This window comes from Rhodosalinus sp. K401 (genome assembly GCF_041365735.1).
Lineage (GTDB): Bacteria > Pseudomonadota > Alphaproteobacteria > Rhodobacterales > Rhodobacteraceae > Rhodosalinus.
In genome coordinates, this window is record NZ_JBGFSI010000005.1 from 91,312 (window position 1) to 197,661 (window position 106,350).

Annotated in this window: 104 protein-coding genes, 3 tRNA genes and 1 pseudogene; 45 read left to right on the forward strand and 63 right to left on the reverse strand. The window is 69.4% G+C overall.

Translation table 11 applies throughout. From position 1 onward, the window contains the following. Together AB6A66_RS07905 and AB6A66_RS07910 are read left to right on the forward strand one after the other, a co-directional pair. A pseudogene (locus AB6A66_RS07905) lies at positions 1-81 on the forward strand (recombinase XerD); the annotation flags it as partial. Between the two features lie 69 nt (positions 82-150). Beyond that, positions 151-1,464: an HlyC/CorC family transporter gene (locus tag AB6A66_RS07910; RefSeq protein ID WP_371038449.1), complete on the forward strand. Its 1,314-nt coding sequence runs from the start codon at positions 151-153 to the stop codon at positions 1,462-1,464. A 39-nt stretch (positions 1,465-1,503) separates the two neighbouring features. Here the strand turns inward: AB6A66_RS07910 and AB6A66_RS07915 are convergent, their stop codons facing one another. From AB6A66_RS07915 to dusB, 5 genes are all read right to left on the reverse strand, one after another. After that, the gene (locus AB6A66_RS07915) at positions 1,504-2,952 is read right to left on the reverse strand and encodes a sigma-54-dependent transcriptional regulator (protein WP_371038450.1); all 1,449 of its coding nucleotides are present in this window, start codon (positions 2,950-2,952) and stop codon (positions 1,504-1,506) included. A 16-nt stretch (positions 2,953-2,968) separates the two neighbouring features. Continuing rightward, on the reverse strand, positions 2,969-5,263 hold the full coding sequence (locus tag AB6A66_RS07920) for an ATP-binding protein (RefSeq protein ID WP_371055462.1): 2,295 nt from the start codon (positions 5,261-5,263) through the stop codon (positions 2,969-2,971). Between the two features lie 63 nt (positions 5,264-5,326). Continuing rightward, positions 5,327-6,700, reverse strand: coding sequence for a response regulator (locus AB6A66_RS07925; RefSeq protein ID WP_371055463.1), 1,374 nt, complete (start codon positions 6,698-6,700; stop codon positions 5,327-5,329). Continuing rightward, complete coding sequence (locus tag AB6A66_RS07930; RefSeq protein ID WP_371055464.1) at positions 6,700-7,776, reverse strand: nitrogen regulation protein NR(II); 1,077 nt, start codon at positions 7,774-7,776, stop codon at positions 6,700-6,702. Before AB6A66_RS07930 ends, AB6A66_RS07925 begins: the two co-directional genes overlap by 1 nt. Continuing rightward, a complete protein-coding gene (gene dusB / locus AB6A66_RS07935) occupies positions 7,773-8,753 on the reverse strand; it encodes a tRNA dihydrouridine synthase DusB (RefSeq protein ID WP_371055465.1) in 981 nt (326 codons plus the stop codon). Before dusB ends, AB6A66_RS07930 begins: the two co-directional genes overlap by 4 nt. A 179-nt stretch (positions 8,754-8,932) precedes the next feature. Here dusB and AB6A66_RS07940 point away from each other — a divergent pair, with 179 nt between their 5' ends. Genes AB6A66_RS07940 through AB6A66_RS07950 form a run of 3 tightly spaced genes read left to right on the forward strand, consistent with a single transcriptional unit; the run spans position 8,933 to position 11,018 of the window. After that, positions 8,933-10,054, forward strand: coding sequence for a bifunctional 2-C-methyl-D-erythritol 4-phosphate cytidylyltransferase/2-C-methyl-D-erythritol 2,4-cyclodiphosphate synthase (locus tag AB6A66_RS07940; RefSeq protein WP_371055466.1), 1,122 nt, complete (start codon positions 8,933-8,935; stop codon positions 10,052-10,054). After that, positions 10,051-10,542 carry a phosphatidylglycerophosphatase A gene (locus AB6A66_RS07945; RefSeq protein WP_371055467.1) on the forward strand — a complete coding sequence of 164 codons (492 nt, stop codon included), beginning with the start codon at positions 10,051-10,053 and terminating at the stop codon, positions 10,540-10,542. Before AB6A66_RS07940 ends, AB6A66_RS07945 begins: the two co-directional genes overlap by 4 nt. Next, positions 10,539-11,018, forward strand: a complete 480-nt coding sequence (locus AB6A66_RS07950) for a CinA family protein (RefSeq protein ID WP_371055468.1) — start codon at positions 10,539-10,541, stop codon at positions 11,016-11,018. Before AB6A66_RS07945 ends, AB6A66_RS07950 begins: the two co-directional genes overlap by 4 nt. A gap of 2 nt (positions 11,019-11,020) precedes the next feature. On the opposite strand, the gene AB6A66_RS07955 is transcribed toward AB6A66_RS07950, so the two are convergent. Beyond that, positions 11,021-11,503, reverse strand: coding sequence for a type II toxin-antitoxin system RatA family toxin (locus AB6A66_RS07955; RefSeq protein WP_371038458.1), 483 nt, complete (start codon positions 11,501-11,503; stop codon positions 11,021-11,023). Between the two features lie 74 nt (positions 11,504-11,577). Between AB6A66_RS07955 and hpt the strand changes: the two genes are divergently transcribed. The 4 genes from hpt to AB6A66_RS07975 all read left to right on the forward strand — a co-directional run bounded on the left by hpt (position 11,578) and on the right by AB6A66_RS07975 (position 13,769). Next, the gene (gene hpt, locus AB6A66_RS07960; RefSeq protein ID WP_371055469.1) at positions 11,578-12,114 is read left to right on the forward strand and encodes a hypoxanthine phosphoribosyltransferase; all 537 of its coding nucleotides are present in this window, start codon (positions 11,578-11,580) and stop codon (positions 12,112-12,114) included. After that, positions 12,114-12,299: a hypothetical protein gene (locus tag AB6A66_RS07965; protein WP_371055470.1), complete on the forward strand. Its 186-nt coding sequence runs from the start codon at positions 12,114-12,116 to the stop codon at positions 12,297-12,299. Before hpt ends, AB6A66_RS07965 begins: the two co-directional genes overlap by 1 nt. A 108-nt stretch (positions 12,300-12,407) precedes the next feature. Next, a complete protein-coding gene (locus AB6A66_RS07970; RefSeq protein WP_371038934.1) occupies positions 12,408-12,869 on the forward strand; it encodes a cytochrome c in 462 nt (153 codons plus the stop codon). A 9-nt stretch (positions 12,870-12,878) separates the two neighbouring features. Continuing rightward, positions 12,879-13,769, forward strand: coding sequence for a c-type cytochrome (locus AB6A66_RS07975; protein ID WP_371055471.1), 891 nt, complete (start codon positions 12,879-12,881; stop codon positions 13,767-13,769). A 22-nt stretch (positions 13,770-13,791) separates the two neighbouring features. Here the strand turns inward: AB6A66_RS07975 and lipA are convergent, their stop codons facing one another. Both lipA and AB6A66_RS07985 read right to left on the reverse strand, forming a co-directional pair. Next, positions 13,792-14,748: a lipoyl synthase gene (gene lipA, locus AB6A66_RS07980; RefSeq protein ID WP_371038936.1), complete on the reverse strand. Its 957-nt coding sequence runs from the start codon at positions 14,746-14,748 to the stop codon at positions 13,792-13,794. Between the two features lie 81 nt (positions 14,749-14,829). Further along, complete coding sequence (locus AB6A66_RS07985; protein ID WP_371055472.1) at positions 14,830-15,822, reverse strand: DUF6456 domain-containing protein; 993 nt, start codon at positions 15,820-15,822, stop codon at positions 14,830-14,832. Positions 15,823-16,112: 290 nt separating this feature from the next. On the opposite strand from AB6A66_RS07985, the gene AB6A66_RS07990 reads away from it, so the two are divergent. Continuing rightward, the gene (locus tag AB6A66_RS07990; RefSeq protein WP_371055473.1) at positions 16,113-16,406 is read left to right on the forward strand and encodes a DUF6477 family protein; all 294 of its coding nucleotides are present in this window, start codon (positions 16,113-16,115) and stop codon (positions 16,404-16,406) included. On the opposite strand, the gene AB6A66_RS07995 is transcribed toward AB6A66_RS07990, so the two are convergent. After that, the gene (locus AB6A66_RS07995) at positions 16,399-17,946 is read right to left on the reverse strand and encodes a trimethylamine methyltransferase family protein (protein WP_371055474.1); all 1,548 of its coding nucleotides are present in this window, start codon (positions 17,944-17,946) and stop codon (positions 16,399-16,401) included. The genes AB6A66_RS07990 and AB6A66_RS07995 overlap by 8 nt on opposite strands. A gap of 165 nt (positions 17,947-18,111) precedes the next feature. Here AB6A66_RS07995 and guaA point away from each other — a divergent pair, with 165 nt between their 5' ends. The 8 genes from guaA to AB6A66_RS08035 all read left to right on the forward strand — a co-directional run bounded on the left by guaA (position 18,112) and on the right by AB6A66_RS08035 (position 26,394). After that, positions 18,112-19,674 carry a glutamine-hydrolyzing GMP synthase gene (gene guaA, locus AB6A66_RS08000; RefSeq protein WP_371038940.1) on the forward strand — a complete coding sequence of 521 codons (1,563 nt, stop codon included), beginning with the start codon at positions 18,112-18,114 and terminating at the stop codon, positions 19,672-19,674. Between the two features lie 115 nt (positions 19,675-19,789). Continuing rightward, a complete protein-coding gene (locus AB6A66_RS08005) occupies positions 19,790-20,641 on the forward strand; it encodes a DMT family transporter (RefSeq protein ID WP_371055475.1) in 852 nt (283 codons plus the stop codon). 165 nt (positions 20,642-20,806) lie between these two features. After that, on the forward strand, positions 20,807-21,928 hold the full coding sequence (locus tag AB6A66_RS08010) for an OmpP1/FadL family transporter (RefSeq protein WP_371038942.1): 1,122 nt from the start codon (positions 20,807-20,809) through the stop codon (positions 21,926-21,928). A 124-nt stretch (positions 21,929-22,052) separates the two neighbouring features. Beyond that, on the forward strand, positions 22,053-22,916 hold the full coding sequence (locus AB6A66_RS08015; RefSeq protein ID WP_371038943.1) for an ATPase: 864 nt from the start codon (positions 22,053-22,055) through the stop codon (positions 22,914-22,916). A 38-nt stretch (positions 22,917-22,954) separates the two neighbouring features. Continuing rightward, positions 22,955-23,908, forward strand: coding sequence for a homoserine O-succinyltransferase (gene metA, locus AB6A66_RS08020; RefSeq protein WP_371055476.1), 954 nt, complete (start codon positions 22,955-22,957; stop codon positions 23,906-23,908). After that, positions 23,905-24,867, forward strand: coding sequence for an alpha/beta fold hydrolase (locus AB6A66_RS08025; protein WP_371055477.1), 963 nt, complete (start codon positions 23,905-23,907; stop codon positions 24,865-24,867). Before metA ends, AB6A66_RS08025 begins: the two co-directional genes overlap by 4 nt. A 47-nt stretch (positions 24,868-24,914) precedes the next feature. After that, positions 24,915-25,784: a polyphosphate kinase 2 gene (gene ppk2 / locus AB6A66_RS08030; RefSeq protein WP_371055531.1), complete on the forward strand. Its 870-nt coding sequence runs from the start codon at positions 24,915-24,917 to the stop codon at positions 25,782-25,784. Further along, a complete protein-coding gene (locus AB6A66_RS08035; protein ID WP_371055478.1) occupies positions 25,777-26,394 on the forward strand; it encodes a TetR/AcrR family transcriptional regulator in 618 nt (205 codons plus the stop codon). Before ppk2 ends, AB6A66_RS08035 begins: the two co-directional genes overlap by 8 nt. Before the next feature lie 154 nt (positions 26,395-26,548). Here the strand turns inward: AB6A66_RS08035 and rpsI are convergent, their stop codons facing one another. The 3 genes from rpsI to AB6A66_RS08050 all read right to left on the reverse strand — a co-directional run bounded on the left by rpsI (position 26,549) and on the right by AB6A66_RS08050 (position 28,668). Further along, positions 26,549-27,037, reverse strand: coding sequence for a 30S ribosomal protein S9 (rpsI, locus tag AB6A66_RS08040; protein ID WP_371055479.1), 489 nt, complete (start codon positions 27,035-27,037; stop codon positions 26,549-26,551). Beyond that, positions 27,037-27,501, reverse strand: a complete 465-nt coding sequence (gene rplM / locus AB6A66_RS08045; RefSeq protein ID WP_371038948.1) for a 50S ribosomal protein L13 — start codon at positions 27,499-27,501, stop codon at positions 27,037-27,039. The genes rpsI and rplM overlap by 1 nt, the downstream gene beginning before the upstream one ends. 180 nt (positions 27,502-27,681) lie before the next feature. Continuing rightward, entirely contained in the window at positions 27,682-28,668 is a 987-nt protein-coding gene (locus AB6A66_RS08050; protein ID WP_371055480.1) for an SLAC1 anion channel family protein, read from the reverse strand. 247 nt (positions 28,669-28,915) lie between these two features. Between AB6A66_RS08050 and speD the strand changes: the two genes are divergently transcribed. Beyond that, positions 28,916-29,437: an adenosylmethionine decarboxylase gene (gene speD, locus AB6A66_RS08055; protein WP_371055481.1), complete on the forward strand. Its 522-nt coding sequence runs from the start codon at positions 28,916-28,918 to the stop codon at positions 29,435-29,437. Continuing rightward, on the forward strand, positions 29,434-30,279 hold the full coding sequence (gene speE / locus AB6A66_RS08060) for a polyamine aminopropyltransferase (RefSeq protein ID WP_371055482.1): 846 nt from the start codon (positions 29,434-29,436) through the stop codon (positions 30,277-30,279). The genes speD and speE overlap by 4 nt, the downstream gene beginning before the upstream one ends. Positions 30,280-30,377: 98 nt before the next feature. Here speE and AB6A66_RS08065 read toward each other — a convergent pair whose 3' ends face one another. Next, positions 30,378-30,815, reverse strand: a complete 438-nt coding sequence (locus AB6A66_RS08065) for a PaaI family thioesterase (protein WP_371038952.1) — start codon at positions 30,813-30,815, stop codon at positions 30,378-30,380. A 57-nt stretch (positions 30,816-30,872) separates the two neighbouring features. Between AB6A66_RS08065 and AB6A66_RS08070 the strand changes: the two genes are divergently transcribed. From AB6A66_RS08070 to gluQRS, 4 genes are read left to right on the forward strand one after another with little or no spacing between them, the layout of a single operon-like run. Then, positions 30,873-31,658 carry an enoyl-CoA hydratase gene (locus AB6A66_RS08070; RefSeq protein WP_371038953.1) on the forward strand — a complete coding sequence of 262 codons (786 nt, stop codon included), beginning with the start codon at positions 30,873-30,875 and terminating at the stop codon, positions 31,656-31,658. A gap of 50 nt (positions 31,659-31,708) precedes the next feature. Then, positions 31,709-33,064: a methylenetetrahydrofolate--tRNA-(uracil(54)-C(5))-methyltransferase (FADH(2)-oxidizing) TrmFO gene (gene trmFO, locus AB6A66_RS08075; protein WP_371055483.1), complete on the forward strand. Its 1,356-nt coding sequence runs from the start codon at positions 31,709-31,711 to the stop codon at positions 33,062-33,064. Positions 33,065-33,086: 22 nt separating this feature from the next. Beyond that, complete coding sequence (locus AB6A66_RS08080) at positions 33,087-33,701, forward strand: class I SAM-dependent methyltransferase (RefSeq protein WP_371055484.1); 615 nt, start codon at positions 33,087-33,089, stop codon at positions 33,699-33,701. After that, entirely contained in the window at positions 33,698-34,594 is an 897-nt protein-coding gene (gene gluQRS / locus AB6A66_RS08085; RefSeq protein WP_371038956.1) for a tRNA glutamyl-Q(34) synthetase GluQRS, read from the forward strand. Before AB6A66_RS08080 ends, gluQRS begins: the two co-directional genes overlap by 4 nt. Positions 34,595-34,600: 6 nt before the next feature. Here the strand turns inward: gluQRS and hisI are convergent, their stop codons facing one another. Next, positions 34,601-34,960 (reverse strand): phosphoribosyl-AMP cyclohydrolase, encoded by a 360-nt coding sequence (gene hisI / locus AB6A66_RS08090; RefSeq protein ID WP_371038957.1) that lies wholly within the window; start codon positions 34,958-34,960, stop codon positions 34,601-34,603. Between the two features lie 67 nt (positions 34,961-35,027). Between hisI and AB6A66_RS08095 the strand changes: the two genes are divergently transcribed. Further along, positions 35,028-35,480, forward strand: a complete 453-nt coding sequence (locus AB6A66_RS08095; protein ID WP_371038958.1) for an iron-sulfur cluster assembly scaffold protein — start codon at positions 35,028-35,030, stop codon at positions 35,478-35,480. A 197-nt stretch (positions 35,481-35,677) separates the two neighbouring features. Here the strand turns inward: AB6A66_RS08095 and AB6A66_RS08100 are convergent, their stop codons facing one another. The 5 genes from AB6A66_RS08100 to AB6A66_RS08120 form a co-directional block, all read right to left on the reverse strand. Beyond that, the gene (locus tag AB6A66_RS08100; protein WP_371038959.1) at positions 35,678-35,800 is read right to left on the reverse strand and encodes a hypothetical protein; all 123 of its coding nucleotides are present in this window, start codon (positions 35,798-35,800) and stop codon (positions 35,678-35,680) included. A 102-nt stretch (positions 35,801-35,902) separates the two neighbouring features. Further along, positions 35,903-37,993: an ATP-dependent DNA helicase RecG gene (gene recG, locus AB6A66_RS08105; protein WP_371055485.1), complete on the reverse strand. Its 2,091-nt coding sequence runs from the start codon at positions 37,991-37,993 to the stop codon at positions 35,903-35,905. Further along, a complete protein-coding gene (ligA, locus tag AB6A66_RS08110; RefSeq protein ID WP_371055486.1) occupies positions 37,990-40,266 on the reverse strand; it encodes an NAD-dependent DNA ligase LigA in 2,277 nt (758 codons plus the stop codon). The genes recG and ligA overlap by 4 nt, the downstream gene beginning before the upstream one ends. A 75-nt stretch (positions 40,267-40,341) precedes the next feature. Beyond that, complete coding sequence (gene ctrA / locus AB6A66_RS08115; protein ID WP_371055487.1) at positions 40,342-41,064, reverse strand: response regulator transcription factor CtrA; 723 nt, start codon at positions 41,062-41,064, stop codon at positions 40,342-40,344. Between the two features lie 95 nt (positions 41,065-41,159). Further along, positions 41,160-41,438: a DUF1153 domain-containing protein gene (locus tag AB6A66_RS08120; RefSeq protein WP_371038963.1), complete on the reverse strand. Its 279-nt coding sequence runs from the start codon at positions 41,436-41,438 to the stop codon at positions 41,160-41,162. Between the two features lie 119 nt (positions 41,439-41,557). Between AB6A66_RS08120 and mnmA the strand changes: the two genes are divergently transcribed. Next, entirely contained in the window at positions 41,558-42,703 is a 1,146-nt protein-coding gene (mnmA, locus tag AB6A66_RS08125) for a tRNA 2-thiouridine(34) synthase MnmA (protein ID WP_371055488.1), read from the forward strand. Positions 42,704-42,863: 160 nt separating this feature from the next. Here the strand turns inward: mnmA and AB6A66_RS08130 are convergent, their stop codons facing one another. From AB6A66_RS08130 to AB6A66_RS08145, 4 genes are read right to left on the reverse strand one after another with little or no spacing between them, the layout of a single operon-like run. Next, positions 42,864-44,072: a beta-ketoacyl synthase gene (locus tag AB6A66_RS08130; RefSeq protein WP_371055489.1), complete on the reverse strand. Its 1,209-nt coding sequence runs from the start codon at positions 44,070-44,072 to the stop codon at positions 42,864-42,866. Between the two features lie 19 nt (positions 44,073-44,091). Next, positions 44,092-44,355: an acyl carrier protein gene (locus AB6A66_RS08135; RefSeq protein ID WP_371038966.1), complete on the reverse strand. Its 264-nt coding sequence runs from the start codon at positions 44,353-44,355 to the stop codon at positions 44,092-44,094. A gap of 31 nt (positions 44,356-44,386) precedes the next feature. Then, positions 44,387-45,478 carry a UDP-3-O-(3-hydroxymyristoyl)glucosamine N-acyltransferase gene (gene lpxD / locus AB6A66_RS08140; RefSeq protein WP_371055490.1) on the reverse strand — a complete coding sequence of 364 codons (1,092 nt, stop codon included), beginning with the start codon at positions 45,476-45,478 and terminating at the stop codon, positions 44,387-44,389. 27 nt (positions 45,479-45,505) lie between these two features. After that, a complete protein-coding gene (locus AB6A66_RS08145) occupies positions 45,506-47,116 on the reverse strand; it encodes a murein L,D-transpeptidase (protein WP_371055491.1) in 1,611 nt (536 codons plus the stop codon). A gap of 358 nt (positions 47,117-47,474) precedes the next feature. Between AB6A66_RS08145 and AB6A66_RS08150 the strand changes: the two genes are divergently transcribed. From AB6A66_RS08150 to AB6A66_RS08165, 4 genes are all read left to right on the forward strand, one after another. Then, complete coding sequence (locus tag AB6A66_RS08150) at positions 47,475-48,044, forward strand: YcbK family protein (protein ID WP_371055492.1); 570 nt, start codon at positions 47,475-47,477, stop codon at positions 48,042-48,044. Positions 48,045-48,204: 160 nt separating this feature from the next. Next, on the forward strand, positions 48,205-49,062 hold the full coding sequence (locus tag AB6A66_RS08155; RefSeq protein WP_371038970.1) for a MaoC family dehydratase N-terminal domain-containing protein: 858 nt from the start codon (positions 48,205-48,207) through the stop codon (positions 49,060-49,062). A 1-nt stretch (position 49,063) separates the two neighbouring features. Further along, entirely contained in the window at positions 49,064-50,287 is a 1,224-nt protein-coding gene (locus tag AB6A66_RS08160; protein WP_371055493.1) for a CoA transferase, read from the forward strand. 64 nt (positions 50,288-50,351) lie between these two features. Further along, entirely contained in the window at positions 50,352-51,089 is a 738-nt protein-coding gene (locus AB6A66_RS08165; protein WP_371055494.1) for a glutamine amidotransferase, read from the forward strand. Between the two features lie 87 nt (positions 51,090-51,176). On the opposite strand, the gene AB6A66_RS08170 is transcribed toward AB6A66_RS08165, so the two are convergent. Further along, positions 51,177-51,253 (reverse strand) — tRNA-Arg (locus tag AB6A66_RS08170). 142 nt (positions 51,254-51,395) lie between these two features. On the opposite strand from AB6A66_RS08170, the gene AB6A66_RS08175 reads away from it, so the two are divergent. After that, entirely contained in the window at positions 51,396-52,901 is a 1,506-nt protein-coding gene (locus AB6A66_RS08175) for a fused MFS/spermidine synthase (RefSeq protein WP_371055495.1), read from the forward strand. Positions 52,902-52,910: 9 nt separating this feature from the next. Here the strand turns inward: AB6A66_RS08175 and AB6A66_RS08180 are convergent, their stop codons facing one another. From AB6A66_RS08180 to AB6A66_RS08220, 9 genes are all read right to left on the reverse strand, one after another. Then, positions 52,911-54,131, reverse strand: coding sequence for a cysteine desulfurase (locus tag AB6A66_RS08180; protein WP_371055496.1), 1,221 nt, complete (start codon positions 54,129-54,131; stop codon positions 52,911-52,913). Beyond that, positions 54,124-54,714, reverse strand: coding sequence for a YIP1 family protein (locus tag AB6A66_RS08185; RefSeq protein WP_371055497.1), 591 nt, complete (start codon positions 54,712-54,714; stop codon positions 54,124-54,126). Before AB6A66_RS08185 ends, AB6A66_RS08180 begins: the two co-directional genes overlap by 8 nt. Further along, entirely contained in the window at positions 54,711-55,199 is a 489-nt protein-coding gene (locus tag AB6A66_RS08190; RefSeq protein ID WP_371055498.1) for a YIP1 family protein, read from the reverse strand. The genes AB6A66_RS08185 and AB6A66_RS08190 overlap by 4 nt, the downstream gene beginning before the upstream one ends. Beyond that, positions 55,199-56,482, reverse strand: a complete 1,284-nt coding sequence (sufD, locus tag AB6A66_RS08195; protein WP_371055499.1) for a Fe-S cluster assembly protein SufD — start codon at positions 56,480-56,482, stop codon at positions 55,199-55,201. Before sufD ends, AB6A66_RS08190 begins: the two co-directional genes overlap by 1 nt. Further along, positions 56,482-57,240, reverse strand: a complete 759-nt coding sequence (gene sufC, locus AB6A66_RS08200) for a Fe-S cluster assembly ATPase SufC (protein ID WP_371038977.1) — start codon at positions 57,238-57,240, stop codon at positions 56,482-56,484. The genes sufD and sufC overlap by 1 nt, the downstream gene beginning before the upstream one ends. 106 nt (positions 57,241-57,346) lie before the next feature. Next, positions 57,347-57,658, reverse strand: a complete 312-nt coding sequence (locus AB6A66_RS08205) for a heavy metal-binding domain-containing protein (protein WP_371038978.1) — start codon at positions 57,656-57,658, stop codon at positions 57,347-57,349. A gap of 73 nt (positions 57,659-57,731) precedes the next feature. After that, the gene (gene sufB, locus AB6A66_RS08210) at positions 57,732-59,255 is read right to left on the reverse strand and encodes a Fe-S cluster assembly protein SufB (protein WP_371055500.1); all 1,524 of its coding nucleotides are present in this window, start codon (positions 59,253-59,255) and stop codon (positions 57,732-57,734) included. A gap of 23 nt (positions 59,256-59,278) precedes the next feature. Then, on the reverse strand, positions 59,279-60,322 hold the full coding sequence (locus AB6A66_RS08215) for a cysteine desulfurase family protein (protein WP_371055501.1): 1,044 nt from the start codon (positions 60,320-60,322) through the stop codon (positions 59,279-59,281). Then, on the reverse strand, positions 60,319-60,777 hold the full coding sequence (locus AB6A66_RS08220; protein ID WP_371038981.1) for an Rrf2 family transcriptional regulator: 459 nt from the start codon (positions 60,775-60,777) through the stop codon (positions 60,319-60,321). Before AB6A66_RS08220 ends, AB6A66_RS08215 begins: the two co-directional genes overlap by 4 nt. Before the next feature lie 155 nt (positions 60,778-60,932). Here AB6A66_RS08220 and AB6A66_RS08225 point away from each other — a divergent pair, with 155 nt between their 5' ends. Further along, entirely contained in the window at positions 60,933-61,586 is a 654-nt protein-coding gene (locus tag AB6A66_RS08225; protein WP_371038982.1) for an alpha/beta hydrolase, read from the forward strand. Further along, entirely contained in the window at positions 61,586-61,993 is a 408-nt protein-coding gene (locus AB6A66_RS08230) for a hypothetical protein (RefSeq protein WP_371038983.1), read from the forward strand. Before AB6A66_RS08225 ends, AB6A66_RS08230 begins: the two co-directional genes overlap by 1 nt. Before the next feature lie 97 nt (positions 61,994-62,090). Here the strand turns inward: AB6A66_RS08230 and mfd are convergent, their stop codons facing one another. Both mfd and AB6A66_RS08240 read right to left on the reverse strand, forming a co-directional pair. Beyond that, positions 62,091-65,576 carry a transcription-repair coupling factor gene (gene mfd / locus AB6A66_RS08235; RefSeq protein ID WP_371055502.1) on the reverse strand — a complete coding sequence of 1,162 codons (3,486 nt, stop codon included), beginning with the start codon at positions 65,574-65,576 and terminating at the stop codon, positions 62,091-62,093. Positions 65,577-65,636: 60 nt separating this feature from the next. After that, entirely contained in the window at positions 65,637-66,128 is a 492-nt protein-coding gene (locus AB6A66_RS08240; RefSeq protein ID WP_371038985.1) for a component of SufBCD complex, read from the reverse strand. Positions 66,129-66,320: 192 nt separating this feature from the next. Here AB6A66_RS08240 and hemB point away from each other — a divergent pair, with 192 nt between their 5' ends. Both hemB and AB6A66_RS08250 read left to right on the forward strand, forming a co-directional pair. Further along, complete coding sequence (gene hemB, locus AB6A66_RS08245) at positions 66,321-67,322, forward strand: porphobilinogen synthase (RefSeq protein ID WP_371055503.1); 1,002 nt, start codon at positions 66,321-66,323, stop codon at positions 67,320-67,322. 140 nt (positions 67,323-67,462) lie between these two features. After that, entirely contained in the window at positions 67,463-68,014 is a 552-nt protein-coding gene (locus AB6A66_RS08250) for a YSC84-related protein (protein WP_371038987.1), read from the forward strand. A 42-nt stretch (positions 68,015-68,056) separates the two neighbouring features. Here the strand turns inward: AB6A66_RS08250 and AB6A66_RS08255 are convergent, their stop codons facing one another. Beyond that, positions 68,057-68,323, reverse strand: coding sequence for an usg protein (locus AB6A66_RS08255; RefSeq protein WP_371038988.1), 267 nt, complete (start codon positions 68,321-68,323; stop codon positions 68,057-68,059). A gap of 191 nt (positions 68,324-68,514) precedes the next feature. On the opposite strand from AB6A66_RS08255, the gene gyrA reads away from it, so the two are divergent. Next, a complete protein-coding gene (gene gyrA / locus AB6A66_RS08260) occupies positions 68,515-71,250 on the forward strand; it encodes a DNA gyrase subunit A (RefSeq protein WP_371055504.1) in 2,736 nt (911 codons plus the stop codon). A 43-nt stretch (positions 71,251-71,293) separates the two neighbouring features. On the opposite strand, the gene AB6A66_RS08265 is transcribed toward gyrA, so the two are convergent. Genes AB6A66_RS08265 through AB6A66_RS08275 form a run of 3 tightly spaced genes read right to left on the reverse strand, consistent with a single transcriptional unit; the run spans position 71,294 to position 74,704 of the window. Then, positions 71,294-72,763, reverse strand: coding sequence for a carboxypeptidase M32 (locus AB6A66_RS08265; protein ID WP_371055505.1), 1,470 nt, complete (start codon positions 72,761-72,763; stop codon positions 71,294-71,296). Beyond that, positions 72,760-73,902 (reverse strand): heme A synthase, encoded by a 1,143-nt coding sequence (gene ctaA, locus AB6A66_RS08270; protein ID WP_371055506.1) that lies wholly within the window; start codon positions 73,900-73,902, stop codon positions 72,760-72,762. The genes AB6A66_RS08265 and ctaA overlap by 4 nt, the downstream gene beginning before the upstream one ends. Before the next feature lie 55 nt (positions 73,903-73,957). Beyond that, complete coding sequence (locus AB6A66_RS08275; RefSeq protein ID WP_371038992.1) at positions 73,958-74,704, reverse strand: RNA methyltransferase; 747 nt, start codon at positions 74,702-74,704, stop codon at positions 73,958-73,960. 138 nt (positions 74,705-74,842) lie between these two features. Here AB6A66_RS08275 and AB6A66_RS08280 point away from each other — a divergent pair, with 138 nt between their 5' ends. After that, entirely contained in the window at positions 74,843-75,466 is a 624-nt protein-coding gene (locus tag AB6A66_RS08280) for a thiamine phosphate synthase (RefSeq protein WP_371038993.1), read from the forward strand. On the opposite strand, the gene AB6A66_RS08285 is transcribed toward AB6A66_RS08280, so the two are convergent. The 3 genes from AB6A66_RS08285 to AB6A66_RS08295 form a co-directional block, all read right to left on the reverse strand. After that, positions 75,463-76,293 carry a lysophospholipid acyltransferase family protein gene (locus AB6A66_RS08285; protein WP_371055507.1) on the reverse strand — a complete coding sequence of 277 codons (831 nt, stop codon included), beginning with the start codon at positions 76,291-76,293 and terminating at the stop codon, positions 75,463-75,465. The two genes, AB6A66_RS08280 and AB6A66_RS08285, sit on opposite strands and share 4 nt — an antisense overlap. Then, entirely contained in the window at positions 76,290-77,063 is a 774-nt protein-coding gene (locus AB6A66_RS08290; RefSeq protein ID WP_371055508.1) for a GNAT family N-acetyltransferase, read from the reverse strand. The genes AB6A66_RS08285 and AB6A66_RS08290 overlap by 4 nt, the downstream gene beginning before the upstream one ends. A 139-nt stretch (positions 77,064-77,202) precedes the next feature. Then, complete coding sequence (locus AB6A66_RS08295; protein WP_371055509.1) at positions 77,203-77,385, reverse strand: DUF3553 domain-containing protein; 183 nt, start codon at positions 77,383-77,385, stop codon at positions 77,203-77,205. Between the two features lie 29 nt (positions 77,386-77,414). Here AB6A66_RS08295 and AB6A66_RS08300 point away from each other — a divergent pair, with 29 nt between their 5' ends. Beyond that, positions 77,415-78,014: a histidine phosphotransferase family protein gene (locus AB6A66_RS08300; protein WP_371038997.1), complete on the forward strand. Its 600-nt coding sequence runs from the start codon at positions 77,415-77,417 to the stop codon at positions 78,012-78,014. Positions 78,015-78,025: 11 nt separating this feature from the next. Here the strand turns inward: AB6A66_RS08300 and AB6A66_RS08305 are convergent, their stop codons facing one another. From AB6A66_RS08305 to AB6A66_RS08335, 7 genes are all read right to left on the reverse strand, one after another. After that, complete coding sequence (locus AB6A66_RS08305; RefSeq protein WP_371055510.1) at positions 78,026-79,291, reverse strand: glutamate-5-semialdehyde dehydrogenase; 1,266 nt, start codon at positions 79,289-79,291, stop codon at positions 78,026-78,028. A gap of 54 nt (positions 79,292-79,345) precedes the next feature. After that, a complete protein-coding gene (proB, locus tag AB6A66_RS08310; RefSeq protein WP_371055511.1) occupies positions 79,346-80,452 on the reverse strand; it encodes a glutamate 5-kinase in 1,107 nt (368 codons plus the stop codon). Continuing rightward, complete coding sequence (gene obgE / locus AB6A66_RS08315; protein ID WP_371055512.1) at positions 80,440-81,498, reverse strand: GTPase ObgE; 1,059 nt, start codon at positions 81,496-81,498, stop codon at positions 80,440-80,442. The genes proB and obgE overlap by 13 nt, the downstream gene beginning before the upstream one ends. A 52-nt stretch (positions 81,499-81,550) precedes the next feature. Next, positions 81,551-82,090 carry a GNAT family N-acetyltransferase gene (locus AB6A66_RS08320; RefSeq protein ID WP_371039001.1) on the reverse strand — a complete coding sequence of 180 codons (540 nt, stop codon included), beginning with the start codon at positions 82,088-82,090 and terminating at the stop codon, positions 81,551-81,553. An 89-nt stretch (positions 82,091-82,179) separates the two neighbouring features. Continuing rightward, positions 82,180-82,449 carry a 50S ribosomal protein L27 gene (gene rpmA, locus AB6A66_RS08325; RefSeq protein WP_371055513.1) on the reverse strand — a complete coding sequence of 90 codons (270 nt, stop codon included), beginning with the start codon at positions 82,447-82,449 and terminating at the stop codon, positions 82,180-82,182. Positions 82,450-82,455: 6 nt separating this feature from the next. Further along, positions 82,456-83,112 carry a 50S ribosomal protein L21 gene (locus AB6A66_RS08330; RefSeq protein ID WP_371055514.1) on the reverse strand — a complete coding sequence of 219 codons (657 nt, stop codon included), beginning with the start codon at positions 83,110-83,112 and terminating at the stop codon, positions 82,456-82,458. Positions 83,113-83,321: 209 nt separating this feature from the next. Then, the gene (locus tag AB6A66_RS08335) at positions 83,322-84,134 is read right to left on the reverse strand and encodes a hypothetical protein (RefSeq protein ID WP_371055515.1); all 813 of its coding nucleotides are present in this window, start codon (positions 84,132-84,134) and stop codon (positions 83,322-83,324) included. Between the two features lie 164 nt (positions 84,135-84,298). On the opposite strand from AB6A66_RS08335, the gene AB6A66_RS08340 reads away from it, so the two are divergent. Next, positions 84,299-84,388 (forward strand) — tRNA-Ser (locus tag AB6A66_RS08340). Between the two features lie 718 nt (positions 84,389-85,106). Here the strand turns inward: AB6A66_RS08340 and AB6A66_RS08345 are convergent. Further along, positions 85,107-86,975, reverse strand: a complete 1,869-nt coding sequence (locus AB6A66_RS08345) for a methyl-accepting chemotaxis protein (RefSeq protein ID WP_371055516.1) — start codon at positions 86,973-86,975, stop codon at positions 85,107-85,109. Positions 86,976-87,145: 170 nt separating this feature from the next. Here AB6A66_RS08345 and AB6A66_RS08350 point away from each other — a divergent pair, with 170 nt between their 5' ends. Beyond that, entirely contained in the window at positions 87,146-87,511 is a 366-nt protein-coding gene (locus tag AB6A66_RS08350; RefSeq protein WP_371055517.1) for a hypothetical protein, read from the forward strand. A gap of 45 nt (positions 87,512-87,556) precedes the next feature. Here the strand turns inward: AB6A66_RS08350 and AB6A66_RS08355 are convergent, their stop codons facing one another. From AB6A66_RS08355 to AB6A66_RS08400, 10 genes are all read right to left on the reverse strand, one after another. Then, on the reverse strand, positions 87,557-88,084 hold the full coding sequence (locus AB6A66_RS08355; protein ID WP_371039007.1) for a chemotaxis protein CheD: 528 nt from the start codon (positions 88,082-88,084) through the stop codon (positions 87,557-87,559). Beyond that, on the reverse strand, positions 88,081-88,701 hold the full coding sequence (locus tag AB6A66_RS08360; protein WP_371055518.1) for a CheB methylesterase domain-containing protein: 621 nt from the start codon (positions 88,699-88,701) through the stop codon (positions 88,081-88,083). The genes AB6A66_RS08355 and AB6A66_RS08360 overlap by 4 nt, the downstream gene beginning before the upstream one ends. Then, positions 88,698-89,084 (reverse strand): response regulator, encoded by a 387-nt coding sequence (locus AB6A66_RS08365; protein ID WP_371039009.1) that lies wholly within the window; start codon positions 89,082-89,084, stop codon positions 88,698-88,700. The genes AB6A66_RS08360 and AB6A66_RS08365 overlap by 4 nt, the downstream gene beginning before the upstream one ends. A gap of 14 nt (positions 89,085-89,098) precedes the next feature. After that, positions 89,099-89,992: a protein-glutamate O-methyltransferase CheR gene (locus tag AB6A66_RS08370; RefSeq protein WP_371039010.1), complete on the reverse strand. Its 894-nt coding sequence runs from the start codon at positions 89,990-89,992 to the stop codon at positions 89,099-89,101. Further along, positions 89,989-90,480 (reverse strand): chemotaxis protein CheW, encoded by a 492-nt coding sequence (locus AB6A66_RS08375; RefSeq protein WP_371055519.1) that lies wholly within the window; start codon positions 90,478-90,480, stop codon positions 89,989-89,991. Before AB6A66_RS08375 ends, AB6A66_RS08370 begins: the two co-directional genes overlap by 4 nt. Before the next feature lies 1 nt (position 90,481). Then, positions 90,482-90,808 carry a chemotaxis protein CheW gene (locus AB6A66_RS08380; protein ID WP_371055520.1) on the reverse strand — a complete coding sequence of 109 codons (327 nt, stop codon included), beginning with the start codon at positions 90,806-90,808 and terminating at the stop codon, positions 90,482-90,484. After that, positions 90,793-92,841 carry a chemotaxis protein CheA gene (locus AB6A66_RS08385; protein ID WP_371055521.1) on the reverse strand — a complete coding sequence of 683 codons (2,049 nt, stop codon included), beginning with the start codon at positions 92,839-92,841 and terminating at the stop codon, positions 90,793-90,795. The genes AB6A66_RS08380 and AB6A66_RS08385 overlap by 16 nt, the downstream gene beginning before the upstream one ends. Position 92,842: 1 nt before the next feature. Further along, the gene (locus AB6A66_RS08390) at positions 92,843-93,217 is read right to left on the reverse strand and encodes a response regulator (protein ID WP_371039013.1); all 375 of its coding nucleotides are present in this window, start codon (positions 93,215-93,217) and stop codon (positions 92,843-92,845) included. Continuing rightward, on the reverse strand, positions 93,208-93,528 hold the full coding sequence (locus AB6A66_RS08395; protein ID WP_371055522.1) for an STAS domain-containing protein: 321 nt from the start codon (positions 93,526-93,528) through the stop codon (positions 93,208-93,210). Before AB6A66_RS08395 ends, AB6A66_RS08390 begins: the two co-directional genes overlap by 10 nt. 168 nt (positions 93,529-93,696) lie before the next feature. Continuing rightward, positions 93,697-95,004: an ATP-binding protein gene (locus tag AB6A66_RS08400; protein ID WP_371055523.1), complete on the reverse strand. Its 1,308-nt coding sequence runs from the start codon at positions 95,002-95,004 to the stop codon at positions 93,697-93,699. Between the two features lie 39 nt (positions 95,005-95,043). Here AB6A66_RS08400 and AB6A66_RS08405 point away from each other — a divergent pair, with 39 nt between their 5' ends. Both AB6A66_RS08405 and AB6A66_RS08410 read left to right on the forward strand, forming a co-directional pair. Continuing rightward, positions 95,044-95,964: an MBL fold metallo-hydrolase gene (locus AB6A66_RS08405; protein WP_371055524.1), complete on the forward strand. Its 921-nt coding sequence runs from the start codon at positions 95,044-95,046 to the stop codon at positions 95,962-95,964. A 134-nt stretch (positions 95,965-96,098) separates the two neighbouring features. Beyond that, positions 96,099-96,173 (forward strand) — tRNA-Asn (locus tag AB6A66_RS08410). 264 nt (positions 96,174-96,437) lie between these two features. Here AB6A66_RS08410 and AB6A66_RS08415 read toward each other — a convergent pair. Next, the gene (locus tag AB6A66_RS08415; protein WP_371055525.1) at positions 96,438-98,801 is read right to left on the reverse strand and encodes a choice-of-anchor F family protein; all 2,364 of its coding nucleotides are present in this window, start codon (positions 98,799-98,801) and stop codon (positions 96,438-96,440) included. Positions 98,802-99,151: 350 nt separating this feature from the next. On the opposite strand from AB6A66_RS08415, the gene ggt reads away from it, so the two are divergent. Beyond that, positions 99,152-100,948, forward strand: a complete 1,797-nt coding sequence (gene ggt / locus AB6A66_RS08420; RefSeq protein WP_371055526.1) for a gamma-glutamyltransferase — start codon at positions 99,152-99,154, stop codon at positions 100,946-100,948. 136 nt (positions 100,949-101,084) lie between these two features. Here the strand turns inward: ggt and AB6A66_RS08425 are convergent, their stop codons facing one another. Next, positions 101,085-101,864, reverse strand: coding sequence for an FkbM family methyltransferase (locus AB6A66_RS08425; protein WP_371039019.1), 780 nt, complete (start codon positions 101,862-101,864; stop codon positions 101,085-101,087). Between the two features lie 156 nt (positions 101,865-102,020). Further along, positions 102,021-103,637 carry a hypothetical protein gene (locus AB6A66_RS08430; protein WP_371055527.1) on the reverse strand — a complete coding sequence of 539 codons (1,617 nt, stop codon included), beginning with the start codon at positions 103,635-103,637 and terminating at the stop codon, positions 102,021-102,023. Positions 103,638-104,066: 429 nt separating this feature from the next. On the opposite strand from AB6A66_RS08430, the gene AB6A66_RS08435 reads away from it, so the two are divergent. Both AB6A66_RS08435 and AB6A66_RS08440 read left to right on the forward strand, forming a co-directional pair. Further along, on the forward strand, positions 104,067-105,188 hold the full coding sequence (locus AB6A66_RS08435) for an exonuclease SbcCD subunit D (protein ID WP_371055528.1): 1,122 nt from the start codon (positions 104,067-104,069) through the stop codon (positions 105,186-105,188). Next, positions 105,185-106,350, forward strand: a 1,166-nt coding sequence (locus tag AB6A66_RS08440) for an AAA family ATPase (protein ID WP_371055529.1), incomplete at its 3' end; no start/stop codon positions are given. The genes AB6A66_RS08435 and AB6A66_RS08440, both read left to right, overlap by 4 nt.

Sequence of the window (106,350 nt, forward strand, 5' to 3'; positions counted from 1 at the left end):
ACCGAGATCTACACCCATGTCCTGGAGGAGCGCCTGCGGAGCCTTGTGCTGCAGCATCACCCGCTCGCCCGCGACAGCTGAGCGGCTTGCACGGTCACGCCGCGGGCCTCATAAGAGACACCGCTTCACCACGCATCAACGGACCCGAGGATGGATCCCGCACAATCCATGATCGACACCGCCTTCTGGCTGACCTCCGGGGGCATCATCCTGCTGCTCATGCTGTCGGCCTTCTTCTCGGGCTCCGAGACGGCGCTGACGGCGGCCTCGCGGGGGAAGCTCCGCGCGCGCGCCGACAAGGGCTCTCGCGGGGCCGAACTCGCGCTCGAGATCACCGAGGACAACGAGCGGCTGATCGGGTCGGTGCTGCTGGGCAACAACCTCGTCAACATCCTGGCCGCCTCGCTCGCCACCGCGCTCTTCACCAAGCTTTTCGGAGAGTCCGGCGTGGCGCTGGCCACGCTGGTAATGACGCTGCTGGTGCTGATCTTCGCGGAAGTGCTGCCCAAGACCTACGCGATCACCAACTCCGAGGCGGCGGCGTCGCTCGTGGCGCCGATCATCCGCGTGATCGTACGGGTGTTCTCGCCGATCGTGTCCGCGGTGCGCTTGCTGGTGCGCGGGGTGCTGCGCCTGTTCGGCGTGAAGACCGACCCCGACAGCCATATCCTCGCCGTGCGCGAGGAGATCGCCGGCGCGCTCCATCTCGGCCACTCCGAGGGCGTGGTCGAGAAGGAGGACCGCGACCGCATCCTGGGCGCGCTCGATCTGGGAGAACGCACGGTGGAGGAGATCATGCTCCACCGGTCGCGCATCGAAATGCTGGACGCCGAGGCGGAGCCTTCCGAGGTTCTGCGCCAGTGCCTCGAAAGCAGCCACACCCGCCTGCCCGTCTATCGCGGCGAGCCCGAAAACATCGTGGGCGTCGTCCATGCCAAGGATCTGCTGCGCACGCTCTACAAGCGCATGTCCGCCCCCGAAGAGGCCACGCTGACCACGACGCTCCAGTCCTTCGACATCGCCGAGGTGATGATGGAGCCCTACTTCATCCCCGACACCACGGCGCTCGACGACCAGATCCGGGAATTCCTGCGGCGGCGGTCGCATTTCGCGCTGGTGGTGGACGAATACGGCTCCATCGAGGGGCTGATCACGCTCGAGGACATCCTCGAGGAAATCGTGGGCGAGATCACAGACGAGTTCGATCCCGATGGCGACCACACGATCCGCAAGGCCGAGGACGGCAACTACATCGTGGACGGCTCGATGACGATCCGCGACCTGAACCGCGCCACGGAGTGGTCGCTGCCCGACGAAGAGGCCAATACCGTGGCGGGGCTGGTCATCCACGAGGCGCAGATGATCCCCACCGTGGGACAGGTCTTTTCCTTCCACGGCTTCCGCTTCGAAGTGACCGGCCGCAAGGACAACCGCATCACGAAACTCAAGATCCGCCCGCTCTGAGCCCGCTCCGGGCGGCGGCCATGGGCGGGACCGCGCGCGTCAGCCCGCCCTGCTCGCGGCAGCGCTCGGCGCGTCCTCCTCCAACTCGTCCTCGTCGTTCACATGCGCCACCCGGGCGCCGGACTTGGATCCGGTGACCACGCCAAGGGATTTCAGCTTGCGGTGCAGCGCGCTGCGTTCCATCCCGACGAAGCTCGCCGTGCGCGAGATGTTGCCACCGAAGCGATTGATCTGGGTCAAAAGATACTCGCGCTCGAACGCCTCGCGCGCCTCGCGCAGCGGCATCGTGGCCACCGCGCCCGAAAGCACCACGCGCCCGTCCTCGGCGGTGCCCGGCGCAACTTCCTGGGGCAGTTCGTGCGCGGCGATGGGCCCGGACCCGTCGCCGAGGATGAGAACCCGCTCGACCAGATTCTTGAGCTGGCGCACGTTTCCGGGCCAGATCATCGTCTGCATGAGCGCCACCGCCTCGTCGGTGAGCTCGCGGCGCGGAAGGCCCTGCGCCTGATGGATCTCGTCCACGAAATGCCGCGCGAGCAGCGGGATATCCTCGCGCCGGTCCTCGAGCGCGGGCACCGAGATCGGCACCACGTTGAGGCGGTGATAGAGTTCCTGCCGGAAGCGGCCCGCGCCGATCTCGGCCTCGAGGTCGCGGTTGGTGGAGGAGATCACGCGCAGATCGACGCGCACCTTGTCGGCGCCCCCCACGCGCTGGAAGGTCTGGTCCACCATGACGCGCAGGATCTTCGACTGGGTGCCGAGCGGCATGTCCGCCACCTCGTCGAAGTAGAGAACGCCGCCATGCGCCTGCTCCAGCAGGCCGGGTTCCACTCCGCGGTCGGTGGTCTCGCGGCCGAAAAGCACCTCTTCCATGCGCTCGGGCGCGATCGAGGCGCAATTCACCGTGACGAACGGCGCCTGCGCGCGGCCCGACCGGGCGTGGACATAGCGTGCGGCCACCTCCTTGCCTGCACCCGCGGGGCCGGTCAGCATCACCCGCCCGTTGGATTTCGTGACCTTGTCGAGCTGGCCCAGCAGCGCGCGGAAGGCCGGGCTTTCACCGATCATCTGCGTCTCGCGGGCGTCGCGGCGCTTCAGGCTCTGGTTCTCGCGGCGCAGCCGCGAGGTTTCCATCGCGCGGCGGATCACCACCATGAGCTGGTCGATGTTGAACGGCTTCTCGATGAAGTCGTAGGCGCCCTGCTTGATCGCCGCCACCGCGATCTCGATGTTGCCGTGACCCGAGATGATGACCACCGGCACGTCCGGGTTGTCGCGCCGCACGCTTTTAAGGATGTCGATCCCGTCCATCCGGCTGTCCTTCAGCCAGATGTCGAGGATCAGAAGCCCGGGCGGCTCGGCGTTGATCGCCGCCATCGCCTCCTCGGAGTTGCCCGCCCGCCGGGTCGCATAGCCCTCGTCCTCCAGAATGTCCGCGATCAGTTCGCGAATGTCGCGCTCGTCGTCCACGATCAGGATGTCACTCATGCCCTTGCCTCTCCTCTTATTCTGCGGCCGCCGCCCGCGCGCCCCCGGCCAGCGGCAGGCGGATCACGGCCATCGCGCCGCGGTGCTCCGACCCGTCGAAGGCCGGCGCGTCCTCGAGCGTGAGGGTGCCGCCATGCTCCTCGATGATCTTCTTCACGATGGGCAGGCCGAGGCCGGTGCCCTTCTCGCGGGTGGTCACGTAAGGCTCGAAAAGCCGCGCACGGTCCTCCGGCAGGCCCACCCCGTTGTCGGCAAGGCGCACCGTCGCCCAGCCGCCCTTGGCCTCCAGCGACACGCGGATTTCTGGGACGTGTCCTTCGGGCGCGCCTTTTTCCTGCAGTGTTTCAATCGCTTCGCCGGCGTTCTTGATCAGGTTCGTCAGCGCCTGCCCGATCATGGTGGCGTCCAGTTCGGCGATCAGAGGCGTCTCGGGCAGCGCGATGTCGAAGCGCACGCTCGGCTGACCGGCCTCCTGCAACAGCGCGGCGTCGCGCACCAGCGCGACAAGGTCCTCGCTGCGCCGCTCTGGCTCCGGCATCCGGGCGAATTTCGAGAACTCGTCGACGATGCGCCTCAGGTCGTCGGTCTGGCGCACGATCACCTCGGTCATCGCGTCGAGCTGCGCGGCCTCGTCCTCCGACAACCCCTTGCGGAACTTGCGGCGAATGCGCTCTGCCGAGAGCTGGATCGGGGTGAGCGGGTTCTTGATCTCGTGGGCGATGCGGCGCGCCACGTCACCCCATGCGGCGAGACGCTGCGCCGCCACGAGATCCGTCACGTCGTCGAAGGCTACCACGAACCCTTCCAGGCTTCCATCCTCCCGGCGCCGCGGGGCGATGCGGACCAGCAGGTTCTCCAGCCGGCCCCCGCGCGAGACCTTGATCTCTTCCTGGGCCACCTCGGCGCGGCCCGAGCGCACCCGCTCGAACAGCTCGCCGAATTCCGGCACCGCGACGGAGATGGGCACGAGGCGGCGGTTTTCCTCCCAGCCCAGAAGCCGCTCGGCGGAGCGGTTGACGAAGGCCACGCGGCCCGTCGCGTCCACGCCGACGACGCCCGAGGTGACCGAGCTCAGAACCGAGTCGAACAACCGGCGGCGACGCTCGATCTGGCGCGTGTTGTCGAGCAGCTTCTCGCGCTGGATCTTGAGCTGCCGGGTCATCTGGTTGAAATACCGCCCCAGCATGGCGATCTCGTCGTCGCCCTCTTCCTCCCGGACCTGAACGTCCAGATCGCCGGAGCCCACACGCTGCGCCGCACCCGCAAGCCGGCCCACCGGCCGCGACAGCCGCTCGGCGAACCAGAGCCCCAGCCAGACCGACGCCAGGATGAGGATCACCGCGAAGCCGAGGTAGAGAAGCCCGAACTCGAAGAGCACCCGGCCGCGTTCGCTTTCGAGCTGCTGGTAGAGCCGCACGGTCTCCTGCGTCTCGTCGAGCAGGCTCAGAAGGTCCCCGTCCACCTCGCGGCTGACGTAAAGATAGCGGTCGGCGAAACGGGTCAGCGGCACGAGGGCACGAAACTCGTTGTTGTCCCAGTCCTCCAGGATCGCCACGCCTTCCGCGGCCGCCGTGTCGAAAGCCGCGCGCGCCGGTTCTTCGTAATCGAAGAGGTAGGAGCGTTCGCCCCGGGCGCGGATCTCTCCTGCGCCGTCGATCACGTAGGCCTCGCGCAGCCCGCGCTGGATCTGCGCCTGCCCCTGGGCGAGCAGAACGCGCAGGTCGCCGTCGCTCATGAGGAAGGTGGCGCGATTGTCGGATTCGAGATAGCGGGCGAGCGCGCCCGCATCCTCGGCAAGGTCGCGGCGGTGCTCTTCCTCGTAGGCCTGCGCGGCGGCGAGGCTCGAGCCCAGCACGCTGCGCACCCGGTCGGAAAACCATCCCTCGAGGCCGATATTGACGGTGAGACCGGCGAAGACGGCCACGCTGACCGTCGGGATGAGCGCCATCAACGCGAAGACGCCGGTCAGCCGCAGGTGCAGCCGCGATCCGGCCGACTGCGCCCTCCGTGCCGCGATCATCTGCACCACGCGCTGCAGCACCAGCGCGGCCACGACGAGGACGTAGACGAGATCGGCCAGCAGCACGAGACGCAGGCCGAGCGACGCCGCGCCCTGGTCGAACGGCCCCAGAACGAGGAAAGTGACCAGCGCGAGCACGGGGCCCAGGATCACCAGGCCGAGCGTCGCGGCATTCTGCACCCGCCGCTGACGGCGCAGCCGGTTCACCCGGCTCCAACTCAAGCGCTGTGCCCCAAAGGCCACGACTGTCCTCGCCTGCTCTCGGCGCCACAGGGCACCGCACCGCCACATTTTGTGGTCCTGCCGGTGCGGACAGCGGGGCTGCCGCGCCGGGGCCACGGGTCTGTTGCCCTTTTACATCAATTTGCGGCGCCGTGTCACGCGAATCTCGAGGTCGTTGACCTTCTTGCGAAGCGTATTGCGGTTGATGCCGAGAAGGTCGGCGCATTTGGCCTGGTTTCCGCCCGTGGCGTCGAGCGCGATCTCGATGAGCGGTGCCTCCACCTCGCGCAGGACGCGCTGGTAAAGGCCGGGCGGCGGCAGCATCGCGCCATGCAGGTCGAAATAGCGCCGCAGGTGGCGCGCCACCGAGGCCGAGAGCTTCTCGCCGTCGGCCCCCCGGCCTTGCAGGACCGGCTCGGTGCCCGGCTGATCGCCGAGGACCTGTTCGACCTCGGCGCGCGAGATCTCCTCGGCGCGCGAGGTCAGGCTCAGCCTGCGGACCGCGTTCTCGAGCTGGCGCACGTTCCCCGGCCAGCTGTAGAGGCGGACAAGCTCTTCCGCATCCTCGGAAAATCGCCGCCGCGGCGCGCCTTCGCGCTCGGCGCGGGCGAGGAAATGCTCGGCCAGCAGCGCGATGTCCTCCACCCGCTCGCGCAGCGCCGGGACGTGCAGGGTGGCCCCGGTGAGGCGGTAATAGAGATCCCGGCGCAGCCCGCCCTCTTCCATCGCGGCGGCCAGGTCCGCCTGCGAGGTGGCCATGAACCGCGGCACATGCTCGCCCGGCGCATCCATCATGCGCACGATGCGCGCCTGCACGTCGTCCTCGAAATCCGCGATCTCGTCGAGCAGAAGCGTGCCGCCCTTGGCCCGCGCAAGCACCCGCGCCGGACCCTCGAGCTCGCGCAGGTCCGCCGCGGCGACGGTGACGAAGGGCAGCGTGCGGCGGTCCGAGAAATCGTGGATGGCCCGGGCGATCAGCGATTTCCCGGTGCCCGATTCGCCGGTGATGAGGACCGGTATGTCGGCGTTCATGACCCGCGCCACCAGGCGGTAGAGCGCCTGCATGGCGGGCGTGCGCCCGACCAGCGGCAACTCGCCGTCCTCGGCGGGCACGTCGTCCACCGGCACCGACGGCGCGCGGCGGCGCGTCTCGAGCGCGCGGGCGGTGCGCTTCATCAGGTCCGGCAGGTCGAAGGGCTTCGGCAGGTAGTCGTAAGCCTCCGCCTCCGCGGCCTGGATCGCCGTCATGATCGTGTTCTGCGCCGAGATCACGATGACCGGCAGATCCGGGCGATCCTGGGCGATCTTCGGCAGCATCTCGAGCCCGTTCCCGTCGGGCATCATCACGTCCGAGATGACCACGTCACCCTTCCCCTCGCTCACCCAGCGCAAGAGCGTCGTCAGCGAGGAGGTGGCGTGCACCTTGCATCCCGCGCGCGTCAGCGCCTGCGTCAGCACGGTGCGGATCGTGCGGTCGTCGTCGGCGACGAGAACGGTGCCGTCCATCAGGGGGTCTCCTTCCTGGGTTGGGGCGCGCGGGCGAGCGATATGCGAAAGACGGTGCGTCCGGGCACGGAGCTGACCGAGATCCAGCCGCCGTGATCCGAGACGATCTTGCTGACGAGGGCGAGGCCCAGCCCCGTGCCGTTGTCGCGGCCCGAGACGAAGGGCTCGAAGATGTCGCCGGCCAGCTCTCCGGGCAGGCCGGGGCCGTCGTCGATCACCTCGATCTGCAGGGGCAGCGCCTGGCCGCCGCCATCGGCCCGGCGCAACTTGAAACTGTGCTCGAAATAGGTGTGCAGACGGATCGTGCCGCCCTCGCGCCCGGCGGCCTCGGAGGCGTTCTTCAGGAGATTGAGAAACACCTGAAGCAACTGGTCGGGATCGCCGAGCGCCTGCGGCAGCGAGGGGTCGTAATCCTCGACGATCGTCATGTGGGCGCCGAAGCCCAGAAGCGCCGAGCGCCGCGCGCGGTCGAGCACGTCGTGGATGTTGAGCGGCCTGAGATCGGGCGGCGTGGCATTTCCGAACTGTTCGACCTGTTCGAGCAGCTTCACGACGCGGCGTGTCTCGGCAACGATAAGATCCGTAAGTTCAAGGTCGTCCGCGCCGAGGTTCATCGACAGAAGCTGGGCGGCCCCGGCGATCCCGGCCAGCGGGTTCTTGATCTCGTGGGCGAGCATCTCGGCCATGCCGATGGCCGATTTCGCGGCCGACTTCACCGAATGGCTGACGGTCATGCGCCCGGCCAGCTCGCGCGGCGCGATCAGCAGGACCATCGCCCCCGGCGCGCCCGACAGCGGCGCAATCTGGAGGTTGCACTGAAGCGGCGGCCGCTCGCCCGTGCCGACGTCGACGTCGTTGACGAAAAGCGTGGCGTTGTCGCGGCGCGCCCGCTGGAAGCTTTCCTCGATCGGGGCGTCCACGGCCAGCCTGTCCCAGACCGGCTGGCCGGACAGGGACTTCGCGGAGGTGTTGAAGAACCCTTCGGCGGCGGGATTTGCCGCGCTGATCCGATCCGCCGCGTCGATCAGGACGGCGGGCACCGGCAGCGAGTTCCAGATCGGCCCGTCGAGGCTCATGCCGCGCGCCTTTCGCGCGGGGCGAGCGCCTCGGGCAGATGCGCCAGCACCTCTCGCGGCGCGCCGGTCAGGACGGCGCGGCGCAGCGCGGGCGCGGTTCCCGCGCCGTCCATGTACCACCCGAGATGCTTGCGCGCGACACGCTCGCCGATCTCGTTGCCGTAAAAGCTCAGCATCGCCTCGTAATGCCTTGCCACCAGATCGGAAAGCTCCCGCCCGTCGGGGGCCGCCGGCAGCGGCCGCGCGGCCAGGCGCGCGGCGATCTGCGCCAGAAGCCAGGGCCGCCCCTGCGCGCCGCGCCCCACCATCACGCCGTCCGCGCCCGATGCGCGGAGCGCGGCGCGCGCGCTCTCCGCCCCGGTGATGTCTCCGTTGGCGATCACCGGGATGCGAACCGCGGCCCGGACGCGCGCGATGGCGCGCCAGTCGGCACGTCCCTTGTAGAACTGGCACCGCGTGCGCCCGTGGATCGTGATCATCTGCACGCCCGCCGCCTCGGCCCGCCGCGCGATCTCCGGCGCGTTGAGGCACTGCTCGTCCCAGCCCAGACGGGTCTTGAGCGTGACCGGCACCGACACCGCGCCGACAACCGCCTCGATCAGGCGGAGCGCGCGCTCGGGCTCTCGCAGAAGCGCAGAGCCCGACAGCCCGCCCACCACCTTCTTGGCGGGACACCCCATGTTGATGTCGATCAGGCGCGCGCCGTTGGCTTCCACCATCCGCGCGGCGTCCGCCATCCAGCGGGGATCGCGCCCGGCAAGCTGCACGGCGGTGCCCGCCCGGTCGAAGCCCAGTTCCGCACGCTCGCGCACCCCCGGTTTCGCCTGCACCATTTCCTGGCTGCCCACCATCTCGCTCACAACGAGGCCCGCGCCGAAAGAGGCCACCAGATCGCGATAGGGCCGATCGGTGATGCCCGCCATGGGGGCGAGGAACACGGGTGGGTCGAGGGTGCGCCCTGCCAGAGTAATGCTCAACTGCCTAATCCTTGTGCACGCCCTCCAGCTAACCCGTGCCAAGGCGATGGACAAGTTGCCCGCGAAGCTTTTGACCCGCGCCACCCGCCGTCTGCCCATTTCTTGGGCGCTCGACGCCGGGACATTGCCTTGCGTCGAAGCAGCGCCTAGACAACCGGCAGGCAAAGCCGGGAGACGCCATGCGCATCGCCGCCATCATCGTCGCCGCGGGACGCGGTTCGCGCGCGGGCGGGGGGACGCCGAAGCAATGGCGCCCGCTCGCCGGGCGGCGCGTGGTCGACTGGGCCGTCGCCGCGTTCGCACGCCATCCCCGCGTCGCCGAAACCATGCTCGTCATCCATCCCGGGGACCGGGCGCTCGCCCCCGGGGGCGTCCGGCTCGTCGAGGGCGGCGCGACGCGCGCGGCCTCCGTCCGGGCGGGGCTCGAGGCGCTCGGCGGCAGCGATGTCACCCATGTGCTGATCCATGACGTCGCGCGCCCCGGCGTGTCGGCCGCGGTGATCGACCGGGTGATCGCGGCCCTTGCGACCGCGGACGCCGCGGCACCCGCCCTGCCCGTGACCGATGCGCTGTGGCGCGGGGCGGCGGGCCGGGTCGCGGGCGCCGAATCCCGCGAGGGCCTCTGGCGGGCGCAGACGCCGCAGGGCTTCCGCCTCGCACCGATCCTGGCCGCCCACCGGGATCATGACGGCACGGCCGCCGACGATGTGGAGGTTGCACGCGCCGCGGGCCTCGAGGTCGCGATCGTTCCGGGCGAGGAGGCCAACCTTAAGATCACCGCGCCCGAGGATTTCGCGCGGGCCGAACGGGAGATGACGGGAATGCAGCTTCGGCTCGGGAATGGCTACGACGTGCACCGTTTCGGCCCCGGCGACCACGTGATGCTGTGCGGCGTGAAAGTGCCGCATGGCAAGGGGTTGGCGGGCCATTCGGATGCGGATGTGGGGATGCACGCGGTCACCGACGCGCTTTACGGCGCGCTGGCCGAGGGCGACATCGGCCGGCATTTCCCGCCATCGGACCCGCAATGGAAAGGCGCGGCGAGCCACATCTTCCTCGCCCATGCCGCAGATCTCGTGGCGAAGCGCGGCTGGCGGATCGCCAACATCGATTGCACGCTGGTGTGCGAGCGCCCGAAGATCGGGCCGCATGCCACTGAAATGCAGACCGAACTCGCGCGCATCGCGGGGATTGATCCCGTCTGCGTGAGCGTGAAGGCCACCACCAGCGAGGGGCTGGGCTTCACCGGCCGAGAGGAGGGCATCGCCGCGATCGCGACGGCCGCCCTGGTGCGGCCATGAACCGGCTCGTCGCCACCGTCTTCGGGCTGGGCCACCTGCGCCCGGGCCCGGGCACCTGGGCCTCCGCGGCGGCCCTGCCCATGGCCTGGGCGCTTCACGCGCTGGGCGGCTTCGCCGTGCTCGCGCTGGCCACGGTCGCCGTGGCCGCGCTGGGATGGCGCGCGGTGGCGGCGGAGCTCTCGGGCCGGCCGGAGGAGGACCCCTCGGAATTCGTCGTGGACGAAGTCGTGGGCCAATGGATCGCCATCTGGCCGGTCTCGGCGGGCGCCACGCTTCTCGGCCTGCCGGTGACGGCGCTCTGGCCGGGCTGGCTCGCCGCCTTCCTCCTTTTCCGTTTCTTCGATATACTGAAACTCGGGCCGGTCGGCTGGGCGGACCGGCGCCACGGCGCGACGGGCGTCATGCTCGACGACATCCTCGCAGGCGTCCTTGCCGGGCTCGGCGTGGTCATGCTTGCCGCCTTCGCCCATGGAGTGATGATGCGATGATCACGCAGCAGACCCTCGTCATGCGCTACCGCGATGCGGGCCGTCGCATCACGACGGCGGAAAGCTGCACGGGGGGCCTGCTTTCGGCGCGCATCACCGAGCAGCCGGGCAGTTCCCACGTCTTCGAACGGGGATTCGTCACCTATTCCAACCGCGCCAAGCAGGAGATGCTGGGCGTGGAGGCCGAGACGCTCGCGGCCCAGGGCGCGGTGAGCGAGGCGGTGGCGCGCGAGATGGCCGAAGGCGCGCTCGCACGGGCGCACGCCGATGTCGCGATCGCCATCACCGGCATCGCCGGGCCGGGCGGATCCGAGACGAAGCCCGAGGGCCGCGTCTGTTTCGCGCTCGCCGTGGAGGGGCGCAAAACGCTGATCCAGACGGTGGAGTTCGGCCCGCTCGGCCGCGAGAACGTGCGCCGCGCGTCGGTGGATCACGCCATGTCGATGCTCGACGCGGTGGTCGACGGCGCGCCCTGACCCTAGCCCACCGTGGCCGTGCCGGGGCTGCCGTAAAGGTCATACGCCCGCGCCTCGAACGCGCGCACGATCCGCTGCATCGCCTCGTAGAAGAAGAGCCCCGCGGCACGCTGCATGATCCGGTTCTTGAACTCGAAATCCACGTGGAAGCTCACCTCGCACCCCTCGGGCCTGTCGCGGAATTTCCAGTTGGAGTGCATGTGGCGGAACGGGCCGTCGAGATATTCCGTGTCGATCCGCCGCGTGTCGGGCCAGAGCGTCACGCGGCTGCCGAACCGCTCCCGGAACACCTTGAACGAGATGACGAGATCGGCCTCCATGATCTCGCCCGTCTCGCCGTCGGGCGACGTCACGGGGCGGCGCGAGCGCACCCGGGCCGCGGCCGTCCATGGCAGGAACTCGGGGTAGCGCGCGACGTCGGCCACCAGGTCGTACATCTGCGCTGCGCTGTAGGGCAGCGTGCGGGTTTCGGAATGGGTTGGCATGCCTTGGGGCCGATTTCCTCCGTGACAGTGGCCGCCCATGTCGTATGGTGCGGCCGGAAAATCAAGGGGCAGGCATGGCGGAGCGGCCTTATGTCATCGACGAGCTGATCTCGGCGAAGGCCATCGCGGCGCGCATCGAGGCGCTCGCCCACGAGATCGAGCGCGCCTTCGCGGGCACCGACAAGCTGGTGGTCGTGGGGCTTTTGCGCGGCTCCTTCGTGTTCATCGCCGATCTCGTGCGCGAACTCGATCTGCCGGTGGAGGTCGATTTCATGGAGACGTCCTCTTACGGCAACTCCACCGAATCGAGCCGCGAGGTGCGTATCCTGAAGGACCTTCGCGGCAAGATCGCGGGGCGCGACGTGCTGGTCGTCGAGGATATCGTGGACACGGGCCACACGCTGGCCCACGTCCTCAACCTTCTGACCTCCCGCCGGCCTGCACGGCTCAAGAGCATCGCGCTTCTCGACAAGCCCGCGCGACGCGAGGTGGAGGTGGTGGCCGACTGGACTGGATTCGAGATCCCAGATGCCTTCGTGGTGGGCTACGGCATCGATTACGCTCAGCGAAACCGCAACCTGCCCTATATCGGCGCGGTGCGCTTCACCTGATGTATCTGGGCTGGCTGCTTCGGCTTTACAGGTGGTCCCGTCGTCCGCCCTCTCGCGCGTTGCGCTGGACCGTCGGGGGTGTGCTGGCACTCGCCGCGGTCATCTGGGCGCTCGAGACATGGCTGGGCCTGCCCGACTGGATGCAGATGGACCGCCCGCCGCGCCTCACCCCGATGCGCCGCTGAACCGCCGGGCCGTGCGGGAGCGCGCAGACGTTGCGCGCAGAAATGGTTGATGATTTGTTACGCATCTCAGGCATACTGACCGCGCATGTCCAAATAGGGAGACACGTCATGAAGACCAAGGTGATCGCTCTGGCCGCCGCGGCCGCGCTTGTCGCGCCCGCCGCTTTTGCGCAAGACGACTTTTCGGCGCAGCTCAAGGCGCGGCAGGGCCAGTTCCGCATCATGGCGCTGAACATCGGCGTTCTGGGCGGCATGGCCCAGGGCAAGATCGACTATGACGCCGAGGCGGCGCAGATCGCGGCCGATTCCCTGGTGGCGATCAGCGGGGTGCACCAGGGCAAGCTCTGGCCCGAAGGTACCGACGAGGTGATGCTGGACGGCACGCGCGCCAAGGCGGCGATCTGGGAAAACTTCGACGATTTCGCCTCGAAATGGGGGGATTTCGGCGAACAGGCCGCCGCGATGCAGGCGGTCGCCGGCGACGGGCTGGACGCCGTGGGCCCCGCGCTTCAGCAGCTCGGCGGCACCTGCAAGGCGTGCCACGACGAGTATCGCGCGCCCGAAGACTGATCCCGCGCCATGCGCCGCCTGCTGACAGGTTTCATCGTGCTCGCCGCCCTGATCGGGGCGGCGGGCTGGTTTCTGAGCGCTCCGCAGAGCGCCGACGCCGCGCTCTATGCCGGGCTGGAGGGCGACCCGGCCGCGGGCGAGAGGATCTTTCACGCCGCGGGCTGCGCGTCCTGCCATGCCGCCCCGGACGCGGAGGGCGAGGCCCGGCTGGTTCTGGCCGGCGGCGCGCGGTTCGAAAGCGATTTCGGAACCTTCGTCGCGCCCAACATCTCTCCGGATCCGGACGAGGGCATCGGCGGATGGAGCCTAGAAGCGTTCGCCACCGCGCTGACGAAGGGCGTTGCGCCGGACGGGCGGCATTACTACCCCGCCTTTCCCTACACGGCCTACGCCAAGATGGCGCCGCAGGACGTGGCCGATCTGAAGGCCTACATGGACAGGCTGCCCCCCTCGGACGCCGGAAGCGCGCCGCACGAGGTCGGGTTTCCCTTCACCCTGACGCGCGGGATCGGGCTTTGGAAACGCGCCTTTCTCGACGAGCGGTGGGTCGTGACGGATGCGCCCGGCGCGGAACTGGAGCGCGGCCGCTACCTTGTCGAGGCGCTGGGCCATTGCGCCGAATGCCACACCCCGCGAAACTTCGCCGGCGCGCTCGACATCGGGCGCTGGATGACGGGAGCGCCCAATCCTTCGGGGCGCGGGCGCATTCCCGCGATCACGCCCGACGAGCTTGGCTGGGACGCGTCCGAAATCGCCTGGTATCTCGAGTCGGGATTCACGCCGGACTACGACAGCGCGGGCGGCAGCATGGCCAAGGTGGTCACCGGCCTTTCAAAGTTGCCCGACGAGGATCGCGCGGCGATCGCGGCCTATCTGCTGGCCCTGCCCCGCGACGGGTGAAAGGCCGCCGGGGCCGGGCCGTTCAGGACGCGTCCTGCCCCAGGCGGGCCAGCCGATTCTCCCGAAGCCGGGCGAAATCCTCGCCCGCGTGGTAGGACGAGCGCGTGAGCGGGGTCGCGGACACCATCAGGAACCCCTTGCCCCAGGCCGCCTTCTCGTAGGAGCGGAACTCGTCCGGCGTGATGAAGCGATCGACCCGGTGATGCTTCGAGGTGGGCTGGAGGTACTGACCGATCGTCAGGAAATCCACGTCCGCCGAGCGCATGTCGTCCATCACCTGCAGCACCTGCGCGCGCGCCTCGCCGAGGCCGACCATGACGCCCGACTTGGTGAAGATCGTCGGATCGATCTCCTTCACCCGCTGCAAGAGGCGCAGGGAATGGAAGTAGCGCGCGCCGGGCCGCACCTCGGGATAGAGCCCCGGCACCGTCTCGAGGTTATGATTGAAGACGTCCGGCCGCGCCTCGACCACGGTTTCGAGGGCGGAGTCGGCGCAGCGCAGGAAATCTGGCGTCAGCACCTCGATCGTGGTCTCGGGGCTGCGGTGTCGGATCGCGCGGATGGTCTGCGCGAAATGCTCCGCCCCGCCATCCTCGAGGTCGTCGCGGTCCACGCTGGTGATGACGACATGGTTGAGGCCGAGCTTCTCCACCGCGTGGGCCACGCGCCCCGGCTCGAACACGTCGAGCGCCTCGGGCCGCCCGGTCGCCACGTTGCAGAACGTGCAGCCGCGGGTGCAGATCTCGCCCATGATCATCATGGTGGCGTGACCCTGGCTCCAGCATTCGCCGACATTGGGGCAGCCCGCCTCCTCGCAGACGGTGACGAGGCGGTTCTCGCGGATGATGTCGCGGGTTTCCTTGTAGCCCTCGCTCACCGGCGCCTTGACGCGGATCCAGTCGGGCTTGCGCGGCCGCTCGGTATCGGGGCGGTGCGCCTTTTCGGGGTGGCGCTGGGCGGGGTCGGCGAGGTCGCGCATCATGCCTCCGGGCGTTTGCTTCACAAGGAAGCATAGTCCTCGCGACGGGCGGTGACCAGTGCGGCAACGCCGCGCCCCGTCTCAGCCAATCATCGGCCCGCCCAGCCCCTGCGTTTCGTCGTAGTGCCGCTTGAGCCGTTGCAGCGCGATGCGCAGCACGATCTTGCCCGAGCGTGCGGACCAGCCCAGCCGGCGCTCGGCGCTTTCGAGCCCTTCGAGGTAGCAACAGCACCGCAACGCGACGTCGCCGAGCCCCGGTCCGAGATCGCGCAACGCCGCGGCGACACGTTCGCGCGCGGCTTCCGACGCACCGCGGCCGCCCGCCGGCGGCGCCCCGGTGCAACCGGCCGTCAGGAAGCGCTGCCAGTTCTGGGTGACGGCGCTGCCCACCTGGGCAAGCTCGAAATCCTCGCGCAGGCGCTCGCCCGCGCGCAGCAGTGCCTCCGGCAGGAACGGCGCGCCGTCGCGGTCGCGCCGCCGCGCAAGCGCGACAAGCGGGGTATCCTGCGCGCAATAGCGCCCGCGCCGCGCCGCGCTCGCGCGGTAGCGGGCCTGCGCCTCGCCGAACCCGGTCGCGTCGTCGTCGCGCTCGCCCGCGAACTCCTGAAGCGCGCTCCGGCCTGCCGCGGTCAGCGTGTATTGCGCGATGCGCCCGGGCTTCAGACACTCGATCCATTCCTTGAGGGCGAGCGCCTGCGCCACCTCGGCATCCAGCACCGCGGTGCGGATCGACGTGCCGTCCGGCGTGTCGCGCACCACCACGGCCTTCTCCATCCCCTCGGCCACGGCGAGACGCGCGCCGGTTTCGGCCATGCGGGACAGCACGCGCCGCGCCTCGCGCGTCAGGGTGTCTCCGTCCATGAGCGGCGCGCCCCGGAGCTGGGCCGCGCGGGCTGCGCCGCGGTCCGGGAAAAGCGCGGTGCCCAGCCCGCGCAACGCCGCATCGGTCAGCGGGTCGTCGCGCCGCGCCTCGATCCGGCGCACCTGCCGCAGCACCGTCGATGCGTGGCACCCCGCGCTTCTGGCGAGATGGCGGATCGTGAGTCCTGCCTCGGTATGGGCGAGATAATGCACGGCCGCCGCCGGAACCCAGTCCGGACAGGCGACCGGAAAGGAGCGGCCTTCGCTCCGCGCTATCGGCGTCGATCCCCCCACGGTTTCCGCGCGCCCCCGTCGTTCCACAGAGTTGTCCACAACCATTGCGAGAATTGGTTACCCATTCGTAAATTTCCAGATCGTCAAAGCAGTATTGTTTCCAATTGATAAACAATTGCAACGCGGCCGCGCGATCTTCCATGCCGCGGCGCAACACGCGTTCAGGTTGTGTCACAGTCCCGTCTCGCCAAGGCAGAGGGGAACATACCATGCAGGATATCACCAGAATGCTCGCCGATCTGCGCCGCCCGGCACTGCTCGTGCGGACCGCGCGCATCGGCGCCGCGGAATACCGCCGCGAGGCGCATCTGCCCCGCGTGCTGGGCTACGGGGCGCTGCCGCGTAGCGCCGAGGCGGCCCTGAGGCTCTTCACGCTCGAGGGCGAACTGGAGGCGGCGCGCCGCGACGCGCGCGCCGACTACAGCCCCGCGCGCCATGTCGAGGTGCTGATCGCGCTCATGGGCGAGGCGCGGATGTTGCGCGCCGCGCCCGGGGTCAGCTGAAGGCGTCGGGCATCGAGGCCTTCTTCTCGGCGACATAGGCCGAAAGCGCCTCGGTCACCGCCGGATCGAGCGCGGGCTGCTGGTATTGGCCCATCAGCTTGTCGACCCGCTCGGAGGCGAGCGAGACCGTGTCGCGCGCGCCTTCCTCGTCCCAGGTCTCGAAGGGCTTGTAGTCGAAGAGCTCGGTACGCCAGAACGCCGACTTGAAGTTGCCCTGGGTGTGCGCGCAGCCGAGGTAATGGCCGCCCGGCCCGACCTCGCGGATCGCGTCGAGGGCCTGCGCGTTCTCGTCCATCGCGATGCCCTGGGCGAATTTGTGCAGCACGCCGAGCTGGTCGGCGTCCATCACGAACTTCTCGAAGGAGGCGACGAGCCCGCCCTCGAGCCAGCCGCAGGAGTGCAGCATGAAGTTCACGCCGCCGAGCAGCGCGGCGTTCAGCGTCTGCGTCGTCTCATAGGCCGCCTGCGCGTCTGGCAGCTTGGAGCCGCAGAGCCCGCCGCCCGAGCGGAAGGGCAGGTTCATCCGCCGCGCGAGCTGGCCCGCGCCGTAGAGGATCTGGCTCGCCTCCGGGGTGCCGAAGGTGGGCGCGCCCGAGTTCATGTCGATCGAGGTGACGAAGGCGCCGAAGATCACCGGCGCGCCCGGCCGCACGAGCTGCGCGTAGCCGATCCCGGCCATGACCTCGGCCAGCACCTGCGTGAGCGTGCCCGCCACCGAGACCGGCGCCATGGCGCCGCCCACGATGAAGGGCGAGACGATGCAGGCCTGGTTGTTGCGCACATAGACCTCGAGCGCGCCCATCATCACGTCGTCGAAGGTCATGGGCGAGTTCACGTTGATGAGCGAGGTCATCACCGTGTTCTGCTGCACGAACTCCTGCCCGAAGAGGATCTCGCACATCTCCACGCTGTCCTGCGCGCGCGAGGGTTCGGTCACCGAGCCCATGAAGGGCTTGTCCGACAGCGTCATGTGCGCAAGCAGCATGTCGAGATGGCGCTTGTTCACCGGCACGTCGGTCGGCTCGCAGACCGTGCCGCCCGAATGGTGCAGCCATTTCGACATGTAGCCCAGCTTCACGAACTTGCGGAAATCCTCCATCGTGGCGTAGCGCCGGCCGCCGGCGAGATCGCGCACGAAGGGAGGGCCGTAGACCGGCGCGCAGACCAGCGTGTTGCCACCGATCTCCACCGATTTTTCCGGGTTGCGCGCCATCTGTGTGTAGCGCGCGGGCGCCTTCGCGCAGAGTTCGCGGGCCAGCCCGCGCGGAATGTGCACCCGCTCGCCCTGCACGTCCGCCCCCGCCTCGCGCCAGCGCGCCAGCGCCTCGGGGTTCTGCACGAAGTTGACCCCGATCTCCTCGAGGAGGATCTCGGCGTTCGCCTCGATGATCTCCAGCGCCTCGGCGTTCAGGATCTCGAAAAGCGGGATGTTGCGCTCGATGAAGCGCGCGGTCTCGATGCGCACGGAGGTCCGCTCCGCACGCCGCGCCGCGCCGCCGCCACCGCCTCGGGCCCGTCTGCGGGTTGCTGCCTCGGTCATGTCTCACCTCGCGCGCCAAGGGTTTCGGGTGGACAGGGTGTAACGCCGCGCCCGTCCTCCTGCGGTGATCGTTTGCGGCCAGTTTCGGACGAAAACGACATGGCGCGGCATCATGCGCCCTTGCGCGCGCTTGCGCGTCCGCATCGCGCGGCTTAGAGGGCAGCCATGACACAGCCTGCCCATGACCGCATGCTCATCGTCGATTTCGGGTCCCAGGTGACGCAGCTCATCGCGCGGCGCCTGCGCGAACTCGACACCTATTGCGAGATCCACCCCTTCCAGAACGTCACCGAGGCGTTTCTCGAAGCGTTCCGCCCCAAGGCGGTGATCCTGTCGGGCGGACCGGCCTCGGTCACCGATCCGGAGAGCCCGCGCCCGCCCGAGGCCGTCTTCGCGCTCGGCGTGCCGGTGCTGGGCATCTGCTACGGACAGCAGGTGATGATGCAGATGCTGGGCGGCCGGGTGGAGCGCGGCGACGGCACTGCGGAGTTCGGCCGCGCCTATGTCGTGCCCACCGCGACGCGTCTCGATCTGCTGGAGGGCTGGTTCGACACGGGGCGCGAGCAGGTCTGGATGAGCCACGGCGATCATGTGGCCGCGCTCGCTCCGGGTTTCGAGGTCTTCGGCACCTCGCCCGGCGCCCCCTTCGCCGTGACCGCCGATCCCGAACGCCACTTCTACGCCGTGCAGTTCCACCCGGAAGTGCACCACACGCCGAACGGCGGCAGGCTTTACGCCAACTTCCTGAAGATCGCGGGTTTCACCGGCGACTGGACCATGGGCGCCTACCGCGACGAGGCGATCGAGAAGATCCGCGCGCAGGTGGGCGACGCCAAGGTGATCTGCGGTCTTTCCGGGGGTGTCGATTCCTCGGTGGCCGCCGTCCTCATCCACGAGGCGATCGGCGACCAGCTGACCTGCGTCTTCGTGGATCACGGGCTTCTGCGCCTCAACGAGGCCGAGGAAGTCGTCTCGATGTTCCGCGATCACTACAACATCCCGCTCGTCCACGTGGACGAGACGGAACGCTTCCTGTCGGCGCTGGAAGGCGTGTCCGATCCGGAAACGAAACGCAAGATCATCGGAGGACTGTTCATCGACGTCTTCCAGGAGCATGCCGACGGCATCGAGGGGGCGGAATTCCTGGCCCAGGGCACGCTTTACCCCGACGTGATCGAATCGGTCTCCTTCTCGGGCGGTCCGTCGGTGACGATCAAGAGCCACCACAACGTGGGCGGCCTGCCCGAGAAGATGGGCCTGAAGCTCGTGGAGCCCTTGCGCGAGCTTTTCAAGGACGAGGTGCGCGTCCTCGGCGGCGAGCTTGGCCTGCCCGGGAACTTCATCGGCCGCCACCCCTTCCCGGGCCCCGGCCTCGCCATCCGCTGCCCGGGCGAGATCACCCGCGACAAGCTGGAGATCCTGCGCAAGGCCGACGCGGTCTACATCGACCAGATCCGCAAGCACGGGCTTTACGACGAGATCTGGCAGGCCTTCGCCGCGATCCTGCCCGTGCGCACGGTGGGCGTGATGGGCGACGGACGGACCTACGACTACGCCTGCGCGCTCCGCGCCGTGACCTCGGTGGACGGCATGACGGCCGACGTCTACCCGTTCAGCCACGAGTTCCTCTCCGAGACGGCGACGCGCATCATCAACGAGGTGCGCGGCATAAACCGGGTGACCTACGACATCACGTCGAAGCCCCCGGGCACGATAGAGTGGGAATGACCCGGGCGCGCCGGGGCGCTCTGGCGCGTCTCTCAGCCGGCTGCTAAGCGAAGGCATGGCCACGCGCGACGCCCCTGCCCCGGTCCGATCGCCGACCCTCCTCGCCGGTTTCTGGATGGTCGGGACGGTCCTCTCCTTCACATCGATGGCGGTGGCGGGGCGGGAGCTGTCGGCGGGTCTCGATACCTTCGAGATCATGCTCTACCGCAGCCTCGTGGGCGTGGGGATCGTGCTGGCGGTCGGCGCCGCGGCGGGCACGCTATCGCAGGTGAGCGTGCTGCGATTCCGCCTGCATGTCATCCGCAACGTCACCCATTTCACCGCGCAGAACCTCTGGTTCTACGCCGTCGCGACCATCCCGCTCGCGCAGGTGGTGGCGCTGGAGTTCACCTCGCCGCTCTGGGTCGTGCTGCTGGCGCCGCTCGTCCTCGGTGAGCGTCTGACGCCCGTCCGCGCGCTTGCCGCGCTTCTGGGCTTCGTCGGCATCCTGATCGTCGCGCGCCCGGGCTTGACACCGCTCGAGGCCGGGCAGGTCACCGCCGCGGGGGCGGCGCTGGGCTTCGCGCTGACGGCGCTCGCCACCCGCGCGCTGACCCGCACCGAGAGCATCACCTGCATCATGTTCTGGCTCACGGCGATGCAGGCAGTTTTCGGCCTGGCCGCGGCCGGGGTGGACGGCGACATCGCCCTGCCCGGTCCGGGCGCGCTGCCCTTTGTCGCGCTGGTGGGTGTCGCTGGGCTTTCGGCCCATTTCTGCCTGACCAACGCGCTGCGGCTGGCACCGGCGGGGGTGGTCATGCCGATGGATTTCGCGCGGCTGCCGGTGATCGCCTTCGTCGGAATGGCACTTTACGCCGAGCCGCTGGAATGGGCGGTTCTCGTCGGCGCGCTGGTGATCTTCGCGGCCAACTGGATCAACATCCGGGCGCAGACGCGGGAAACGACGCAGGCCCTGCGTCCGGAGTGAGGCCGGCGGCCCGGCGCGGCGGGGGTTCAGCCCTAGGTTGACGTCGCGTTGCTTACCCCATGTTAACGTTCCGCCAATATTGACAGCCGTCGAAGCCCGTTCCTACTCAGGAGGTTGCGCTGCTACCGAGGGCTGTTGCGGTCGGCGCGTCAGGGGAGGAATGCAATGAAGACACTGATCGGAGCGGCGTCCGCGCTCGCGCTTGCCGCCGGCGGGGCGCTTGCGGGGGGCATCGAACGCACGACGCAATCGGCGATGATCCTCTACGAGGACGGAAATTACGGGGAGCTGAGCCTTGGCAGCGCCTCGCCCAGCGTGAGCGGGACGAGCCGCGCGCTCGGGCCTTTCCCTGCCCAGAAAATCGACAACGTGGCGGACGATTACTTCCTGCCGGGCTTCGGCCTGAAGATGGATCTCGGCGACAATCTCTCCGCCGCGCTTATCTACGATCGTCCCTTCGGCGCGGACGTGAAGTACGACCCGCTCAATCCCGTCCTCGGCGGCACCTCGGCGGAGGCCTCGACCAACGCGCTCACCGCACTTCTGAAATACCAGATCAACGAACGCGTCTCGGCCTTCGGCGGCCTGCGATATCAGACCGCCGAGGGTGACATCGGCCTGCAAGGCGCCGCGTATGGGCCGGTCTCCGGCTACGAGGTCTCGCTCGACCGCGACGCCGCGGCCGGCTATGTCCTCGGCGTCGCCTACGAGGTGCCGGAGATCGCGCTTCGCGTGGCGCTGACCTACAACTCCGAGATCACCCACGAGATGGGAACGCGCGAGACGATTGGCGGCACCCCCATCGCGCCCCCTTCGGTGACAGAGGTCAAGACCCCGCAAAGCGTCAACCTCGACTTCCAGACCGGCATCGCGCAGGACACGCTGCTGTTCGGCTCGGTCCGCTGGGTGGAGCACTCGGCCTTCCGGGTGGATCCGCAGGGGTTCGTCGGCGCCACGGGCGACGGCCTCATCGACCTCGAGGACACGACGACCTACCGGCTCGGCCTCGGGCGGCGCTTCAGCGACAAGTGGACGGGCTCCGTCACCCTCGCGTACGAGGCGCCGGGCGACGATCTCGTCTCGCCGCTCGCCCCGTCCACGGGATATACGCAGGTCGCGCTCGGCGCGGCCTACCAGGCGACCGAGATGATGCAGATCGCGGGCGGCGTGAGTTACACCGTCCTCGGCGACGCCAAGCCCGAGACGGGAACGCCCGACGTCGCGCGCGCAGATTTTTCCGACAATGACGTCGTCGGCGTGGGGCTGCGCGTCTCGTTCAATTTCTGACATTCCTTCATCCCCGCTCAAGGCCCCGCCCCATCCCGGGCGGGGCCTTTTGCTGCGCGAGGGGGTTTGACCGGGGCTCGCGCTCTGGCTAAGGCGCTTCTGGAACGATGGGACGGCCCCCGGCATGATCTACGAGACCGCGACGGACTGGCTTGATGCGCCCGAAAAGCGCGTGGTGCTTTTCGGCATGTCCGGGCTTGGCAAGACACGGCTTTCGGCCCTGCTGCGCGAGCAGGGAGGCTGGTTCCATTACTCCGTCGATTACCGCATCGGCACGCGCTACATGGGCGAGCACATCGCCGACCTTTTCAAGCGGGAGGCGATGAAGCTCCCGTTCCTGCGCGAATTGCTGATGTCCGACTCGATCACGATCGACTCGAAGATCCGCTTCGACAACCTCGCGCCGCTGTCGAAATACCTTGGAAAACCGGGGGATCCGGCGAAGGGCGGGCTGGAGTTCGAAGAATACATGCGCCGGCAGGCGCAGCACCGGGCCGCCGAGCGTTCGGCGATGCTCGACACCGGCCATTTCGTGACGCGCGCCCGCGAGATCTACGGCTACCGGAACTTCGTCTGCGACACCTCGGGCTCGATCTGCGAGATCGTCGATCCCGAGAACCCGGCCGACGCGATCCTCGCGGCGCTCTCCGCAACGGCCCTGCCGGTGTGGATCGAGGGATCCGAGGCCCACACCGCGGAGCTCGTCCGCCGGTTCGACCGGGCCCCGAAGCCGATGTATTACCAGCCCGATTTCCTGCGCGCGGCCTGGAGGGAGCACCTCGAGGAAACGGGCCTTCGCGAAACCGAAGTGGACCCGGACGCCTTCGTGCGGCGGACCTATGCGCGCGCGCTCGCGCACCGGCAGCCGCGCTACGCCGCGATGGCGCGCTGGGGCGTCACGGTAAGCGCCGACGAGGTCGCCGCCGTCAGCGACGCCGCGGGCTTCGAGGCGCTGCTGGCCCGCGCGCTTGAGCGCCGCGCCGAATAGGCGTATCCCCGCCCTTTTCCCCAGAAGGCCGAGCGACCATGCCGATCAAGATCCCGTCCGACCTGCCCGCCTACGGCATCCTCTCGCGCGAGGGCGTCATGGTCATGTCGGAAGAGCTTGCGGCGCGGCAGGACATCCGGCCCCTGCGCATCGGGCTGCTCAACCTCATGCCGCAGAAGATCCAGACCGAGACCCAGTTCGCGCGGCTCATCGGGGCCACGCCGCTGCAGATCGAGCTCAGCCTGATCCGCATGACCGAGCACCAGACCAAGACGACCGCGCCCGAGCACATGGAAAGCTTCTACCGCCCCTTCGCCGAGGTCGAGGCGTCGGGCGAGAAGTTCGACGGCCTCGTCATCACCGGCGCGCCGATCGAGCATCTGCCCTTCGACGAGGTGACCTACATCGACGAGCTGCGCCGCGTCTTCGAGTGGACGCAGAGCCACGTCCACGCCACCTTCGGCGTGTGCTGGGGCGGCATGGCGATGATCCACCATTTCCACGGGGTCGAGAAGCACATGCTGCCCGAGAAGGCGTTCGGATGCTTCCGCCACCGCAACCTGGCCCCCGCCTCTCCCTACCTGCGCGGTTTTTCCGACGATCTGCTGATCCCGGTGAGCCGCTGGACGGAGATGCGCCAGGCCGAGATCGACGCCGCGCCGGGGCTGCGTACGCTGATCGCGAGCGACGAGGTGGGCCCCTGCCTTGTCGAGGATACCGCGCACCGGGCGCTCTACATCTTCAACCATCTCGAATACGACAGCGATACGCTGAAACAGGAATACGACCGCGACGCGGCGGCGGGGACCGACATCGCGGTGCCGGTGAACTATTATCCCGGCGACGACCCGACGCGCCCGCCCGCCAACCGCTGGCGCAGCCACGCGCACCTGCTCTACGGGAACTGGATCGCCGAGATCTACCTGACCACCCCCTTCGACCTTTCCGAGATCGGGCAAAGCGTCACCGATCTTCGGCGGGAGCGCGTGTGAGCCCCCTCGCCACCGGCCTGGTCGTCCTCGCGCTCGTCCTCGGCGGCGGCACGCTCGCGACCCTCGTCAAGGCGGCCCGGCACGAGGCCCGGACAGAGGCGACCTTCCCGCCCCAGGGCCGGATCGTGACGGTGGACGGCCACCCGGTACACGCCTACGTCTCGGGCGCGGGGCCGGATGTCGTGCTGATCCACGGGGCAAGCGGGAACCTGCGCGACTATACCTTCGACCTCGCCGGGCGGCTGTCTCGGCACTACCGGGTGATCGCGCTGGACCGTCCCGGCCTCGGCTACACCCCGCGCCTGCCCGGAGCGGAGCCGGCGAGCCTCGAGGCACAGGCACGCCTCCTCTCCGGTGCGGCGACGGCACTCGGCGCCGAGCGGCCTCTGGTGCTGGGCCATTCCTACGGCGGCGCCGTGGCGCTGGCCTGGGCGGTGCATGTGCCCGACCGCCTCTCCGCCCTGGTGCTTCTCGGTGCGGCCTCGAACCCGTGGGAGGCGGGTCTCAGCCTTTATTACCGCCTCGCCTCGCATCCCTGGCTCGGCCCCGTGACGGTGGCGCTTATCGCCGCCTGGGTCCCCGACCGGGTGGTGACCGACGCGGTGGCCGAGGTGTTCGAGCCGCAGCCCCCGCCGCGGGGATACGCCGCGCATTTCGGCCCGGGCCTTGCGCTGCGCCGCGCGACGCTGCGCGAGAACGCGCTTCAGCGCGCCGCGATCAAGGACGAGATCATCGGCATGGTCCCGCGCTACGACGCGATCACCGTTCCCACGGAGATCCTGCACGGCACCGCGGACCGGACCGTGGGTCTGCAAATCCATTCCGAACCGCTCGCCCGCCAGATCGCCCATGCCCGGCTGACGCGCCTTGCCGGGGTGGGCCACATGCCGCACCACGCCGAGCCCGAAGCCGTGATCGAGGCCGTGGACCGCGCCGCCGCCAGCGCCGGATTGCGCTGATCCACCCTGCCCGTCATGATCCCCCGAAAGGAGGGACGACCATGCCGCTGAGCCTGCCTTTCGACGAGGCCATCACCCGCTACTACGAAACCTCCGCGCCTTCAGAGATCCGCGCGGCGATCGCAAGGGGCCGCAAGGGCGATATCCTCGACCCCGACTACCCGCACGACAGCCGCATGGAGAAAAAGAGCTACAAGCGCCAGCTCGGCACGCTTCAGATCGAACTGGCCAAGCTGCAGGCCTGGGCCAAGGCGTCGGGCGCGCGCGTCGCCGTCGTTTTCGAGGGCCGCGACGCGGCCGGCAAGGGCGGCTCCATCAAGCGGTTCCGCGAAAACCTCAATCCGCGCGTCGCGCGCCTCGTGGCACTGCCAAAGCCGTCGGACCGCGAGGCCACGCAATGGTACTTCCAGCGTTACGTCGAACAGCTTCCCGCCGCGGGCGAGATCGTGCTCTTCGACAGGTCCTGGTACAATCGCGGCGTGGTCGAAAAGGTCATGGGCTTTTGCACCGAGGCCGAGCGCGAGACGTTCTTCCGCCAGGTGCCCGAGTTCGAGAAGCTTCTCGTGGACGAGGGTATCGTGCTCGTGAAGATCTGGCTCAACGTCGGCCGCGCGGAACAGCTGCGCCGCTTCCTCGCCCGCGAGGCCGATCCGCTGAAGCGGTGGAAGCTCTCGCGCATCGACGTGGAAGGGCTCTCCCTCTGGGACGCGTATACCGACGCCATCGCCGAGACCTTCGCGCGCTCCCATGCCTCGATCGCCCCTTGGGTGGTGATCCGCTCCGACGACAAGCGTCGCGCCCGGCTGGAGGCGATCCGCGCCGTGCTGGAGCGGCTCGACTATCCCGGACGCGACGATGCGGCGATCGGGACGGGCGATCCGAAGATACGCGGCGGACCGGAGCTCTGGCGTGGCTAAACGGGGTTACCACCACGGCAACCTTCGCCAGGCGCTGGTGGATGCCGCGCTGGAGCTGATCGAGGCGAAAGGACCCGAGGGGTTCACCCTCAGCGAAGCGGCGAAACAGGCCGGCGTGACGCCCGCCGCGGTCTACCGGCATTTCGAGGGCCGCGCGGATCTCATCGCAGAGGCGGCGCGGCAGGGCTACGAGATCTTCGCCGACGTGATGCAGCATGCCTATGACAGCGGCCAGCCCTCGGCGCTCGCCGCCTTCGAGGCGACGGGACGCGCGTATCTTGCCTTTGCGCGGAAGCATCCCGGTCACTACATCGCGATGTTCGAAAGCGGGGTCGGCGTGAACCGCACCCCCGAACTGGCCGCCGCGGCCGCGCGGGCCCGTGGCGTTCTGGAATGCGCGGCAGAGGATCTTTCGCGGCATATCCCGCCCGAGAAGCGCCCCCCCGCGGCGATGTTCTCCGCCCATGTCTGGGCGATGAGCCACGGCGTCGTCGAACTCTTCGCACGGCAGGCCCCGGGCCGCGCGTCGCCCTTTCCGCCCGAGGAATTGCTGGAAAGCGGGATCGGCATCTACCTTCGCGGCCTGGGCCTCATCCCGCCCGACGGGTGAGCGCCCCTGCGACGACCGTCCCGCCGGCGGGGATCGACCCGCCTCGATGGCGCCAGCCGGTTAATGCGGCGCGTCGGGCCGTTCCAACCGTCACGCGACCGCCGAAACGAGAAAGGGCCCCTCGCGGGGCCCTTTCCATCCGGTGCGATACGCCTCAGCGCTTGGAGAACTGGAAGCTCCGCCGCGCCTTGGCGCGGCCATATTTCTTGCGCTCCACCACGCGGCTGTCGCGGGTGAGAAAGCCCGCCGCCTTGAGCGGCCCGCGCAGGGCCGGGTCGTAGAACTGCAGCGCCTGCGAGATGCCGTGCTTCACCGCGCCAGCCTGGCCGGAAAGCCCGCCGCCCTTCACGGTGCACATCACGTCGAACTGGTCCTCGACGCCCGCCACCTGGAACGGCTGCCGCAGGATCATCTGCAGCACCGGCCGCGCGAAGTACTTGCTCATGTCCTTGCCGTTCACGCTGACCTTGCCGGAGCCCGGCTTGATCCACACGCGCGCCACGGCATCCTTGCGCTTGCCCGTCGCGTAGGACCGGCCCAGGTCGTCGCGGATCGCCTCGCGCGTCGGCGCGGGCGCTGCCACGGCGCTTTCGCCGCCGGTCACGGTCTCGAGGTCCTCGAGCGATTTGATTTCGTCCGCCATCACTTCGCCACCCGCGTGTTCTTGGAATTCATCGACTTCACGTCCAGCACCTCGGGCTGCTGCGCCTCGTGGGGATGCTGGGTTCCGGCGTAGACACGCAGGTTGGTCATCTGCTTCCGCGCAAGCCGGTTGCCGGGAAGCATCCGCTTGACCGCCAGCGTCACCACGCGCTCGGGATGGGCGCCGTCAAGGATCTGCGCCTTGGTGCGCGACTTGATCCCGCCGGGATAGCCGGTGTGCCAGAAGTGCTCTTCGGTGCGCTTCTTGCCGGTCAGCTGCACCTTGTCGGCGTTGATGACGATGACGTTGTCGCCGCAATCCATGTGCGGGGTGAAGGACGGCTTGTGCTTGCCGCGCAGCCGGGTGGCGACGATCGAGGCGAGGCGGCCGAGAACGACGCCCTCGGCGTCGATCACGATCCACTTCTTGTCGATCTCCGCCGGGGTGGCAGAGTAGGTTTTCATTCGGGTCGCCCTCAGGGTCTGGAACTGTTCGACGGCGGGACAGCGCCCGCCGCGTCTGAATGGCCGGGTTATACGCGCAGCGCGCGTGCAGTCAAGGCGCGCGCACCCCATTTAATTGATGCGTTTCAATAACTTGGAAAATAGGTATAAAGATACCCCATATTTCTGCCCGCCATCGCCTCACTCGGGCCGGCAGATCTCGCCGCGTCCGATCGCGCGCCCCGTGCGGACGAGCAGCCCTGCCACGAGCCCGCCGAGCAGCGCGAGCGCCGCCGCGCCGATCCAGCCATGGGCGGCGGAGTCCGCCAGCGCGCCATAGCGGAACGCCGCGATCGAGAACGCCGCGACCGGGAAGGACAGCGCCCAGAAGGAAAGCGCGAAGGACAGCCTGGCAAGCTGCGGCACCTGCACCGCGACCAGGGCGGCGAAGACGCAGGCGGCGTAGAAGAGGATCCGCGCGAACGCGTCGAGCCCGCCGGCAAGCTGGACATAGGCCAGGAACGCCACCGCGGGCGGCGCGATCAGGATCACGAGCGTCGGGAAAAGTCGCGCCGGAACCGGGTCGTGGAAGACGAGGCGGTTCATGACGAGCGTCAGCAGCACGCCCCAGAACACGAGCCCCGCCGAAAAGAACAGCCACGACAATTCCGCGTAGCCGAGCGGCACGCCGGCCACCGGCACGATCACGTTGCCCACCGCGGGAATGAACCACGCGGGCGTGAGGTGACCCACCTGGAAGGGGCGGTGGCCGATCCAGCCGGAGACCACGGCCAGCGTCAGGACCGCCTGCCCCGCCCCGCCCAGCCACCAGATCGTCCGCGCGGCGCCGGGGTGGTGCGGCAGAAGCGCCGTCGCCATCAGCAGCAGCGAAATCGAGACGGTGGGAAAGAAGGCCAGCTTGACCGGGTGCTGCCACTCCGCCGCGACCGCGCCGGGATGGCGCAGGATCTTGAGCGCGTAGATGGCGGCGATCGCCAGGAAGATCGCGATGCCCAGCCACATCGCGGCCTCCGACGCGCGGGCAAGGCCCGGCCAGAGCCCCGTGCCGGCATGGCAGGCGAGACTGAGGCCCATGATCCCCATGACGATCGCGAAAAACGTGATCGGGAAATGTTCGAGACGGTTGCCCGCCTGCTCCCCGGCCTGCCCTGCCTTGCCTGTCGTCATCATCCGCGCTCCCCGTGACCGTTTCGCATGCTGCCGCCCCTGCCTGCGCGCGGCGCGGTGTCGCTTCCATGACGCAGATCAACTGCGCTTGCCACGTTCATGCGGCGATGCGGCGATTGCCTGTTGCGCGACTCGCCAATCATTCCTAGGCGCGCGCTACAGATATCGGGACCGATCCCAACTCCGGGCCACCGGGGGGGCGCTAAGGGACCGCTGGATTCAATCTGCTGGCTAGAAGGGGAGCGCCATGAAGGACGCCAACCTCTTCCAACTGGGGATCGGTCTGGAGACAGGCGCCCAAGCGGAAGACACCGACACAGGCACCAATGTGCCTTTTATCCAAACACCCGCCCGGGATCTCTTCGACGAGACGCGCGAGGACCATTTCATCCGCCACGACGGCGTCGTCTTCGCGGGCACGCATCTCATCATCGAGGTGGTGAACGGCCATGGCCTCGACGACGAGGCGCGGATCGCGCAGGCGTTCCACGACTGCGTGGACCGCTGCGGCGCGACGCTGCTGCACATCCACACGCACAGGTTCAGCCCCCAGGGCGTGAGCGGCGTGGCGGTGCTGGCCGAAAGCCACATCAGCGTGCACACCTGGCCCGAGATCGGCTACGGCGCCTTCGACGTCTTCATGTGCGGCGACGCCCGGCCATGGCGCGCGGTCGATGTCCTGAAGGCGGCCTTCGCCACGTCGGACGTCCGCGTGAGGGAACTGCGCCGCGGCGAGGGCGTGGTGGCCGAGGCGGGCATCGCGGCATGACCGGCTGGATGCGCGAGACGCTGCACCGGGACCACGCGCAGGCCCTGCGCGTGGAGCGGCTGCTCTACGACAGCGAAACCGACCACCAGCGCCTGCAGGTCTTCGAGAACGCAACCTTCGGCCGCGTGCTGACGCTCGACGGGGTGGTGCAGACCACCGAGGCCGACAATTTCATCTACCACGAGATGCTGACGCATGTGCCGATCCTCGCCCATGGCGCGGCGCGGCGCGTGCTCATCGTGGGGGGCGGCGACGGCGGAATGGCGCGCGAGGTGCTCAAGCACCCGGGCATCGCCCGGCTGACCATGGTCGAGATCGACGCGGGCGTCGTGGCCTTCTCGAAGGAATACCTGCCGATGCTCTCCGCCGGGGCCTTCGACGACCCGCGGCTCGAGCTGGTGATCGCCGACGGCGCGGAGTTCATGCGCGCGGACGGCCCGGATTACGACGTCATCATCATCGACTCGACGGATCCCGTGGGACCCGGCGAGGTGCTTTTCACCGACAGCTTCTACGGCCACGCCAAGCGGCGCCTGGCGGAGGGCGGCATCCTCGTCACCCAGAACGGCGTGCCCTTCCTGCAACCGGACGAGTTGATCGGCACGATGGGCGCCTTCCGGGCGCTCTTCGCCGACCCGGCCTGCTACCTCGCCACGATCCCGACCTATGCCGGCGGCCCCATGGCCTTCGGCTGGGGCAGCGACGGGGACGCGCGCGCCACGCCGCTCGACGTGCTCGAGGGGCGCTTCGCCGAGAGCGGGATCGCGACGGACTACTACACGCCCAAGGTGCACAAGGCGGCCTTCGCCCTGCCGGGCTACGTCCGGCGCCTGCTGGCCTGAGCCCGACGCCGGGCGCGCGCCCCCGCCCCCGCTTCTTCTTGGCCCAAATACTCTCGGGGGGTGAGCCCCGCGAGGGGCGAGGGGGGCCGACGGCCCCCCTACCCCGCGGCGCGCCCCTGTCGCGGCGGGATCGAGTAGGTCATGCTCGCGCGCGCCACGGGCTCTTCCGCGCCTTCCGAGAACAGCAGCACGTCGCCCACCGCCAGCGTGCGCCCCAGCTTCAGCAGGCGGCAGCGCGCGATCATGTCGCGCCCGGCCGCGGGCTTGCGCATGAAATCCATCGAACAGCCGGTGGTGACCGCCAGCGCCTCCGGCCCGATCATCGCCAGAAGCGCGAGGTAGACCGACACGTCGGCCAGCGCGAACATCGAGGGCCCCGAGACGGTGCCGCCGGGGCGCAGATGCCGCTCGGCCACGGCGAGGCGGACGTCGATCTCGCGTTCGCCCACCCGCTCGATCACGAACTCCTCCGCCACCTGCGGGAACTCGCGGCGCAAAAACTGCGTGAGCGCGCCCGCGTCCATCTTGACCGCCATGCTTTCCTCCTGCCCCTTTGGCGCATAGAGTTCCCGCGAAGAGGCGAGGAGGACAAGATGGCACTTCTGGATCGTACCGACCGTGACGCCGTCGCGCATCTGACGATGAACGCGCCCGAACGGCTGAACGCGCTGTCCGACGCGATGCTGGCCGCCCTTCAGGCGGAGTTCGACGCGCTGAAGGAGGATCGTGGCGTGCGCGCGGTGGTGCTTTCGGGCGCGGGCAAGGCCTTCTGCGCGGGTCACGACCTGAAGGAGATGCAGGCCGGCCGCCAGTCCGAGGATGGCGGCGCGGGCTATTTCGGCGATCTCTTCGAGCGGTGCGGCCGCATGATGCAGACGATTCGCGACGTGCCCCAGCCGGTGATCGCGCAGGTCCACGGCATCGCCACCGCCGCGGGCTGCCAGCTCGTCGCGTCCTGCGACATGGCCGTGGCGGCCGAAGGCACGCGCTTCGGCGTGAACGGGGTGAATATCGGGCTCTTCTGCTCGACGCCGATGGTGGCTCTCACGCGGAACGTGCCGCTGAAACACGCCTTCGAGATGCTGGTGACCGGCGAGTTCGTGGACGCCACCCGTGCCCGGGAACTCGGCCTCGTCAACCGCGTCGTGCCGCAGGACTCGCTCGCCGAGGAGACGGCCGCGCTCGCCGGGACCGTGGCGGCCAAGCTCGGCACCGCGGTCAAGATCGGCAAGCGCGGCTTCTACGCGCAGTCCGAGATGCCGCTCGACGAGGCCTACGCCTTCACCGGCGCGGCGATGGTGGAGAACATGCTCGACCGCGATACCGACGAGGGGATCAACGCCTTCCTGCAAAAGCGCGCGCCGGACTGGGCGCAGTAAACGATCCGCGCCCCGTGACATCGCGCGCCCGAGCGCCTAGATCGATGCCCATGACCGAGACGCTTCACATCATCGGCGGCGGCATGGCCGGATCAGAGGCCGCCTGGCAAGCCGCAAGCATGGGCGTTCCCGTGGTGATCCACGAGATGCGCCCCGAGACCGGCACATTCGCGCACCGCACGGCTCACTTGGCAGAGATGGTGTGCTCGAATTCCTTCCGCTCCGACGATGACGAGCAGAACGCCGTGGGGCTTCTCCACTGGGAGATGCGCGAGGCGGGCGGTCTCGTCATGGCGATGGCCGACCGCCACCGCCTGCCCGCGGGCGGCGCGCTCGCCGTGGATCGCGATGCCTTTGCAAGGGACGTGACGGCGACCCTCGCCGCGCACCCCAATGTCACGCTCGCCACGGGCGAGATCACGGAACTGCCGCCCGTGGGCCGCTGGATCGTGGCGACCGGGCCGCTGACGTCCTCCGCGCTCGGCCAATCGATCGCGCGGATCACGGGGGCGGACGCGCTGGCCTTCTTCGACGCGATCGCGCCCATCGTGCATGCCGATTCGGTGGACATGTCGGTGGCTTGGCGGCAATCCCGCTACGACAAGGGCGAGACCGAAGAGGAGCGGCAGGCCTATCTCAACTGCCCGATGGACCGCGAGCGCTACGAGGCGTTCATCGACGCGCTCGTCGCCGCGGACAAGACCGAGTTCCACGAAGGCGAGACGGCGGGCTATTTCGACGGCTGCCTGCCCATCGAGGTGATGGCCGAGCGCGGGCGCGAAACGCTGCGCCACGGGCCGATGAAACCCGTGGGGCTGACCAACCCGCACAAGCCCGAAAAGAAGCCCTGGGCGGTGGTCCAGCTGCGCCGCGACAATGCGCTCGGCACGCTCTACAACATGGTGGGCTTCCAGACGAAGATGAAGTACGGCGCGCAAACCGATGTATTCCGCTTGATTCCAGGGCTGGAAAACGCCCGCTTCGCGCGTCTCGGCGGCATCCACCGCAACACCTTCCTGAACGCGCCCACGCTGCTTGACGCGGAACTGCGCCTGCGTGCGCGGCCCCACATCCGCTTCGCGGGCCAGATCACCGGGGTGGAGGGCTACGTCGAATCCGCGGCCATGGGGCTTTTCGCGGGGAAGCTCGCCGCTGCGGAAATCCTGGGCCGCCGGCTGCCCCCCGCGCCGCCCGACAGCGCCGTGGGCGCGCTCGTGCACCACATCACCGGGGGTGCGGAAGCGAAAAGCTTCCAGCCGATGAACGTGAATTTCGGGCTCTTCCGGCCTCTCGACGGCGTGAAGGGCGGACGTCGCGGGCGCCGCGACCGCTACAAGGCCTACACGGACCGCGCCAAGGCGGCCTGGACTGCCTGGCTGACCCAGACGGCGCTGGACGCGGCCTGATCGCGCAGGTTACCCTTGGGCCATGCCCGAAAAGTTTCTCGACAAGGTCTACGACGTTTCCGGCATGGAAGAGACCCGCGCCCTCTACGACAACTGGGCCGCGAGTTACGATACCGAGCTGGGCTCGGCCGGCTACGCCACGCCCGCCCGCACCGCAAAGGCGCTCGCCGCGCATATGGGCGACCGCTCCGCGCCGGTGCTCGATTTCGGCTGCGGCACGGGGCTGTCGGGCGCGGCGCTCCGGGCGGCGGGCCTCACGACGATCGACGGCGTGGACGTCTCCGACGAGATGCTGGCCGAGGCGCAAGAGAAAGGCGCCTACAGGTGCCTCGACCGCATCGGATTCGACGACGACCTGTCGGACCGCCGCGGCCGCTACGCTGCCGTGGCGGCCATCGGGGTGATCGGGGCGGGCGCGGCGCCGCTGGCGGTCTTCGATCGGCTGATGGCGCTGCTCGAGCCCGGGGGACTCTTCGCGTTTTCCTTCAACGATCACACGCTCGAGAATCGGTCCTACGAAGCCCATGTCTCCGAGTGGACGGACACGGGCGCAGCGCGGCTTCTGGTCAGCGACTACGGCCCGCACCTGCCGGCGCGCGATCTCAACTCCCGCGTCTATGTGCTTGAACGAAAGTGAGCTTTCGGACCCGTTTCGCCCCATCGCCGACAGGCCCGCTGCATCTCGGCCACGCCTATTCCGCGCTGCTGGCCCATGATCGTGCGCGCGCGGCGGGCGGCGCCTTCCTGCTGCGCCTCGACGACATCGACCAGGCCCGCGCCCGCGCGCACTGGGCCCGCCAGATCGAGGACGATCTCGGCTGGCTCGGCATCACGTGGGACGCGCCCGTGCTGCGCCAGTCCGACCGCATCCCGCGCTACCGCGCGGCGCTTGGCGATCTCTGGGCGCGCGGGCTTCTCTACCCCTGCACCTGCACCCGGCGCGACATCGAGGCCGCGGCCGCCGCACCGCAGGAGGGCGCGCCGCTCCTCGGGCCGGACGGGCGGGTCTATCCGGGCACCTGCCGAGCCGACGCGCCGCGCGCGGGGCCGCTGCCCGAAGGCCCGGCGCTGCGCCTCGACATGGCGCGCGCGCTCGACCTCGCCGGTGTCGCGGCGCGCCCGCTCGGCTTCGAGGAAACGGGCCTTGCGGAGCCGCCTTCCCTCGACCCCGAGAATCTGATCGCGGGCATCGGCGACGTGGCGCTCGCGCGCCGGGACATGGGCGCGTCCTATCACCTCTCGGTCGTGCTCGACGACGCGGACCAGGCGATCACCCATGTTATCCGCGGCGCGGACCTCGCCCCCGCGACGGCGATCCACGTGCTCCTCCAGCGGCTTCTCGGGCTGCCCACGCCGGTCTACCATCACCACCGCCTGATCCGCGACGAGGCGGGCCACCGCCTCGCCAAGCGCGACGACGCGCGCGCCATCGCGACCTACCGCGCCGACGGCCGCAGCCCCGCGGACATTCGCATGATGGTCGGCCTGCAACCGTCTGATCTTGTTGGTGGAAAGACGCCCGTGAGCTGAGCGCCCTCAGCCTTGCGGCGTCAGGATCTCGACCTCGTCCCCGTCGCGCACTGCCGTGTAGAAGCAGCTTCGCCGCCCCGTGTGGCAGGCCGGCCCCGTCTGGTTCACCAGAAGCAGCAGGCAGTCACGGTCGCAATCCACCCGCATCTCCACCAATTCCTGCACATGGCCCGAGGTCGCGCCCTTCTCCCAGAATTCTCCGCGGGAGCGCGACCAGTAGGTGACGCGCCCCGTCTCGAGCGTGCGGGCGACCGCCTCCGCGGTCATCCAGGCCAGCATCAGCACCTCGCCGGTCCGCGCCTCCTGCGCGATGGCGGGAACGAGGCCGGCCTCGTTGTAGCGAAGCGTCGCGGGATCGAAGGGCATGGCGCAAATCCTTTGCATCTCTGGCGCGGGGACCTAATTATTTCCGAAAGCGCCGAAGAGGAAGGCCATGGCTGGCGACGACGACCTGATGAAGCTTTATTCTGGGCGCATTCTCGCGCTCGCAGCGGATATTCCGCACCGGGGGCGGCTCGATCACCCGGACGCGAGCGTCAGGAAACGGTCGCCGCTCTGTGGCTCCACGGTGACGGTGGACCTGACCATGACCGACGGGCGCGTCTCCGATTTCGGTCAGGACGTGAAGGCCTGCGCGCTCGGCCAGGCGGCGGCGGCCGTGCTGGGCGCGGCGGTGATCGGACGCAGCCGGCCGGAGCTTGAGGCCGCGCGCGACGCGCTCCGGACCATGCTGAAATCCGACGGTCCCGTGCCGGACGCGCCCTTCGACGGGTTCGAGGTGCTGCGCCCCGCCCGCGACTACAAGAACCGCCACGCCTCGATCCTTCTCGCGATCGAGGCCGCGGCCGAGGCGGCGGCGCAGGCCGAAGCGGCCCACTGCGCCTGAGCGCGCAGGCGACCCCCTATAAAAAACCGCCGCGCTTCCATGAGGAAGGCGGCGGTGAAGTGCAGTCCGCGTGCTTGGGGACAGGTCAGGCTCTGGCCGGAAGAGTGCGTCTCTTCCGCGACTGGATTTAGTCGGCAGGCGCGCGTTTTGGGGACAGGATGCGCAGGGAGCCTTTCATTCGCGGACCGCGAGGCAGATCAGACGAGCCCCGGCAGGTGCAGCGCGCCGACAAGAATGACGGCGAGCGCGACGACACCGGCCATGTCCTCGACGACGGCCGCCGGCTGGCGGCGAAGAATGTCGGCGATCTGGGTCATCATGGCGGTGCCTCCTGCATGGCTTCGTTGACCCTTTGTTCTCACACCCCACCCGCCTTGTAAAGAACTTTTTAGGAACATTCGCGAACATTCCGGTCGCGGCCATCAGCCCACGGAGATCAGGCGAATCGCTTCGTCCTGCCCCATCAGCCACAGAAGCGTCCGCGCCGCCTGGCCCCGCGCCGTCTCCAGCGTCGGGTCGTCGGCCAGCAGGCGCCTTGCGTCGGACTGGGCGATCGCCATCAGCGCGGCCTGCCGCTCCACCTCCGCCACGCGAAACCGCGGCAGGCCGGATTGCGCCGTCCCGATAAGGTCGCCCGCCCCGCGCATCTCGAGGTCCACCTCGGCGATCCGGAAGCCGTCCTCGGTGTCGCGCAGCGTGGTGAGCCGCCGCGCCGCGGAGTCCGAAAGCGGCGCCTGGTAGAGCAGAAGGCAGGTCGAGGCCCCGCTGCCCCGCCCCACCCGGCCGCGCAGCTGGTGAAGCTGGGCAAGACCGAAGATCTCCGCGCGCTCGATCACCATGATCGTGGCGTTGGGCACGTTCACGCCCACCTCGATCACGGTGGTGGCGACCAGCACCTTCGTCTCGCCCGACTGGAACCGCGCCATCGCCGCGTCCTTGTCCTCGGGCGGCATCTGCCCGTGGACGAGGCCCACCACCCCCTCGCCGAGCGCGGCGCGGAGCCGGCGGAACCGGTCCTCGGCGGCGATGAGGTCCACCGCCTCGCTCTCTTCAACCAACGGGCAGACCCAGTAGGCCTGCCGCCCCTCGGCCACGGCGCGGCGCAGATGGTCCACCACCTCCTCGCCCCGCGCGGTGGAAACCATGGCGGTGCGGATCGGCTGGCGGCCCGGCGGCTTCTCGTCAAGCAGCGAGATGTCCATGTCGCCGTACTGCGCCAGCGACAGGCTGCGCGGGATCGGCGTCGCGGTCATCACCAGAACATCGGCCCGCGCGCCCTTGCGGCCAAGCTCCAGCCGCTGGCGTACGCCGAAGCGGTGCTGCTCGTCCACGATCGCGAGCCGCAGGTCGTGGAACGCCACATCCTTCTGGAAAACGGCGTGGGTGCCCACCAGCACGTCGATCCCGCCCTCGGCGAGTGCGACGAGCTTCGCCTGGCGTGTCGCGCCCTTGTCCCGCCCGGTGAGGATCTCCAGCCGCACACCCGCCACCTCGGCGAGCGGGCGCAGCCCCTCGAGGTGCTGGCGGGCGAGGATCTCGGTCGGCGCCATCATCACGCCCTGCCCGCCCGCCTCCACCGCGATCAGCAGGGCGAGGAAGGCCACCAGCGTCTTGCCCGCGCCCACGTCGCCCTGGAGAAGCCGGTTCATCCGCCGCGGCGCGCGCATGTCGGCGGCGATCTCCTCGACCGCGCGGGTCTGGGCCGCGGTCGGGCGAAACTCCAGGTTTTCCAGAACCTTCGCCTGCAAGGCTCCGGTGCCGTGGGTCTCCCGCCCCTTGCCGCGCCGCAGCCGCGCCCGGGCCAGCGCGAGGGTCAGCTGATGGGCCATGAACTCGTCATAGGCGAGCCGCTCGCGCGCGGGCGCGGTGGCCGCGAGATCCACCTGCCCCTCGGGCGCGTGGGCGGCGGCGAGCGCGTCGCGCCAGCCGGGCCAGGCCGCGCGCGCCTTCTGCACCGGGTCGATCCATTCGGGCAGGTCCGGCGCGCGGGCGAGCGCGGCCCGCACGGCGCGCGCCATCGTCTTCTGCGTCACCCCGGCGGTGAGCGGATAGACCGGCTCGAACTCCGGCATCTCGCCCGCCTCCTCGGGCGGCAGGATGTGGTCGGGGTGGACCATCTGCGCGATGCCGTCGAACAATTCCACCTTGCCGGAGACGATCCGGCGGCTTCCGGGCGGAAGGACGCGTTGCAGGTAATCCGGCCGGGCGTGGAAGAAGACGAGCTGAAAGCCCGTCGCCGCGTCCTCGACCTGCACGCGGTAGGCGCCCGAGCGCTGGCGCGGCGCGCGATGCGTGCCCACCGTCACCTCGACCGTCAGAACCGCGGGCAGTTCCGCGCCATGCACCGTGTCGCGGCGGCGCCGGTCGATCACCGAATGCGGCAGCGCGAAGAGCAGGTCGCGGGGCCGCTCCACCCCCATCTGCGCCAGGGCCCGGGCGGTCTTGGGGCCGACCCCGTCCAGCGACTCGAGCTCTGCGAAAAGCGGGAAGAGCGGCTCCGGCCGCGTGCTCATGCGGCGCCGATCAGCTTCAGCCAATCGTCCTCGTCGATGATCTCGACGCCGAGCTCGGTAGCCTTCTTCGCCTTGGAGCCCGCGCCCGGGCCTGCGACCAGAAGATCGGTCTTTGCCGAGACCGAGCCCGACACCCTGGCGCCCAGGCTTTCCGCCCGCGCCTTGGCCTCGGCGCGGGTCATCTTCTCCAGCTTGCCGGTGAAGACGACGGTCTTGCCCGCGACCGGGCTGCCCTCGGTGTCGGGCTGCTCCGCCTCCAGCACGGTCAGTTCCCCGGCCAGCCGGTCGATCGAGGCGCGCTCGGCATCCTGGGTCACCGAGGTGACGAGCGAGCGGGCGAGCACCGCGCCCACCCCGTCGATGGACAGCAGATCGTCCCAGGCCGGGCCGGCCTGGTCCGTCGCCGCGTCCATGGCCGCAAGGAACGCCTCCCAGCGGCCATAGTGGCGCGCCAGAAGCTGTGCCGCCGTCTCGCCGACATGCCGGATGCCCAACGCGAAAATCATGCGTTCGATGGGAATTTCACGACGCTCTTCAATGGCATCAAAGAGATTTCTCACGCTCTTTTCGCCCCAGCCGAGTTGCTCGGAGAGGGGCGTGCGGCTGCGGCGCTCGAAGGTCCGTGCGACCTCCTCGCGGTCGAATCCCTCGAGCCCCAGCGCATCGGCGAGGCGCTCCCGCGCTTCGCCGCGCTCTTCGTCGTGAAGGCCCGCGAGAACCTCTTGCGGCGCCACCAGCGCCTTCTCGCCCGCCGCGTCGCGCGCGGCGAGGGTGAAGATGTCCGCGGGCTCGCGGATCCAGCCCAGGAGGTAGAACTGCTCCACCTGCTTCGCGCCCAGCCCCTCGATATCGAAGGCCGCGCGCGAGACGAAATGCTTCAGCTTCTCGATGGCCTGCGCGGGGCAGATCAGCCCGCCCGTGCAGCGGCGCACCGAATCCCCCTCCTCCCGGATCGCGTCCGAGCCGCATTCGGGGCAGCTCGTCGGGAAGACATAGGCGGTGGCGCCCTCCGGCCGGCGCGAGAGATCCACGTCCGCCAGTTTCGGGATCACGTCGCCGGCGCGGTAGACCTGCACCCAGTCGCCCACGCGAATGTCCTTTCCGTCGCGGATCGGGTTGCCCTGCGAATCGCGCCCCGCGATGTAATCCTCGTTGTGCAGCGTCGCGTTTGACACGACGACCCCGCCCACCGTGACCGGGACCAGCCGCGCCACGGGCGAAAGCGCGCCGGTGCGGCCCACCTGGATGTCGATCGCCTCGAGCTGCGTCCAGGCGAGTTCGGCGGGAAACTTGTGGGCGATGGCCCAGCGGGGCGTGGTGGACCGGAAGCCGAGCCGCTCTTGCAGCGCAAGGTCGTTCACCTTGTAGACGACGCCGTCGATGTCATAGCCAAGCGCGGCGCGGCGCCGTTCGACCTCGCGGTAGCGGGCAAGCATCTCGCCGGGTCCGTCGCAGAGCGCGGTGAGCGGGTTCGTCGGGAAGCCAAGCGCCGAGAGACGCTCGATCGCGCCCATCTGCGTCTCGGCGAGCGGCGCCGAGAGCGCGCCCCAGCCATAGGCGAAGAAGCGGAGCGGGCGGCCGGCGGTGACGGAAGGGTCAAGCTGGCGCAGGCTGCCCGCCGCGGCGTTCCGCGGATTGGCGAAGCGTTTCTGGCCCGCCGCTTCCTGGCGCGCGTTCAACGCCTCGAAATCGGCATGCGCCATGTAGACCTCGCCGCGCACCTCGAGGAGATCGGGGCCGCCCTCCAGCCTTTCGGGGATCTCGCCGATGGTGCGGACGTTGCGGGTCACGTCCTCCCCCTCGGTGCCGTCACCGCGCGTCGCCGCCTGCACGAGCCCCCCGGCCTCGTAGCGCAGCGAAAGGCTCAGCCCATCGATCTTGGGCTCGGCGGTGTAGGCCAGCGGCGCGTCGGCGGCGAGCCCCAGATAGCGCCGGATGCGGGCGTCGAACTCGGTGATTTCCTCGTCGTCGAAGGCATTCGCGAGCGAAAGCATCCGCACCGAATGAACGACCTTGGCGAAGCCTTCGGTGGGGGGCGCGCCCACCCGCTCGCTGGGGCTGTCGGGGCGCTTGAGGTCGGGAAAACGCGCCTCGATCCGGGCGTTGCGCCGCTTGAGCGCGTCGTAGTCGGCGTCACTGATCTCGGGAGCGTCGTCGCGGTGATAGGCCGCATCCGCCCACGCGATCGCCTGCGCAAGGCGCTGGAGTTCGGTCGCGGCCTCGTCCCGGCTCAGCGCCTCGACCGGCGTCGCTTCAGGGTCTTTCGGGGCCACCCGCGCCTCCCGACTGCAATCCGGGAGAAGTGATAGGCGCGCAGGCCCGCGCGGTCCAGTGGGGGCGTCGCGCGATCAGGCGTTCGCGGCGAACGACCGGGCCACGACGTCACTGGCCTCGGGTTGGGGGTCACGAAGGACATAGCCCCGCCCCCACACCGTTTCGATGTAGGTGGCCCCGCCCGTCGCCTCGGCGATCTTCTTGCGCAGCTTGCAGATGAACACGTCGATGATCTTGAGTTCGGGCTCGTCCATGCCGCCGTAAAGATGATTGAGGAACATCTCCTTGGTAAGCGTCGTGCCCTTCCGGAGCGAGAGGAGCTCGAGCATCTGGTATTCCTTGCCGGTCAGGTGGACGGGCTTGCCGTCCACCTCCGCCGTCTTGGCGTCGAGGTTGACCGCCACCTTCCCCGTCCGGATCACCGACTGGGAATGGCCCTTGGAGCGGCGGATGATGGCGTGGATGCGCGCCACGAGCTCGTCGCGGTGGAACGGTTTCGTCATGTAGTCGTCCGCCCCGAAGCCGAAGCCCTTGATCTTGCTCTCGGTATCGTCGGAGCCCGACAGGATCAGGATCGGCGTGGCGATGCGCGCCGTGCGAAGCTGGCGCAGGACCTCGTGGCCGGTCATGTCCGGCAGGTTGAGATCCAGCAAGATGAGATCGTAGTCGTAAAGCCGCGCGAGATCGATGCCCTCCTCGCCCAGGTCGGTGGAGTAGACGTTCAGGTTCGCGTGGGTCAGCATCATCTCGATGCTCTTCGACGTCGTCGGATCGTCTTCCACCAGCAACACGCGCATCGGCCAGGCTCCATTCCTTCGCTCCGGATGAAACGCACCGTGAACAAGAAAGGTTAATGTACCGTTATCATAAGCATGACGCGCGCGCCCGCAATCTAAAGTTGTCTGTATTTTCTGAGCGCCGTCGCCTTGAGGGCGCTTTCGCCATGCTCCTTCACCGCGGCCACCCAGCCGTCGAACTCCTCGTCGCTGAGGCCATAGCGCCGCAGCGCGTCGGCGCGCGAAATCAGCCCACAGGTCACGCCCCGGACGACGGCGGCCTTGCGCGACGCGACCCACCGGCTCGTGTTGGCGGGTGGCAGGTCGGCGCGGGTCATCACGCGCCCGTCGGGAAGCGTCACGGCTCGCGGGCCATCCACCTTTTTCAGATACATCCGCCTCACTCTCCTTGACGCGGCCAACCTCGCGCGGGCGCGTTTAACAGCCGGTGAAACGCGAGGGTTGCGAGTACGGCGCATTTTCCTATATTTCGCAGGGTTCAAAGGAGCGCAGCATGCCCCTCGACCGTCACCCAGAGCTGAACTCCCTCGGTCTGCCCAAGGCGCCGGCCGAGACGCGCGTGGTCGTCGCCATGTCCGGCGGCGTCGACAGCTCCGTCGTGGCCGCCAGCCTCGCCGAGGACGGCTACGACGTCGTGGGCGTGACGCTGCAGCTCTACGATCACGGCGCGGCGCTCGCGAAGAAGGGCGCGTGCTGCGCCGGCCGCGACATCCACGATGCGCGCCGCGTGGCCGAGGCGATGGGCTTCCCGCACTACGTGCTCGACTACGAGAACACGTTCCGCGAGGCGGTGATCGACGAGTTCGCCGACAGCTACCTTGCCGGCGCCACGCCCGTGCCCTGCATCCGCTGCAACGAGCGGGTGAAGTTCCGCGACCTGCTGGAGACCGCGAAGGACCTCGACGCCGACTGCATGGCCACGGGCCATTACATCCGGCGCAAGACCGGCCCCGGCGGGCCCGAGCTTCACATGGCCGCCGACGGCGCGCGCGACCAGAGCTACTTCCTGTTCTCCACCACGCGGGAGCAGCTCGGCTATCTGCGCTTCCCGCTCGGGCATCTCGCCTCCAAGGACGAAACCCGCGCGCTCGCCGCGCGCTACGGCCTTCCCGTGGCCGACAAGCCCGACAGCCAGGACATCTGCTTCGTGCCGAACGGCGACTACGCCGCGGTGATCGAGAAGCTCCGCCCCGGCGCGGCGGAGCCCGGGGAGATCGTGCACGCCGACGGGCGCGTCCTCGGCGAACATCGCGGGGTGATCCACTACACGATCGGCCAGCGCCGCGGCCTCGGCATCGGCGGCCTCGACGAGCCGCTCTACGTCGTGAAGCTCGACGTCGACGGGCGCCGCGTGATCGTGGGCCCGAAAACCATGCTCGCCACCCGCAAGGTGCCCGTGCGCGAGGTGAACTGGATCGGCGACGGCGCCTTCACCGAGGAGGCGGAGCGCGCGGTGTCCGTGCGCGTACGCTCCACCCGCCCGCCGGCAGAGGCGATCCTGCGCCCGGTCTCCGAGACCGAGGCGGAGGTGGAGCTTCTCGCCCCCGAGGAAGGCGTGAGCCCCGGCCAGGCCTGTGTCTTCTACGAAACGGGCGGCACCCGCGTGCTGGGCGGCGCCTGGATCTGGCGGGGACGCTGACGGGCAGGGTCCGGCCGCACGGGCCGTGCCGGCAGACCATCGAAAACGCACCGCGCCTGCTTCTTCTTGGTGAAAATACTCCGGGGAGCGCGAGGGGCAGCGCCCCTCGCCGGCGCGGAACGCGCCTCGGAACGATGCGCGCGGCACGCGCGCGCCGGCGTCACACCCTGCGCAGCGCCAGTACGGCGTTCAGACCGCCGAAGGCGAAGGCGTTCGACACCGCGACCTCGACCTCGGCCTCGCGCGCGACGTTGGGCACCACGTCTAGGGCGCATTCGGGGTCGGGCTCCTCGTAGCCGATGGTGGGCGCGATCACCCCGTCCCGAAGCGCCATGATGCAGGCCAGCAGTTCCACCGCGCCGGTGCCGCCGATCAGGTGGCCGTGCATGGACTTCGTCGAAGAGATCATCAGGTGATCGGCGTGCGGGCCGAAGACGTCGGCGACGGCGGCGCACTCGGTCTTGTCGTTGGCGGCGGTGCCAGTGCCATGGGCGTTGATGTAGCCCACGCTCTCCAACGGGACGCGCGCGTCGCGCAACGCCCCCGACATGGCCCGCGCCGCCCCCTGCTTGGAGGGCATGACGATGTCGGCCGCGTCCGAGGTCATGGCGAAGCCCACGATCTCGGCGAGGATCTCGGCGCCGCGCGCGCGCGCGTGCTCGTACTCCTCCAGCACGAACACGCCCGCGCCCTCGCCCTGCACCATGCCGTTGCGGTTGGCCGAGAACGGGCGGCAGGCGTCGCGGCTCATCACGCGCAGGCCTTCCCACGCCTTCACGCCGCCAAAACACATCATCGATTCGGAGCCGCCGGTCACCATCACCTTGCTCATGCCGAGCCGCACCATCTGGAAGGCCAGCGCCATCGCGTGGTTCGAGGAGGCGCAGGCGGTCGAGACGGTGAAGGAAGGCCCCTTCAGATTGTATTCCATCGACACATGCGAGGCGGCCGCGTTGTTCATCAGCTTCGGTACCACGAAGGGATGCACGCGGTTCTTTCCGTCCTCGTAGACGCTGCGGTAATTCTCGTCCCAGGTGGACACGCCACCCCCGGCGGTGCCGAGCACCACCCCCGCAGTCGCCGCGATCTCGCCGGCGAATTCCAGCCCCGCCTGCCCGATCGCCTCGCGCGCGGCGATCAGGGTGAATTGCGTGAAGCGGTCGTAAAGCGCCATCTGCTGGCGGTTGAAATGCCCCTCCGCCTCGAACCCCTTCACCTGCCCGCCGATCCGGATCGAAAGCCGCTCGACGTCGCGGAACTCGAGCGGGCCGATCCCGCAACGTCCCTCGCGCATGGCCTCAAGCGTCTCCGGCACCGAGTGCCCGAGCGGATTGATCGTGCCCGCCCCGGTGATGACCACCCGGTTCATCGCGCGCCGTCCCGGCCGCTCACGCGTGCTGCTCTGCGACGAGCCGCTCGATCCCGGCCACGATGGAGGCCACCGACGAGATGTCGAAATCGCTTTCCCGGGGATCGTTTGCGTTGAAGGGGACGGAGATGTCGAAGGCTTCCTCGATCGCGAAGATGCTCTCGACAAGGCCCAGGCTGTCGATCCCGAGCTCCTCGAGCGTGCTGTCCATCGACACGTCGGAAGGCTCCAGCACCGCCTGCTGGGCGATGATCTCGATCACCTTGTCCCGCACACCGCTCATGGCACGCCCCTTCCTTGCGCTCGGCGCCGATCTAGTCGTTCGCTCCGAGCTTTGAAACCGCTTTCTTCAGCGCCGCGACCTCCCGGGCGAGACGCGGCAGCCGGCGGAGCGCCTTGTAGGTCTCGATCTGTGCATCCATTTTCGTCGCCGGGTAGCCCAGCATCACCCGCCCGGCCGGGATGCTCGACAGAACCTTGGTGCCCCCGCCGGTGATCACGCCGTCGCCTACGGTCAGGTTGTCGCTGATGCCCGTCTGCCCGCCCAGCACCACGTTGTCGCCGACCACCGACGACCCTGCCACGCCGACAAGGCCGCAGATCAGGCAGTCGCGCCCGATCACGACGTTGTGGCCCAGTTGCACGAGATTGTCGAGTTTCGTGCCCGCGCCGACGGCGGTGTCGCGGATCGTGCCGCGATCGATGCAGGAGTTGGCGCCGATCTCCACGTCGTCGCCGATGCTCACCCCGCCCAAGGAATGAATGCGCACCCAGCTTTGCGGCGCGATCTCGCCCTGATCGCCGAGGGACTCCCGCACGCGCTCCACGCCGGAGACCTCGGGCGTCACGAAGGAAAACCCGTCGCCGCCGATCACCGCGCCCGGCTGCAGGATCACGCGGGCGCCCAGGCGCACGCGCGCCCCGATCCGCACGCCCTCGCGCAGCGCGCAGCCCTCGCCCAGCACCGCCTGCGCCCCGACGAAGGCCTGCGGCCCCACGGTCGTGCCGCGCCCGATGCGCGCCCCGGGGCCGATGACGGCAAGCGGGCCGATGCTGCACTCGGCGCCGATTTCCGCCGAGGGATCGATCACCGCGCTCGGGTGGATGCCGGGGGCATAGCCCTGCCCGCGGTCGAGCATCGCGGTCAGACCCGCCATCGCGAGCCGCGGACGCGGGGCAGCGATCGCGGCCTCCAGCCCCAGCGCCTGCCAGTCCGCGCCGGACCAGAGGATCGCGGCCCGCGCCGCGCCTTCGGCAAGGCGTTCCGCATAGGCGGGGTTCATGGCGACGGCGATGTCGGAGCGGCCTGCATCCGCGGGCTCTGCCGCCCCGGTCACCGCGATGGCCGTATCGCCGAAGGCCTCCAGCCCGAGCGCGGCGGCGATATCGGCAATTGTGTGGCTCATGACTCCTCCGGGCCCTGCCCGGCTTCTCTAGCCCTCCGCCGCGCCGAGCGCCACCCCCGCAGCCGCGAGAGCGTCCCAGATCCGCGCGTCGCGCCCGTAGATGTCCCGGCGGAACTGCAGGCCCCCCTTGGCCGTGGTCACGGCCGTCCGGTAGACGAGGTGCACGGGCACCGGCGTCTCGAGGTCGATCCGCGTTTCGTTGCCCGTTTCGAGCCTTGCGTGGAAAAGGCCCCGGGGGTCGTCGGTCTGCCGCGACAGAAGCTCGTAGGCGAATTCGAAGGGCTGCTGAAGACGTACGCAGCCGCTCGAGTAGGTGCGCACCTCGCGGTCGAACAGGTGCTTGTCGGGCGTGTCGTGCAGATAGATGGCGTAAGGGTTGGGGAACATGAACTTCACCAGCCCCAGCGCATTGCGCGGCGAGGGCGGCTGGCGCAGGCGGAACGGGAAACTCTGCGCGCTGTAGGCGTTGAAGTTCACGCTGCTGCGGCTCACCACCCGCCCCCGGCTGTCGACGAGCTGCATGTAGGAGGCCGCGTTGCGGTTGCGCTGCAGTCTCGGCAGGTAGTCGCGCGCCATGATCGAGCGCGGCACGTTCCAGGACGGGTTGACGACCATGTACTCCATCGCGTCCGAGAACTCGGGGGTCGGCTTGGAGGCGTTCCTCGCGCCCACGACCGCGCGGGTCTCGAAGGTGACCTTGCCGTCGTCCACGATGCGCGCCGAGAAATCGGTGAGGTTCACCAGGATGTGGCGCGCGCCGCGGTCGGGGTCGAGCCAGCGCTCGCGCTCCATCGCCACCGCCACGGACCTCAGCCGCCGGGCAGGCGGCACGTTGATCTCTTCCAGCGTCGAGGGGCCGGCGATGCCGTCGGGCTCCAGCCCGTGATCCTCCTGGAAGCGGCGGACGGCCTTGGCGAGTGCGGCGGTATAGTCCCGCGCGGGCGTGCGGTCGAGGTAGCCCATGGCGACGAGCCGGTCGCGCAGCGCGACCACCGCGGGCCCGGTGTCGCCGGGTTCGAGCTTCGCGCCCTCGGGCACGGCCGGCCCCCAGCCGCCCCGCGCGACGGTGCCCAGAAGCTGCATCCGCGCCTTCATCAGGCGCGCGTAGTCCGCACTTTGCGGCGGCAGGCCACGGAAGAAGGCGCGCGGGTTCTCCGCTTCGGCGAGCGCGTTCAGCAACTCCTGCCGGTCGCGCCGGGCGATGTCGCGCACGATCGCGCGGTCGATGTCGGAGGGATCCTCGACGACGCCTGTCTGCACGTCGCGCGCATAGACGAGGAACAGCCGCGACAGCATCGCCTCGATCTCGCCCAGGTCGCGCGCCGACCGCGTGTCGGCGAGACGGGCGCGCACCTCGTCGGCGCGGTAGGCCGCGGCGGGAAGCGCGTGAAGATGCGCGTTCTCCAGCGCGGAAAGAAGCGCGGCGCGGCGGGCGGCATGGATCTCTTCGCGGCCCGTCCAGATCGGCGCGTAATCCCGCGCGCGGTAGACCGCCGCGAGGTCGCCGTCGCGCGACGCCGTCTCGGCGAGCGCCTGCTTGTAGGCGGTGAGCGGTTCCGCCGCTGCCGGGAGCGCGGCGGCCAGAAGAACGGCGAGGGCAGCCTCTGCAAGGCGTTTGCGAAGGCAGGTCAGGGTCATCGTCGAGGCTCCTCGCGTCGTGAAATCGCAGGCATCTTCAATCATATCGGGACCCGCGGGCGCGCGCCGCAGATCCCGGCTCGTAGGATGCGGGATGGTTGCGCCCTGTCCAGACACATTCGCGTGGCCGGACGAAAAATCCCTTGCGATGTCGTGGCCTTGCACGGGCGGGCCGACGCAGCTTGACGCAAGGGCTGAGCGAAAACTTGCCGAAATCCCTGTTTACAAGAGCTTAGCCAGAATCACCCCTTGGTGGCGCATCCCCGCCATGCGATACGACCCTTACTGGGGAAGGAACTGGGCAAGCTCGGGCGCGCAACGACGCGCCCGGCACGAGGCGACGGACAGGCGGCTTAACATGACGGAAAAACCGAACGGCACTTTCTCGCGGCGCGGCGTTCTGGCGGCTTTCGCGGCGACGGCGGCCGCGGCGGCGCCCACCTATTCCAGCGCGGCGGGCTTCCTGCGCGGCGGTGGCGACGTCCGCCGGCTGCGGATGTATTCCGGACGCACCGGCGAACGGATCGACATGATCTACTGGATCGACGGGAACTACATCCGCGACGCCGTGGAAGAGATCAACCTGTTCATGCGCGACTGGCGGAGCAACGACGTGAAGGCCATCGACCTTCGCACGCTCGACATCCTTGCCGCCGCGCACAACATGATGGACACCTCCGAACCCTACATGCTGATCTCGGGCTACCGCAGCCCGCAGACCAACGCCATGCTGCGCTCGCGCGGATCGGGCGTCGCCAAGAATTCGCGCCACCTGCGCGGAGAGGCGGCGGACGTGCGCCTGAACTCCCGTTCGGTCAGCCAGCTGTCGCGCGCGGCGCTTGCCTGCAAGGGCGGCGGCGTGGGGCGCTACACGGGCTCCAACTTCGTGCACATGGACTGCGGCCCGGTGCGCAGCTGGGGCAGCTGAGGCGACGCACGCGAAAGCCGGTATCGCAAGGGGCGCCAGCGGGCGCCCCTTCTCGTTTCGGGGCAGCCCGGCCGCGGAATTGTGCACATAAGTATTCGTAGGAAAGGCCAATCATCTTCGCTATGCCGGGCGCCACGACGAAGGGAGGAGCGTCGGCAGGATGAGCGAACCGGATTACGACGCCTGGGTCGGGCGCACGCGCGAAGACCGTGACACCGCAAGCCCGGCCGCCGTGTCGATGATGGCCTGCACGCTCTCCGACCTGCCCGGCACGCCGCCGCCCGATCCCGCCCCCGGCACGCCGCTGCCCCCGCTCTGGCACTGGGGTCTCTTCCATCCCGCGGCACCGATGGACCGCCTCGGCCCCGACGGCCACCCCGAGCGCGGGGCCTTCCTGCCGCCCATCACGCTGGAACGGCGCATGTGGGCAGGCGGGGCGCTGCGCTTCCGCGCCGGGCTTGCCGTCGGCGACGAGGTGCGGCGCCAGTCGCGCATCGCGCGCATCCGGCAGGTCGAGAACGAGCGCGGCGAGATGATCTTCGTCACGGTGGAGCACCGCCTCTCCGGACCGTCGGGCCTGGCCGTGGAAGAGCGGCAGGACATCGTCTACATGCCGATGCCGACAGCGTTCTCTCCCCCGAAAAAGATCCCGGCCCCAACGCGATGCGAGGCGAAGCTGACAGTGCCCATGACCGAGGCGCGGCTTTTCCGCTACTCCGCCGCGACCTTCAACGCGCACCGCATCCACTTCGACCTGCCCTACGCCACCGGGGTGGAGAAATATCCCGGCCTCGTGGTGCACGGGCCCATGCAGGCCATGTGCCTCATGGCGCTTGCCACAGAGGTCGCGGGCCGCGCGCCCGACCGTTTCAGCTTTCGCGGCGTGCATCCGATGTTCGCCGGGGAAGACATCGGGCTTTGCGCCTGGCGCGGGGAGGACGCGCCGGGGCTGAGCCTCTGCACCGTGGCGGCCGCCGGCCACCAGGGGATGCAGGCCACCGCCGAATGGGAGGAATGACATGGCGATCCTGAATGGCATGCGGGTGGTCGAGGGCTCCGCCTTCGTCGCCATCCCGCTCGCGGGCATGACACTGGCGCAGATGGGCGCGGACGTGATCCGCTTCGACCGGCTGGAGGGCGGGCTCGACGCGCGGCGCTGGCCGGTGGCGCCGAACGGGCGCTCGCTCTTCTGGGCGGGGCTCAACAAGGGCAAACGCTCGGTCGCGGTCGACATGAAAAGCCCCGAGGGGCGGGAGCTCATCACCCGCATCGTCACCGCGCCCGGCGAGGATGCGGGGCTTTTCCTGACCAATCTCCGGGTGCGCGGCTGGATGGACTACGAGACGTTGTCCCGGCACCGGGCCGACCTCGTGATGCTGACGCTCACCGGCGACCGCCACGGGCGCGCGGCGGTGGATTACACCGTGAACCCGTCGCTCGGCTTTCCCGACGCCACCGGGCCCGAGGGCTCGACCGATCCGGTCGCACATGTCCTCCCGGCCTGGGACTGCATCGCGGGCAACATGGCGGTGGCGGGGCTTCTCGCGGCGGAACGGGCGCGGCTGCGCACGGGGCGCGGCCAGCAGGTGGAGGTCGCGCTCAAGGACGTGGCCGCGGCGATGCTCGGCAATCTCGGCATTCTCGGCGAGACGGAGTTGACCGGCCAGAGTCGACCAAAGGCGGGCAACGCGCTTTACGGGGCCTACGGGCAGGACTTCGTCTGTGCCTGCGGGCGGCGGGTGATGGTGGTCGGGCTGACGCAGCGCCAGTGGCGCGGCCTGCTCGACGTCACCGGCACCGCGGAGGAGATGGACGCGCTCGCCCGGAGACTCGGCCGCGACCTGTCGCAGGAAGGCGAGCGCTGGCATGCGCGCCACGAGATCACCGCGATCCTCGAACCCTGGTTCGCGGCGCGGAAGGTGGCCGATTTCGCCGATGCCTTCGACAAGGCGGGCGTCGCCTGGTCGGTCTTCCGCGATTTCCGTACCGCGATGGAGGAAGACCCCGACCTTTCCACCGAGAACCCGCTCTTCACCCGGATCGATCAGCCGGGCATCGGCGAGCTTCTGACGCCGCAAAGCCCTTTCGCGTTCTCGGCCGCACGGCGCGCGGATCCCGCGCCGGCCCCGCAGCTGGGCCAGCACACCGAAGAGGTGCTCGCCGATGTGGCCGGTCTTTCTTCGGGCGAGATCGGACGGCTGTTTGACAAGGGCGTGGTGGGCGGCCCCGTGCCCGCCGCCTGAACGACGCGCGGTTGCCTGCCGGACCGGCACGCGGCACTCTCGTTCCCCGCGCCAGGAGAGCCCGATGAAACCCTTCCTGATCCTCCAGCTTCGCCCCGAGACCGAGGTCGCCGACGACGAATACCGCGCCTTCCTCGACAAGGGCGGGATCGCGCCCGACCGCGCGCGGCGCGTCCGGCTCGACCAGGAGGCGCTTCCGGCCGACCTCGACCTCGACGATTATGCCGGCGTGATCGTGGGCGGGGGGCCCGGCTGCGTGAGCGACCCGCCCGAGGAGAAGGCGCCGGTCGAGGCGCGGATCGAGGCCGCGGTCCTTGGCCTCATGCCGGAGATCTGCGCGCGCGACCTGCCCTTTCTTGGCTGCTGCTACGGGATCGGGATCCTCGGCCAGCATCTCGGCGCCCCGGTGGGCAAGGGTCTTTACGCAGAGCCGGTCGGCGCCGTGGCCTGCGAGGTGACGCCCGACGGGCGGGGCGATCCGTTGCTCGACGGCCTGCCCGACAGCTTCGCCGCGCTCGTGGGCCACAAGGAAGCGATGGAGGCGCTTCCGAACGACGCGGCGGCGCTGGTGACGTCGGGCCCCTGCCCGTTCCAGATGGTCCGGCACCGCCGCAACGTCTACGCCACGCAATTCCACCCCGAAGCCGACGGCGAGGTGTTCGCGCTGAGGATCAGGATCTACCGCGAGCGCGGCTATTTCCATCCCGAGGAGGCCGATGCCCTGACCATCGCCTGCCGCGCGGCCGCCGTCACCTGGCCCGAGCGCATACTGCGGAACTTCGTCGCGCGATACGGCGCCTGACGCGCGCGGCACGCGCCGACAGCGCCCGCAAGCAGCGCGTCGTGCCAGGCGCGAGCCGGGGCCGGCCAAACTGAAAGGCGGGAAAGGTGGCGCACCCGATAGGATTCGAACCTATGGCCTCTGCCTTCGGAGGGCAGCGCTCTATCCAGCTGAGCTACGGGTGCCTGCGACGAGCCGTATAGGCAAAACCGCGCGGCCCTGCAAACCCAAACTTGACCCCCGGGGCCGCCCACCGGTTTGCCCTTGCCGCGAGGCGCGGCGACCGCGTAACTGTCGGCCACTCCCCCGAAGACGAGGTTCGTGCCGATGATCCGTGCGCCGCTCTCCCTCCTTGTGATCCTGCAGGCCGGGGTGTCGGCCGCGAGCCTCGTGGTCGAGATCGTCGCCGGGAGGATGCTGGCGCCCTATGTCGGCATGTCGCTTTACACCTGGACGGCAATCATCGCGGTCGTGCTCGCAGGGTTCTCTGCCGGGCACTGGTGGGGCGGGCGGATCGCCGAGCACCCGGCGCCCGGGGCGTTGCGGCGCACGGGCTGGGCGCTTATCGCAGCGGCGCTCACCACGGGCGCGGCGGTCGCGCTGCTGCGGCTCGTGGCCGATCCCGTGCTGGCGCTCTCCGGCCACCCGGTTGCCGGGATCACCGCGCTCGCGGCGGCCGTCTTCTTCCTGCCGTCTCTCTTCGCGGGCATCCCCGCGCCGGTGCTCGCGCAGATCGCCGTGAGCGAAAGCGACCGGTCCGGCCCCGCGCTCGGCGCGATGTTCGCCGCGGGCGCCATCGGCGCGATCGCGGGCACGCTGCTTGCGGGGTTCGTCTTCATCGCATGGCTCGGTTCGACGCTCACCCTCGCCGTGGTCACGGTCTTCTACGTGGGATCCGCCGCGCTCTGCTTCTGGATGGGGCGCGTGCGTCCCGGCGCGGGCTCCGCCCTCGCCGGCGCGGCGGCCGTGGCGCTGGCCGCGACCGGCCTCGCGCGCGCCGCCGTTTGCGACACGGAAAGCCAGTATTACTGCATCCGCACCGTGGATATCGCCGCCGACGCCGCCCGCCCCGTGAACTTGATGGTGCTCGACCACCTGGCCCACGGCATCAGCGCGCGCGACGCGCCGCTGGTGATGTTCACCGAGTACACCGCAATGCTCGACCGCATCGCGCGGGGGCGCATGGAGGGCCGGGAATTCTCGAGCTTCTTCATCGGCGGCGGCTCCTACTCGGTGCCGCGCGCCTGGGCCGCGCGCGCCGCGGGGCCCATCACCGTGGCCGAGATCGACCCCGCGGTGACCCGCACCGCGGCCCGCGATTTCTGGTTCGACCCCGAGAGCGCGCGCATCCTTCATGCCGACGCGCGCCGCGCGCTGCGCGAGGATCCCGCGCGCTACGACGTGATCGTGGGCGACGCCTTCACCGACATCGCGGTGCCCGCGCATCTCGTCACGCGGGAATTCTTCGAGCTGGTCCGCGAGCGCATGACGCCCGGCGGGGTCTACCTGATGAATGTCGTGGATTTCGAGCACCGTCTCGACGCGCTGGCCGCGATCGTGGCCACGCTGCGCGCCGTCTTCCCGTCGGTCGAGATCTGGACCGAGGCCACCCCGCCCGCACCGGGCGAGCGACGGGTTTTCGTGCTGGCGGCAAGCGCGGCGCCCTCCGCCTTCTCGGCCTTCACGGTGCCCGCGCCCGCGCCCACCCGCTTCGCCGTGCTCTCCGACGCGTTCCTCGACGATCTGCTGCGCGAGACGGGCGCAGGGGTGCTGACCGACGACTACGCCCCCATCGACCGGCTTGTCGGACACGACGCGAGCCCGGAGGGCTAGGGATCACGCTCAGGCGAAGAGGTCGTGGGCAAGCTCCAGCGCATCGACCAGCGCGTCGGCCTCCTCCTCGGTGTTGTAAAGCCCGAAGCTCGCCCGGCAGGTCGCCGGAATTCCAAGGAAATCCATCAGCGGCCCGGTGCAATGCTGACCCGCGCGAACGGCCACGCCCTTCTTGTCGAGAATGGTCGAGATGTCGTGCGCGTGGGCCGCGCCTGCCAGCGTGAAGGAAAAGATCGCCGCCTTGTCGCGCGTCGTGCCCTGCTGGTGAAGCCAGTTGAGCCCGTCAAGCCGCGCGCGGGTGTAGTCGCGCAGCCGGTCCTCATGCGCGGCGATATTGTCCATTCCCAATTCCATCAGCCATTCGAGCGCAACGCCGAGGCCGATCTGCTGGACGATCCCGGGCGTGCCCGCCTCAAACTTCATCGGGGGATCGTTGTAGATGACCTCGTCCTTGTGAACCTCGCGGATCATGTCGCCGCCGCCGATGAAGGGGCGCATCTCTTCCATCCGCTCGCGGCGGATGTAGATCGCGCCCGAGCCCGAGGGCCCGTAGAGCTTGTGGCCGGTGATCGCGTAGAAGTCGCAGCCAATGTCGGAGACGTCCACCGGCATGTGGACCGCGCCCTGGCTGCCGTCGACGAGCACGGGCACGCCCTTTTCGCGGGCGCCTTCGCAGATGCTTTTGACGTCCACGCGGGTGCCGAGCACGTTCGACAGGTGCGTCACCGCCACGAGCTTGGTGCGGGGCCCGATCGCGTCGATCACCGCCTGCGGGTCGAGCGCGCCGGTGGAGTCCACGTCCACCCATTTCAGCACGACGCCTTGCCGCTCGCGCAGGAAATGCCACGGCACGATGTTGGCGTGATGCTCCATCACCGAAAGAACGATCTCGTCGCCCGCCTCCATGCGCGGCATGGCCCAGCCATAGGCCACGAGGTTGATGCCCTCGGTGGTGCCGGAGTTCAGCACGATCTCGTCCTCCGAGGGCGCGCCGAGGAAGCGCGCCACCGTGCTGCGCACGCCCTCGTATTTCTCGGTGGCGAGGTTCGAGAGATAGTGCAGGCCCCGGTGCACGTTGGCGTATTCGTGGCTGTAGGCCTCCGTCACCGCGTCGATCACGCAGCGCGGCTTCTGCGCCGAGGCCCCGTTGTCGAGGTAGACGAGCGGCTTGCCGTTCACCTCCCGCGAGAGGATCGGGAACTCGGTGCGGATGGCGGACACGTCATACATTGCCTGACACTCCGAGGAAGGAGCCGCCGAAGAGCGCGAGCAGAAGCGACAGGCCGAAAGCCATGGCCAGCACGCTGAGCACGAGCACTCCGAGCGACTTGAAGATGTTGTCGTAGCCATGGGCCACGTCGATGAAATTCAGCAGGATCCAGAACCCGATCACCGCCGCCGCGATCACCACGATCGCGGCGAGCACGGGCACGAGCGGCACCAGCACCAGAAGCGCGGCCTGCACCAGCACGCGCAGGAACTGCAACCACACGAGAAGCGCCATCGTGCCGTGAAAGCTTGCCTCTCCACCAAGCGCGCGGCCCACACGATAGACCGCGAAAACCGTGGCCAGCACCCCCGTGAAGAGGAAAAGCGCGAACGCCACCGGTGACACCGTTCCCACCGGCACGTCGGGCGGCGGCGGGGCAAGCTCGTTCGAAAGCCCGAAGAGCCCGGCATTGAGCACGACCGCGAGGGCGAGCGCCATCCACAACGCGTCGGACGGCACCTCCATCGCAAGGATTCGTCGTCCCGCCTCGCGCGGGTCCCGGATCGTGTCGAGGGCCAGCTGCCAGAGCGCGGCCGTGGTCATGCGGGGCCTTTCTCCGCCTCTCTGAGGCCGGCGATCCAGAACCATGTGAAAGCGAGAAACCATAACAGCCCCACGATCTGCAAGCCCGGTCCTTCGCCGACGAACCCCTTCACGAGCCCGTGCAGCAGGATGAGCGGCGAAGACGCCATCAGGGACCAGAAAAGCGCAAGCCGCGCCCCGAACCATCCGCCGCGCCCGCCAAGCGCCCGCGCCACGAGGTGAGAGAGCGCGGCCAGCCCGTAGAGCAAGAGCGGCGCGACGAACAGCCACGCCATCAGAGCCCCGCCGAGAAGCGGCTGCACGTCCCTTCCCTCGAAATGCGCCTGCCGCGCGAGCGGAGGCCACTGGGAGACGAAGACGACAAGGCACGCGGCGATCAGGATCGCGAGCGCCCTGCCCTCGTTCGGCCCCATGTCCAGAAGCCGGCGCACCACCGCGGCCGGCCCCCGTCGGTAGGTGGCCGCGATGTCGCTCGTGACCGCCATCAGTCCCTGCGCCGGGCGAACCAGCCTTCAAGACGCGCCACGATGTCGTCGGCGAGGGCACGGTCCTCGATCTCATCCACCGCCTCGGCGAGGAAGGCGAGGGTCAGCATGTCGGTGGCCTCGCCCTCCGGCACGCCACGGGCGCGCAGGTAGAAAAGCGCGTCCTCGTCGATCGCCCCCGAGGTGGACCCGTGCGAACAGGCCACGTCGTCGGCATAGATCTCGAGCTCTGGCTTGGCGAGAAACTGGCTGTCGTCGTCCAGAAGCAGCGACTGGCTGATCTGGTAGCCGTCGGTCTTCTGCGCATCGGCCTTCACGAGGATCTTGCCCTGGAAGACGCCGGTGGCGCCGTTCCGCAGAACGTACTTGAAGACCTGGCGGCTTTCGCAATTCCGCGCGTCATGGGTGACGAAGACCGTGTTGTCGCCGTGGAAATCGCCATCGCCCACCGCGGCGCCCGCCACATGGGCCACGGCGTCGTCGCCGGTCAGCTCGACCACCGTCTCGTTGCGGGTCATCACCCCGTTCACCGTGAGCGTGAAGGTCTTGAAGACGCTTTCCCGGCCCAGCCGCGCGAAGGTGTGGGTGGCGGCGCGACGCTCGTGGTCGCGGCCCTGTGCGCGAACATGGTGGAACGCGCCGGTATCGGCCACATCCACCTCGAGCACCTTGTTGAACCGCGCCGCCGCCGGCCCGTTTTCCAGCAGCGTGAGTTCGGCCCCCTCTTCCACACGGACGACATGATGCAGATAGGCGTCCGATGCCGTGTCGCGGTGGTGGTAGATCAGGCTGACGGGCTTGGAGGGCTTGCCCGTCACCCGGATCAGGAGCCCGTCGCGCGCGACGGCGGTGTTCAGCGCGGCGAGCGGGCGCGGCACCGGCGCATGGCCCCGCGCCTCGAGCGCGCCGTAAAGGCCCTGCGCCCAGTGAATGTCCGCCACACCGGCCGCGGCCAGCCGCTCGATCTCGATGCCCTCGAGCGCGAGATCGTCAGAGGCCTCGGCGTCGAACGCGCCATCGACGAAAACGATCTTCAGCCGGTCGAAGGCGTCGAACATCGGCGGTTCGCCGGCGTCGAAAAGCGCGGCCTCGGGGGCCTCTGGGGCCACCAGCGTGTCGGGGCGGGTGAACTTCCAGTATTCGTCGCGCCGCCCCGGCAGGCCCATCTCGCGCACCCGTGCGAGCGCGTCGGAGCGCGCGGCCCCGCTCCAGCCGCCCGCGGGCACGTCAAGCGCGGCCAGCCGCGCCTCGGTCGGATCGGTCTTGGGTTGCGCAAGCGCCATCACGCCACCTCGCTCAGCAGATCGGTGTAGCCGTTCTTCTCGACCTCGAGCGCGAGATCGGGCCCGCCGGTCTTCACGATGCGGCCGTTCGACATGATGTGCACCACGTCGGGCACGATATGGTCGAGAAGACGCTGGTAGTGCGTGATGACGAGGAAGCCGCGCCCCGCGTCGCGCAGCGCGTTCACGCCTTGGGCGACGAGCTTCATGGCATCGACATCGAGGCCCGAATCGGTCTCGTCGAGGATGCACATCTTGGGCTCGAGCATCGCCATCTGCAGGATCTCGTTGCGCTTCTTCTCGCCGCCCGAGAAGCCCATGTTGACGGGGCGCTTCAGCATCTCGGCGTCGATGTCGAGCTCCTTGGCCTTCTCGCGGATGAGCTTGAGGAAATCGGTGGAGCTCATCTCCTCCTCGCCGCGGGCCTTGCGCTGGGCGTTCACCGCGGTACGCAGGAAGGTCATGTTGCCGACGCCCGGGATCTCCACGGGATACTGGAAGGCGAGGAAAAGGCCGACGGCGGCGCGCTCCTCGGGCTCCATCCCGAGAATGTCCTCGCCCAGCAGCGTCGCGCTTCCCTCGGTCACCTCGTAGCCGTCGCGGCCGGCCAGCACGTAGGACAGCGTCGACTTGCCCGAGCCGTTGGGCCCCATGATCGCGTGCACCTTGCCCGCCTCGACGGTCAGGTCCACGCCCTTCAGGATCTCCTTCGCCTCTTCGTCCTCGAGGCGTGCGTGAAGATTTCGGATTTCAAGCATTTTCTCTTCCTTTCCGTCGGCTTGCGCGCCGATCCTCTTTCCTCGCCCGACACCCGCTCGCGTCGCGCGCCCGACGCGCGACAAGCCCGGTCGGGCCGTTTCGTGCTCAGCCCAGCTTTACCGCCGTGCCCGAGGCCGACACCATCAGCATGGAATTGATGACCTCGTAATCGATATCGACGCCGACCACGGCATCGGCGCCCTTGGCCGCGGCGCGATCCTCCATCTCCCGGAGCGCGGTCTCGCGCGCCTCGGCAAGGCTCGCCTCATAGGCGCCCGAGCGGCCGCCGATGATGTCGGTGATCCCGGCGAAAACGTCCCGGAAGACATTCGCGCCGAGGATCGCCTCGCCGGTGACGATGCCGTGGTATCGGGCGATCTGGTAACCCTCGACGCTGTTCGTGGTGGTCACGATCATGCCGCGCCGCTCCTGCCGGAGACCGCAGGGCGCGCCGGCGCGCCCCGCCCGGGCCCCGTCCATCCCTTTCGGCTCACCCCACCGACCCTTCGAGCGAGATGGCCACGAGTTGCTGCGCCTCCATCGCGAACTCCATCGGAAGGGCCTGCAGCACCTCCTTGGCGAATCCGTTGACGATGAGCGCCACGGCCTCCTCCTCGTCCATGCCGCGCTGGCGGCAGTAGAACATCTGGTCGTCGTCCACCTTGGAGGTGGTGGCCTCGTGCTCCACCCGGGACGAGTTGTTTTTCACCTCGATGTAGGGAACCGTGTGCGCACCGCACTTGTTGCCGATGAGCAGGCTGTCGCACTGGGTGTAGTTCCGGCTGTTCTTGGCCTTGGGATGCATCGAGACGAGGCCGCGATAGGTGTTCTGCGCATGCCCCGCCGAGATGCCCTTGGACACGATCCGCGAGCGGGTGTTCTTGCCCAGGTGCACCATCTTCGTGCCGGTGTCGGCCTGCTGGTGGTTGTTCGTGATCGCGATCGAGTAGAACTCGCCCTGGCTGTCGTCGCCCCGCAGGATGCAGGAGGGATACTTCCACGTCACCGAGGAGCCGGTCTCGACCTGCGTCCACATCACCTTGGAGCGGTCGCCGCGGCAGTCGGCGCGCTTCGTCACGAAGTTGTAGATGCCGCCCTTGCCGTCCTCGTCGCCCGGGTACCAGTTCTGGACCGTGGAGTATTTCACCTCCGCGTCCTCCTCGGCGATGATCTCGACCACCGCGGCGTGAAGCTGAGACTCGTCACGCTGGGGCGCGGTACAGCCCTCGAGGTAGCTGACATAGGAGCCCTTGTCGGCGATGATGAGCGTCCGCTCGAACTGGCCCGTGTTCTCGGCGTTGATGCGGAAATAGGTGCTGAGTTCCATCGGGCAGCGCACGCCCGGCGGAATGTAGACGAAGGAGCCGTCGGAGAAGACGGCCGAGTTCAGCGTGGCGTAGAAATTGTCCGAGACCGGCACGACCGACCCCAGATATTTCTTCACGAGATCCGGATGCTCCTTGATGGCCTCGGAGATCGAGCAGAAGATCACGCCCGCCTTCTTCAGCTCCGCCTGGAAGGTGGTGCCCACGCTCACGCTGTCGAAAACGGCGTCCACGGCGACCTTGCGGCCCTCGGCAGGTGCCTCTTCGGCGCCCTCGACCCCCGCGAGGATCATCTGCTCCTTGAGCGGGATGCCGAGCTTTTCATAAGTGGCCAGAAGCTTCGGGTCCACGTCGTCCAGCGACTTGGGCTTCTCTGCCATGCTCTTCGGCCGGGCATAGTAATACTGGTTCTGGAAGTCGATGTCGGGATAGTCGATGAACGCCCAGGAGGGCTCCTTCATCTCCAGCCAGCGCTCGTAGGCCTGAAGCCGCCATTCCGTCATCCAGCCGGGCTCTTCGTTCTTCTCCGAGATCAGGCGCACGATGTCGGACGTCAGACCCTTCGGCGCGAAATCCATCTCGATCTCGGTTTCCCAGCCATACTTGTACTTGCCGCCGACCTCGCGAACGGCCTCGACGGTCTCGCGGTCCACGCCTTCCTTCACTTCGGCATTGTCCAGTGCGGCCATGACGGTCTCCTGTCCTTGATGGCTCACGCCGCGCGGGCGCGAAACTTCCGGTGCTGTCGTCCCCACGCCTCGGCGAAGCGCAGGATATCCTCTTCTGTCGTGTCCGGGCCGAGACTGACGCGCAGCGCGCCGCCGGCCACGGCGTCGTCGTATCCCATCGTCCGGAGCACGCGGCTCGCGCGGACCTTGCCGCTGGAACACGCGGACCCGGCCGATACCGCGAAGCCCGCCAGATCCATCTGCATCACCTGCGTCTCGCCCTTCCATCCGGGCACGGCGAAACAGCTGGTGTTGGGCAGCCGCGGCCCCGAGTTCCCGACAAAAATAATCTCGCTTGAATGGGCAGCAAGAGCGTTTTCTAGAATATTTCTAAGTTCCGCGACCCGGTCCCAGACACCGTCGGCCAGATCGCGCGCAGCCGCCTCGGCGGCGGCGCCGAACCCCGCGATCCCGATCAGGTTCTCCGTGCCGGACCGGCGCCCCATCTCCTGCCCGCCGCCGCGCATCTGCGCGCCCACGTCGAGGCCCTGCCGCAGAACGAGCGCGCCCACGCCCTTGGGCCCGCCCAGCTTGTGCGCCGAGGCGAGCGCCATCTCCGCGCCCGTCCAGTTGAACGCCACGGGAAGCTTGCCGAAGGCCTGGGTCATGTCGCTCACGGCGATCCCCCGGGGCAGATCCTGCACCACGCCGGTCTCGGAATTGGCGAGTTGCAGGGCGGTGCGCCCGGGACTCTCGACCGCGACCTGCCCTGCGCCATCCACCGGCAGGACGGGATCGACCCAGGCCGCGACGGCGTCATGCTCCACGTCGCCCGCCACGAGGCCGCGCCCGGCACAGGCCAGCGCCGCGGCCTCCGTCGCGCCCGAGGTGAACACGATGTCCGCGCCCTCGGCCCCGAAGGCCGCGGCCACCTGCGCGCGCGCCCGCTCCAGCAGCGCCTTCGCCGCGCGGCCTTCGGCGTGCACCGAGGACGGGTTGCCCGTCACCTCCATCGCCGCGATCATCGCGGCGCGGGCCTCGGGGCGCAGCGGCGCCGTGGCGTTCCAGTCGAGGAAGGCCCGGATCATTCGTCCACCAGCGCGAAGATGTCCGGCACCGCGGGGCACGGGGCCAGCGCGTTCTCCACGACGTCGGAAAGCCGCGTCTGGTGCAGGAAGACGTAGACCTGCGCCGACAGGCTTTCCCAGAGCCGGTTCGTCAGCGACTGCGCCCGGCTGCCGGACAGCCCGCCCTTGGCGCCGGCGCCCTTGTGCATGGCGTCCACCGTCTCGTCCACGGCCTGCAGCACGTCCACCACGGTGATCTCCGTCGCCGGGCGGGCCAGCCTGTAGCCGCCCCCCGGGCCGCGCACCGACTCGACGAGACCGGCGCGCCGAAGCTTCACGAAAAGCTGCTCGAGGTAAGGAAGCGAGATCGACTGCCGCCGTGATATGTCGCCGAGGGACACGAGCTCGCCTTGCGGCTGCAGCGCGATGTCGGTCAGCGCGACCATGGCGTAGCGCCCCTTCGTGGAGAGTTTCACTGGATTGCGCCCCTGCGACAATGTTGACCTGATGCGCGCCAGCGCTTAACTGACCGCCAGCCCGAAGCCATGCCCAGCATCACAGGCTTAGAACAGTTCTAAAGTATGCGAGGGAATTCGTCAACAATTCCCGCGTCGCAAGGAGTCTTCCCGACATGCCCGAGGTGATTTTCGCAGGACCGGAGGGCCGCCTGGAAGGCCGCTACCATCCGCAGAAGGAACGCGACGCGCCCATCGCGATCATGCTGCACCCGCACCCGCAGTTCGGGGGCACGATGAACAACAAGGTCGTCTACAACCTGCATTACGCGTTCCATCGCATGGGTTTCACCGTCCTGCGCTTCAACTTTCGCGGCGTGGGCCGCAGCCAGGGCGAGTACGACCAGGGCGTGGGAGAGCTGTCCGACGCGGCCTCCGCGCTCGACTACCTCCAGTCGCTGAACGCGAACTCCAAGCATTGCTGGGTCGCGGGCTTCTCCTTCGGCGCCTGGATCGGGATGCAGCTTCTGATGCGCCGCCCCGAGATCACGGGCTTCGTCTCGGTCTCGCCGCCGGCCAACATGTACGATTTCTCGTTCCTCGCGCCCTGCCCGTCCTCGGGCCTCATCATCAACGGCTCGGCCGACCGCGTGGCCCCGCCTGCCGACACCGCCGCGCTGGTCGCGAAGCTCAAGGACCAGAAGGGCATCACCATCACCCACGAAGAGATCGAAGGCGCGGGCCACTTCTTCGAGGGCCCGCACATGGACAGCATGATCGACACCGTGACCGGCTACGTGAAACGCCGGCTGACGGAAACGACGCGCTGATGGGCGTCGCCGAAGATCTCGCCGACGCGCTGGCGCGCGACGTGATCGCGGCGGCCGAAGAGCTGGGCGACGACACGGTCATCGACGAGGTCGCCAAGGCGCTTGGCCAATCCTCCACCACGACGGAGGAGGCATTCATGACATCGGTGCGCGTGCGCATCGCGGAACGCCGCGCGCGGCGCGTGCTCGAAAAGGCCGTGGCGCGCCGGCGCGCCGAGGGCGCGACGCCCGCGCCCGCCCCGAAGGACGGCAGCGCGGAAAGTGGCGCCACGCCCGCGACCAAGGGCAGTTCGGCGCCAGGCCCCGCCCCGGCCCCCGCGCCCAAGCGCGCGGACACGCGGCGGTCGGGGCCGCGCATCCCGCGCCCGCCCGCAACGCCGCGGCCGAAAACCGACGGAGACCGCTAGACCGGAACAGTCGGCCGGCCGCGTGGCGCGGCGCCGCATCCAAGCGCTGCAAAGAGACCGGAAGATCCTGTGGATCACGCCTGCCCGGGGCCACGCCTCAGGCGCTTTCGGACCGCGCCGCAGAAGCTTGCGCCTTGGCGGCTTTCTTCTTTTCCGCGACCTTTTCCGCCAGATCGCGCGCGATCGCGAAGGCGCCGCGAATCTTGTCGGCCTCTCTTGCCCAGTCGCGCCGGACCACGATCTTGTTGTCGCGGACCTTCGCCAGGCCGTCCTGCGCCTTGATGAATTCCACCAGCCCTTCGGGGTTGGCGAACTTGTCGTTGTGGAACTGGATCGTCGCGCCCTTGGGCCCGCCGTCCAGCTTCGCGATGCCCGCGCGCTTGCACATCGCCTTGATCCGCACCACCAGCAGAAGCGTGTTCACCTCCTTCGGCAATTTGCCGAAGCGATCGATCAACTCGGCGGCGAAGCCTTCGAGCTCCACCTTGGTCGTGAGCGACGACAGACGCCGATAAAGCCCCAGCCGCACGTCGAGGTCCGGCACGTAATCCTCCGGAATGAGGACCGGAACGCCGAGGTTGATCTGCGGCGCCCATTGCTCATCGGCCTCCGAAAGGCCTTCCATCTCGCCCGCGCGGATCTTGGCGATCGCCTCCTCCAGCATGGTCTGGTAGAGTTCGTAGCCCACATCGCGCATCTGCCCGGACTGCTCTTCGCCCAGAAGATTGCCCGCGCCGCGGATGTCGAGATCCTGGCTTGCCAGCGTGAAGCCCGCGCCGAGCGTGTCGAGGCTGCCCAGCACCCTCAGTCGCTTCTCCGCGGCGGGCGTGAGCGGTGCGCGCGGCTTGGTGGTGAGGTAGGCATGGGCGCGCGTCTTGGCACGCCCCACCCGCCCCCGGATCTGGTAGAGTTGCGCGAGTCCGAAGAGGTCCGCGCGCCACACGACCATCGTGTTGGCCGTGGGGATGTCGAGGCCGGATTCCACGATCGTGGTGGCCAGCAGCACGTCGTACTTGCCGTCGTAGAAGGCGTTCATCCGGTCGTCGAGCTCGCCGGCCGCCATCTGGCCGTGGGCTATGACGTAGCTGACCTCCGGCACCTGCTCCTGAAGGAACGCCTCCATCTCGGGCAGGTCCTTGATGCGCGGCACCACGAAGAAGCTTTGCCCGCCGCGGTAATGCTCGCGCAGAAGCGCCTCGCGCACCGTCACCGCGTCGAACTCGCTCACATAGGTGCGAATCGCCAGCCGGTCGACGGGCGGGGTTCCGATGATGCTGAGATCCCGCACACCCGAAAGCGACAGTTGCAGCGTTCGCGGGATCGGCGTCGCGGTGAGCGTGAGCACATGCACGTCCGAGCGCAATTGCTTCAGCCGCTCCTTGTGGGAGACGCCGAAATGCTGCTCCTCGTCGATGACGAGGAGGCCGAGGTTCCGGAACCGCACGCTCTTGGCCAGCAGCGCGTGGGTGCCCACCACGATGTCCACCGTGCCCTTGGCAAGCCCCTCGCGCGTGGCGGCCGCGTCCTTCTGCGACACGAAGCGCGAGAGCGCGCGCACCTCCAGCGGAAAGCCGCGGAACCGCTCGCGGAAGCTTTGCGCATGCTGGCGGGCCAGCAGCGTGGTGGGCGCGATCACCGCGACCTGCACGCCCGACATGGCCGCCACGAAGGCCGCGCGCATCGCCACCTCGGTCTTGCCGAAGCCCACGTCGCCGCAGATCAGCCGGTCCATCGGATGGCCGGAGGTCATGTCGTCGAGCACCGCCTCGATGGCGGAAAGCTGGTCGTCGGTTTCCTGGTAGGGAAAGCGCGCCGAGAACTCTTCCCAGGCGTGGGGCGGCGGGTCGAGCACCGGCGCCTTGCGCAGCGCACGCTCGGCCGCCACGCGGATGAGCCGGTCGGCCATCTCGCGGATGCGTTCCTTGAGCCGCGCCTTCTTGGCCTGCCACGCACCGCCGCCCAGCTTGTCGAGAAGCCCTTCCTCGTGGCCGTAGCGGCTCAGAAGCTCGATGTTCTCGACCGGCAGGTAGAGCTTGGCGCCCTCGGCGTATTCCAGGCGCAGGCACTCATGCGCGGCGCCCGCCGCGGTGATCACCTCGAGGCCCATGTAGCGCCCGATCCCATGCTCCACATGGACCACCAGATCGCCCGGCGAAAGCGATTGCGCCTCGGTCAGGAAATTCTCCGCGCGGCGGCGCTTCTTCGGGGCGCGGATCAGCCTGTCGCCCAGCACGTCCTGCTCGGCGATCACGGTCATGTCGGTCGTCTCGAACCCCTGCTCGAGCGGCCAGACGGCCAGGTGCAGGCCCGTCTTGCCGAGGCGCGAGGCGTCGGCGACGGGCACGGCCCCCACGAGGCCCTCGTCCTCCAGAAGCCCGGAAAGCCGTTCGCGCGCGCCTTCGGAATAGGACGCGACGAGCACCGGGCCATCCTGCATCTTCGCGCGAACGTGCTCCGCCAGAACACTGAAAAGGTTCACCTTCTCGTTCTGTCGTTCGGGCGTGAAGCTGCGCCCGATCCGGCCGCCTGCGTCCACGATGCCCGGGCCGGACGCCCGCGGAAGCGGGGAGAACTGCACCACCCGCCGGTCGCCGAGCGCCGTGTCGAGCGCCGCCTCGTCGAGGTAGAGCTCTCCCGGCGGGACGGGCTTGTAGACGGTGTCGATGCGGCCCTTCTGGCTCATCGCCTCGCGGCGCGCCTCGTACTGGTCGACGATGCCCTCCCACCGCGCGAGGTGCGCCGGACGGGTCTGGTCGTCGAGCGTCACCGGCGCGCCCGGCAGATAGTCGAAAAGCGTCTCCAGCCTCTCGTGGAACAGCGGCAGCCAGTGTTCGGCGCCCTGGTGCTTGCGCCCCGCGCTCACCGCCTCGTAGAGCGGATCGTCGCTGCCCGCCGCGCCGAACTCGATCCGGTAATTCTGGCGGAACCGCAGGATCGACGCCTCGTCCAGGATCACCTCGGAGACCGGGGCAAGCTCCACCCGCTCCAGCGCTTCGGTGGTCCGCTGGCTTGCCGGGTCGAACCGGCGCGCCCCGTCGAGAACGTCGCCGAAGAGGTCGAGGCGCACCGGCCCGCCCTCTCCGGGCGGATAGATGTCGATGATGCCGCCGCGGATCGCGTAGTCGCCCGGTTCGGTCACGGTGGGGGCCTGCGCGAAACCCATCCGCGCGAGAAAGCTCCGCAGCGCCGCCTCGTCGAGGCGGTGGCCGACCCGCGCGGTGAAGGCGGCCTCGCGCAGCACCTCGCGGGGCGGCAGAAACTGGGTGGCCGAACTCATCGTGGTCAAGAGCACGAAGCGCGAGGGCGCGCCGTGCACGAGCGCGGCGAGTGTCGCCATCCGCGCGGCCGAGATGTCGGGGTTGGGCGACACCCGGTCATAGGGCAGGCAATCCCAGGCCGGAAAGCGCAGCACCGGCATGCCCGGATCGAAGAAGGCGAGCGCGGCCTCGGTGGCGGCCATGCGCTTGTCGTCGCGCGCGACATGGATCACGGGCCCCTCGGCGCGCGCGACCTCGCGCAGAAGCAGCCTGGCGTCGTAGCCTTCGGGCGCGCCGCCCATCGTGATCGTGCGGGGGTCTGTCATGAGACGCCTCATCTGTCGCGCGCGCATCGCCTCGTCAAGACGCAAGCGCCGGGGCCACCGTCAGTAGGGCAAGGCACCGATCGCGATATTCTGATACATGCCCCAGAGCGAGGTGACGAAGATCGACAGCAGGCCGATCACCTGCGTCCAGAAACGCAGGACGCGCAGCTTGCGGCGCAGCGCCTCTCCCTTCAGGCCGTCGCGCCGGATCTGGCCTGCGGCCCGCAGGCCCAGAAGCCAAACGAAACCCAGCGGCGTCACCAGAAGGAACGTGGCCTGGGCGAACTCGATCCCGTAACCGAAGCCCATCACGATCAGCCCGGTGAGCAGGAAGAAGACGAGCATCGTGAGCCACAGACCCGCCACATGCACGATGTGGAGCATCCGGTCGCAGTTGATGCGCACCAGGTCGTGCAGGTCTGCCTCGGCCCGGCCGCCATGGCGACGGGCACGGGCGACCATGTCGAAGGGCACGCCCAGCACCCAGTGACTGGCCGAGGACCAGACCACAGCAAGCGCGATCCAGTACCACAGGTTCGAGAACGATCGCATGTCGATCACTTCGAAAACCACAAGATGCCAATCCACAGCGTCGGGCCCCGCGTCGTTCGTCGTGAAGCCCCATTAACCTGCCACGCGGCGCTTGCCCATAGCCCGGGCGCAGGACGCGCGAGGGGGGGGGCTGGACAAGCGCGGCCTGCGCGGTACACCCGCGGGGAGGTTCCCGTTCCGAAAGGCCCGCCCATGCAGCCCATCCAGGCCCCCTTCCCCGCCACGCGTTTCCGTCGCAGCCGGGCCCGCGCCGCGACCCGCGCGCTGACGCGGGAGACGACGCTCACGGCCGACGATCTCATCTGGCCGGTCTTCCTGCGCGATGGCGAGGGCGTGGAGGAAGAGGTGCCGTCTATGCCCGGCGTCTTCCGGCGCAGCGTGGACCGGGTGGTGGAGGCGGCGGCGGAGGCACACGCGGTGGGCATCCCCGCGATCTGCCTTTTTCCCTACACCGACCCGGACAGGAAGACGAAGGACTGCGCCGAGGCCTGGAATCCGGAAAACCTGTCGAACCGGGCGACGCGCGCGATCAAGGCCGAGGTTCCCGGCATCGCGGTGATGACCGACGTGGCGCTCGACCCATACAATATCGACGGCCATGACGGCTTCGTGCGCGCGGGCCGGGTCGTCAACGACGAGACGGTCGAGGCGCTGGTGCGCCAGGCGCTTTCGCAGGCCGAGGCCGGCGCCGACATCATCGGCCCCTCCGACATGATGGACGGGCGCATCGGCGCGCTACGCGACGCCCTCGAGGCGGAGGGCCACCACGACGTGATGCTGATGAGCTACGCGGCGAAATACGCCTCGGCCTTCTATGGTCCCTTCCGCGACGCGGTCGGCGCCTCGGGCGCGCTCAAGGGCGACAAGAAGACCTACCAGATGGATCCCGGCAATTCGGACGAGGCGCTGCGGCTCGTGGCGCGCGACCTGTCGGAAGGGGCGGACGCGGTGATGGTGAAGCCCGGCATGCCGTATCTCGACATCTGCCGCCGCGTGAAGGACGGCTTCGGCGCGCCGACCTTCGCCTACCAGGTGTCGGGCGAATACGCGATGATCGAGGCGGCCGCCCGCAACGGCTGGGTCGACGGCGAGCGCGTGATGCTGGAAAGCCTGCTGGCGTTCAAGCGCGCGGGCTGCGACGGCATTCTCACCTATTTCGCCCCGCGGGCAGCGCGCGCGCTGCGCGACGGGTGACGCCGCGCGGCCGGTCACGGGCGAAGCCCCGCCGAGCGGACGGTTGCAGGGTGACACGCGCCCCGGGACACCGTATAAAGTGGCTGTAACCGGTTCGACCACAAGAACCGGCCAGGCTCAGGCAAGGAACAGGCAGACAGATGACACTCATGACCCGACGCGCCTTCGCCGTCTCGGCTCTCGCGCTCGCCGCGGGCTGCTCGAACGGTATCGGCGGTGACGGCGCTCAGCGCCTCGACGCCCGCGTGGACGCCACGCTGTCCCGCATGTACGCCGATTTCCCCGGAACCCGTCAGCTGGCCGACAAGTCGGTGGGCATGCTGGTCATGCCGGTCGTGACCGAGGCCGGTCTCGGCTTCGGCGGGGCCTACGGGCGCGGCGCGCTTCGCGTGGGCGGCGTGACGGTGGACTACTACTCGGCCACCCGCGCCAGCATCGGCCCGCAGATCGGCGGCCAGCAATATTCCCATGTGCTGTTCTTCATGACCGAAGACGCGCTCCGGGAATTCCGCACGAGCCCGGGCTGGGCGGCGGGCGCCGACGTCGAATACGTCTTCAACAATATCGGAGAGGCGCTCAAGGCCGAGACGACGACCTCGATCTCGCCGGTGATCGCGGTGGTCTTCGGCCAGGCCGGGGTGCGCGTCGGCGCCACGATCGAGGGCACCAAGTACACGCGCATCATCCCGTGAGCGACCGGCGCGCCCGCCGCACGGGCGCGCCGCAGCACCCGGCTAGTGCAGCGTGAATTCGCCCACCACGCTGCGCCACTCGCCCGGCGCGATCATCTTGCGGTGGGTGAAGCGCACCGAGTGGAGCGGGCCCTCGATCTCTGTCTGCCAGAATTCAATGAAATCGAAGAGGCGCGGATGATCCGGCGCGAGGTCGTAATCCTGCCAGATGAAACTGTTGAGGACGCTCCTGTAGTCCGGCATCCGGTAGAAGAGTTGCGCTGTCGTCAGCCCGTAGCCCTTCAGCATGAGTTCGGTTTCGCGCTCCATTCGCATCCTCCTGGCCTGCTGGTCCGAACAGGATGCCGAATCGTACTTACTTTTCAACGAAAACAGCATGTTGGCAGCCTCCGTACCGTGCTGCCAACACCGCGCAGAGGGCGTCGATTGCGCCCCGCCCGCGCGCGGTGCTATAAGTTCGGCGACAGCGCACCGGGCTTCGACAAGAGCAGGCAGAACACGTGAACGACACGCCCCAACCCCCTGACGACGAAAGCGGAAACGCGACGCCCGCCTATTCCGGGCCGGTGATCGACATCGCCGACGAAATGCGGTCTTCCTATCTCGACTACGCGATGAGCGTGATCGTCAGCCGCGCGATCCCGGATCTTCGCGATGGCCTGAAGCCTGTGCACCGGCGCATTCTTTACGCGATGCACGAAACCGGCAACAGCCACGACAAGCCCTACAGGAAATCCGCGCGGCCCGTCGGCGACGTGATGGGGCGCTACCACCCGCATGGCGACAGCGCGATCTACGACGCGCTGGTGCGCATGGCGCAGGACTTCTCGATGTCGCTGCCGCTCCTCGACGGGCAGGGCAATTTCGGCTCCATGGACGGCGACAACCCCGCCGCCATGCGCTACACCGAGGTGCGCATGGCCAAGCCCGCCGACTACGTCCTGGCCGATATCGACAAGGACACGGTGGATTTTCAGGACAACTACGACGGCAAGGACCGCGAACCCACCGTCCTGCCCGCGCGCTTTCCCAACATGCTGGTCAACGGCGCGGGCGGCATCGCCGTGGGCATGGCCACCAACATCCCGCCCCACAACCTTGGCGAGATCGTGGACGCCACGCTTGCGCTGATCGACGACCCGGACCTGTCGTCCGAGCAGCTCATCGCGCACGTTCCGGGCCCGGATTTCCCCACGGGCGGGATCATGCTGGGCCGGTCGGGCGCGCGCAAGGCCTATCTCGAAGGGCGCGGCAGCGTCATCATCCGCGCCAGGACCCGGGTGGAGGAGCTGCGCCGCGACCGCTACGCCATCGTCATCGACGAGATCCCCTACCAGGTGAACAAGGCGTCGATGATCGAGAAGATCGCCGAGGCCGTCCGCGAAAAGCGGATCGAGGGCATCGCCCATGTCCAGGACGAATCCGACCGTTCTGGCGTGCGCGTCGTCATCGAACTCAAACGCGACGCCACGCCCGACGTGGTGCTGAACCAGCTTTGGCGCTTCACGCCCATGCAGACCAGCTTCGGCTGCAACATGCTGGCGCTGAACGGCGGGCGGCCCGAGCAGCTCACGCTGCGCGGCTTCCTGGCGGCCTTCATCTCCTTCCGGGAAGAGGTCGTGGCGCGGCGCACCGCCTACCTGCTGCGCAAGGCGCGGGAGCGCAGCCATATCCTCTGCGGCCTCGCCGTGGCGGTCTCCAACGTGGACGAGGTCGTGGCCACGATCCGCGCCTCGGCGGACGCCGCGGAGGCGCGCGAGAAGCTGATGACCCGGCGCTGGCCCGCCGCCGACATCGCGGAATACATCCGCCTGATCGACGATCCGACCCACACGATCAACGAGGACGGCACCTACAACCTCTCCGAGGCGCAGGCCCGCGCGATCCTCGAGCTGCGGCTGCAACGCCTCACGCAGCTCGGCGTCAAGGAAGTGACCGACGAGCTCGAGGAGTTGGCCGCGAAGATCAAGGAGTACCTGGAGATCCTCGGTTCGCGCGAGCGGATCATGGGCATCATCCGCGACGAACTGCGCGAGGTGAAGGACCTCTTCGCGGTACCGCGCCGCACCGAGATCGTGGACTGGGCTGGCGATCTGGAAGACGAGGACCTGATCGAGCGCGAGGACATGGTCGTGACGGTGACCCAGTCCGGCTACATCAAGCGCACGCCGCTCGGCGACTTCCGCGCGCAGAAGCGCGGCGGCAAGGGGCTTTCCGGCATGGCCACGAAAGAGGACGACGTGGTCACCACGCTCTTCGTCGCCAACACCCACACGCCGCTTCTGTTCTTCACCACCGACGGGATGGTCTACAAGCTCAAGACGTGGCGCCTGCCGCTCGGGGCGCGCACGGCGCGGGGAAAGGCGATCGTCAACATCCTGCCGATCCCGCAAGGCGTCTCCATCGCCGCGATCATGCCGGTGGACCGCCCCGAAGAGGAGTGGGACGCGCTGCAGATCATGTTCGCCACCTCCGCCGGCGACGTGCGGCGCAATGCGCTCTCGGACTTCACCAACGTGATGCGGAACGGCAAGATCGCGATGCGGCTGCCCGAAGGCGTGGAACTGGTGAACGCGCGCATCGCCTCCGAGGATGAGGACGTGATGCTCGTCACCGATTCCGGCCGCGCGATCCGCTTCCCCTCGACGGAGGTGCGCGTCTTCAAGGGGCGCGATTCCACCGGCGTGCGGGGCATCCGACTGCAGCGCGGCGACCGCGTGGTGTCGATGTCGGTCATTCGCCACTTCGAGGCCACGCCCGACGAACGCGCCGCCTATCTGAAGATGCGCCGCGCCGTGGCCGGTGCGGCCGAAGAAGACGCAATCCACGACGACGAGGAGTCGACGGACGCCAACGCGACCATCGCGCCGTCGCGCTACGCCGGGATGTCGGCCGCCGAGAACCTGATCCTCACGATTACCGCAAAGGGGCTCGGCAAGATCACCTCGAGCCACGACTACCCGGTGCGCGGGCGCGGCGGCCTCGGGGTGCAGGCGATCGACAAGGGCCTGCGCGGCGGTCCCGTGGTGGCCTGCTTCCCCGTGGAGATGGACGACCAGGTGATGCTCGCCACCTCGCGCGGCCAGTCGATCCGCGTGCCCGTTGAGGGCATTTCCTTCCGCTCGCGCAGCGCGGGCGGGGTGAAGGTGTTCGACACGCGCGAGGGCGAAGAGGTCGTCTCGGTGGCGTGGATCGCGGACCAGGGCGAGGAGACGGAGGAGGAGGACGCGGGCTGAGGATCCCTCGCCCGCGTCGTCGCGGCGCCCGATCCGGCGCGCCTCAAAGCCCGTAAAGCGCGCCGAATTTCGTTTCAAGATAGTCCATGAGGGGCGCCTCGGAGGGCGGCTCGCCGGTCGCGCGCATGATGAGGTCGCGCGGTTCCAGCACGCCGCCGTGGCGCTGCACCCGCTCGGCGAGCCAAGCGGTCGCGGCCGACGGGTCGCCCCGGGCGAGATCCTCGTCGAGCGCCGGCAGATCCCGCCGTATCGCCGCGTGCAGGCACCCGGCATAGACATTGCCCAGCGTGTAGGTCGGGAAGTAGCCGAAGAGGCCCACCGACCAGTGCACGTCCTGCAGGAAGCCCTCCGAGGGCCGCGTCACTTGCTGGCCGAAATCGGCGGCGAACCGATCGTTCCAAGCGCCTTCAAGGTCGGCCACGGAAAGATCGCCCGCGATCAGCGCGCGCTCCAGATCGAAGCGCATCAGGATGTGCAGGTTGTAGTGCAGTTCGTCCGCCTCGGTCCGGATGAAACCCGGATGGACGCGGTTGACGGTGGCGTGGAACGCCTCCGCGTCCGGCACGCCGACCTCCCCGAAGGCCTCGCGCATCCGCGCGAAAAGCCAGCCGGTGAAGGCGCGCGAGCGGCCGAGCTGGTTCTCGTAGATGCGGCTCTGGCTTTCGTGCACGCCCATGGAGACGCCCTGCCCCGCCGGCGTGAGCGCGAGCGCCGGGTCGATCCGCTGCTCGTAGGTGGCGTGGCCCACCTCGTGGATGGTGGAATAGAGGCAGTTGAAAGGGTCGGCGGGATCGGTGCGCGTGGTGATGCGCACGTCCGCGCCCGAGCCGGAGCTGAAGGGATGCACCGCCGTGTCGATCCGCCCCCGCGCCAGGTCGTAGCCGAAGGCCCGCGCGAGTTCCTCGGCCAGCGCGCGCTGGCGCTCTGCCTCGAAGCGGCCCGAAAGCGCGGGCGGCGCAGGGCGCTCCAGCACCGCCGCGCGAAGGGTGGCGAGGCGCGGGCGCATGGCCTCGAACATCGCCCGAAGTTCCGCCACGCGCGCGCCGGATTCGTAGTCCTGCAACAGCGCCTCGTAGGGGTCGCCCGCGCCCGCGAGCGCCGCGCCCTCCTCCCGCCGCAGCCGCACCACCTCCGCGAGCACGGGCAGGAACCCGGCCGGATCGTCGGCGGCGCGCGCGGCGGCCCAGATGCCCTGGGCGCGGCTCGTCACCCGTGCGATCTCGGAGGCGAGATCTTCGGGCATCTTGACCGCGCGCTCGTGGGCGCGGCGGATCAGGCGAAGCTGCGCCGCGCCGGCGGCGTCGGGCGGCTCGGCCTCGGCGAGCCACGCGCCCACCCGCGGATCGGCCCGCCGGGCGTGCAGCACCGCCTCCATCGCGCCCATCTCCTCGGCGCGCTGCTCGACCGCGCCGCGCGGCATCACCGTCTCCTGGTCCCAGCCGAGGCGGCCGGCCACCTGCTCCAGCGCCGCGGTGCGCCGGGCGTGGGCCATCAGACTCTCGAAGGCGGTCATGCCGCGCGCACCGACTGCGCCACCGGGTAGAGCGCCATAAAGCGCGCCCGCAGGATCAGCACCCAGAGCACCACCGCGCCGAACTGGTGAACGATGGCGAGATGCCAGGGCGCCCCGGAGATCACCGTCACGATTCCGAGGACGACCTGCAGGGACAGGATCGCCAGCACCGCGTTCATGGAAAACCGCGTCGCCGCATTGGCCGACCGGCGGTACCGCCACCACGCGACGAGGCCCAGAAGGAACAGCGCGTAACCCGCCATGCGGTGCATGAACTGCACGAGCCCGTCATCCTCGAAGAAGTTCCGCCAGACCGGTTCCAGCTGGAAGGGATAGGGCGGGAAGAAACCGCCCGCCATCAGCGGCCAGTCGGTGTAGTTCCGCCCCGCGTCGATCCCGGCCACCAGCGCGCCGAGGAGGATCTGGAGGAACGCCACAGCGCCGAGCGCCACGCCCCAGCCCGCGAGCGCCCCCTCGCGGGCCCGTCGCGCCTGCATCAGGTCACGCTCTTCCCGCCCGAGGCGGAAGACATACCAGGCGATGAGCCCCAGGATCACGAAGGCGAGGCCCAGATGGGTGGCGAGGCGGTAGCTCGCCACGTCGAGCATGCTGCCTTCGAGCCCCGAGGCCACCATCCACCAGCCGATCGCGCCCTGAAGCCCGCCGAGCGCGCCCAGGAGAAAGAGCCGCCCGGTCCAGCCCGGCGGCATCCGCCGCGTCACGAGGAGGCCCAGGAAGCCCGCGGCCCAGACGAGGCCGATGAAGCGGCCGAGCTGGCGGTGGCCCCATTCCCACCAGTAGATGAACTTGAACTCTGCAAGGCTCATCCCCTTGTTCTGCAACTGGTATTCGGGGATCTGCCGGTAAAGGTCGAATTCCCGCTGCCAGTCCTCCGCCGACATCGGCGGCAGCGCACCGGTCACGGGGCGCCACTCGGTGATCGAGAGCCCGGAATCGGTGAGCCGGGTGAGCCCGCCCACCGCGATCATCACCACCACCAGCGCGAAGAGGATCATCAGCCAGACGCGCACCGCGCCGCGGGCACCGCGCCGCCCGGCGTCGATCATCCCGCCGCGCGGCGCGTCCGCCGGCCGGCCGCCCTCTCCCACGTCCTCGAAGAGCTTGCGTTTCTCGTTCATTCCCGCCTCCTCGGCACCGCGCGAGACCCTATGTCGCCCACCCCCTCCGGGCAAGCTACTCCGGCCCCTTCCGCCCCCGGACCAACTGCCGCAGCGCCCCGTGCAGGATGCGCACATCCACCTGCGTCAGCGGCATCCGCGACCAGAGGTTGCGCAGATTCCGGCGCATTCCCTCCGCCTTGTGTTCTGGGAAGAAGAAGCCCGCCTCGTCGAGCCGGTCCTCCCAGTGCCGGGCGAGGATCTCCATCTCGCCCGCGCTGGCCCAGCCGCCACGGCCGGTGTCGATCGCCTCGTGCACCACCTCGGCGGTCTGGCGGCGCCATTCATAGGCGGCCAGCAGCACGCATTGCGCAAGGTTCAGGCTCGGGAACTCGGGGTTCACGGGCACCGTGATGACCGTGTTGGCCCGGGCGATGTCGTCATTCTCGAGCCCGGTGCGCTCGGGCCCGAAGAGGATCGCGACACGTTCGCCCGCGGCGAGGCGGTCGCGCGCGTCCGCCATAGCGCGTTCGGGGCTGAGCACCGGGATGGTCATGTCGCGCGGGCGCGCGGTCGTGGCGTAGACATGGGTGGCGTCGGCGATGGCGGCGGGCGTGTCCGCGAAGACCTGCGCCGCGTCCAGAAGCCGCCCCGCCCCGCTCGCCATGGCCGCGGCCTTCGGGTTGGGCCAGCCGTCGCGCGGGTCCACCACCCGCATCCGGTCGAGCCCGAAGTTCCACATGCCGCGCGCCGCCGCGCCGATGTTCTCGCCCATCTGCGGGCGCACGAGAACGAAGGCGGGCTGGCGCGGCGTGTCGGTCATGGGGCTCCGGGGCGCGAGGGGCAGGTCGCGCGCCTGATAGCTGCCGCCGGGGGTCGCCGCAAGCGCCGCGGCCGCGTTGTGGCCAAGCCCGTCGCCCCGCGCTATAGGGGCCGGCGACAGACCGACAGGAGCCGCGAAATGGCCGAGCCCGAGCAGCCGCAGATCTACCTCGTCACGCCCCCCGCCTTCGAGCGCGACGCCTTCGCCGACCGCCTCGCGGGCGTGCTCGACGCCCATCCCGTGGCGTGCCTGCGGCTGGCGCTGGCCACGCAGGACGCGGGCGAGGTCGGGCGGGCCGCCGACACGCTGCGCGAGGTGGCCCATGCCCGCGACGTGCCGATCGTCGTGGCCGAGCACCTCGCGCTGGTGGAGCCGCATGGCCTCGACGGCGTGCACCTGCTTCACGGGGCGCGCGGCGTGCGCAAGGCCCGCGCGGCGCTCGGCGCGGAGCCCATCCTGGGCGCGTTCTGCGCCACGTCGCGGCACGAGGGCATGACCGCCGGCGAGGCGGGCGCCGATTACGTGAGCTTCGGACCGGTGGGGGCGACCGGGCTCGGGGACGGAACCGTCGCGGAGGCAGAGCTTTTCGCCTGGTGGTCGGAGATGATCGAACTGCCCGTGGTGGCCGAAGGCGCACTCGACGCGGCGCTCGTGGCGCGCCTGGCGCCCGTCACCGATTTCTTCGCCGTGGGCGAGGAGATCTGGCGCGAGGACGACCCGGCCGCGGCGCTCGGGCGGCTCATCGCGGCGATGGCGGGCTAGGCAAGACCGGCCTCAATCCCCCCGCGCACGCGCTCCTCGAGCGTGGCGGCAAGCACCTTGCGGCCCTCGAACGCCGAGACGTCCAGGGGCGGATGCCAGACGACCTCCACTGCGCCGCGCCCGGGCGTGGCCAGAAGCTTCAGAAGATGGGGGCCGAAATCCATGTCGCCCCACCAGCCGTAAAATCGCGGATCCTCGCCCGCAGGCGCGCGCCAGATCACCGAGACCGGCTGCACCCGCATCCGCGGGGCCAGTGCCGGGTTGAAGAGCGCCTCGAAAAGCGTGGGCTTGAAAGGAAGAACCCGCCGACCGTCGGTCGAGGTGCCCTCGGGAAAGAAGAGCAGCCGATGCCCGGCCAGCAGCCGCGTCTCGAAGGCCACGCGCTGCGCCGCCGCCTGGCGGGGATCGCGCGCGACGAATAGCGTGCCGGTGGCCCGCGCCAGCCAGCCGATGCCGGGCCAGCCCGCCACCTCCGCCTTGGCAACGAAGTAAAGCCGCGTTCCCGCGTTCAGCGCGAAGATGTCCGCCCAGGAGGCGTGATTGGCCACCATCGCGCCCTCGCCCGTCATCGGCCGGCCCCGCTGGCGGTAGCGAACCCCCAGAAGAACAAGCGCCACCCTGCAGACACCCTGCGTGATCCAGGGCGTCACCGGCCGCGCGGGCCCGAAGATCGGGCGCTCGGCGAGCCGCAGCGAAAGCAGAAGCGCGAGCCCGCCGAACACCACCAGCGCGAGCGGAACGCCCCGCAATGCGACGAGCGCCCAGCCAAGCGCGCCGGGGGCGCCGCGATCCGCGGGCGGCTCCGCGCCGCGCCAGGTGCGGCTCATCGTGCCCCGCCGCGGCTGTAGAGCGCGGACTGGCGCGGGTTCATTCGCGCCGTGTCCATCACGAGGCAGACATCGGTCGTGTTGAACGCGCGGTCGATATAGGCGCCCTCGCCCACAACGCCGCCGAGCCGCAGATAAGCCTTGATGAGCGCGGGCACCTTCAGCATGGCGCGGCGCCGGTCGATCCGGTCCTCGGGCATCAGCTCCATGTTCTGGAAGACGCGCGAGCGCACGCGCAGGTCCGGCGGGGCAAGATGTCGGTGATGCAGAAGCGACAGGGGCTCGGCCAGCGCGGCGGTATCGGTGCCGTGGAAGCTCGCCACGCCGAACATCAGCTCGATCCCGTGCCGGTCCACGTAATCGGCAAGCCCGCTCCAGAGATGGTACATGGCCGTGCCGCCCCGGTAGTCGGGATGCAGGCAGGAGCGCCCGAGCTCCATGAGCCTCCGGCCGTCCGCGCGCAGGGGCGCGAGATCGTACTCGTCCTCGGAATAGAACTGGCCCGCCGCACGGGCCTGGTCGTCGCGCATCACGCGGTAGACCCCCACGACATGGTCGAGCGCCGCGGCATCGCGGCGCTCGTCGATCAGGACAAGATGGTCGAAGAACGGGTCGAAGCGGTCCCGCTCGAGCCGCCGCGCGTGGTCGACCATCGCGCCACCGCCGCCGAGCTCGTCCACGAAGACGTCGTAGCGCAGCCGCTGGGCGGCGAGAATGTCGCGCTCGGCACGCGCCAGCGCCACGCGGAAGAGGGGCTCGTGTGCGGACATCGACCTTCGCAAGGATGGTGCCGGGGGTGTCTAGGCAAGCGCGGAACGATTGGCAACCGCGTCCGGGGCGCAACTATTCAGGAGGGTTTTGCGCCTCTATTTACCAATCCAGGGTTGTTTTTACCTTTCGGTAACAGAATCATTCCTCAATGACCGGCATGAGCGCGACGCGGGATCCTTCCAGCACCACCTTGCCTTCCTCGCGGAAGTTCACGGTGATGCGCCCGCCGATGTTGGATTGCACCTGCCCGATGCCCCAGTCCGGGCAATCCGGGTGGCGTACCAGCATCCCGGGTTCCAGGAGTGCGTTCATGTCCGTCATGTCGTCCGTCCCTTCTGTCCAGACCTGCCATGTCCGAGCCTAGTCACGATCTCGCCGGTCTCATAGGAAGCCGGATCTGCCACGATCTCGTCAGCCCGATCGGCGCCATCGGCAACGGGCTCGAGCTTCTGTCGCTTGCCGCCAGGCCCGACGGCCCCGAAATGGCGCTCATCTCGGAAAGCTGCGCCAGCGCGCAGGCGCGCATCCGTTTCTACCGCCTCGCCTTCGGCACGGGGCCGGGCGAACAGCGCATCGGCGTCCCCGAGGCGCGCGCCCTCGCCGAGGGGTATCTTCATGGCGGGCGGCTTGCGCTCGACTGGGCGACCGGCAGCGATCTTTCGCGGCAGGAACTGCAACTGGGATACCTCGCGCTCCTGTGCCTCGAAAGCGCGATGCCGCTGGGCGGCACCGTCCGAATGGGCCGCGCGGAGGACCGCTGGCGCCTCGACGGCACGGCGCCGCGCCTCCGCGCCGACCCCGCCCTCTGGGACGGGCTCGCAACGCCGCAGGGACCGGGCTGCGTGACGCCGGCCTCGGTGCAGTTCGCCCTGCTCGCGCTGCACGCCAACGGGGCGCAACGGGCGATCGACGTGGAGATCACGGCCGAACGCCTGTGCATGCGGGTCTGACGCGCGCGCCGTCAGGGTCGCACCGTTCCGTCGCCGTCCACGAGGTACTTGAAGGTCGTGAGCTGCTCTGCCCCCACCGGGCCGCGGGCGTGCAACTTGCCGGTCGCGATGCCGATCTCTGCGCCCATCCCGAACTCGCCCCCGTCGGCGAACTGGGTCGAGGCGTTGCGCATCAGGATCGCGCTGTCGAGCCGTTCGAAGAAGCGCGCCGCCGCGGCGTCGTCCTCGGTCAGGATGCAGTCGGTGTGCTGCGACCCGAAGGCGCGGATATGCGCGATCGCGGCGTCGATGTCGGGCACGACCTTCGCGGCGATGTCCATATCGAGGTATTCGCGGCCCCAATCCTCTTCCGTGGCCGGCAGCGTGCCCTCGATGCGGGCGAGACGTTCGTCGGCATGCACCGTCACACCCGCCTCGACGAGGTTGCGGATCACGCCATGGCCCACGCTGTCGGCCACCGCCTCGTGGATCAGCAGGCACTCCGCCGCGCCGCAGATGCCGGGGCGCCGGGTCTTGGCGTTCCGCACGACCTTGAGCGCCTTTACCGGATCGGCGGCCGCGTCGATGTAGATGTGCACGATCCCTTCCAGATGGGCGAAGACCGGAACGCGCGCCTCGCGCTGGACGAGCCCGACGAGGCCCTTGCCGCCGCGCGGCACGATCACGTCGATATGCCCGGTCATGCCCAGCATCGCGGACACGGCGGCGCGGTCGCGGACAGGCACGAGCTGGATCGCGTCGCGCGGCAGCCCCGCGGCCACGAGGCCCTCCTGAAGGCAGGCGTGGATCGCGCCCGAGGAATGCAGGCTTTCGGACCCCCCGCGCAGGATCACCGCGTTCCCGGCCTTGAGGCAGAGCGCGCCGGCATCGGCGGTCACGTTGGGCCGGCTTTCGTAGATCACCCCGATCACGCCGATCGGCGTGCGCACGCGGCGGATGTGCAGGCCCGAGGGCCGGTCCCATTCCGCCATCACCTGGCCCACCGGGTCGGGCTGGGCGGCCACGGCGCGCAGCCCCGCCGCGATGCCGTCGATCCGCCCCGGGTCCAGCGCGAGGCGGTCCATCATCGCGGGCGAAAGACCCTTTTCGCGGCCGAAATCGAGGTCCTTTGCGTTGGCGGCCAGAAGCTCGGCGCGCGCGGCCTCCAGCGCATCGGCGGCGGCCTCGAGCGCGCGCGTCTTGGCGGCCGGGTCGGCATAGGCCAGCTCGGCCGCGGCGGCGCGCGCACGGCGGCCCAGGCCGTCCATCATCGCGGGAATGTCGGGCAGATCCTTCATGGGCGTCCCCTCGCCTGGGAGCGGTCTCGTGCGGTGATCATAACGGCAAGCGTCTCAGAGCGCCATGTCGTCGCGGTGAACGATCGCGGCACGGCCCGGATACCCGAGCGCGGCCTCGATGTCGGATGAGTGCCGCCCGGCGATCGCGCGCGCCTCCTCGGCGGTGTAGCGCGACAGGCCCTGGCCCAGCTTGGCGCCGGCGGCATCGGAAATCGCCACCGGATCGCCGCGCCCGAAGGCGCCGCTGACCGCGGCCACGCCCGCCGGCAGCAGGCTCTTGCCGCGGCTCAAGGCGGCCGCCGCGCCGGCATCGACGCGAATCTCGCCCCGGGGCTTCATCGCCGCGATCCAGCGCTTGCGGGCCGAGGCCGGGTCGGTCTGCGGCGTGAACCAGGTCGCCGACGCGCCCTTTTCGAGCGCAAGCAACGGGTTCTGTCGCATCCCTCGCGTGATCGCCAGGGCGCAGCCCGCCGCCGTCGCGGTGCGCGCGGCCATCAGCTTCGTCTTCATGCCGCCCTTCGACAGGCCGCTTCCCGCATCGCCGGCCATCGCCTCGATCTCGGGCGTGATCGCGTCGATCACGTCGAGCCGCCGCGCCGACGCGTCCACGGCCGGGTTGGCGGTGTAGAACCCGTCGACGTCCGACAGGAGCACGAGCTGGTCCGCCCCCACCGTCACCGCGACCTGCGCGGCAAGCCGGTCGTTGTCGCCATAGCGGATCTCGTCCGTGGCCACCGTGTCGTTCTCGTTCACGATGGGCACGACGCCGAGCGCGAGAAGCGTGCCGAGCGTGGCGCGCGAATTGAGATAGCGCCGCCGGTCCGCGCTGTCCTCCAGCGTCACCAACACCTGCGCGGCGACGAGGCCGTGCGGCGCCAGCACCTCCTCGTAGGCGCGCGCAAGCCGGATCTGGCCCACCGCCGCGGCCGCCTGGCTCTGCTCCAGCGGCAGCGACGCGCCGGAAAGGCCCAGCACGCCGCGCCCGAGCGCGATGGAGCCCGACGAGACCAGCACGACCTCCGTGCCGCGCGCGCGCAGTTGCGCGACGTCCTCGGCCAGGCTTTCCAGCCAGTCATGGCGAAGCCCGCCGCCCGCGCTTTCCACCAAGAGCGCCGAGCCGATCTTCACCACGAGCCGGCGGGCGTCCTTCAGGGCCGCCATGACGCGGGCTCCTCTCCGTCTCCTTCCGCCTCGCGCTCGGCGGCGCGTTCGGCCGCGCGGCCCGCGTCTATCTCTGCGCGGAGCGCGCGCAACACCTCGGTCACGCCCTCGCCGCTCACCGAGGACAGCGCGTGCACGGGACCGCCGCAGGCCGCCTCGAGCTCGGCCATCGCCTCGGCCAGGCTTTCCGGCTCCAGCGCGTCCACCTTGCCGAGCGCGGTGACCCGCGGCTTGTCCGCCAGGTGCCCGCCATAGGCCTCGAGCTCGTCGATGATGGTGCGCCAGTCCTCGGCCACCGTCCCGGACGTGCCGTCCACCAGATGCAGCAGCACCGCGCAACGCTCGACATGGCCGAGGAAACGGTCGCCGATGCCGCGCCCCTCATGCGCCCCCTCGATCAGGCCGGGTATGTCCGCGACGACGAATTCGACGCCATCCACGCCGACCACGCCGAGATTGGGGTGCAGCGTGGTGAACGGGTAGTCCGCGATCTTCGGCCGCGCGTTGGAGGTGGTCGCGAGGAAGGTGGACTTGCCCGCGTTGGGCAGCCCCAGAAGCCCCGCGTCGGCGATGAGCTTGAGGCGCAGCCAGAGTGTGCGCTCCACGCCCTCCTGCCCCGCGTTGGCGCGCCGCGGCGCCTGGTTGGTGGAGGTCTTGAAGCGCAGGTTGCCCCAGCCGCCATTGCCGCCCTTGGCGAGGAGCACGCGCTCGCCCACCCTGGTCAGGTCGGCGACGAACGTTTCCTGATCGTCCTCGAGGATCTCGGTGCCCACAGGCACCCGCAGCGTCACGCTCGCACCATCCGCGCCGGTGCGCGATTTTCCCATGCCGTGGCGGCCGTTGTCGGCGAAGAAATGCTGCCGGTAGCGGAAGTCGATAAGCGTGTTCAGCCCGTCGACGGCCTCGGCCCAGACATCGCCGCCGCGCCCGCCATCACCGCCATCGGGGCCGCCGTATTCGACGAACTTCTCGCGCCGGAAACTGACGGCACCGGCGCCGCCGCTTCCCGAGCGGATGTCCACCTTCGCCAGATCGAGGAACTTCATCGGCTCTGTTCTCCTGCGCCGCACCGCCCTCTAGCGCGGGCGCGCGGACGGCTCAATCCAGTTTGCGGCTGTAGGTCCATGTGGGCACCTTGGCGCCGCGCGCGACCGAATAGGCCTCGGCATCGCCCAGATACGCGAAACCGCAATTCGTCAGCACGCGCGCCGAGGCGGCGTTGTCCTGAAAGACCGACGCGAACATCGCCGCCTGTCCCATCGGGTTGGCCTCGACAAGCGCGCGCACAGCCTCGCTGGCAAGCCCGGTGTTCCAGTAGGCCGGCGCCACCCAGTATCCCACCTCGGACTGGTTGCGGTCCATCCGCTTCAGCCCGATCACGCCCATGACTTCGGGGCCGTCGGATTTGGTGGCGTCCATCGCCCAGACATCCTCCTCCCGGTCGGGTCCGAGGGCGCGCGCGATGAAGGCATCGATCGCCCCGGGCGGCAGCGGGTGCGGGATCGAGCGCGTCATGCGCGCGACGCGCAGATCGCCTACGTACAGCTCTATCAGTCCCTGGTCCGACTTTCGAAGCGGCCTGAGATCGAAGCGCGCCGTCTCGATGGCGGGCTGGGTTCGAACACTCTCGATCGTCATGTCACGTCTCTCCTCCCGCGACGCCCCCTGAAAACGCGAAGGGGGACCGGCGGCGCCAGTCCCCCTTCTGCATCGGTTCCGAGGCCGGTCTACTCGGCGGCGCCCTGCACGGGCAGGACCGACACGAAGGTGCGGCCCTTGAAGCCCTTGTGGAAGGTCACCTGTCCTTCGAACACCGCAAACAGCGTGTGATCCTTGCCCTGGCCCACGCCTTCGCCCGGCCACCACTTGTTGCCGCGCTGGCGCACGATGATCGAGCCCGGCGTCGCGTGCTGGCCGCCGAAGAGTTTCACGCCAAGCCGACGCCCGGCGGAGTCGCGGCCGTTGCGGGACGAGCCGCCTGCCTTCTTGTGTGCCATATCCCGTTACTCCTTTTCTGCGACGAGCGCCTTGGCCTGTTCGATCCAGCCCTCGCGCTCGATCCGGCCCTTGAAGGACAGCTGCTCGTCGATGCGGGCCACGTCCTCTTCCGTCCACGCGGCGATCTGCGCGAAGCTGGTGATCCCGGCCGCGTTGAGTTTTTCGGCAAGTTTCGGGCCGACACCCGAGAGCTTGCGAAGGTCGTCCGCGCCTTCCGCAGTCTCGTCCGCGGATGCGGCGGCTTGCGGTTGGGCCGTGGCGGCCGGCTTGCCCTTGGGCGCGACCGCCTCGGCCGCGCGCGGGACGGACCCGGCGCCGGTCGCCGCCTTGACGCCCGTGCCTTCGGCGCCCGATGCGAGGATGTCGGTCACCCGCAGGAGCGTGAGGTGCTGCCGGTGGCCCTTGGTGCGCTTGGACGAGTGCTTCCGCCGCCGCCGCACGTAATGGATCACCTTCTCGCCCTTGAACTGGTCGAGCACCTCGGCCTGCACCGCCGCGCCGTCGACGAACGGGGCGCCAAGGCGAACCTCGTCCCCGCCCAGCATCAGGACCTCGTTGAACTGGACCGTTTCGCCCGCCTCGGCGGCGAGCTTTTCCACGCGCAGCGTGTCGCCGGGGGCGACCTTGTACTGCTTACCGCCGGTCTTCAGGACCGCAAACATGGCTTTGACCTTTCCGTTCCGCGCCCTGCGGCCCCCGGGGATCGGTCCGGGCGTTCCGGGTGGGATCGAGATCCACCCGCCTCGGGCAGCGCGCCCCGCGGGGCGTCATGTGAAAATGAGAGGGCACGGCCTTCCGACCGCGCCCGTGAGCCGCGCTTATCGGGGCAAGCCCGCGCGATGTCAAGCCCGCCCGCGCCCGGGAAGCGGCTTCAGAGGTCCTGCATCTCCATCTCCGCGGCAAGCGCGCGGCCCATGGCATAGGAGATCTCGGCGAACATGGCGTCGAACCCCGCGAAAAGCGCCGCGTTGAGCGCCTGTCCCGCTGGCGTACCGGCGGCATCGACATACCGCTCGAGCGCGGCGAGCTCGACTGGCCCGTGGGCCAGCAGCAGAAAGCCCATCAGCCACTCGCGCGTGTCCTGACGCGTCTCTTCCTCCTGCGCCCAGATCATGTCGATCATCTCGGCCTCGGAAATCTCCAGCCCGCCGCCGTCGGCCATGCCGCGATAGAACAGGAACTGCCCGTTGAGCGCCCCGGCCACGTTGGCCTCCACCAGATCGCCCGTCTCCACGAAATCCGCGACGAGCCGGCGCCGCGGGTCCTCCGGCGGGCGCGCCGCGGCGGCGGCGCGGGCCTCGGCCTCGACGGCGGGATCCACCATCGCGCGCCGTGCGCTGACTTCGAGGCCGATGATGCGCTGCGCTTCGGGCGTCTCGAAATAGGCGACCAGGGGCGCCGTGTCCGTGCCCCGGAGCGCGTCCGCGAAGACACGCCGGAGCGTCTCCTCCATCCGTTCGGTGTCGTAGATCCGGTCGAGCGTCGCGCGCCAGGAGCCCGTGATGCGCCCCGGAAGTGACTCCCGGGCGAGCTGCTCGCCATGCGCGACACCTTCCTCGCGCATGATCTCGACGATGTCGGCAAATCCGAGCAGATCGCCGAGCCGTCGGGCATCGTCGGCGCGCACCGCCGCCGGAAGGAGCGCGATCAGAAGGGCGGCGATGGCCAGCGGCCGTAGGAACATGGCGGTACTCCGTGGGATGAAGGCAGGACATCCGGATCCGCAGCCTACGCGCGCGCCTCGCGCTTTCCAAGCGCCACCATTGCCGCGCGCCGGCCAGCGCGGCACGGGGATTCCGGGTTGCACGGGGTCGTTCGACCCGCTACATCCCCGCCCCAGACCCCCGCGGAGAGGTGCCGGAGTGGTCGAACGGGACGGTTTCGAAAACCGTTGACCTCGCAAGGGGTCCCAGGGTTCGAATCCCTGTCTCTCCGCCATATCCCTCGTATTTTTCTGGATACTTTGGACCCAGGGCCGAAGCTGACCGCTGTCATGCCCCTAGAAACTTTTGCTTGCGTGCGCGCAGGCAGATCATCAGGCTTTCGGGTCGACCGCCGGTGGATTGAGGCGGGCTTGGATCGTTACCGGAGCGCGTGCTGATGCGGATTTTCGGAACGCTGACACTTGTCATGGTTGCGACGGGGCTGCTGGTGTGGGGAGTGCAGCTAGGAGACTTTGAGAATAATATCTGCCGCGTGGGTCCCTGTCTAAGCCCGCTTCGCCTTGGTCTGGGCGCAGGGGCGGCCTTCGCAGCTTGGACAACATGGCACCACCTCCCCGCCTCTGGGGACTCAGCGTAACATGAAGGATGCGAACCGTGTTGATCCGGCTTGCCGCCGTGGTTGGTGGCAGCCTTGTCGCCCTTGCGGGGTCGCGGCTTGATGTGGTCCGGGGCGAAATGGTCATGGCAACGCCAGAGGCCAATGTCTGGTTTGTATCTGGCGGCCTCGTTCTGGGGTTCCTGATCGGCCGCTGGCTATGGCGGCGGGCAAGAACCGCGCGGGCGCCCTCCGCCGGATCAGGGCTCGGTCGGGCATCTCCATCTTCCCGGCAGATCCCCGGCCGCGTGCCGGACCGCCGCGGCGGCACTCGCGCGGCCCGTCGCAGACAGTTGGCGCCGGCCCGCCGTGGAGATAGCGCCACCCCGGCGCAGGTTCAAAACTCCGCCCACGCGTCGGACGCCGATGCCTCCCCGCCGCCCCCGGCGGCGGCGCGCCTCACCGACCGCGGCGGTGCGGCCGCAGGCGCAGGCGCGGCCCGGCGCGCAGGTTCGGCCGCCGCGGCGGGCATGTCGGCGAGCGAGAAGCGCCCGAGCGCCGCCGCGAGGCGCTCGGCCTCGCTCTTGAGCTGGTGGCTGGACGCGGTCGCCTCCTCGATCGCCGCGACATTCTGCTGGGTCACCTGGTCGAGCTGGTTGATGCCCGTATTGATCTCCTGAAGCCCGACCGCCTGCTCGCGCGCGGAGGTCGCAATGTCGGACACGAGATCGGCCACGTTCCCGACACGCGTCACGATCCGCTTCAGCGCCTCGCCGGTGCGGCCGACAAGCTTACCCCCCTGCTCGACCTGCGCGGCGCTTTTCGAGATGAGCGCTTGGATTTCCTGTGCCGAGCCGGAGGCCCGCTGCGCCAGCGCGCGCACTTCGGACGCCACGACGGCGAAGCCCCGCCCCGCCTCGCCGGCGCGGGCGGCCTCGACGCCGGCGTTGAGGGCAAGGAGATTTGTCTGGAACGCGATATCGTCGATCACGCCGATGATCCGGGTCACCTGACGCGAGGACTCCTCGATCTCGTGCATCGCTTCGACAGCGTTCAGCACCACCTCGCCGCTCGATTCGGCCTCGGCGCGCGCTTCGCCGACGGCGTGATCCGCCTCGCCCGCCTTCTCGGCGGCGGATTTCACACTGGCGGTGAGTTCGTCGAGCGCCGCAGCCGATTCCTCCAGCGTCGCGGCCTGCGATTCGGCTCGCCGCGACGACTCGCTCGCCCCTTGCGCCACTTCTTCGGCACTGGCCTTGACGGTCGTCGCACTGAGCCGGACCTGTGCGATGAGCGTCGCCAGCGTTTCCGCGAGGGCATTGAAGTCACGACAGAACTTGCGCGTTTCCTCGTCGAGCTCGGGATCGTCCGCGCCGGCCACCCGAACGTCGAGCGCCCCATCTGCAAGCGCGACGAGCTTTTCGGCAAGATCGGCCAGAACAGCCGTGCGCCGCTCTTCGAGCGCCCGGCGCGCGGCGCGTTCGCGTTCCGCATCGCCCAGCGTCCGGCCGAGTTCCTCGAGGTTGCGCGCGATGGTTCCGATTGCGTCTCGACGGTCCGCGCCCGCGATTTCCGCATCATGGTCCCCGGACGCGATCCGTTCGATGCCGGCCGCCACACGCTCCACCGAGCGGGTGATCATGCGGCTGATCAGGTAAGCTGCCAAAGATCCCAACGCCATCGCGCAGAGAACGGTGAGCGCCATCACCACGCGCGTGCGCTCGGCCTGCGCCTCGGCCGCGCGCTGCACGTCCTGAACCCGCGCCTGAAGCGCTTCCTGCACCCCGTCGAGCTCCGCCTCGATGCGGCGCGCCTCGGGCTTGAGCGTGTCCTCGAAGATCTTGATGCGCGTCATGCTGTTGGCGATCTCCGCCCGCTCGAACGCGTCGCCATAGGACTCGAAGGCCGCCGCGAGACGGTCGACCTCGGTCGCGAGCGCTGCGTCGCGGGCATCGGGGGGAACGGCCGCGCCGAACATCTCACGCACGCGCCCCTGCGCCTCGACGACCTCGGCGCGATTCGACCGCACCTGAGCCACCATGTCCGTCTCGCCGTTGTGGAAGGCGAGCGCGCCCAGATGCGCCTGCACGATGTCTTCCTTCATGTTGGAGACGAATTCAGACTGCGCCGCCAGCGACGTGGCGAGGCGGAGGTCGGCCGATGTCTGGTGAAGCTTGAGAAAGGACATGCCCGCCACGGCCAGCGTGACGAATGTCAGAATGGCCGCGAGGCCGAAGATCTGCTCACCCAGCCCGAATTTGCGCATCGGTATCTCCTCAGACAATGTTGGCAAGCGCAACGGCGCGCTTTGCAGGACCATTGCCGATCGCGTCTGAAGAGCAGGTAAACACCGGAGAGACATCGCGTTTGCAGGTCTTAACCGGGCATTCATCAGAGCGTGTCAGGACGGCCGAAACACGGTTCCGAAGGTACCCCATGACCGATCCCGCCGCCGCGAAGGCAGACACAGAGGTCCTTGCACAGTTGCACCTGCGGCTCGCGGCAGAGCTCGAGCGGCTGGCCGCGCTGGCCGCGTCTCTCGACGGGGCCTTCGCCCCCCGCACGGCAAGGTCGGCTTTGCGCAGCGAAGCGCTGCAGGACCTCGACCGGCTTCGTCAGCACTGCGCGGATATCGCCGTGTTCCAGACACGCCTGGCAGCAGCGTTGCCGAAAGAGGCGCCGCTTGCCGCTGAAACGCTCGCGGATGGCTTGCAGTTGCGCGACGTAGCCGATCGGCTGACGGGCCGCGCGACAGGCGCGCGCAGGACCACGCAGACGCCGGGCGAGGTGGACCTTTTCTAGCGCTCCGGCGCCCACCGATGATCCAGCTTCCAGAAACCGTCGCGCCTAGAGAAGGTCCAGATCGCCGGGACCGGGTCCCGCCAGCGGCGCACGGCATGCCGGACGCGGTTCCGGGTCGGGCGCGAACGCCGCCGGCAGCACCATCTGCTGCGCGATACCGCTTCGCGGCCAGTAGCGAAGCTTTCGGGCGCGTGTGCCGCCCACGTCGTATCCGACGCAGCGAATGCCTTCGTTACGCAGGAACCAGAACGCGAATTCGGCATTCGCATCGCCGATACCCAGGCGGGACCCGGTGGTGTTGGCGCCGCCGAACACCTTGGCCTCCAGCCGGTGCAGTGCGCCGCCGGACTTGAGGATCGCGTTGATCAGCAGTTCCATCGCGTTGATGCCGTAGCGCGTCTCCTTGCCGCCGGGCACCGTGTCGTGCGGCAAGAGGAAATGGTTCATGCCGCCCACGCCGGCCACGCGGTCGGTCAGGCAGGTCGCGATGCAGGAGCCGAGCACGGTGACGAAAACGTCGTCCGGCCCATCCGCCACGCGAAATTCGCCCTGGATCACGTGCTGCGTGTTCATTCGGCCTCCCCACGCCGAAGCTGGCCTTCGCGCGGCGGCCCGGCCGCGAGGGCGCGAAGCGCGGCGGGAATCCGCACGGGCGGAAGCGAAAGTTGCACGGCGCCAAGGTCCATCGCGGCGCGTGGCATCCCGTAGACGGTGCAGCTTTCCTCGGATTGCGCGATGGTGCGCCCGCCTGCCGCGCGGATCGCGGCGAGCCCGGCCGCGCCGTCTCGCCCCATTCCGGTAAGAAGGACGCCCACCGCCCGTCGCCCGTGACGGGCGGCCGACCGGAACAGAACGTCCACCGAAGGGCGGTGGCCCGCGCATGGCGGCCCTTCGACCAGCCGGCACCGGCGGCCGCTGGGGTCGATGGCAAGATGACGATCACCGCCCGGCGCGAAGAGGATGCTCCCCGGCTTGAGCTCCATCCCGTCTTTGGCCTCGCGCACGGACCCCGCGCAGTGGCGGGCGAGGCGCGTGGCGAGGCCGCCCGCGAACCGGCCGGGAATGTGCTGGACCACCAGCGTTGGCGGCGCATCCCTCGGCAGCAAAGGCAGGATGGCCTCGAGCGCCGCGATGCCTCCGGTAGACGCGCCGATACAGACCAGCAACCCGCCTTCGGGTCGGGCGTTCACAGCGGCCCCGTCACCCGCTCGATGCAGGCGCGCATCTGCGGGGTCGTGAAGGGTTTCGGCAAGTAGTTGTTCATGCCGAGCTGCTGACCCTTCACGAGAAGCTCCCGGTCGGCACGACCGGTGATCAGGATGAACCCGATGCGCTGCGTCACCTTGTTCTTGCGCAGCGCCTCCAGAAGCGCGAGCCCGTCCATCCCCGGCATGTTGTAATCGGAGATCACCAGATGAACCGGCCGCGCAACGAGTCGTTTCAGCGCGCTCTCGCCGTCCTTCTCAGTTTGGTAGTTCGTGATGCCGAGTTCATCCATGGCCTGCGTGATGAGCCCGCGGCTCGTGGACATGTCGTCCACGATCATGACGTGCAGGTTGTTCTTGACGCCCATCGCGGCGGGCTCCTTCAGTTGCGGGTCTGGTCGGGCTGCGGGGTGTCGGCCGCAAGGTCGGTTCGGACATAGCCGGGCCCGTCGAGCCGGTAGAAGGCGCGCGCCCGCTCCGAAAGACGCTCGGAATGACCGATGTAAAGCCGATCGCCCGCGCGTTTCTGTATCGCGGCGAAGCGTCGCCAGAGACGGTCCTGCGTCTCCGCGTCGAAGTAGATGACGACGTTTCGGCACAGGATCACGTCGAAGCCCCCGTGAAACGGCCATGCATCGAGGAGGTTCAGCACACCGAAACGCACGAGCCGTCGCGGAGCGTCGGTGACACGCATGTCTCCGGTTTGCGCGTCGCGCTCGAAATGGGCGCCGCGCATCGCCGGGTCGAGGGGCGCAAGGGCTGCCTCCGGGTAGATGCCGGCCTCGGCGCGCGCAATCGCGGTGCGATCGAGGTCCGTGGCGAGAATTCGGATATCGAGCGCATACGCGTCGGGACTGGCCGCGAGCACCGCGAAGGCGAGGGTGTAGGGTTCCTCCCCCGTGGCGCAGCCCGCCGACCAGAGCCTGACCCGCGCGCCACGGCGGGCCCGCGCGACAAGTTCCGGCAAGACCGATCGGGCAAGATGATCGAAATGATGCGCCTCGCGATGGAAACGCGTGACGTTCGTGGTGATCGCCGAGATCAGTTCGGCCGGCTCCGCCGGGTCGGCGCGCGACTCCAGCAGCCGACGGTATTCGGAGAACCCCGCCAGCCCGAGCGCCTTGAGCCGCTTGTAGAGGCGCGACTGCAGCAGGGCACGCTTCGCCGGCGGCAGGCAGATGCCGGTTTCCCGGTGAATGAGCGCGGCGAGGGCGACGAAATCCGCGTCCGAAAGCTCTGCCTGACCGGCAATCGGGGTGACGACCGCGCGCGTCATAGCATCACGTCCTCGAGCGGTTTCTCAGCTGCCGGCAGCACGCGGGAGAGGTCGAGCGCGCGGATGAGCGCGTCCTCGACGGTAAAGACACCCTCGACGAAACCGTTTCCACCCCCGCCGGCCACCTCCGGCGTCGGGCGCAAACCCTCCGCCTCGACCGTGATGATGTCGGAGACCGCCTCGACGAGCAGGCCGACCGTCCCGCCGCCCAGGTTGGCGATCACGATCACGTGGCGTTCGGTCGGCTCGGTGCGGCCAAGGCCAAGCCGGAGGGCGAGGTCGATGACCGGGATCACGTTGCCGCGCAGGTTCATCACGCCGGTGACGAAGTCCGGTGCGCGCGGCAAGAGCGTCGTCGGCGTCCATCCGCGAATTTCACGCACGAGGCCGATATCGATGCAGAAATCCTGACCGGCCGCGCGGAAAGACACGATCTCGCGGTGAAGCTGGATGCTCTCTACGGCGGTTTCTGGGGCAACGTGTTCCATGTCAGCAGGCTCCGAAGGCTCTGGGAAGGGACTCGGCGTCGCGCTGGCCGCGTTCTGGATTGGCGACCTCGTCCACGTCGATGATCAGGGCGATGCGTCCGTCGCCAAGGATCGTGGCCGCGGCGATGCCCGGAACCTGTCCGTAGTTCTCCGTCAGCCCCTTGATGACGACCTCGCGCTGTCCGAGGATGCGATCCACGGCGATCGCCACGCGCTGACCCGAGAAACTTTCGACAAGAAGGATGGCGGTTCCGGCGGGTTCCTCCGGCGGCAGGCGATAGCCGAGCGCGGCGCCGAGGTCGAAGAGCGGGATCAGCGCGCCACGCATNGGGCGATGCGTCCGTCGCCAAGGATCGTGGCCGCGGCGATGCCCGGAACCTGTCCGTAGTTCTCCGTCAGCCCCTTGATGACGACCTCGCGCTGTCCGAGGATGCGATCCACGGCGATCGCCACGCGCTGACCCGAGAAACTTTCGACAAGAAGGATGGCGGTTCCGGCGGGTTCCTCCGGCGGCAGGCGATAGCCGAGCGCGGCGCCGAGGTCGAAGAGCGGGATCAGCGCGCCACGCATGGAGAGGACCGGCCCCCCCGCGCCGAGACGATGAACCGCCGCGTCGTTCGCGCGAAGCGTCTCGCGCAGCGCCGTCGACGGGACGACAAGGGTTTCGCCGGCCACCTCCACGAGCATGCCCTCGACCACGGCGAGCGTCAGCGGCAGGCTGACCGTGACCGTGGTGCCCCGGCCCGGAGCCGATCGCAGGCTCACCCGTCCGCCGAGCGCATGGATCTCGGTGCGCACCACGTCCATGCCGACGCCACGACCGGAAAGGCTGGAAACGGCGCCGGCGGTGGAAAATCCTGGTTCGAAGACGAGGTTCAGCGTTTCCTGCTCGCTGAGGTCCGCGTCGGGCGCGACGAGCCCGCGTTCCACCGCCTTGGCATGCACACGGGCCGGGTCTATGCCGGCGCCGTCGTCGGAAATCTCGATCACGACGAGGCCGGAGCGATGTGCCGCGGAAAGCTGAACGGTACCCTGGCGGGGTTTGCCCGCCGCCTCGCGCGTCTCGGGCGGTTCGATCCCATGGTCCACGGCGTTCCGCAGCATGTGAGTCAGTGGATCGGCAAGGCGCTCGATCACGGTCTTGTCGACCTCCGTCGCCTCTCCCTCGGTGACGAGCCGGACGTCGCGATCGACCGCGGCGGCCGCCTCCCGGACGATCCGGCCCATGCGCTGGAACAGCGGTTTCACCGACTGGGCGCGGATCGCCATGATCCGCTCCTGCAATTCGGTGGACAACTGCTTGAGCTGGCCGAGCGACGCCACCACCGCCGGATCCTGGCGCGCGTCCGCCCCGACGAGGGACTGGCTGAGCATGGCCTCGGCAATGACGAGTTCCCCGACCAGGTTGATGAGCCGGTCCACCCGCTCGAGATCCACGCGGATCGAGCGGCGCTGGTCGGGTGCGGCGGCGCGTGGCGCGCCATCCGACCGCACGGCGGGCCCGGCCTCGCCATTCGTCGCGACCGGAGAAGGTGCCGGAGCGTCCGGCGCGACGGGCTCTGCGGGCTCGGCCCCGAACGTGAGGCCCGCGTCCTCGGCCACGAATTCGAAGATCTCCTCCACATCGGCGCGCGCCACCGGAACCTCGAAACGCACACGCCAGGAGAGGTAGCCCGCGTCCCATTCCGCTTCGTCCCAGGCCGGTAGCCGGTCGAGTTCGGCCTCGCACGACAAGGGCGCGAGATCGGCAAGCGCGCGCAGAAGCGGCACCGGGTCATTGCCGGAGGCGTAAAGCGCCCGGGTCGGCGCGAAACGCAGCTCGGTCACCGCGTCGGGATCCTGCGGACCCGCGTCCGGCGCGTCGTCGAGAAGGTCGAGCGTCAGCGCGGTGGGCGTGAAGCCCGCATCGTCTGCCTCCGTTTCCGCCCCTGTCGTCCCGGCCACGGGTGCCGGCGGCACGGCCGCACCCGTCCCCGATCCCGCGGCGGTCAACTCGGCGAGAAGTGCCTGGTGCTCCGCGGATGACGCGTCGGCCGGGGTGCCCGAGCGCTCGGCCTCGACAAGGTCGAAAAGACGATCGCCCGCGCGGAAAAGCAGCGGCGCGACCGCGGCACTGTCGGCCACGCGACCGTTCCTCATGTCGTCCAGAACATTCTCGAGCGCGTGGGCGAAGCCCACCAGCGTGTCGAAGCCGAAGGCCCCGGCACCGCCCTTGATCGAGTGCACGGCGCGGAAGACCGCGTTCACCGTCTCGGCGTCGGCCTCCTCCGCCTCCATGCGCTGGAAGCCGTCGGACATGACCTCGAGAAGATCCTCGCACTCCTGGAAGAAGGTATCGCGAAGGGAGTCGCGCGCCGCCATTCTACACCTGCCTCGCCGCGACGCGGCGGATGGCCGAGACGAGCTTCGCCTCGTCGAAGGGCTTGACGATCCAGCCGGTGGCACCGGCGCGCCGGGCGCGCTCCTTCAGTTCCTGCGCGCTTTCCGTGGTCAGCACGAGAATCGGCAGTCCCCGGTGCCGCCGGTCGGCGCGCACCGCATCGATGAAGCCGAAGCCATCCAGCCTGGGCATGTTGATGTCGGTGATCACGAGATCGGGCTGGACCTCTTCGAGCTTGCGCAGCCCATCCTCTCCGTCTTCGGCGAGGTGGGCTTCGAAACCGGCCTCGGCGAGGGCGTCCTCCAGCATGCTGCGCATGGTGCGGGAATCGTCGACGGCAAGAACTTTCAGTGACATGCAGGCTGATCCTCACCTCTGTCGGAGCCCAGAACGCGCGCGAGGTCGAGAAGCGCCAGCGCCTCTTCGAGCGCGTCGGACCTGTCCGTGAGGCCGAACGCGAGCCCGTCCTCGCGCCACTGGCGCGCAGCGATCACGAGAAGCTGGAGGCACAGGCCGCCCGCCTGTTGCACCGCGGCGCCATCGAGTTGCACGGGAATGCCGCGCAGGTGTTCCAACGCCTCCGACAGCTCTTCGGCGGCGGTCGGATCCATCCGCGCAGGCAGTGCGAGCCGGCGCGGCGGCGGGGGGGCGATGGCGGTGTCTTCCACGCGATCCTCCTTTCCATGGCCGGGGTGTCGGCCCCGGGGCACGGCGTCAGGCCGACCCGGGAACAAGCGCTACAGCCAAAGGCTTAAGACAAGGTTGCGCGGGATCGGGCGCCGGCGACGCGCATGGGGAGATCACGGGGCCAGAAAGCCGGGCCAGCCGACCCGCCTTCAGCGCACGAGCCGAAGTTCGGCGCAAAGCCCTCCGAGACGATCGCTTTCACCCAGGTGCAGGCTGCCGCCATGGGCGCGGGCCACGTCCGCCGCGATGGCAAGGCCAAGCCCCACACCGGTGCCGCGATCCTGGTTCCGCGCCGGGTCGAGCCTGGCGAAGGGTTTCAGCGCCTCCGCGCGGAGCTCGCCCGGGATGCCCGGCCCGTCGTCCTCCACGGAGAAGACGAGCGCACCGGGCGACGACCGCACCGACACCTCGGCCCGCGTGCCGTACCGCACGGCGTTGCCGATCAGGTTCTCGAGCGCCCGCCGCACCGCCACCGGGCGCAGATGCACGGTCTCGGGCGCGTCCACGACGGCCACGGTCACGTCCTTGCCCGCGCGCTGCGCGTCCTCGGCCACGCACCGCAAGAGCGCGCCCGGGTCCACGGGCTCCGGCTCCGCCGCGCCCGCATCGCCCCCCGCGAAGCTCAGGAATTCGTCGAGCAGGCGCTGCATCTCTTCCACGTCGCGCTCGAGCGGCATCCTGTCGGCATCGTCCAGCATGGAGAGCCCGAGCTTCAGCCGCGTGAGCGGCGTTCGCAGGTCGTGGCTGACGCCGGACAGCATCAGCGTGCGCTGCTCGATATGGCGCTCGATCCGCGCCCGCATGTCGAGAAAGGCGCGACCGGCCGCGCGCACCTCCTCGGCGCCCGAGGGGTGGTAGGGAACGTGCCGGCCGAGGCCGAACGCCTTCGCGGCATGGGCGAGCCGGGTGATCGGGCGCAGCTGGTTGCGCAGGTAGATGAAGGCGATGACCGTCATCAGCACGCCGAAGAACACCATGTTCACCAGAAGCTGATGCGGGTTCGAGGCCGAAAGCCGCACCCGCCGGAAATCGAGCCGCACCGGCCCGGCGGCACTCTCCGCGTAGAACGCGACCTCGCGATTGTCGGGCAGGACGAGCGCGCGGTACCCCGGCAGGCGCTCCTTCAGCGTGCGGATCACCACGAGGCCCGAGAAATCGAACCAGCGGCGCAGGTCGGTGTCCGGCACGGCCGCGGCATCGACCGGCCGAAGCGTGTATTCGAGCGTCTGCGCGAGGTCCTGCACCTCGGCCATCCCCCCGGTCTCCAGCCGCTCGAGCAGGAGGTCGATCTCGAGCGCGACGCTGCGCGTCATCTGCTCGGTCACGCCCTCGAAGTGACGCTGGATGAACACCACCGAGACCACGAGTTGCAAGGTGACCACGGGCAGAACGAGGATGAGCGCGGCACGCCCGTAAATGCCGCGCGGGACGTAGCGTTTGAGCCAGCCGAAGATCATGCCTAAACCTAGACCTGCCCCGCGCCAGGAGGAAGAGCAATGCCGGACCCGAGCGACGACTCCGCCCCACCCGCCGGTTTCGCCCGCGGCCTCTCGCCGGGCTTGCGGCGGATTCTGGCGCCGAACCCCTCTGCGATGACGTTCTGGGGCACGAACACCTATCTTCTCGGCGACCGCGACATCGCGGTGATCGACCCGGGGCCCGACGATCCGGGCCATCTGCGGGCGATCCTCGACGCGGTGCCGCCCGGCGCACGCGTCAGCCACATCCTCGTGACCCATGCCCACCGCGACCACAGCCCGCTCGCCCGGCCGCTGGCCGCGGCGACGGGCGCGCCGGTGATGGCGTTCGGGGGCGCGACGGCGGGCCGGAGCGCGGCGATGGAAGAACTCGCCGCCGCCGGGCTCGCCGGCGGAGGCGAGGGCGTGGACCACGACTTCGAACCGGATGTCCGGCTTGCCGACGGCACCGAGATCGAGGGCGCGGGCTGGCGGCTCACCGCGCTCCACACGCCCGGCCACATGGGCAATCACGTCAGCCTCGCCTGGGGCGAGACGCTCTTCACCGGCGACCACGTGATGGGCTGGGCAAGCTCCCTCGTCTCTCCGCCCGATGGCGACGTGAGCGATTTCATGGCCTCCTGCGTACGGCTGCGGCGCCGGGGCTGGCGCGTCTTCCATCCCGGCCACGGCGCCCCCGTCGCCGAGCCGCGGGCGCGGCTCGACTGGCTGATCGGCCATCGTCGTGCCCGCGAGGCCCAGATCCGCGCGGCCCTCGCCGCCGCACCCGGAACGGCGGCCGAGATCGCCCGGCGGATCTACACCGACACGCCCGAGGCGCTCTTGCCCGCGGCGACACGCAACGTCCTCGCCCATCTTCTCGACCTGCGCGGCCGCGGTCTTGCCCAACCCGAAGGCGCGTTGTGCGAACACGCGGTCTTCGCAGCGACCGTGCGCTGACCCCGGGCACGCGCGCCGCCGCACGACCAGTCACGCTCGCCGGCGCACAACCAATCACGCGCGCTTTCGCGCGACATTTCCGTGACGAACGGGCTGGACGCCGGTGCCGCACCTTGGTATAGCCCACGCCGTGTTCCGGCGTAGCTCAGCGGTAGAGCAGTTGACTGTTAATCAATTGGTCGTAGGTTCGATCCCTACCGCCGGAGCCAAAATAAGCCCTTTTAGGTCAACGCTTTGGGGGGCTTTTTTATTCCCGGAATTTGTCGCGGACGGCGCGGAAGGTAAGGCGCGGGGTCGTCTTGCGATTTCGATGCGGTGGCGATGATCGCCGCGCGGCAACCCTGCGACCCTGGCCGCCGTGAGCAGGCCGGTGGACGCCGGGTCCTTCCGCCATTCCCGAAGCCAACATTCTAGGAGAAAGCGGCCGATGACGGGCAAAGCCGGCCGGAAAAAGATCCCGGCCGGCCCGTCGTTCAGAAGCGCATGTGCAGCGACAGGCGCGCGCCATGGCTGGTGTAGTCGTCCGAGAACGCGCCGCGATACTCGGCATCGAGCGAGGTTTGCGACCCGCTGCCGCCAAGCGGCATCGACACCCCGAGGCCGATATCCAGCCAGTCGTCATCCTTGCCGTCGAGCGGCGTGCTGGCGACCAGGATATTGTCGAACGCGGTTTGCACGCTCTCATCGCTGCCGTTGCGGCTGGCATAGGCGACATGTCCGCGCAGCGTGGCCTGGCCCAGCATCGCTTCGCCGCGGGCGCCCAGACGCGCCAGCGTGAAGCTGTCGTCGAAATCCTCGACCGAGAGGTTGTAGATCCCGGCCCCGGTTTCGTCGAACCCATCCACCGAGGTGTTGTAGATCTGGATCGATCCCATCGGGCCGAAGGCGTAGCCGGCCCCGCGCACCGCCATGTAGTCGGCGCTGATCCCCGCGAAGGTCACCGTGCCGTCGGTGTCGCCGGTGGCTGTCCCGGTGAAGCCCGGAATGTCGATATTGCGCTCGCTGTCGAAGTCGAGGTTCTGGACGCCGGCGAAGGCGCGGAAACTGCCGGCGGCGCCGATGGGTCCCTCGATGAAGCCGCCGAAGGCGAACCCCTCGGCGTCGAGCGAGCCGCGGGAGTCGTCGATGTCGGCGTCGGCACGGCCGTAACCGAGCATCAGCCCGCCATCGAGCCCGTCCACCAGCGTCGTCTTGAGCCCGAAGCTCACGTCGGTCGTGGTGAAGTCGTAATCGCCGCCCGTCGACGTGCCGGAGACCTCGCCGGTGCTGCCGCCGAGCGAGACGAAGCCCTGCATGCTTTCACCCATCTGCCACCAGGGGCTGCCCTGGGTCGAGACGGTGGCGCTGCCCGCCGCGCCGACCCCCGCCGGAGTGCCGAGGGCGTGGACCTGGTTGCGGGCCAGTTCGTAGCCGAGCCCGCCATAGGCGCCGAGAAAACTGTAGCCCAGACGCTCGAGCGCTGTGTTCTGCTCGGCCGGTTCCTCGATCGCGAGGATCTCGTTGATCGCCGTCAGGTAGTCCTCGTCGGCGCCGAGATAGGGAATGTTCGCCGAATCGAGCGCACCCGCCACGCTGAACTGGTAGGGCGTCCGTGTCTCTTCCACGATCGGCGCGAAGCGCGGCGCGTAGCGAAGGATGAACTGCCCGTCCTCGACGTTGCCGACCGTGATCGTGTAGTTCAGGTTGGCATTGCGCAGATCCTCGATCCTGTCGACGCCGAAAAGCCCGTTGCTCTCGGCGCGCTCGAGGATCGCGTCGGGGACCGGATCGCCGGGCGCGTAGGCCAGATCGGCCGCGTCGACACCGAGCGCGGCGGCAAGCTCGTCGAGGCGCGCATCGATGCCCGCGTCGGGGGCGAGGCTTCCGTAGGTCCACTGGTCTGCGCCGACATTGTACCATGCCACCAGCGCAGACTCGTCGTCGGGATTGTCGTTGTCGTCCCAGAACAACCCGTCGGGCACCATGCTGTCGGCAATAAACGCGTCCCCGAAGAACGCGGTATAATCCGTCTGCGAGAGCAGCGCGGTCTCCCCGGGGCCGAAATCCAGCACGTCGATCGTGAAATCGTTGCTGAACCCGGCGCGATTGGCGGTGCTTTCAGGATCGGCCGTGTTCGTCGTGAAGAACCCGATCTCTCCCTCGTTGCCGCCCGCGCCGAAAAGCCCGTCGACCAGCCGTCCGCCGAGGCCGATCTCCGTCGTGTCGAGATTGAAGAGGACGGCGTCGGCGGCGTCGAGTTCGCCCATCGGCGTGCCGTCCATGTCGAGCAGTTCGACGGAAAAGCCGGTGATCCGCGCGCCGGTGAAGTTCTCGATCTTGCCGAAGGTGAAATAATCGACGCTCGACGTGTCGACTTCGACGGGCCCCTCCTCGCCCTGGAGCGTGATCGTCTCGCCCGGCAAGGACCCCGGCGTGGTCGACAGGATCAGGTCCAAGGGCGTCGGTCCGGTCAGCAGCGTCTTGATGCGCTTGCCGGATCCCCGCTCGGAGTCGCAGTAGACGTCGGGATTGCTGGCCATCAGGCAGTTCGTCATCTCGCCGCGAAAAGTGAGGTCCGAGTAGTCGGTGAGGAACACGGGGAAAGGATCGAGGAAAAGGAACTCTCCTTCGTTCTCGGGATCCTCGATGCGCGTGCGCGTGAAGGTCACGGCCTTGATGCCCGGCGCGACCACGCCCTCTTCCTCGTCGACGAGGATCAGACCATCCCCCGATGTTCCCACCAGCACGTCGTCGTCCAGCGTTCCCGCCCAGACCGGTCCGGCCGCAAGAGCCGCCAGAACGAGGGGCGATACCCCAACGCGCAATCTGGCCAGAAGCCCCGTGTCACTCTTTTGCATGTCAACTCCACTTGCTGCTGCGCCCGGTTTCTCCGGCCGCCATTCTTTCGCGCAGGACGAGATGCCGGAATTCCGGCAGCATCCGCCCGGCGCGGCTTTTCGTATGCAGTGTGTCGAATGCAACTTCGTTGATAGTTATCAACGACCTGACCCGTCCCGCGCGGCTGTGGCGGAACGATCACGGCAAGCCCGCCGCAGGCGGATCCGCCATTCCGCGTCGGGATGCGTGACGCCTGCACACCGGCCATGGCCCCAAGACGCGGCTCTTCCCGCGCGGTCCGGCATTGCGGCGTGCCAATGTCCGCCGAGTCGGGCATGCTGTTGCGGCAAGCCATGACCGGAGAGCATCCATGACGAGACCCGTTTCACTTGCCGCGCTGTTGGCATGGGCGGCCTTCGCCGCCCCCGCGCAGGAGGCCGCCGACGCCGTCGCGCCCGAGGCCAGCACCAGGGCGGCGGCCTTTCCCGGGCTTTCGCCCGCGGCCGAGGCGGCCTTCGCGGCCCGTGCGGCCGGCGTGCCCGTCAGGGCGGAGACCTGGATGGTCGTGGCGGCGAATCCGCTCGCCGTAGAGGCCGGGGCCGAGGTGCTGGCCGCGGGCGGCAGCGCTGCGGATGCGATGATCGCGGTGCAGGCCGTACTGGGACTGGTCGAGCCGCAAAGCTCCGGCCTGGGCGGCGGCGCCTTCCTGGTCTGGTACGATGCCGCCACGGGCGCGGTGACGACGCTGGACGGCCGCGAAACCGCCCCGATGGCCGCGCGGCCCACGCTCTTTCAGGACGAAAGCGGGGAGCCGCTGGATTTCTTCGACGCCGTCGTCGGCGGGCGCTCGGTGGGCACCCCCGGCACGCCGGCGCTGATGAAGGCCGCGCATCGCCGCTGGGGCCGCGCCAACTGGGGCGACCTTTTCGACGCCGCCATCGCGCATGCCGAAAACGGCTTCACCGTCTCGCCGCGTCTGGCAGAGCTCGTGGCGGGCGACGCGGACCGCCTGCGCCGCTTCCCGGCGACAGAGGCGTATTTCTTCCCCGGCGGCACGGGCCTTTCCGCGGGCGACACGCTGCGCAATCCGGCCTATGCCCGGACCCTTCGGGCCATGGCGCGCGAGGGCGCCGACGCGATCTACTCCGGTCCCATCGCCGAGGGGATCGTCGCCACGGTGCGCGCGGCCGAGGGCAACCCGGGTCTTCTCTCGCTGGCCGATCTGGCCGCCTACGAGGTGGTCGAACGGCCCGCCGTCTGCGTCGAATACCGCGCGCATGATGTCTGCGGGATGGGGCCGCCCTCGTCCGGGGGGCTGACCGTCGGCCAGATCCTCGGCATGCTCGGGGGCTACGACCTTGCAGAGCTCGGACCGGAGAGCGCCGAGGCCTGGCGGCTCATCGGCGACGCCTCGCGGCTCGCCTTCGCGGACCGGGGCCGTTACATGGCCGACAGCGACTTCGTGCCCATGCCCACCGAGGGGCTTGTCGATCCAGCCTACCTCGCCGAGCGGGGCGCGCTGCTGGCCGGCGACGACGCCCTGCCCGAGGTGGCGCCCGGCCGGCCCGAATGGGACCACGCGCGGATCTGGGCCGACGACACCTCCCTGGAACTTCCGTCGACCTCGCACATCTCGATCGTGGACCGCGACGGCAACGCGCTTTCGATGACCACAACGATCGAGAACGCCTTCGGTTCGCGACTGATGGCACCGGGCGGGTTCCTTCTGAACAACGAGCTGACGGATTTCTCGTTCCGCACCCATGCCGACGGCTATCCGGTCGCCAACCGGCTGGAGCCCGGAAAACGGCCGCGCTCTTCCATGGCGCCCACCATCGTCCTGCGGGACGGCGCGCCGGTTCTCGTCGTCGGCTCTCCCGGCGGGAGCCGTATCATCGGGTATGTCGCGCAAACGATCATCGCGCATCTGGATTGGGGCATGGACGTGCAGCAGGCCGTCGCCATGCCGCGGGCCGTCAACCGCTTCGGCACCTTCGATCTGGAGGCCGGCACCGAGGCGGAAGACCTGGCCGAGGAACTTGCGGCGCTCGGCTACGAGGTGAACGCGCGTAGCCTGACCTCGGGCCTGCACGCCATCGCCATAGATGCCGATGGATTGACCGGCGGGGCCGACCCGCGGCGCGAGGGCATCGCGCTGGGCCGGTAGAAAGCGTGGGGCCGCTCCGGTCAGCCCCCGCGAGCCCCGCAAGCTCTGCAGGTCCGGCCCGGGGGACGCCCGCCTACCCTCGGCGGCGGCCAGACCGCCGCGCCCCGTGGCGGACGGGCTTGCCCTTCGAGCGACGTCACCCGCAGGCGGGACGGACGAGGCGCGCGTAGACGTCGCCGGAGTTCGCGGCCGCCGGCAGAGCGTCCAGCGTCGCAGAGATCTCCTGCGGCGTCTGCCACCCGTCATGAAGCAGCCGGTGCTCCTCGCCGAGGCTGAGATTGTATTCGTAGGTCCCGAGCGTGCCCAACCGCGCGATGCAGGCCCGCGCGGCGGCCCGCTGTATCATGGTGACCTCGAAGGACAGCAACGGCAGCGCGGTGCTCAGCCCCTGCAGCACGGCAGGTTCGTGCCCCTCCACGTCGATCTTCACGAAATCGGGCGTGCCATGGCGCGCGATCAACGCGTCGAGCGTGGTGACGGGCACCGTGACGGCGCTGTCCCAGACCTCGTCCTGCCAGCCCGGCGCGCCCGCCGCGGCAGCGATGAAATCCCGCTCGAGCGTCGCGACGGTCGGATTGCGCGGGTTGAGATGAAGGACGAGTTCCCCGGGCGCGGCCCCCGCGGCCATGGGCAGCAGGGTGGCCCCCGGGGTCCGGCCGTGGATCAGGCGGAGCGCCCGGAACACCCGGGGCTGCGGCTCCAACGCGACGACGGATGCGCCAAGCCCGAGGAAGCTTCCGGTTCGATCGCCCAGATGCGCGCCGATGTCGAAAACGAGCGCCCCGGGCGACACGAGCGTTGCGTGCAGCGCATCCATGCGCGCGGTCCGCGCCCTGTCACGGTAGTAGATGTCCAGCGAGCGGCCGATGACCGACGCCGCCGGTTTCGTTCGTTTCGGTTTCGATGTCGCGTGCATCGCGGTCTCCAGGTTTCGGCGCGCGGATCGGCCGCTCCATCGATGCCGGCGCCATGGCCGAGATGCGAACGCCCGTCGCTGGTCCCGAAGAGTGACCCGGCCATCTTGCCTGCCCCGAGCGGCGTCCGAAACGCGGCCGACGGTCAGGTCCGGCCCCTAACGCCGGAACAGACGGGACTCGAAGCTCACGCCGACGCCGATCCGCGCGCTGTCCTGCGCCACGAGTGTCCCGAGCCCGTGGCGCCCGATGGCATTGGTCGCGAAGAGGTCGAGGCTTGCCGGTGCCGCGTCGAAGGCATAGCGCGCGCCCGCCGCCCAGACCGCGTCCTCGCCGCCCGACACGGGCGTCACCTCGCCGATCACCTGCCAGTTCGGACCGAAAGCGTGATTGATGCCAAGGCCGAGGCCGCCGATCTCCTCGTCGCCGAAGACGGCAAAGCGCGGATTGATGGTGACCGCTGTCGCCGCGCCGATGTCGCGGCTCGCTGCGAGGTCGGCGAAAAGCACGCCGGTCGTCGGCCGCTCCACGTCGCGCCCGGCAAGCAGCCCGGCGGAGAGGGAAAAGGCATCCCCGTTGTTGCGGTCGAGGAATTGCAGCCGCCCTCCGAACATGTAGCGGGCGTCCTGGCTGGGATTGCGGTCCGGACCGACGCTGCCGTCATCGGCGTAATCCTCGATCAGGGCCTCGATCTGTATCGCGTGATCGGGGCTGAAACGCAGGGCAAGCGCGGCGTTGTCGTCACTTCCCGCGCCGAGCCCGAGCTGGCCCTGGCCCGGACTGAGCGTATCGGCGCTCGACAAGGTGAACCCGGCCCGCGCCAACTGGCGGTCGCGCGGCGTCACCGGGCTCGGCGCGTCGACCCCGTAGGCCGCCCGCACCTCGCCGCGGGCACCCGGCGCATAGCTGAGCTTCAGTCCGAAAAGCGCCTCGTCGCCGCCCGGGAAGAGCGTCACGAGATCGGTGGCCGGCGACATCCCCAACCCGTTCGTCGCGAAGACATCGAGCGCGACCCTCGGCGTGACGGCGTAGCGAAAGCCGGCGGTCCAGACCGGCCGGCGCTCGATCTCGCCGTCGGCGTCCAGCGTATTGCCGCCCGGTCCGACGCTGGCCGTGACCCCGCCATAGGCCTGCAGCCGCGGGCCGGGCTGCCAGGTGGCGCCCACGCCCATGTGCACGTTGGTCCCGAGAAACTCGTACCCCTCCAGCCGATCCGGAAAGACCGTCACCCCCGGCACCAGGTGAAGGCGGAGATCCGGGCCCACCCGGAAACTCGCCGGCAGCTTGAGCGTGGCCGCGGCGCCGTGGATCCAGTCATCCCCGGCCGTCGCGTCGGGCTCGATCCCGAAATATTCCAGCCCGGCAAGCGCGGCGAGGTCCATCCGCGCATCCGACCTCAGGAGAACCTTGAGATGCGCGCCGACATTGGCGAGCGTGACATTATCCAGCGACCCGCCGATCGCCGAGACCGGCGGATCATCGAACACCTGCGCATCGATGCCGAACTGCAACCGCCCTGAACCGCGCCGGTCCACACCGCCGTGATAAAGCTGGATCCCGGTTCCGTCCCCTTTGTCGGGCCCCGTCTGGTGCGACCCGAATTCCAGCACTAGGCTGTCGCGCGGCAGCAGATATCCGGTATCGAAATTCGCATGGCGCGGTGCGGGGCTTTCGACGACCGGCTCGGCAAGGGCAGCGTCGGCAAAACCCATGCCCAAGACGACGATGGCGGCCTGAAGGCCCGGGACGGGCGGATGTTCGCGTCGTCGATTCACGTTCATCTCCGAACCGGTCTCCAATGCCAGGGCCCGCGGCTTTCGCCACGGCCGCCGGTCGTCACCGCGCGCGGGTAAGCGTAGTGTGCCAGCGCGGTCAAAGGAACCGGCAAGAATTGCACCCGCGATTTTTCGATCCCGTCCGGGACCGGAAACACACAGGTCCTGGCGAGAGACGCAGGACCGAGGGCGCCAAGGATCGTTCAGCGGCGCACGGACGCGTTCTTTCCGACCGCGCACCGGTTCGCCCCTCCCCCGGTTCGATCTCTGCGGCCGACGTCACCTTCCACTCGACCCCTTCCTTGCGGGGCGCCTCGTCCTGGTGCCACGCAACCCTGCGGCGATCGTCCCGCAGAAACGAGCAACTCCGTTCTTTTTTCGTTCCGACCCGCGCCTTATGCTGCGCCCTCGACTCACCCGGGCCGATCCATGACAGAGTTCCGCTTCGTTCACAGTTCCGACCTGCATCTCGGCCGCCGTTTCGGGCGGCTGCCGGAGGAGGTGCGCGGCCCGCTGGCCGAGGCGCGCCATACCGCGCTCGCCCGCCTCGCGGCAGCGGCGCGGGCGCATGGCGCGGCCCATGTCCTTCTGGCCGGGGACACGTTCGACACGCCCACCCCGTCCGACCGGGTGCTGCGGCAGGCGCTCAACGCCATGGCAGAGGCGGCGGGCGTCAGCTGGTGGCTGCTGCCCGGGAATCACGACAGCGCCGCGGGCGCCGAACCGCTCTGGGAGCGCATCGCCGCCGAGGCGCCGGCCAATGTCCATCCCGTGCGCGAGGCCGCGCCGGTCAACTTGGCGCCCGGCGTCACGCTTCTGCCCGCACCGGTCACGCGTCCGGCGCCGGGGCGCGACCTGACCTCGGCGCTCGACGCCATGGAAAGCCCCGAGGGCGCGCTCCGCATCGGGCTCGCCCATGGCGGGGTGGTCGATTTCGCGGAAACGGGGGCGAGCATTCCGCCCGACCGCGACCGCCGGGCCGGGCTCGACTATCTCGCGCTCGGCGACTGGCACGGCCCCCTCTCCGTCTCGGCGCGCACGCAATACCCCGGAACGCCCGAACAGGACCGTTTCCGCCACGGGCGCCGGGGCGTCTGCCTCGCCGTCACCCTGCCCGGCCCCGGCGCGGCGCCCGTCATCGAGGAGGTGGAAACCGGCGTCTTCCTCTGGCGGGAGGAAAGGCTGCCGCTGGTGCCCGGAACCGACCCCGAGGCGCAGCTTGCCGCGCTGCTCCCCGCCTCGGGCCGGCGGGAGATGCTCCTGCGCCTGAGCGCGGAGGGGCGCGCGCGCCTCGCAGAGCGCGCCGCGCTTGCCCGCGCCGCGGCCGCCGCGGCCCCGGATTTCTGGCATTTCGACCTGATCGCGGACGCCCTCGCGACGGAGCCCGACGCCGCGGACCTCGACGCCATCGACCAGGCCGGCGCGCTGCGCCGGGCCGCCGACGCGCTTGCCGCCGAAGCCGCGGACGAAACGCTGGATGCGACCGCGCGGCGCACCGCGGCGGCGGCGCTGGCGCGGCTTTATGCCTATGTGGTGGAGGGGGCGGCATGAAGCTTCGGGCCCTGCGCCTCGAGCATGTCCGCCGCTTCGACCGTCCGGTGCAGATCGACGGGATGGGCAACGGGCTCAACCTGCTCTGCGCGGCCAACGAACAGGGCAAGTCCACCCTCTTCGACGCGCTGCACGCGCTTTTCTACGCCCGCCACGGCTCACGCGCGCAGGACGTGCTCGCGCTGCGGCCCCATGCCGGCGGCGCGCCCGAGATCCGCGCCGAGATCGAGAGCGAGCAGACCGGGCCCGTCACCCTGGTCAAGCGCTGGCTCTCGCGTCCCGAGGCGCGGATCGAGCGCGACGGCCGCGTGATCGCCCGCGCCGACGAGGCCGAGGCGGTCATCGCCGACCTCGTGGGTGGCGCCGAGGGCGGTCCGGCCGGGCTGCTCTGGGTGCGCCAGGGCCTTCACGGCCTCGAGGACGGCACCGGAAAGGCCCGCGACGCGGCGCTGGCCGCGCGCCGCGATCTGCTGTCCTCCGTGGCAGGCGAGGTCGACGCGATGACGGGCGGCCGGCGCATGGACGCGGCGCTGGCCCGTTGCCGGGAGGAGTTGACGGAGCTGGCGACGCCGGGTCGCGCGCAGCCCCGCGGCGCCTACAAGGCCGCGCTGGACGAGGCCGCGGCGCTCGCGGATCGCGCCCAAGGCCTTGCCGAAACCGCGCGCGCGCTCTCCGAGGCCCTGAAGGACCGCCGGCGGTGCCGCGAGGAGCTGGCCGCGCTCGACGATCCCGAGGCCATGGAAGAGCGGCGCGCGCGCCTCGCCGTGGCCGAGGCGGCGCACGAGGCCGCGGAAAAGCATGCCGAGCATNGGCCATGGAAGAGCGGCGCGCGCGCCTCGCCGTGGCCGAGGCGGCGCACGAGGCCGCGGAAAAGCATGCCGAGCATCTGGACGCCGCCAGACGCAGCCGCGATCTTGCGCGCCTGGAGGCGCGGCAGGCGGCCGAACGGCTGCTCGCCCTGCGCGAGGCCCGCGCCACCCGCGAGACGGCCAATCGGGCCTGCCAGGAGGCCGACGTCGCATTGGAGGACGCACGGCAACGCGAAACGCAGGCCGCGGAGGCCGCCGCAGAGGCCGAGCGCACCCGCGCGGAGGCCGCCGCCGCGAAGGCCGGGGCCGATGCCGCGCGCCGCGAGGCGGAACGCCGGGCCGCGGCGGCAGAC

What these genes read in the sequence shown, in the direction of transcription:
- AB6A66_RS07910 (WP_371038449.1), top strand. Translation starts at nt 151, where the DNA reads ATGGATCCCGCACAATCCATGATCGACACCGCCTTCTGGCTGACCTCC.
- AB6A66_RS07915 (WP_371038450.1), bottom strand. Translation starts at nt 2,952, where the DNA reads ATGAGTGACATCCTGATCGTGGACGACGAGCGCGACATTCGCGAACTG.
- AB6A66_RS07920 (WP_371055462.1), bottom strand. Translation starts at nt 5,263, where the DNA reads ATGTGGCGGTGCGGTGCCCTGTGGCGCCGAGAGCAGGCGAGGACAGTC.
- AB6A66_RS07925 (WP_371055463.1), bottom strand. Translation starts at nt 6,700, where the DNA reads ATGGACGGCACCGTTCTCGTCGCCGACGACGACCGCACGATCCGCACC.
- AB6A66_RS07930 (WP_371055464.1), bottom strand. Translation starts at nt 7,776, where the DNA reads ATGAGCCTCGACGGGCCGATCTGGAACTCGCTGCCGGTGCCCGCCGTC.
- AB6A66_RS07940 (WP_371055466.1), top strand. Translation starts at nt 8,933, where the DNA reads ATGCGCATCGCCGCCATCATCGTCGCCGCGGGACGCGGTTCGCGCGCG.
- AB6A66_RS07945 (WP_371055467.1), top strand. Translation starts at nt 10,051, where the DNA reads ATGAACCGGCTCGTCGCCACCGTCTTCGGGCTGGGCCACCTGCGCCCG.
- AB6A66_RS07950 (WP_371055468.1), top strand. Translation starts at nt 10,539, where the DNA reads ATGATCACGCAGCAGACCCTCGTCATGCGCTACCGCGATGCGGGCCGT.
- AB6A66_RS07955 (WP_371038458.1), bottom strand. Translation starts at nt 11,503, where the DNA reads ATGCCAACCCATTCCGAAACCCGCACGCTGCCCTACAGCGCAGCGCAG.
- hpt (WP_371055469.1), top strand. Translation starts at nt 11,578, where the DNA reads ATGGCGGAGCGGCCTTATGTCATCGACGAGCTGATCTCGGCGAAGGCC.
- AB6A66_RS07965 (WP_371055470.1), top strand. Translation starts at nt 12,114, where the DNA reads ATGTATCTGGGCTGGCTGCTTCGGCTTTACAGGTGGTCCCGTCGTCCG.
- AB6A66_RS07970 (WP_371038934.1), top strand. Translation starts at nt 12,408, where the DNA reads ATGAAGACCAAGGTGATCGCTCTGGCCGCCGCGGCCGCGCTTGTCGCG.
- AB6A66_RS07975 (WP_371055471.1), top strand. Translation starts at nt 12,879, where the DNA reads ATGCGCCGCCTGCTGACAGGTTTCATCGTGCTCGCCGCCCTGATCGGG.
- lipA (WP_371038936.1), bottom strand. Translation starts at nt 14,748, where the DNA reads ATGCGCGACCTCGCCGACCCCGCCCAGCGCCACCCCGAAAAGGCGCAC.
- AB6A66_RS07990 (WP_371055473.1), top strand. Translation starts at nt 16,113, where the DNA reads ATGCAGGATATCACCAGAATGCTCGCCGATCTGCGCCGCCCGGCACTG.
- AB6A66_RS07995 (WP_371055474.1), bottom strand. Translation starts at nt 17,946, where the DNA reads ATGACCGAGGCAGCAACCCGCAGACGGGCCCGAGGCGGTGGCGGCGGC.
- guaA (WP_371038940.1), top strand. Translation starts at nt 18,112, where the DNA reads ATGACACAGCCTGCCCATGACCGCATGCTCATCGTCGATTTCGGGTCC.
- AB6A66_RS08005 (WP_371055475.1), top strand. Translation starts at nt 19,790, where the DNA reads ATGGTCGGGACGGTCCTCTCCTTCACATCGATGGCGGTGGCGGGGCGG.
- AB6A66_RS08010 (WP_371038942.1), top strand. Translation starts at nt 20,807, where the DNA reads ATGAAGACACTGATCGGAGCGGCGTCCGCGCTCGCGCTTGCCGCCGGC.
- AB6A66_RS08015 (WP_371038943.1), top strand. Translation starts at nt 22,053, where the DNA reads ATGATCTACGAGACCGCGACGGACTGGCTTGATGCGCCCGAAAAGCGC.
- metA (WP_371055476.1), top strand. Translation starts at nt 22,955, where the DNA reads ATGCCGATCAAGATCCCGTCCGACCTGCCCGCCTACGGCATCCTCTCG.
- rpsI (WP_371055479.1), bottom strand. Translation starts at nt 27,037, where the DNA reads ATGGCGGACGAAATCAAATCGCTCGAGGACCTCGAGACCGTGACCGGC.
- rplM (WP_371038948.1), bottom strand. Translation starts at nt 27,501, where the DNA reads ATGAAAACCTACTCTGCCACCCCGGCGGAGATCGACAAGAAGTGGATC.
- AB6A66_RS08050 (WP_371055480.1), bottom strand. Translation starts at nt 28,668, where the DNA reads ATGACGACAGGCAAGGCAGGGCAGGCCGGGGAGCAGGCGGGCAACCGT.
- speD (WP_371055481.1), top strand. Translation starts at nt 28,916, where the DNA reads ATGAAGGACGCCAACCTCTTCCAACTGGGGATCGGTCTGGAGACAGGC.
- speE (WP_371055482.1), top strand. Translation starts at nt 29,434, where the DNA reads ATGACCGGCTGGATGCGCGAGACGCTGCACCGGGACCACGCGCAGGCC.
- AB6A66_RS08065 (WP_371038952.1), bottom strand. Translation starts at nt 30,815, where the DNA reads ATGGCGGTCAAGATGGACGCGGGCGCGCTCACGCAGTTTTTGCGCCGC.
- AB6A66_RS08070 (WP_371038953.1), top strand. Translation starts at nt 30,873, where the DNA reads ATGGCACTTCTGGATCGTACCGACCGTGACGCCGTCGCGCATCTGACG.
- trmFO (WP_371055483.1), top strand. Translation starts at nt 31,709, where the DNA reads ATGACCGAGACGCTTCACATCATCGGCGGCGGCATGGCCGGATCAGAG.
- AB6A66_RS08080 (WP_371055484.1), top strand. Translation starts at nt 33,087, where the DNA reads ATGCCCGAAAAGTTTCTCGACAAGGTCTACGACGTTTCCGGCATGGAA.
- hisI (WP_371038957.1), bottom strand. Translation starts at nt 34,960, where the DNA reads ATGCCCTTCGATCCCGCGACGCTTCGCTACAACGAGGCCGGCCTCGTT.
- AB6A66_RS08095 (WP_371038958.1), top strand. Translation starts at nt 35,028, where the DNA reads ATGGCTGGCGACGACGACCTGATGAAGCTTTATTCTGGGCGCATTCTC.
- AB6A66_RS08100 (WP_371038959.1), bottom strand. Translation starts at nt 35,800, where the DNA reads ATGATGACCCAGATCGCCGACATTCTTCGCCGCCAGCCGGCGGCCGTC.
- recG (WP_371055485.1), bottom strand. Translation starts at nt 37,993, where the DNA reads ATGAGCACGCGGCCGGAGCCGCTCTTCCCGCTTTTCGCAGAGCTCGAG.
- ctrA (WP_371055487.1), bottom strand. Translation starts at nt 41,064, where the DNA reads ATGCGCGTGTTGCTGGTGGAAGACGATCCGACGACGTCGAAGAGCATC.
- AB6A66_RS08120 (WP_371038963.1), bottom strand. Translation starts at nt 41,438, where the DNA reads ATGTATCTGAAAAAGGTGGATGGCCCGCGAGCCGTGACGCTTCCCGAC.
- mnmA (WP_371055488.1), top strand. Translation starts at nt 41,558, where the DNA reads ATGCCCCTCGACCGTCACCCAGAGCTGAACTCCCTCGGTCTGCCCAAG.
- AB6A66_RS08130 (WP_371055489.1), bottom strand. Translation starts at nt 44,072, where the DNA reads ATGAACCGGGTGGTCATCACCGGGGCGGGCACGATCAATCCGCTCGGG.
- AB6A66_RS08135 (WP_371038966.1), bottom strand. Translation starts at nt 44,355, where the DNA reads ATGAGCGGTGTGCGGGACAAGGTGATCGAGATCATCGCCCAGCAGGCG.
- lpxD (WP_371055490.1), bottom strand. Translation starts at nt 45,478, where the DNA reads ATGAGCCACACAATTGCCGATATCGCCGCCGCGCTCGGGCTGGAGGCC.
- AB6A66_RS08145 (WP_371055491.1), bottom strand. Translation starts at nt 47,116, where the DNA reads ATGACCCTGACCTGCCTTCGCAAACGCCTTGCAGAGGCTGCCCTCGCC.
- AB6A66_RS08150 (WP_371055492.1), top strand. Translation starts at nt 47,475, where the DNA reads ATGACGGAAAAACCGAACGGCACTTTCTCGCGGCGCGGCGTTCTGGCG.
- AB6A66_RS08155 (WP_371038970.1), top strand. Translation starts at nt 48,205, where the DNA reads ATGAGCGAACCGGATTACGACGCCTGGGTCGGGCGCACGCGCGAAGAC.
- AB6A66_RS08160 (WP_371055493.1), top strand. Translation starts at nt 49,064, where the DNA reads ATGGCGATCCTGAATGGCATGCGGGTGGTCGAGGGCTCCGCCTTCGTC.
- AB6A66_RS08165 (WP_371055494.1), top strand. Translation starts at nt 50,352, where the DNA reads ATGAAACCCTTCCTGATCCTCCAGCTTCGCCCCGAGACCGAGGTCGCC.
- AB6A66_RS08175 (WP_371055495.1), top strand. Translation starts at nt 51,396, where the DNA reads ATGATCCGTGCGCCGCTCTCCCTCCTTGTGATCCTGCAGGCCGGGGTG.
- AB6A66_RS08180 (WP_371055496.1), bottom strand. Translation starts at nt 54,131, where the DNA reads ATGTATGACGTGTCCGCCATCCGCACCGAGTTCCCGATCCTCTCGCGG.
- AB6A66_RS08185 (WP_371055497.1), bottom strand. Translation starts at nt 54,714, where the DNA reads ATGACCACGGCCGCGCTCTGGCAGCTGGCCCTCGACACGATCCGGGAC.
- AB6A66_RS08190 (WP_371055498.1), bottom strand. Translation starts at nt 55,199, where the DNA reads ATGGCGGTCACGAGCGACATCGCGGCCACCTACCGACGGGGGCCGGCC.
- sufD (WP_371055499.1), bottom strand. Translation starts at nt 56,482, where the DNA reads ATGGCGCTTGCGCAACCCAAGACCGATCCGACCGAGGCGCGGCTGGCC.
- sufC (WP_371038977.1), bottom strand. Translation starts at nt 57,240, where the DNA reads ATGCTTGAAATCCGAAATCTTCACGCACGCCTCGAGGACGAAGAGGCG.
- AB6A66_RS08205 (WP_371038978.1), bottom strand. Translation starts at nt 57,658, where the DNA reads ATGATCGTGACCACCACGAACAGCGTCGAGGGTTACCAGATCGCCCGA.
- sufB (WP_371055500.1), bottom strand. Translation starts at nt 59,255, where the DNA reads ATGGCCGCACTGGACAATGCCGAAGTGAAGGAAGGCGTGGACCGCGAG.
- AB6A66_RS08215 (WP_371055501.1), bottom strand. Translation starts at nt 60,322, where the DNA reads ATGATCCGGGCCTTCCTCGACTGGAACGCCACGGCGCCGCTGCGCCCC.
- AB6A66_RS08225 (WP_371038982.1), top strand. Translation starts at nt 60,933, where the DNA reads ATGCCCGAGGTGATTTTCGCAGGACCGGAGGGCCGCCTGGAAGGCCGC.
- AB6A66_RS08230 (WP_371038983.1), top strand. Translation starts at nt 61,586, where the DNA reads ATGGGCGTCGCCGAAGATCTCGCCGACGCGCTGGCGCGCGACGTGATC.
- mfd (WP_371055502.1), bottom strand. Translation starts at nt 65,576, where the DNA reads ATGACAGACCCCCGCACGATCACGATGGGCGGCGCGCCCGAAGGCTAC.
- AB6A66_RS08240 (WP_371038985.1), bottom strand. Translation starts at nt 66,128, where the DNA reads ATGCGATCGTTCTCGAACCTGTGGTACTGGATCGCGCTTGCTGTGGTC.
- hemB (WP_371055503.1), top strand. Translation starts at nt 66,321, where the DNA reads ATGCAGCCCATCCAGGCCCCCTTCCCCGCCACGCGTTTCCGTCGCAGC.
- AB6A66_RS08250 (WP_371038987.1), top strand. Translation starts at nt 67,463, where the DNA reads ATGACACTCATGACCCGACGCGCCTTCGCCGTCTCGGCTCTCGCGCTC.
- AB6A66_RS08255 (WP_371038988.1), bottom strand. Translation starts at nt 68,323, where the DNA reads ATGGAGCGCGAAACCGAACTCATGCTGAAGGGCTACGGGCTGACGACA.
- AB6A66_RS08265 (WP_371055505.1), bottom strand. Translation starts at nt 72,763, where the DNA reads ATGACCGCCTTCGAGAGTCTGATGGCCCACGCCCGGCGCACCGCGGCG.
- ctaA (WP_371055506.1), bottom strand. Translation starts at nt 73,902, where the DNA reads ATGAACGAGAAACGCAAGCTCTTCGAGGACGTGGGAGAGGGCGGCCGG.
- AB6A66_RS08275 (WP_371038992.1), bottom strand. Translation starts at nt 74,704, where the DNA reads ATGACCGACACGCCGCGCCAGCCCGCCTTCGTTCTCGTGCGCCCGCAG.
- AB6A66_RS08280 (WP_371038993.1), top strand. Translation starts at nt 74,843, where the DNA reads ATGGCCGAGCCCGAGCAGCCGCAGATCTACCTCGTCACGCCCCCCGCC.
- AB6A66_RS08285 (WP_371055507.1), bottom strand. Translation starts at nt 76,293, where the DNA reads ATGAGCCGCACCTGGCGCGGCGCGGAGCCGCCCGCGGATCGCGGCGCC.
- AB6A66_RS08290 (WP_371055508.1), bottom strand. Translation starts at nt 77,063, where the DNA reads ATGTCCGCACACGAGCCCCTCTTCCGCGTGGCGCTGGCGCGTGCCGAG.
- AB6A66_RS08295 (WP_371055509.1), bottom strand. Translation starts at nt 77,385, where the DNA reads ATGACGGACATGAACGCACTCCTGGAACCCGGGATGCTGGTACGCCAC.
- AB6A66_RS08300 (WP_371038997.1), top strand. Translation starts at nt 77,415, where the DNA reads ATGTCCGAGCCTAGTCACGATCTCGCCGGTCTCATAGGAAGCCGGATC.
- AB6A66_RS08305 (WP_371055510.1), bottom strand. Translation starts at nt 79,291, where the DNA reads ATGAAGGATCTGCCCGACATTCCCGCGATGATGGACGGCCTGGGCCGC.
- proB (WP_371055511.1), bottom strand. Translation starts at nt 80,452, where the DNA reads ATGGCGGCCCTGAAGGACGCCCGCCGGCTCGTGGTGAAGATCGGCTCG.
- obgE (WP_371055512.1), bottom strand. Translation starts at nt 81,498, where the DNA reads ATGAAGTTCCTCGATCTGGCGAAGGTGGACATCCGCTCGGGAAGCGGC.
- AB6A66_RS08320 (WP_371039001.1), bottom strand. Translation starts at nt 82,090, where the DNA reads ATGACGATCGAGAGTGTTCGAACCCAGCCCGCCATCGAGACGGCGCGC.
- rpmA (WP_371055513.1), bottom strand. Translation starts at nt 82,449, where the DNA reads ATGGCACACAAGAAGGCAGGCGGCTCGTCCCGCAACGGCCGCGACTCC.
- AB6A66_RS08330 (WP_371055514.1), bottom strand. Translation starts at nt 83,112, where the DNA reads ATGTTTGCGGTCCTGAAGACCGGCGGTAAGCAGTACAAGGTCGCCCCC.
- AB6A66_RS08335 (WP_371055515.1), bottom strand. Translation starts at nt 84,134, where the DNA reads ATGTTCCTACGGCCGCTGGCCATCGCCGCCCTTCTGATCGCGCTCCTT.
- AB6A66_RS08345 (WP_371055516.1), bottom strand. Translation starts at nt 86,975, where the DNA reads ATGCGCAAATTCGGGCTGGGTGAGCAGATCTTCGGCCTCGCGGCCATT.
- AB6A66_RS08350 (WP_371055517.1), top strand. Translation starts at nt 87,146, where the DNA reads ATGACCGATCCCGCCGCCGCGAAGGCAGACACAGAGGTCCTTGCACAG.
- AB6A66_RS08355 (WP_371039007.1), bottom strand. Translation starts at nt 88,084, where the DNA reads ATGAACACGCAGCACGTGATCCAGGGCGAATTTCGCGTGGCGGATGGG.
- AB6A66_RS08365 (WP_371039009.1), bottom strand. Translation starts at nt 89,084, where the DNA reads ATGGGCGTCAAGAACAACCTGCACGTCATGATCGTGGACGACATGTCC.
- AB6A66_RS08370 (WP_371039010.1), bottom strand. Translation starts at nt 89,992, where the DNA reads ATGACGCGCGCGGTCGTCACCCCGATTGCCGGTCAGGCAGAGCTTTCG.
- AB6A66_RS08375 (WP_371055519.1), bottom strand. Translation starts at nt 90,480, where the DNA reads ATGGAACACGTTGCCCCAGAAACCGCCGTAGAGAGCATCCAGCTTCAC.
- AB6A66_RS08380 (WP_371055520.1), bottom strand. Translation starts at nt 90,808, where the DNA reads ATGCGTGGCGCGCTGATCCCGCTCTTCGACCTCGGCGCCGCGCTCGGC.
- AB6A66_RS08390 (WP_371039013.1), bottom strand. Translation starts at nt 93,217, where the DNA reads ATGTCACTGAAAGTTCTTGCCGTCGACGATTCCCGCACCATGCGCAGC.
- AB6A66_RS08400 (WP_371055523.1), bottom strand. Translation starts at nt 95,004, where the DNA reads ATGATCTTCGGCTGGCTCAAACGCTACGTCCCGCGCGGCATTTACGGG.
- AB6A66_RS08405 (WP_371055524.1), top strand. Translation starts at nt 95,044, where the DNA reads ATGCCGGACCCGAGCGACGACTCCGCCCCACCCGCCGGTTTCGCCCGC.
- AB6A66_RS08415 (WP_371055525.1), bottom strand. Translation starts at nt 98,801, where the DNA reads ATGCAAAAGAGTGACACGGGGCTTCTGGCCAGATTGCGCGTTGGGGTA.
- ggt (WP_371055526.1), top strand. Translation starts at nt 99,152, where the DNA reads ATGACGAGACCCGTTTCACTTGCCGCGCTGTTGGCATGGGCGGCCTTC.
- AB6A66_RS08425 (WP_371039019.1), bottom strand. Translation starts at nt 101,864, where the DNA reads ATGCACGCGACATCGAAACCGAAACGAACGAAACCGGCGGCGTCGGTC.
- AB6A66_RS08435 (WP_371055528.1), top strand. Translation starts at nt 104,067, where the DNA reads ATGACAGAGTTCCGCTTCGTTCACAGTTCCGACCTGCATCTCGGCCGC.